This is a genomic window from Flavobacterium caeni, assembly GCF_900101895.1.
GTDB classification, from domain to species: Bacteria; Bacteroidota; Bacteroidia; order Flavobacteriales; family Flavobacteriaceae; genus Flavobacterium; species Flavobacterium caeni.
Map to the genome: position 1 here is coordinate 47,006 of NZ_FMVF01000007.1, position 115,343 is coordinate 162,348.

Below are 115,343 nucleotides of genomic sequence, written 5' to 3' on the forward strand. Positions count from 1 at the left end.
ACAAAGTTATTCGCAAAGCTCCACAAAGCTTCGATTTCTTTGCGTGTCCTTAGTGATCTTTGTGTTTTTTTTACCGCAAAGGTTACAAAGTTTTCGCAAAGCGCACAAAGCTTTAAATTCTTTGCGTGTGCTTTGCGGTTATTTTTGAATAAACTCCTTAACCAAATCGTACGCCTCCTGTTTGGCCACGTCAAGGTCGTAATTCTTGATGATCTTGTCGAATTGCGGCGCGGTCGCGAGTTCTACCGAAGCCTTGGCGATACGCATGTTGATCTTGTCGTCGCTTTCGGTCGAGCGTTTCTTGAGCCGTATCTTGAGCTCGTCGATGCTGGGCGGCTTTACAAAAACGGCCAGCGTTTGCTCGGGAAATTTGCGTTTGATGCGCAGCCCGCCCGCCACGTCGATGTCAAAAATCACATTCTTGCCCATGGCCCAAATGCGGTCGATTTCGGTTTTGAGCGTGCCGTAAAAATTGTCGCGGTACACTTCTTCCCATTCCAGGAAGTCCTCGGCCTTGATGTGTTTCTTGAAATCGTCGATCGAAATAAAGTAGTAGTCGGTACCGTCAATTTCTTCCCCGCGCGGTGCACGTGAGGTGGCAGATATCGAAAATTCGAGGTTCAAATCCTCGAGCCCAAGCAAGTGACGGACAATCGTGGTTTTTCCCGATCCCGATGGCGCCGAAAAGACAATCAGTTTTCCTTTGTTCATGTGTGTTGTGTGGCTTAAAGCTAGAGTACGTTGAGCACTTGTTCCTTGATTTTTTCGAGTTCGTCCTTCATTTGCACCACCAGTTTTTGCATCTGCGAATGGTTCGATTTAGAACCCATCGTGTTGATCTCGCGCCCCATTTCTTGGGTGATGAACCCTAGTTTTCGCCCGTTGGCCTCGCTTCCGGCCAGGGTTTCGATAAAATAGTTGAGGTGGTTTTCGAGCCGTACTTTTTCTTCGGTGATGTCGTATTTCTCGAGGTAGAAGATGAGTTCCTGCTCGAAGCGGTTTTCGTCGAGCGTGACCTTGAGTTCTTCGATGGCCGCCTGCAAACGCGATTTGACGGTTTCGATGCGCTCGCCGTCCATCGCCACGGTCTGGTTCATCAGCGTCATGATGTTGGCGATGCGGTGCAGGAATTCTTTTTCGAGCGCCGTTCCCTCGGCAACGCGGAATTGCTGGATATTTTTGATGGCCTCTTCAATGACGGTCTGGATTTCGCCCCAGTCCTCGTCGTCGATTTCGTCGCGTTCTGTTTTGAGCGCGTCGGGCATGCGCACGGCCATTTTCATGAGTTCGGTTTCGTCGGCGCCGTCGCCGAGTACTTCACGCATTTGTGCGATGTAGGAGCGAACGATAGGAACGTTGATCTTGGTTGCAGTCTGTTCGCCCGTCATCTCGATAAAAATCGAAAAGTCGATCTTGCCGCGTTCGAGTTTTACGGCCAATTCATTGCGCAAGGTCAGTTCCATCTCGCGGTAGGCCGATGGCATCCTGACGTTAAGGTCAAGGCCTTTGCTGTTGAGCGATTTGATCTCGACGGTTATCTTTTTGGTCGGCAACTGCAACGAGGCTTTGCCGAATCCGGTCATCGATTGTATCATAGTGTTCAAAAAGTGACACAAAGATATGAAAATCGATGTCGGTTAAGGGTTTTCGGGCCGTCGATTTTTATGCGTCACCAGATAGACGCCGCCAAAGATGAGTACGGCCGAGACGATCTTGGTCAAGGTCAGGTGGTCCTTGCCGAGCCCGATCGCAAAAAGCGTCGCGAACAACGGCTGCAGATAGATGAAAACCGCTACGGTTGATGGGCTCAGCGCTTTCATCGACCACAAATTGAGCAAGTAGGTCAAAAATGTCGAAATTGCTACAACAAACAGCATTTTCAGAAAAATGTCGGTGGGCATGACGGGCCAATCGATGGCGGTGAATTCATACCAGCCAAACGGCAATACCATCAAGAACCCGAACGTGTACACCCACTTGACAAACGTAAAAGCGTTGTAGCGGTGCATCAGTTTTTTGACAAGGATCAAATACAAACCATACGAAACGGCGTTGATGAACACGAGCAAATTGCCGAGCATTGCGTTGGGAGCCTGCGCCGCCGATTTACCGTACAAAATCAAAAAGGCCGTTCCCGCCAAGCCGAGCAAAATCCCAAAAGCCTTGCGTTTGCGCATTTTTTCCCTGAGGATGATGGCCGACAGCACGAGCACGATGATGGGCGTGGTGACCATGATTACCGCCGCCGAAATGGGCGATGTCAAGCTCAACCCCTTGAAAAAAGTCAGCATGTTGAGCGCCACGCCAAACAGCGCAGCCGCGGCGATGCGTAACCAGTCTGCGCGATCGATTTTTTCTTTGGGTGCCAAGATCCACGCGAGCCAGAACAGTATGGCCGAGCCGCCTACGCGTAGGAAAATGAACCCGAACGGCGCCACGTATTGCGGCATGACGTCCTTGGCCACGGTAAAGGTCACGCCGTAAATGACGGAAACCAACGTGGCGGCCAGTAAAGCGAGATTGCGTTGGCCCATCAGCGCAGCGCGGCGATTACATTTTCGACGTTCTTTTTGCTGTTGCCAACATAGATCTTGCCGTCGATCAAAAATACCGGACGGCTCAAAAAGGTGTAGTGTTCTAGTATGTATTTGCGGTAATCGGGCTCGGTGAGCTTTTGGTCTTTGAGTCCGAGCGATTTGTACAGCATGGCTTTGCGGCTGAACAAGGCTTCGTAGCTGCCCGCCAGTTTTTTCATCTCGTCGAGTTGCTGCGGCGTGATGGGCTCTGTTTTGATGTCCTGCAGCACGAATCCATCGGTTGTGGGCAGCGATTGGATGATTTTACGACATGTATCGCAATTGGCCAAATGGTAGATTTTGTTCATAAAACACGCTTAAATTTTTGCAAAGAAAAAGCATCCGACAATCAAAATGCGTAATTTTAGCGAAAAATTTAAAAATGGGGGATACCTTCGCCATCACACGCACGAGCCGAAAGATACTGGCGCAATTCCTTGACGATTACTCGTTGGAGCAGCTCAATACAATCCCGCCCGGGTTCAAAAATAACCTGATCTGGAACATCGCACACATTGTGGTCGTGCAGCAAATGCTGGTGTACAATTTGTCGGGGCTTCCGATGATGGTATCGCGCGAAATGGTCGATGCCTACAAGCGCGGGGCCAAACCCGAGCGCGACGTCACCCAGACCGAAGTAGACGAAATCAGGCAGCTACTTACCGCGACGATCGACCAAACCGAACGCGATTTCGCCAACGGTATTTTTAAGAATTACACCGAATTTACGACCATGACGGGATTCAACCTCAAAACGGCCGAAGAAGCCATGGCGTTCAACTACTACCACGAGGCGGTGCACACCGGCGTGATGATGAGCATCCGTAAATTCCTTTAACCCATCTGAATCAACAAATCAACGATTAATCGAACACCATGAAATTCAACACCAAAACCATACATGGCGGGCAACACCATGAACCGGCTACGGGCGCGGTCATGCCACCCGTGTTCCAAACCTCGACCTATGCGCAAATTACGCCGGGTCAACCCGTAGCCGAATACGAATACAGCCGTGCGGCCAACCCGACCAGGACGGCGCTCGAAAATGCGTTGGCCAGTATCGAGAATGGTGCACGCGGTCTCGCTTTTTCATCGGGGCTTGCGGCCACCGATTGTGTGCTGCGCTCGTTCAAGGCAGGCGACGAAGTCATCGCGATGGACGATTTGTACGGCGGAACCTACCGCATGTTTACCAGGATTTATAAGGATTCGGGCATCAAGTTTCATTTTGTCGATATGAACGACATCGAGAAATTCGAGTCGCTCATCAACCAAAACACCAAGCTGGTTTGGGTAGAAACGCCTACCAATCCGCTGATGAAGCTGGCCGACATCGCGGCGATCGCCAAAATCACCAAAGCCAAAAATATTTTGTTCGCGGTAGACAACACGTTCGCGACCCCGTATCTGCAAAAACCGCTCGATTTGGGCGCCGACATCGTCATGCATTCGGCCACCAAATACCTCGGCGGCCATTCCGATGTGATTGCGGGCGCGTTGGTCATCAAAGATCCGGCATTGGGCGACCAAATGCATTTTCAGCAATTCGCCACCGGTGCCACGCTAGGCCCGATGGATTCGTTCCTGGTGCTGCGCGGGATCAAGACGTTGCATTTGCGTGTACAACGGCATTGTGAGAACGGCGAAAAAGTAGTCGCGTTTTTGGAGAATCATCCCAAGATCGACAAGGTTTTTTACCCGGGACTGGCCAGTCATCCGTTTCACGAGATCGCTAAAAAGCAAATGAGCGGTTTTGGCGGCATGGTATCGTTCACCTTTACGTCTGGCGCGAAAGCCGACGCGGTATCGTTTCTTGAGAAACTGAAAGTGTTTACGTTGGCAGAATCGCTCGGCGGTGTCGAGTCGTTGGCGAACCATCCTGCGCTGATGACGCATGCGTCCATCCCCGAAGACAAGCGCAAGGAAATCGGGATTACCGACGACTTGGTGCGGTTGAGTGTGGGCATTGAAGATGCCGATGATTTGATCGACGACCTGAAACAAGCGTTGGCATAAAAAAATCCCGGTCATGACCGGGATTTATTTTATCTATTTATTTTCTATTGCAAATAGTAGATGTAACCTACGTTCAACCAAACCAACCAGTCGTTGGCTTTGTTCTCTGGATAGAGCGTCGGGTTCGGGTTGAGGCCATCTACCCAGTTTGAGAAATAATACTGCCATCTCAAATCGAGCATCAAATCGGACAGCTCAGTCAACTTGTAACGACAACCAATGCTGCCGACCACCGACCATACCGTCCCGCCCTCGTTTTGCGTGGCGTTGTAGTATTTCACCGGCGTGGTTGACGGCTGGTTCATTTTACCATCGCCGATTTCAGAATACGCTTCGGGGTCATAAAAACTAAATTGACCGCCCAAGCTTACAAAAGGGGCCAATCCACCAATGCTCGCCGAAAAATCACGTATACTGAAAGGGAAATACTCGAGTTGCATGCCAATGTTCGTCACGGCAGTGCTGCCGCGCATGGCACGTAACTGACGGTTAAAGAGTTTGTTCTTGCTCGGTTCTACCCACTCACCAAAATGCTTGAGCTTGGTTTTGTTGTAAGACAACTCGCTTCTGAGCTTGAAATGGTCGTTAAAGTAGGTTTCAGGGGTGTAACAGTTACATTCGGCTTTGTAGGAGAAATTGAGGTAGTGAATCAATCCGATGCCGATCCCGGTATTTCCGGCGTTGGTCTCGAAGTCACGTCTTTCACCGTAATCTGACTGCATGGCAACCGGACCGACTATAGCGCCTACTTCATGTGAAAATCCAAACTGGGCTTTCGTTTCCAGTGTGTATCCGAACACCAATAATAAGGTTACGACAAGGTACTTGGGCATTTGCATAAGATTAATTCATTTCCCGACAAATATATAAAAACATCATTCACTTGAAAAATAAAATAAAAAAATAACACTAAGTGATTGAAAAAAAGAGTAAAAAGAATCTAAAAGGTGATATTAAAAACACATTAGTTGATGCTTTGTTAACAAAAAAGCAAATCAACACACAAAATACCAAAATACACAACGGATTTTTGGTAATAAATGTATATTTGCCGCTTACAAACGAAAACGTTTTCTTAAACGTAAAAACCTATTAAAAAATGTCACAAAGTATCAACAACTTTATCGATGCAGTGGCCAAAAGAAACCCGAACGAACCTGAATTCATGCAGGCTGTAAAGGAAGTGGCGGAAACTGTCATCCCATTTATCGAACAAAACAAAAAGTACCAGGGCAAGATGTTGCTCGAAAGAATGGTCGAGCCTGAGCGCGTGATCATGTTTCGCGTGGTGTGGTTGGACGATGCGGGGAACACGCAAGTCAACCGCGGGTACCGCATCCAGATGAACTCTGCCATTGGCCCGTATAAAGGAGGGATCCGTTTTCACCCTTCGGTGAATTTGTCGATCTTGAAATTCCTCGCCTTCGAACAAACGTTCAAGAACTCGCTCACTACGTTGCCGATGGGCGGCGGTAAAGGCGGTTCCGATTTCGATCCGAAAGGAAAATCAGACAACGAAATCATGAAGTTTTGCCAGGCGTTCATGACCGAACTGGCCAAGCACATCGGCGCCGATACCGACGTTCCTGCGGGCGACATCGGCGTGGGCGGACGCGAAGTTGGCTACATGTTCGGCCAATACAAAAGATTGCGCAACGAATTTACGGGCGTTTTGACCGGAAAAGGCATCACATTCGGCGGATCGTTGATTCGTCCAGAGGCTACCGGCTACGGCGATGTGTATTTTGCGCAAGCCATGCTGGAAACCAAAGGCGATAGCTTCAAAGGCAAAACCGTCGTGGTTTCTGGTTCAGGAAACGTGGCGCAGTACGCCTGTCAAAAGGCTACCCAGCTTGGCGGTAAAGTTGTGACCTTGTCTGATTCGGCAGGTTACATTTACGATGCCGACGGAATCGATGCCGAGAAACTCGCGCACGTGATGCAAATCAAAAACGTCGACTACGCGCGTATTTCCGAATACGTAAAAAAATACCCGAACGCCAAATATGTGGCCGGGAAACGTCCGTGGGAAGTGAAGTGCGACGTGGCGTTGCCATGTGCGACCCAAAACGAACTCAACGAAGACGAAGCCAAAATGCTCGTTTCCAACGGCTGTATCTGTGTGGCTGAAGGCGCCAACATGCCGTCGACGCCAGAAGCGGTCGAAGTGTTCACCAAAGCCAAGATTTTGTTCGCGCCAGGGAAAGCCTCTAACGCGGGCGGTGTGGCGACTTCAGGACTCGAAATGTCGCAAAACTCGTTGCGTTTGAGCTGGACTTCGGCCGAAGTAGACGAAAGATTGCACAACATCATGCTCAACATCCACGCGGCTTGTGTGAAATACGGGGCAGATGCCAACGGCTATGTCGATTATGTCAAAGGCGCCAACATCGCCGGATTCGTCAAAGTCGCCGATGCGATGCTTGCACAAGGCGTGGTATAATGCCGGACTGAAATTCACAAACCCCTTTTTTCGAACGAAAGAAGGGGTTTTTTTATGAAATGCGGTCGTCGGTCCAAAGAACCAGGCGCTTTGTATATGAAATTGCGCATATTGTCGTTTATGCTATATTTGTATTCCAATTTTGATGCGATGAAAAAGTTTACGTATGCCTTGCTGATGTTGTTTGCGGTACAACTCGGGTTTTCGCAAAACAAGCTGTGGAAAGGCTATTTCTCTTTTCGCGAAATCAAAGATTTATCCGAATCGACAACCAAGGTGGTCGCAGGTTCCGAAAATGCACTGTTTTCGAAAAACCTGACAAGCGGCCAGATCACTACCACGACCACAGTCGACGGGTTGTCGGGCGAAACCATTACCGCGATTTACCACAGCCCTACGTACAAGAAAACCATCATAGGATATGCCACCGGACTGATGATTGTGGTCAACGAAGTCGACGGATCGGTGCTGAATGTGGTAGATATCATCAACAAGACGTTGCCGCCTACGATCAAGCGCATCAACCACTTCATGGAGTACGATGGCAAAGTTTACATTTCCTGCGACTATGGCGTATCGGAGTACAACCTGGCGACGCTCGTTTTTGGCGACACGTTTTTTATAGGCGACAATGCCGCGCAAATCGCGGTCAAGCAAACGGCCGTTTTTCAAGGGCGGATCTATGCCGCCACACGGTATTACGGCATCCGCAGCGCCGATATCAACAACCCCAACCTGAACGATTTTGCGCAATGGACCACGGTCGCGGGAGGTGCTTGGTTGGGCGTCGAGGCTTTTGGCGACTACCTGATGGCCACCAACGACGCCGGAAGCTTGCAGCGCTGGAACGGCACTACTTTTGGCGCGCACGTGCAGCTGCAACAGGTACCTGTCGATTTGCGCAAAAGTGGTACAAACTTGATTGTCACGACGGCCAATTTTGTCTATATCTACGATGCTGCGCTGCTGCAGATCCGGTTGCTCAACAGCAATGAAATCCCTGAAATTGCCGCTACGTTTACGTGCGCGACATTGATCAACAATACAATCTACATCGGAACGCTCGACGACGGCCTGCAATCGACCACGCTTACCCCAGGACCCTTTGTCGACATGACACCCGATGGTCCGTTGCGCAACAACATTTTTGCGATGACGTCGGCGGGAGCCAATCTTTGGTCGGTATTTGGGGATTACGACATTTTTTTCAATCCGTATCCGCTCGATTATTACGGTGTCAGCAAGTATGCGCCTACGGGATGGTTCAACATTCCTTATCAGGATATCGAAGCCGCGGTGGGCCACGAAGTGACTTCTATGGTTCGAGTCGCGGCGAATCCTGCGAATCCGAACGACGTGTACATCAGCTCGTACCATTCGGGGTTGCTTAAGTTCGAGAACGATGTACCTGTGCTTTTGTATGATCCCAACAACAGTTCGCTCGAAGCCCCTGCTTCAGGAACGCTCAGGATCAATGGGTCGGCCTATGACAATCAGGGCAATTTGTGGGTGACCAACAACTATGTCAACCGTTTCCTCAAGGTCAAACGCGCCGACGGACAATGGCAGGAAGGTCCCGATTTGGGCACGTTGTTCCAAAGCATCAGCGAGATGATTTTTGGCCGCATGACCATCGACAAGAATGGGACCAAGTGGATCGCGACGCGTGACAAAGGGGTAATCGGGTTCAACGAAAATTATGGGAACCTCGCCAAAGCGATCACCGATGAACCGGGCAATCTCCCGAGTGTTCAAGTTTCAATTGCTGTGGCCGACAACCGCAACCAGCTTTGGATTGGTACGCGCAAAGGACTTCGCGTGCTTTCTAGTGTGGACAGTTTTTTATCGGGTGGCGATTTAGAGGCCGAATCGATCATCATCATCGAAGACAATCTTGCGCAGGAGTTACTTTACGAGCAGTCCGTCACCGATATTGTGGTCGACGGCTCGAACAACAAATGGCTTGCTACCGCCGATTCGGGCGTTTTCTACGTATCGCCCAACGGTCAGCAAACCATCTACCATTTCACCAAAGACAATTCTCCGTTGCCGAGCAACAGTGTCAACGACGTAGAGATCAACGGCATCACCGGAGAGGTGTTTATCGCGACCGACAAGGGCATGGTGTCGTTCAAAGGCACGGCCACTTCAGCAGCCGATAATTTAAACAACGTGTACGTGTATCCGAATCCGGTGCGACCGGGTTATGCAGGAACGGTCAAGGTGAGCGGACTGCTCGACAAAGCCAACGTCAAGATCGCCGACATCGAGGGCAATCTGGTGTACGAAACCATTTCAGAAGGCGGCACGATCGAGTGGGATACAACGGCCTTTGGGAAGTACAAAGTAGCTTCGGGCGTGTACATGATTTTTGTTTCGGCCGAAGACGGTGGAGAAACGAAGGTCAAAAAGGTAATGATCGTCAGATAATAATTAAAAGCGCCAAATTCCAAATTCCAAATTCCAAAGCCTCCTAAGAACGTTTGGAATTTGGAATTTAGAATTTGGAATTTGTAAGCCATGCTTGTCAAAACCAAAGCCATTGTCATCTCGTCGCTCAAATTCCAGGACAAGAATTTGATTGTCAAATGCTTTACGCAATCCGACGGGCTCAAATCGTATTTCGTACGCGGCGCGTTTTCATCGGGCAAATCGACGCAAAAGGCAGCCTATTTTCAGCCGCTGACGTTGCTCGAGATCGAGGCGTCGCACAAAAACAAGGGCACACTCGAGCATTTCCGCGAAGTCAAGATTTCGGCACCGTTCCATTCGATCCATTCCGATGTGGTCAAAAGCGCGATGGTGTTGTTTCTTTCCGAAATGCTGCACCATGCCATCAAAGAAGAGGAAAAAAACGAGCCGTTGTTTGCGTTTTTGGAGACGGCATTGCATTGGCTCGACCATCACGACGAGCTCGCCAATTTTCATTTGATTTTGCTGCTCGAAACCGCTAAATTTCTTGGTTTTTATCCTGATTTGTCCGACAACCACAAGCCTTTTTTTGAGATGACCGAAGGTGTATTTGCCGATGTCCAAGCGCCCAGTTCGTTGTCCGATGTCGATTCGAATTTGCTCAAAAAACTCACCACTTTGCGTTTCGACAATGCGGCCAAGGCGTTCCATGTCTCCGAGCGGCAACGGTTGCTCAAAATCCTCGTCGACTACTACAGCCACCACCTCGACGGGTTCCAAAAACCCAAATCGCTCGAAGTGCTGGCCGAAGTTTTTTCCTGAAAGCGTTTTCGTGCAAAAAACCACGTTTCGAAACGGTGAAAACCACCGCCGTTTGTCGCAACAAAACGAAAAATCACTATCTTCGCCGATTGATTTTACAAAACGGTCCGAATGAACACCAAGTTTACAGAATACAAAGGACTTGACCTGCCTACGGTAGCGTCTGAAGTGCTTGATTTTTGGAAAAAAAACAACATATTTGAACAAAGCGTCGAAACCCGCGAAGGCGCGACGCCCTACGTCTTTTTCGAAGGCCCACCGTCGGCCAACGGTTTGCCGGGCATTCACCACGTGATGGCGCGTGCGATCAAGGATATTTTTTGCCGATACAAAACCCAAAAAGGTTTCCAAGTCAAAAGGAAAGCGGGTTGGGATACGCATGGTTTGCCCGTGGAATTGGGAACCGAGAAAGAACTCGGCATCACCAAGGAAGACATCGGCAAGACGATTTCGATCGAAGAATACAACGAAGCCTGCAAACGCACCGTCATGCGCTACACCGATGTGTGGAATGACCTGACCGAAAAAATGGGTTATTGGGTCGACATGAACGATCCTTACGTGACCTACAAATCCAAATACATGGAGTCGGTTTGGTGGCTGTTGAAGCAGATTTATGACAAAGGTTTGATGTACAAAGGCTACACCATCCAGCCGTATTCGCCCAAGGCGGGCACGGGGTTGTCGTCACACGAAGTCAACCAGCCGGGCTCGTACCGCGATGTGACCGATACGACTATCGTGGCGCAGTTCCAGGTGCTCGAAGACAACTTGATTCCGCTTGCCAAAATTTTCAACTTGGGCAATTTGACCGAAGAGACCTATTTCCTGGCCTGGACGACCACGCCTTGGACGTTGCCGTCGAATACGGCGCTCACCGTTGGGCCCAAAATCGACTATGTTTTGGTATCGACGTTCAACCAATACACGTTCGAACCGATGAACGTGATTTTGGCCAAGCCGCTTTTGGGTAAACAATTCGGCGGCAAATACGCTGAGGTTTCAGATGTAGCCGAGCTTCAGAACTACCGACAAGAAGACAAAAAGATTCCGTTTTACATCGTATCCGAAGCCAAAGGCCAGGATTTGGTTGGGATCAAATACCACCAATTGCTGTCGTATGCGTTGCCGTACCAGCATCCCGAGAATGCGTTCCGCGTAATTTCGGGCGATTTCGTGACGACCGAAGACGGAACCGGAATCGTACACACCGCACCGACATTTGGTGCAGACGATGCGAAGGTCGCCAAAGAGGCGTCGCCTGAAGTTCCGCCGATGCTCGTGTTGGACGAAAACGGCGTGCCCGTTCCACTGGTCGATTTGCAAGGTAAATTCACGTCGCATATGGGCGATTTGGCGGGCAAATACGTCAAGAACGAATACTACGATGCGGGAACCGCACCCGAGAAATCGGTCGATGTCGAGATTGCGATCCGTTTGAAGGAAGAAAACAAAGCCTTCAAGGTCGAGAAATACGTCCACAGTTATCCACATTCTTGGCGCACCGACGAGCCGCTGTTGTACTACCCGCTCGATTCGTGGTTCATCAAGATTTCGGACGTCAAGGACCGCATGTTCGATTTGAACGAAGAAATCAACTGGAAACCCAAAGCCACGGGCGAGGGTCGTTTCGGGAACTGGCTCAAAAATGCGAACGACTGGAATTTGTCGCGCTCGCGTTACTGGGGCATCCCGCTCCCGATTTGGCGTACCGACGACAAAACCGAAGAAATCATCATCGGATCGGTGGAACAATTGTACCATGAAATCGAACGTTCGATCGCCGCCGGATTCCAAAAGGAAAATCCGTTCAAGGGATTCGAGATCGGCAACATGTCCGAAGAAAACTACGACCTGGTCGATTTGCACAAGAATGTAGTCGATGCGATTACGCTCGTTTCACTTTCGGGCAAACCGATGACACGCGAAACCGATCTGATCGACGTGTGGTTCGATTCGGGCGCGATGCCGTACGCACAATGGCATTATCCGTTCGAAAACCAGGACAAGATCGACGGCAACAAAGATTTCCCTGCCGATTTCATCGCCGAAGGTGTAGACCAAACGCGCGGTTGGTTTTATACGTTGCACGCGATCGGCACGTTGGTGTTCGATAAAATCGCCTACAAAAACGTCGTTTCAAACGGCTTGGTGCTCGACAAGAATGGACAAAAAATGTCCAAACGCCTCGGCAATGCGGTCGATCCATTCGAAACACTCAAGGAATACGGCCCCGATGCGACGCGCTGGTACATGATCGCCAACGCCAATCCGTGGGACAATTTGAAATTTGACATCGAAGGCGTGGCCGAAGTGCGCCGCAAATTCTTCGGGACGTTGTATAATACGTACTCGTTCTTTGCGTTATACGCGAACATCGACGGATTCAAGTATGCCGAAGCCGAGATTCCGGTCAGCGAACGCCCCGAAATCGACCAATGGATCATTTCGGAATTGAACACGTTGGTGGCCAGCGTCGACGAGTATTACGCCGACTACGAACCCACCAAGGCCGCACGCGCCATTTCCGACTTCGTGCAGGAAAACCTCTCGAACTGGTACGTGCGTTTGTGCCGCAGACGTTTCTGGAAGGGCGACTATGCGCAAGACAAAATCGCGGCCTACCAAACGTTGTACACCTGTTTGTTGACGGTTGCCAAATTGGGTGCCCCGATTGCGCCGTTCTTTATGGACAGCCTTTACAGAGACTTAACCAAGGCGACACATTCGGAAGATTTTGACAGCGTACATTTGGCCGAATTTCCGAAAAGTGTTGACAATTATGTTAATAAAACGTTAGAGAGCAAAATGGAGAAAGCCCAGACCATTTCGTCGCTCGTTTTGTCGCTCCGCAAGAAGGAGATGATCAAGGTACGTCAACCGTTGCAAAAGGTAATGATTCCAGTACTTGACGCGATTCAGAAGGCTGAAATCGAGGCCATTTCAGACCTTGTAAAAGCCGAAGTAAACGTCAAGGAAATCGAACTTTTAGACGATGCATCGGGGATTTTGGTCAAGCAAATCAAGCCGAATTTCAAGACGTTGGGGCCGCGTTTTGGAAAGGATATGGGATTGATTTCCAAACAGATAACTGAATTTTCACCACAACAAATTTCGCAATTGGAACGCCTTGGGGTGATCAATATTGAATTATCGGGAAAAGATATAACTTTAGCATTGGCCGACGTCGAGATTACCTCGCAGGATATCGAAGGTTGGTTGGTGGCCAATTCGGGCAGCATCACAGTTGCGCTCGACATTACGATCACCGATGAACTCAAGCAAGAGGGCGTTGCGCGCGAGCTTGTCAACCGCATCCAGAACCTGAGAAAGGATTCCGGATTTGAGGTGACCGACAAGATCCGGATCAAAATGGAAGCCGACGAAAATCTGCAGAAAGCCATACTGGCCAATGCCGATTACATCAAATCGGAAACGCTGACCGAGGCCATTGATTTTGCCGACGCCGTTCCTTCGGGCACGGAAATTGAATTCGACGACCATAGAACAAAAATATTAATTTCAAAATAGGACAAACATGACCGATGAAGTAGTACGATACTCAGATGCCGATTTGGCGGAGTTCAAAGAAATTATCCTCAAAAAAATTGAGAAAGCAAAAGCCGACCTAGATCTTATCAAAAGTGCCTATATGAACGATTTGAACAACGGAACCGACGACACGTCGCCTACCTTCAAGGCGTTCGAGGAAGGCAGCGAGACCATGTCGAAAGAAGCGAATTCGCAGCTGGCGATCCGTCAGGAAAAATTCATCCGCGATTTGAAAAATGCGTTGTTCCGCGTAGAGAACAAGACCTATGGCATTTGTAAAGTGACCGGAAAACTGATCGGCAAGGATCGTCTGAAGATCGTTCCGCATGCCACGATGAGCATCGAAGCCAAGAACTTACAGCGCTAGACGTTGAAATTCTATCCCGAACCCTCGGGACCAAATTCCAAATTCCAAACGTTCTAAGAAAGCTTTGGAATTTGGAATTTGTTTTTTGGAATTTATTACGATATTAATCGCTACTTTTGCCGACAAATTATTACAGAATGTCATTACGCAAAGCCTACCTGCTCATTTTCATCCTCTTGCTCGTCGATCAGGTGGTCAAGATTTACATCAAGACCAATTTTGTGCTCGAACAGGAAGTACGCGTTTTTGATTGGTTCCGCATCGTATTCATCGAAAACGAAGGCATGGCGTGGGGAACAAAGATTCCAAACTGGCTGGGCGGCAAACTCGCGCTGACGTTGTTTCGACTCTTGGCCGTGACGGCAATCGGATTCTGGCTTTGGGATTCGGTACAAAAAAAATATTCCAACTACCTTATCGTATCAATCGCGCTCATCATGGCCGGTGCAGTGGGCAACATCATCGACTCGGTGTTTTACGGCGTGATTTTCAGCGACAGCCATGGGCAACTGGCGACTTTGTTTGCCGACCAACCGTACGGCACGTGGTTCCATGGAAAAGTGGTCGACATGCTGTACTTCCCATTTATCGAAAACTACACGCTGCCCGATTCTTTCCCGATTTGGGGCGGCAAGACCTTTACTTTTTTCAACGCCATCTTCAACATTGCCGATATGGCGATCTCTACCGGCGTGGGTATTTTGATCGTATTCAACAAAAAGGCGTTCGCACAACCGTATGACCGAGAGGACACGGTGTTTAAGAACAATTTGGAATAGGAATATTAAATTCCAAGCACCAAATTCCAAATTCCAATCGTCCTAGGAAAGTTTTGGAATTTTCAAAACTGATACATTTTGTTGGGCGTGACGCAATAATCGAGTTGGATGTCGCTTTCGAACACGTCTGCAATTTCCGGCACTGCTTCAAAAAATGATACGCCGATTTTGACAACATCAGGCTTACACCCGGCCAGGAATTTGTCGTAAAAGCCTTTGCCGTAGCCCACGCGATGACCCGATTCGTCAAATGCCAGCAGCGGGACAAACACCACATCGATTTTTGAAACCGGAACTTCCAGACCGTCGACCGGCTCAGGAATGCCGTAAGCGTTGGGTTTGATTTTGGTGTTGTCGGTCAGCAAAATGTGCGTCATCTGCCGCGTTTCGAAGTCGCTGCGCGAGACGATAATTTCCTTGTCTTTTCCCGAAAGCAAATGCAACACACATTCGGTATCTACTTCGTTTTGCTCGGCAATCGGTAGAAAGACATGGAAATAGGTTTTGTCCCAAATAGGCAAGGCCAATAGTTGGTTGGCGATCGCAAGGCTTTGCTCGTCGATATCGGCGCCGGAGAGCGCCCGGCGTTTGGTTTTGTAAAGTTGGCGTAGTTGTTTTTTGTCCATCGGATAACGCATTGCACCGCAAACCCAAAAGTAACCAAATTTGGCAACTCTTAACAGATTTGCCTTCGGTTTCAAAAACCAATTTAACTACATTTGTTTTATGCAAAATCCGTCGCTCGAACTCCAACTGCAAACGCTTCCGGACAGCCCTGGCGTATACCAGTATTATGACAAGGACGACAAATTGCTGTACGTGGGCAAGGCGAAAAACCTCAAAAAGCGCGTGCTTTCCTATTTCAACAAAGTACACGAGGTAGGCCGTACACGGGTGATGGTCAAGAAAATCGTGACCATCAAACACATTGTCGTGCAAAGCGAATCCGATGCGCTGCTGCTCGAAAACAACCTGATCAAGAAACACCAGCCGCGTTACAATGTATTGTTGCGCGACGACAAGACCTATCCGTGGATTTGCATCAAGAACGAACCGTTTTCGCGCATTTTTTCGACGCGGCGCATGATCAAGGACGGCTCGGAGTATTTTGGGCCGTATACGAATTTCAAGACCATCCACACCATCCTCGACATGATCAAGGAGTTGTATCCGCTGCGCACGTGCAATTATGATTTGACCGAGCGCAACATTCAAAACGGCAAGTTCAAGGTGTGTCTCGAGTACCACATCGGCAATTGCAAAGGTCCGTGCGAAGGGTATGAAACGCTCACGAATTACCAGGATCACGTGGACCAAATCCGCGAGATACTGAAGGGCAATTTCAAAGACAGCTTGCGCGCGTTCAAAAAGCAGATGCAACAATTTGCCGCCGATATGGAGTTCGAGAAGGCCCAAATCGTCAAGACCAAGATCGAGGCGCTCGAAAATTACCAGTCGCGCTCGATGGTGGCCAACCCCAAGATCACCAATGTGGATGTGTTTTCGATTGTATCGGACGAAGGCGCGGCCTACATCAATTTTCTGCAAATCTCACACGGTTCGGTGATCAGATCGCACACGTTGGAGCTCAAGAAAAAACTCGATGAAACCGATGAAGAACTGCTCCAGCTGGGCGTGGTCGAAATCATCGGGCGGTTCCAATTGAAGCCCAAAGAAGTCATTCTGCCGTTCGAAATCGATTTGGGCGAACACATCAAAGTAACGGTCCCGCAACTCGGCGACAAAAAGCAAATTTTGGAACTGTCGGTACGCAACGCCAAGTATTTCAGGATGGACCAGCTCAAACAAATGCAAATCGTCGATCCCGAACGACACACCAACCGCATCATGGCGCAGATGAAAAAAGATTTGCGTTTGCCCGAAGAGCCGCGCCACATCGAATGTTTCGACAACTCGAACATCCAGGGAACGCATCCGGTGTCGGCCTGCGTGGTGTTCAAGGACGGCAAGCCGAGCAAAAAAGACTACCGCCATTTCAACGTCAAGACCGTCGAAGGCCCGAACGATTTTGCGTCGATGGAAGAAGTCGTTTTCAGAAGATACAAACGGTTGCTCGACGAAAACGAGCCGCTCCCGCAACTGGTCATCATCGACGGTGGCAAAGGACAATTGTCGGCGGCGCTCAAAAGTTTCGATACACTCGGAATTCGTGGCAAGGTGGCCATTGTCGGCATCGCCAAGCGGCTCGAGGAATTGTTTTATCCGAACGATCCGGTGCCGTTGTACCTCGACAAAAAATCTGAAACACTCAAAATCATCCAACAGCTGCGCAACGAAGCGCACCGTTTTGGCATCACTTTTCACCGCGACAAGCGTAGCAAATCGGCGCTTAATTCGTCGATCGAATCGATTCCCGGGATTGGCGAAAAGACGATGCAAACGCTCATCAAGCAATTTAAATCGGTGAAACGCTTGAAAATGGCGACACAAGACGAGATTTCGGCAGTGATCGGGCTTTCAAAAGCCAAAAAAATTACCGAATTTTACCACAACCAAAAAACAGATTCATGAAAATCCATCCGACGCACCAACATAACGGGATTTCCGCAGTGGCGTTTGGGTGTATCTGCTGTTTTTTTCTGCTGTTTTCTTTTTTCGCAACCGCCCAGGATACACAAACCAAGCGGCCCAAGGTAGGGTTGGTGCTCAGCGGCGGCGGCGCCAAGGGTTTTGCGCACATCGGCGTGCTCAAGGTGCTCGAGGAAGCGGGCGTGCAAGTCGACTACATTGGCGGGACGAGCATGGGTGCCATCATCGGCGGATTGTATGCCTCGGGCTACAACGCCAAACAAATCGACTCGATTTTTACCGATACCGACTTCGATGCGCTCTTGAGCGACTTTATCCCGCGTACGTCAAAGAATTTTTACGAAAAGCGCAACGACGAGATGTATGCCTTTACGCTGCCGTTCAACAAAATGCGCATTGGCATCCCGACGGCGATCTCGCGCGGCATGTACAACTACAATTTGCTCAACAAACTCACGGCCAACGTGCGGCATGTGCGCGACTTCAACCAATTGCCGATTCCGTTTTTGTGCGTGGCCACCGATGTCGAAACCGGCGAAGAAGTGCTGCTCAACAAAGGCTATCTCGCGCAGGCGTTGTTGGCCAGCGGCGCTTTCCCGACGTTGTTCTCCCCGGTTGAGGTCGATGGCAGATGGCTGGTAGACGGCGGGGTGACCAACAATTTCCCGGTAGAGGAAATCAAGAAATTGGGTGCCGACATCATCATTGGTGTCGATGTGCAGGACGACCTCAAAGACCGCAAATCACTGCAGGACGCGACCAAGATACTCGGACAAATCTCGAACCTGCAAATGATCGAGCAGATGAAGGAGAAAATCAAGCTCACCGATATTTACCTGAAGCCCGACATCAACGATTACGGCGTGATTTCGTTCGATTTGGGGTCGGAGATTGTAAAAAAGGGCGAAGAAGCAGCCTATGCCGCCATCGACCAGATCAAGAAAATAGCGCAACCCGTCAAAGGCAAGCCAGCGATGTCGGTTTGTAAGGATACGCTCCACATCCGCAATATTTTGCTCAATCCGTTGGACAACTACACGCGGTCTTACGTGATCGGGAAGTTGCGTTTCAAGCAGGGCCAAAGCATCAGCTATGAGGATTTGCGCAACGGTATGGACAACATCACGGCCACGCAAAACTTTAGCGCGATAGGCTATTCGCTCGAAAAAGCAGACCAATCGGCAGAAGACGACCTGCATTTGCACTTGACCGAAAACCCGACGACTACCTTTCTCAAATTTGCGCTGCATTACGACGGACTCTACAAAAGCGCGGTATTGGTCAATGTGACGCAAAAGAAAACGCTGCTCAAGAACGACATCCTTTCGGCCGATTTGATTTTGGGCGACAACGTACGCTACAACTTTGATTACTACATCGACAACGGATTTTACTGGAGTTATGGGTTCAAATCGCGGCTGAACCGTTTTGCGCGCAACGTAGAAACCGATTTTGACCAAGGCGAACTGCTCGCCCAACTCGCGCTCAAGAACATCAACATCCGTTTCTCGGACTTTACGAACCAATTGTACGCGCAAACCATATTTGCGCAAAAATTCTTGCTGGGCGTGGGCATCGAACTCAAACATTTGAAAATCAGTTCCGAGACGCTCGAAAATGTAAAGCCCGTACTCGAAAACAGCGACTACGGCAGTGTTTTTGGTTACCTGAAATACGATTCGTTCGACAACAAATATTTTCCCGAAACAGGTTGGTACTTTTTGGGGGATTTCCAAAGTTACCTGTATTCGTCCGACTACAACAACATGTTCGAACGGTTCTCGATCGCCAAGGGCGACATTGGGTTTGCACGCCAGCTTTTTCGCAAGGCAACCGTCAAGATCCAGGCCGAGGCAGGGTTTGCGATTGGCGGGAAAAGTGCCGAATCGTTTGATTTTATCATCGGCGGTTATGGCTACAACATGACACACAATTTCCGTCATTTTTACGGGTACGATTTCCTGAGCATTGCAGGTGACAGCTACATCAAGTCGGCGTTGACGTTCGATTACGAGATCTTCAAGAAGCACCACGTTAACCTGTCGGCCAACATCGCCAACATCAAGGACAATTTGTTCGAAACCGCCGATTGGATCTCGCGCATCAGCCACACGGGTTACGCGGCGGGTTACGGCCTGGAAACCCTGGTGGGCCCCGTTGAACTCAAATATTCGTGGTCGCCCGAAGTCAACAAAGGCTTTTTCTGGATCAACGTCGGATTCTGGTTCTGACGTTTCTTAAAAATTGGCGAGTTTATCCAAAAAACAATATATTTGGAACTTTAACACCAATTTAACCCATATGTCTATTTGGAGAAGAAAACCGCTCGACCTGTTGCTCGCCGAAGCTTCAGAATCTGAAAAAGGATTAAAGAAAACACTGTCAGCCACTGGTCTTGTGGCGCTTGGCGTGGGGGCGATCATCGGCGCCGGTTTGTTTTCGATTACCGGTTTGGCTGCGGCCACCAACGCAGGTCCGGCCATTACGATTTCGTTTGTGGTAGCGGCTGTGGGCTGTATTTTTGCGGGTCTTTGCTATGCGGAGTTTTCTTCGATGATCCCTGTGGCCGGTAGCGCCTACACCTATTCGTTTGCCACCATGGGCGAGTTCATCGCCTGGATCATCGGTTGGGACTTGGTGTTGGAGTATGCCGTGGGCGCCGCAACGGTATCGATCAGTTGGTCGCGGTACCTGGGTAAATTCCTGGGCAATTACGGCATCCATATTCCTGAACAGTTTACGTTGTCGCCATTCGAAGGCGGCATCATCAACATTCCCGCGGTTTTTATCGTGATGCTGATGTCGCTCATCTTGATGCGCGGTACCAAGGAATCGGCCTTTGTCAATGGTGTCATTGTCTTGCTCAAGGTATCGGTGGTGTTGATTTTCATTGCGGTGGGTTGGCAGTTTATCCGACCTGAAAACTACAGTCCGTACGTCCCTGAAAACACAGGAACTTTCGGAGAATTCGGTTTCTCGGGCATCATCCGCGCCGCGGCCATCGTGTTCTTCGCTTATATTGGATTCGATGCCGTTTCGACGGCGGCCCAGGAAGCCAAGAACCCCAAACGCGACATGCCCATCGGGATTTTGTTGTCGCTTGGAATTTGTACGTTGTTGTACGTTTTGTTCGCACACGTCATGACGGGTGTGGTCAATTACCAGGCCTTTGCCGGGAAAGACGGCATCGCGCCAGTGGCCGTGGCCGTAGAAGCGATGGGGCATCCCGATGCGTCGGGCATGATAACGCCTGAGTATCCGTGGCTCAACAACGCGATTTTGCTGGCCATTTTGGGCGGTTATGCCTCGGTAATCCTCGTGATGCTGATGGGCCAAAGCCGTGTATTCTTCTCGATGAGTAAGGATGGTTTGATGCCAAAAGTGTTCTCGGAAGTACATCCGAAGTTCCGTACGCCGGCCAAAAACAACTTGTTGTTCATGGTGCTCGTGAGTTTGTTCGCGGCCTTTGTCCCGGCACGTGTCGTGGGCGAGATGACCAGCATCGGGACGTTGTTTGCGTTCATTCTGGTGTGCATCGGCGTGATGATCATGCGTTCGAAAATGCCCGAGGCGCCGCGTGCGTTCCGTACACCATTGGTTCCGTTGGTTCCAATTTTGGGCATCTTTGTGTGTTTGTTCATGATGGTGTTTTTGCCGCTCGATACCTGGATCCGTTTGATCGTTTGGATGATGATCGGATTTGACTTGTATTTGTTCTACGGCATGAAAAATAGCGTGCAAAATAGCGAAGGATTCAGTTTGTCGAACTACCGTACGGTGGCATCTTATGGATTTGGAATGGTGGTGGCGCTCGTTGTCGTGGCCGTTATCCACCACGCCGATGAAACGATAGACGACCACTTCCTGTATTATTTCTCGCTGGCGTTTGCGGCGGTTCACGCAATGATTTACGCTTACAGCTACAAAAAAGTGCGATAGCATTCGCACGAGCGATAGAAATCCCAAATTCCGGTCTTCGGTGTTTGGGATTTTTTTATTCGGATTCCACATCCGCCGCTTGTTTTTTTTCCGATATTTGTAGGTATGAAACCTTTTTGGACCGGTTTATTGTCGCATCTCAAATTCCTGATCAAACGGAATCCCGAGTGAGTCCTCAATTATTAATTATTCATTGTTAATTACTAATTGATCAAATTATGCCCATATATCACAAATTGGGGAACTTTCCCCAAAAGCGTCACGTAACGTTCGACAAACCGGGCGGCGGCTATTACTACGAACAATTGTTCGGTACCGAAGGATTCCACGGCCATTCGTCGCTTTCGTACCACGTGCACCGTCCGACACAGGTCAAGGAGATTGTTAAGTCCTATTCGGTCGAACCCAAAATCGCCATCGGCAAGAACATCAAGGCGTTGTTGCTCAAAGGCTTTGAGCTCAAACCCGCGCCCGATTTTCTCGAGAGCCGCAAAGCCATGCTCGTCAACAGTGATTGTGTCATCGGACTGGCCGCACCGCAGGAATCGTTGCGCAATTATTTCTACAAAAATGCCGATTCCGATGAAATGCTGTTCATCCACAAAGGAAAAGGAACGCTGCGCACCATGCTTGGCAACATTGATTTCGAGTACGGCGATTATTTGATCATTCCGCGCGGGATGATTTACCAGATCGATTTCGAGACCTCCGACAACCGATTGTTTTACGTCGAATCGCATGCGCCGTTCTATACGCCCAAACGCTACAAGAACGCGTCGGGGCAGTTGCTCGAACATTCGCCGTTTTGCGAGCGCGATTTCAAATTGCCGTCGGTACTTGAGACCCATGACGAGAAAGGCGATTTCCTGATCAAGATCAAAAAGGAGAACATGATCCATGAGGTGGTTTATGCCACGCATCCGTTTGATGTGATCGGTTGGGACGGCTACAATTTCCCTTATGGTTTCTCGATCCACAATTTTGAACCGATTACGGGTCGTGTGCACCAACCGCCGCCCGTGCACCAAACTTTCGAGACGTCGACTTTTGTGGTGTGTTCGTTCTGTCCGCGGTTGTACGACTATCATCCGCAGGCCGTTCCCGCGCCTTACAACCACTCGAACATCGACAGTGATGAAGTACTGTATTACGTCGATGGCGATTTCATGAGCCGCAACAACATCGAGGTAGGGCACATCACATTGCATCCGAAAGGCATTCCGCATGGTCCCGCACCGGGTGCTATGGAACGCAGCATCGGCCAAAAAGAAACCGAAGAACTCGCCGTCATGGTCGACACCTTCAAACCGCTGATGGTGACCGAAGAGGCCATGGGGCTCGATGACGGACAATACTACAAATCATGGACAGAGTAAACAACAAACTTTCAGGAGATCCGACCGCAATTCACACACAACAATAAAATTATGTCACAAGAAATAAAATCCGTTGAATACGGACTCGAAAAAATATTCGAAGGCGCACAAGACTTCTTGCCGCTTCTCGGAACAGATTATGTAGAATTTTATGTAGGCAACGCCAAGCAGGCGGCGCATTTCTACAAAACCGCGTTCGGCTTCCAGTCGTTGGCCTACGCCGGATTGGAAACGGGCGTTCGCGACCGCGCGTCGTATGTGCTCAAGCAAGACAAAATCCGGCTGGTACTCACTACCGCGCTGAACAGCGAATCGGTCATCGGCGAACACGTCAAGAAACACGGCGACGGCGTCAAGGTCATTGCGCTTTGGGTAGAAGACGCACGTTCGGCCTTTGAAGAAACCACCAAGCGAGGCGCAAAGCCGTATCTGGAACCGGTTGTCGAAAAAGACGAAAATGGCGAAGTGGTGCGTGCCGGAATCTATGGCGCTTATGGTGAAACCGTATTTATTTTTGTCGAACGCAAAAATTACAACGGCATTTTCCTGCCAGGCTATGCAGAATGGAAATCAGATTACGCTCCGGCGCCTGTTGGCTTGAAGTACATCGACCACATGGTGGGGAATACAGGCTGGAACCGAATGAACGAAGCGGTAAAATGGTTCGAAGACGTGATGGGATTCGTCAATTTCCTTTCGTTCGACGACAAGCAGATCACCACAGAATACTCTGCGTTGATGTCAAAGGTGATGAGCAACGGGAACGGGAGGATTAAGTTCCCGATCAACGAGCCTGCCAACGGGAAAAAGCGTTCCCAGATTGAAGAATATTTGGATTTCTACGAGGACGAGGGCGTGCAGCACATTGCCGTGGCCACCGACGACATCATCAAAACCGTGGCCGACATGCGTTCGCGCGGGGTCGAATTCTTGTCTACGCCGCCGCAGGCCTATTACGATGCAATCCCGGAGCGACTCAAGGACCACATGAGCAAATTCAAGGAAGACATCCATGAGCTGCAAAAACTGGGCATCATGATCGACGCCGACGAGGAAGGCTATCTGCTTCAGATATTTACCAAGCCGGTAGAAGACCGTCCGACGTTGTTTTTCGAAATCATACAGCGTATGGGCGCCCGCGGATTCGGTGCCGGAAACTTTAAGGCGTTGTTCGAATCGATCGAACGTGAACAGGAATTACGCGGTACATTGTAAAAGCACATCAAAATTACGATAATGAAAATTTTGCACCTTGTTTTTGTGATAATTTCACAAAACTTGTGTTAAAGTCGATTTTTCGTAAAAATAATGCAATTTATTGACCTACCTTTGCCATGCAAAAAAAGGGGGAGTGGTTTCCTCCGATTTTTATGTAAATTTTTCATAATTTATAGTTTTTTGGTTGGTTAATAGCATAAAAACCCGGTCATTAATTTGATTGGGTTTTTTTGTTTTGGTACCTTTGGAATAAAAATTGCGTAGCCGGCCCAAAAACCGAAAAGAATGAAGAAATTATTGGTATTGCTGCTCATTGTTTCGACTTTCGGATTCAGTAGCAGCCAAAAAGAACGCGCGTTCGATGTAGGCGAATGGTTCAAGTTCAGGGTGCATTATGGCCTTATCAACGCCGGGTATGCCACACTTGAAGTGCAAGAGGCCACGCGCAACAACAAAAAAGTGTACCACGCCGTCGGCAGAGGTTATACCACGGGGATGTCGCGTTTTTTCTTCAAGGTAGAAGACAATTACGAAAGTTATTTTGACAAAGAAACCGGAAAGCCCTACCAGTTCGTTCGCAAGATCGACGAAGGTGGATACACCAAAAATCAGGAAGGCTTTTTCGATCAAACGAACAACCGTGTCCGCGTCAAGGACCACAAACGCAAAAGCGAGGCGACCTTTGTCGTGACCGAAAACGTGCAGGATGTAGTGTCTACATTTTACTACCTGCGCAACTATCCCGAGATCGACCGGATGAAGGTTGGCGAGTCGGTTTTGGTCGATATGTTTTTTGACGACGAGATCATCAAATTCAAGTTAAAGTTCATCGGCAACGAGGATATTAAGACTAAATTTGGCACCGTTCCGTGCATGGTATTCCGCCCGCTGGTCCAGTCGGGGCGCGTGTTCAAGGAGCAGGAAAGCCTTACCGTTTGGATATCGGACGACGACAACAAGATTCCCGTCAGCATCAAGGCAAGCTTGGCGGTGGGATCACTCAAAGCCGATATCGACGGCGTGAAGGGATTGAAATATCCGCTCAAAATAAAAGCAAAACAGCAATGAGCCTGACAAACGAAACAACATCTATACTGGCAGAACTCGACGAAAAATTCGCGGCGATCGGCCAAAAAACAGACACCCATCTCGAAGGCCTTTTGTGGGCCAAACCAATCACTTATTGGGATTACATCCAAACCGATGCGCTCCTGAACCTGCAAACCCAACGCACGACGTTGCCCGATGAAATGGTGTTCATCATGTACCACCAGGTCAACGAACTGTTGTTCAAGATGGTATTGTGGGAAATCAACCAGGTGTGTCACCATCCCAAGCCATCGACCGACTTCTTTACCGAAAGATTGCGTCGCATCAGCCGGTACTTTGACATGCTCACGACCTCGTTCGACATCATGGGCGATGGCATGGAAGTGGCGCAATACATGAAATTCCGCAATACGCTCACGCCGGCTTCGGGATTCCAAAGCGCGCAGTACCGCCTGATCGAATTTGCATCGACCGATTTGATCAATTTGATCGATTACCGTTTTCGCGCCACGATCGACCGCGACACGCCCTATGAACATGCACTCGAACATTTGTATTGGCAGGCCGCGGGCAAGGACCACAAAACGGGTGAAAAATCATACCTGCTGGCGGAATTCGAACGCAAGTACAAGGCCTTGTTCCTGCGCGAGATGGAGGCCTACAACACCATCAATCTTTGGCGCAAGTTCAAGGAACTTCCAGAAGAAGACCAGCAAAACCCGGCGTTGGTCGCCGCCATGCGCCACTACGACCACACCGTCAACGTGACCTGGGTCATGGGTCATTTGAACGCCGCACGCAAATACATCGACTCGGGACAAGGCGTTGCCGAAGCCACGGGCGGTAGCGACTGGAAAAAATACATGCATCCCAAATACCAGCGCAGGATTTTCTTTCCTGCCTTGTGGAGCGAAGAAGAACTCAAGAACTGGGGACAGGAACAGTAACCGAAAAATGCCCGTTTTGAGAAAATTTTTACCGCTCGTCCTTATCCTGTTCACGTTGTTTTCGTGTAAAGAATCTGAAGAAACCCTCACAACCGATGTGGTCAAGCCACGTCCCGTGGTCGAGAATTTCGGGTTCAATCTCAACGATTTCAGTGTGGTACACGATACCGTGCAAAGCGGCGATACTTTCGGAAGTATTCTCGAGGGGCAAAATCTCGATACCCTTCGCGTGTATGACATCGTCCAAAAAATAAAGGATACGTTCGACGTTCGGGTCATCCGCCGCGGAAAACCCTTTACCTTGTTGCGTGAAAAAGGACGCTACGCCAAACTCAAAGCGTTTATTTACCAACCCGACCGGCAGAGTTATTATGTGGTCGATTTGCGCGATTCGGTGTCGGTGACCAAAAAAGTCAGACCGGTGTTGGTCAAGGAAAGGACCATTGCGGGCGCGCTTGACGGGTCGTTGTCCGAAGCGCTCGAAAAAGAAAAAGTAGACATTGCGCTCGTTTCTCAAATTACCAAGGTTTATGCGTGGTCGATCGATTTCTTCAAGCTCAAAAAAGGCGACAAATTTGCCATCACTTTTACCGAACGCTACATCGACGATACCATCTACGACGGCGTCGACAGCCTCAAGGCGGCTTTCTTTGAATACAAAGGCAAAAAGGTCTACGCGTTTCCGTTCGAGCAAAAACAAGGCTCGGGCAAGCTCGCTTATTTTGACGAACAAGGAAAGGCACTCAAGAATTTCTTTCTAAAGGCACCGCTCAAATACGTGCACATTACCTCGCGTTTTGCCGCCAATCGACTGCATCCGGTGCAAAAAATATGGAAAGCCCACAAGGGCACCGACTACGCAGCGCCAACGGGAACCCCGATCATGACAACGGCCTCGGGCGTGGTCGAACAAACGGGGTATACGGCCGGAAACGGCAATTTTGTCAAGGTCAAACACGACCGCACCTACTCGACGCAGTATTTGCACATGTCCAAGATTTTGGTGCGCCGCGGGCAGCGGGTCACGCAGGGCGACGTAATCGGTCGCGTGGGCAGCACCGGACTTGCGACCGGCCCGCACGTATGTTACCGTTTCTGGAAGAATGGTGTTCAGGTCGATGCCTTGCGACTCAAATTGCCCAACGCCGAACCCATGGACAAGAGCGATTTGCCGCGTTTCATGACCCAAATGGAGCCGCTCAAGCACCAACTCGACAGCATCGCCGAAAAGAAGTTTAAGGATTAGGAGCTATTCCCGCTTTTCGTTTCAATCTTTTTAGGAATTATTCCGTTTTGCTGCATAATTCCTAAAAAGGATTTCCACTGCAAATGCAACGCATTCATCGAATACCGCTGAAAAATGTTGACAAATGAGGTAATCGGGGCTAGAAACTTAACTGCTTCGTAACAAGATTATCGTTAAATTTGCGCTTTCAAAAGCAACAAGATTCTATGTCTTTACCAACGATCAATCCGACGACTACCGCTACCTGGCAAAAGCTCCAGCAGCATTACGATACGATGAAAAGCGTCCATATGAAATCGCTTTTTGAACAAGACGCGAACCGTGCGCAGCATTTTCACTTGAAATGGGAAGACTTCCTGGTCGATTATTCGAAGAACATCATCAACCAACAAACCATCGATTTGCTTGTCGAACTTGCACAGGAGTCCAAGCTCGACCAAGCGATCAAGTCTTATTTCGCAGGCGATGCGATCAACGCCACCGAAAAGCGCGCCGTGTTGCACACTGCGTTGCGCGCGCCTGAATCGGCCCAAATTGCCGTAGAAGGCAAAAATGTGGTGCCCGAGATTTATGCGGTCAAGCACAAAATCAAGACGTTTACGGCCGAAGTGATCAACGGCACGCGCAAAGGTTTCACGGGCAAGCCTTTTACCGATGTGGTCAACATAGGAATCGGCGGTTCCGATTTGGGGCCGGCCATGGTGGTCGACGCGCTGCAGTTCTACAAGAACCATCTGAATGTCCATTTTGTTTCGAATGTAGACGGCGACCATGTGCGCGAAGTGATCAAGCATCTGGATCCCGAAACGACTTTGTTTGTTGTCGCTTCCAAAACCTTTACGACGCAGGAAACGCTCAGCAATGCCGAGACGATTCGCGCCTGGTTCTTGAAATCGGCGACGCAGCAAGACGTGGCCAAACATTTCGTGGCCGTGTCGACCAACATCCAAAAGGTGACCGAATTTGGCATCGACCCCAACAACATTTTCCCGATGTGGGATTGGGTGGGCGGTCGTTTTTCGTTGTGGAGCGCTGTAGGCTTGTCGATCGCACTGGCCGTCGGGTATGATCATTTCGATCAATTGCTTCAGGGCGCCCACGACATGGACCGGCATTTTCAAACCGCGGCATTCGACCAGAATATTCCGGTCGTGTTGGCGCTGTTGAGCATCTGGTACAACAATTTCTTTGGCGCCGAAAGTGAAGCGCTCATTCCGTATACGCAATACCTGCAAAAGCTGGCGCCGTACTTGCAACAAGGCATCATGGAGAGCAACGGCAAGAGCGTAGATCGCGACGGGAATTTGATCGATTATCAAACCGGGACCATCATTTGGGGCGAGCCGGGGACCAATTCGCAACATGCGTTTTTTCAGCTCATCCACCAAGGCACCAAGTTGATCCCAACCGATTTTATTGGTTTTGTCAAGCCTTTGTACGGCGATTTCGAGCACCACGATAAACTCATGTCGAACTTTTTCGCACAAACCGAGGCCTTGCTCAACGGCAAGACCGCAACGCAGGTGATGGCCGAGTTCAACAAGACGCAACTTTCGACGGGAGAGGCCGAATTCTTGGCGCCGTTCAAGGTTTTTTCGGGCAACAAGCCCACGAACACCTTGCTGATTCAAAAGCTCACGCCCAAAACACTGGGTTCGCTCGTGGCATTGTACGAGCATAAGATTTTTGTGCAGGGCGTCATCTGGAACATTTTCAGCTACGACCAATGGGGCGTCGAGTTGGGCAAACAGCTTGCGAATTCCATCTTGGACGAGATACGCACCAATACCGTCAAAAAGCACGACAGTTCGACCGAATTTTTGCTTTCGTACTTTTTGAAGAATAAGTAATTTGAACCCATTCTAGATAAAAACCTCCAATAAAGTGAGGTTTTTTTTGTTATATTTGTTAGACTAAACCAAGAAACATGTACACATTTATACAGAAATTCCATTCGGGATGGGCTTATCTCGCGCTCCTTTTGATTGTGGTGGCGGTGGTCAATTCGATCGTCGGATTGTCCCGAAAAAAGGAGTTTTCGGCCAACGACAGAAAGATGGGGCTGTTTGCGCTGGTCTTTACCCACGTCCAGTTGCTGATTGGGTTAATCCTTTATTTCATTTCGCCTAAAGGTTATGCGTTAATCAGTCAAGTAGGAATGGGCACGGTAATGAAAACTGCCGAATTACGCCTGACTGTCATCGAGCATCCCATCACCAATATCTTGGCCATCCTATTTATCACCATAGGCTGGTCTAAACACAAAAAAGCATCGACTTCCGAAGCGAAGTTCAAATCCATCGCGATTTTTTATGCCATCGGCTTGGTATTGCTTTTGAGCCGGATACCGTGGCAAAGTTGGCTGCAATAGGCGGTCGTATTGCCCTTGCCAGCAGGACTGGCCTATTTAGGAATAGTATTTGTTTAACCGCGCCGAACCTAAACCCGGATTATGAATTTCAAAAAGAATTTATTCGTGTTGTTTCTAGCGGCTTTTTCAGCGGCCTGCTTTGGCCAGGCCAAGCCCATCGAAAAGAAAATCACCCCGAACCCACGTTCGAAAGACACCCTCAAAAACCTAACTGTCAAGGCTGAGCCTGCGTTGATCGATACGCTTACCAACATCAGCCTTAAATTCAAACCCTACAAGAAAGCGGTACACGCTTCGTACTACCACAACAAATTCAACGGGAGACGCACGGCAAGCGGCGCACGTTTCGACAACCAAAAATACACGGCGGCACACCGTAAATTGCCTTTCGGGACGATGTTGCGCGTCACCAACGAGAAGAATGGAAAATCGGTGGTGGTCGAAGTGACTGACCGCGGACCATTTACACGTGGCCGCGAAATCGACTTGACACGCAAAGCGTTCATGGAAATCGCCGACAACAAAAACTCAGGATCCATGTCGGTAACCATCGAAGAAGAGATGCCGCGTTAGTCGCCCGATTTTGTCACGCGGATGCCAATGCCGATTACATTCGGCAAATAGTCGTGGTTGAACCTGTTCGACAAATTGACGGTGTAACTTCCCGCAGACAGGCTTTGGTTTTGGAACACTACCTGCCGCAAATCGCAATAATCTCCGGCACAATCCCCCGATTCCTTGCCGTTGGCGTCCTTCGTACGAATTACGAATGGTTGTGGTGTAGATACCCCGTCGGGGCTTGTCAAGGTGATCTGTATGGGAATCTCGGCAAATTGTACTTCGGCCACATAGCTAAAATCGACAAACAAGTCATAATGGTCCGCGGTGTCCAAGGAAAAGGAATAGGAACGGGTATCCGATCGCTGCCATCGGTTGTCTTCGAACGATGCGTCGAATTGTTTGAACACGACATTGCGATTGCAGGACCACAACACAAAGACGACCACTGTGTAAAAAATCAGTCTCATTTCCAATTCTTAAAGGGATTGTTGCTTAAATGGGCGTTGTAATAACGTACATCGGCGGTCACTTCATCGCCCAACCAATCGGGTTTTTCGAAGGTTTCGTTTTCGTCATGCAGTTCAATTTCGGCCAGAACGAGCCCGTGGTTGTCGCCAGCGAATACATCGACCTCAAAAACGTGTTTGCCGTGACGGATTTCATACCGGATTTTGTCGATTATTCCAGGTTCACACAGTTCGAGCAACGGTTTTGCATCGGACAGCGCCAGTTCGGTTTCCCATTCCAATCTCGTGGTGCCCGAGTCGTTTCCCTTGCCCTTGATGGTCAGGAATCCGCTTTCGCCCTTGATGCGTATGCGTACCGTCCGTTCGGGATGCGAATTCAAATACCCTTGCACGATGCGGGTCTTGGCATGGGCCAACGCTTTGTAATCGTCTGAAAGTACCAGAAATTTGCGTTCGATTTCTACCATGGTTGTTTTATGACCAAGTTAAGGATTTTCCGGCACCAATTTGTATTTTTACGTCAAAGTATGCGTATGAGAAAGAATTCCGCTACTACCCAATTGACACCCGTACAGTGGCTCGAACAGAAGTGTGGGCTGCTTCCTGATTGGTCTTCGCCGCTCGATGCCTTGGTAGAATGGGTACAGACCATTCGCCCAAAGAACCCGAGCAAGGTCGATACCGTCGACCTTTCGGCGTTACTGTCGTTTTTTGCGGCGAATCCGGAATGTGCGGCGCAGTTTTCGGGTTGTGTCAAGGAGGTGTTGCGCGCCAAGCAGTTCAGCAAGTTCTTGTCGGATGCGGCCATCTTGCAGGATGTGGACTTTTTGTTCGAATTGCGCCGGCGGCTGTCTGCCAAATTGCTGCCCTACCAGCCGCAAAAAGACCGGTTGGATTTTGTCTTGAACCAGGTTTTTTATCTGGCGACCGATATCGATTGGATCCAAAAAATCCCACGCGAACAACTCTCGGCTTTGTTCGATGTCCTGCAGTTCCCCAACCTTTACGAATCTGCCGATGCCGACGCGCCGCTATCGGAAATGATGATCGCGATGGATTACATCATCCAACGCATCAGCGGGCGCGCCATGGAAAACGAGGTGATCAAGATGGTGCCTGAGTTCGACGGATACGAAAGTCCTTTCTCGGCTTTTGAAATAGAGTTGCTGCAAATAGAGGAACGGATCAAGTCCAACGGTTCGCATGCGCTGCAACACGACGATTTGTCGTACAGGCAACTGCAGGTATTGCATGCACAATGCGAAGAATTTGTCGAGAAGGCGTTCGCCAATAGCGCCAAGTACGGCATTTCGTTGCGCGTTAACCAACACCTTTTGCGGATCAGACAGCAGTTGAAAAGGCTCAAAGTACTCATGCCGTTGCTGGTGGCCGAATCGAACGACGAGAAAAAGGAAAATACGATCGCGCTGTCGCTTCGGTTGATCGAGTACAATTGTTACAAGAACAACGTACGGCGTTTTATAGCCGAAAGCACGCAGTTGTTGTCCTACGAAATTACCCAACACACCGCCAAGACGGGTGAGCACTACATCACCGAAAGCCGTCGCGAGTATTTCAAGATGTTTTGGGCGGCCTTGGGCGGCGGATTGGTTGTCGGGATACTGTGCATCCTCAAGCTATTATTGGCCAACGTCGACGCGAGTTTTTTTGGACACGCGTTCCTGTACAGTATGAACTACGCCTGTGGGTTCATCGCGATTTACCTGCTTAGCTTTACGCTGGCCACCAAGCAACCCGCGATGACGGCGTCGGCCCTGGTGCGCGCGCTCGAGGAAGGCGCCAAGCAACAAGGGCATGAAGACGAAAAATACTATGCCTTTGCCGTGTTGTTTGCGCGCGTGGCGCGTTCGCAGTTTATTGCGTTTGTGGGCAACGTGGTCATGGCGTTTCCGGTTTCGCTATTGGGCGTTTGGGCCATCGATCAGCTTTTTGGTGTGAACATTGCCGCCTCAAAGTGGCCCAAGCTGTCAACCGATTTGAGCCCCGTACATTCGTTGGCGATCTGGCATGCCGCCATCGCGGGGGTGTATTTGTTCTTGTCGGGAATCATTTCGGGTAGCATCGCCAACCGCGACAAACACAACCAGGTGTACTACCGCATCGAGGAGCATCCGATCCTCAAGAGAACCTTCGGCAAGGCCAAAACCAAAACATTCGCCAAATGGTACGAAAAGCGCTGGGCGGGTATCACCTCGAATTTTTGGTTTGGGGTTTTTATGGGCAGTACAGTACCCGTGGGGTTGTTCCTTGGGCTCAACCTCGACGTGCGACACATTACCTTTGCCAGCGGCAACCTGGCGTTGGCCCTTTTTGGCGCCGATTGGCAACTGGGACCCACGATGCTTTTTTGGGCCATTCTTGGGATAGGCGTCATCGGATTCGTCAATTTCATGGTGAGTTTTGGACTGTCGCTTGGTTTGGCGTTCCGGTCGCGCGGCATGGCCTGGTCGGAACTCGGGTTGGTTTGGCTGTCGGTTTGGCAGCACTTTAAATTCAAGCCGTCTAGCTTTTTTGTCCCCAGCGTGCGCAAAGTGCGTGGCTGACCGATAATCCGTTTGGTTACCTTTATCCCATGGATCCACAAACAACACAACGCAAGATCATCCACGTAGACATGGACGCGTTCTATGCGTCGGTGGAACAGATGGACAACCCGGAGCTGCGCGGCAAACCCATAGCGGTGGGCGGTGGCGGGACACGGGGCGTGGTGTCGGCGGCGAGTTATGAAGCGCGGAAGTTTGGCGTGAGAAGCGCGCTCAGCGGTGTTTTGGCACGTAAGTATTGCCCGGAGTTGATTTTTGTGCGGCCGCGTTTCGACCGTTACAAGGAAATATCGAAAAAAATCCGAAAGATATTCCTCGAGTATACCGATCTGGTCGAACCGTTGTCGCTCGACGAAGCCTACCTCGACGTCACGTACAACAAAAAAGGCAACCCCAGCGCTACGCTGATTGCGCAGGAAATCCGCAAACGTATTTTTGAGGAAGTTGGGCTTACGGCTTCGGCGGGCATTTCGGTCAACAAATTTATCGCCAAGGTCGCGTCGGACTACAACAAGCCGAACGGCCAGAAAACGGTCAATCCGGACGAAGTCATCGCTTTTTTAGAAGAGTTGCCCATCAAGAAATTCTACGGCGTGGGCAAAGTGACCACCGAGAAGATGTACCAGCTCGGCATTTTTACGGGCGCCGATTTGAAGCTAAAACCCATCGAATTCCTCGAGAAGCATTTCGGAAAATCGGGAAGTTATTACTACAACATTGTCCGAGGCATCCACCATAGCGAGGTCCGGCCCGAGCGTACCGCCAAATCGGTGGCCACCGAACACACCTTTCGCGAAAACCTGACATCGGAGATTTTCATGCTCGAGAAACTCGAGACCATCGCGGCCGAACTCGAGAACCGGCTTAAACGCTACAACATCGCAGGAAAAACCGTTACGCTCAAAATCAAATACAGCGATTTTAGCCTGCAAACGCGCAGCAAAACACTGCCCTATTTCATCTCAGACCGATCGTTGCTGTTTGACGCCGCCAAAGAACTGCTGTTCCAGGAGAAGATGAAGGAATCGGTAAGGCTTTTGGGGATTTCGCTCAACAATTTGAACAACGAAGACCGCAAAACACCCGTGGCGGTGCAACTCAAATTCGAGTTCTAAAAAAAAAATCCCGGACAAGCCGGGATTCAAAGTCTTTTACTCCATTTCGGACACACGCAGCGTGTTGACCATGCCTTTGTCGGTTACCGGCATGGCGGCCAGGTTGATCAAAAAGTCGCCCTTTTCGACATAGCCTTTTTCGCGCGCAATTTGGTTGATGTCGGTCACGGTGTCGTCGGTGCTCACGAATTTATCGTAGTAGAACGATTTGACGCCCCAAAGCAAATTGAGCTGCGTCAGGATGCGTTTGTTCGATGTGAATACCAAGATGTGTGCTTGCGGACGCCAGGCCGAAATCTGGAACGCCGTGTAACCGCTGTTGGTGAGCGTACAAATCGCCTTGGCCTTGATCACGTTGGCCATGGTCGCGGCGTGGTGGCAAATCGACTTGGTGATGAAACGCTTGGTACGTACTTGCGGTGTGTTTTGTGGGACTTGGATCAGCGGAGAATCTTCGACGGCTTCGATGATTTGGGTCATTTTTTCGATCACCTGTACCGGATAGTTTCCTACTGACGTCTCGCCCGAAAGCATCACGGCGTCGGCACCGTCCATGACCGAGTTGGCCACGTCGTTGACCTCGGCACGTGTTGGCGTAAGCGATGTGATCATCGTCTCCATCATTTGCGTGGCGATGATTACCGGGATACGCGCTGTTTTGGCGCGGTTGACGAGTTTCTTTTGGATCAGCGGTACTTCGTGCGCAGGGACTTCGACACCCAAATCGCCACGTGCCACCATCAAACCGTCGCAATAGGCCACGATCTTATCGATGTTGGCTACGCCTTCGGGTTTTTCGATCTTGGCAACGATCGGGATTTTGTGTTCTGAATTTTTCATGATCAGGTCCTGCAACTCGATCAAATCTTCGGCAGTCCTGACAAACGACAGCGCGATCCAGTCGACCTTGGCGCCAATGGCGAACAAGGCATCTTTGACGTCTTTTTTGGTCAATGCCGGAAGTGATACTTTGGTGTTGGGCAGGTTGACGCCTTTTTTCGATTTAAGCGGACCGCCTTGTATGACGCGGCAAATCACTTCAGATTTTTTATCGGTTTCGACGGCCTCGAAGATGAGTTTTCCGTCGTCGAGCAAGATGCGCTCGCCCGGATTGACGTCTTTAGGGAATTCCTTGTAGTTCATGTAGACGCGGTCTGCGGTCCCGGGTACGTCTTCGGCGGTTTGAAACGTGATCAAATCGCCATTGTGCACCACCACATCTTCCTTCATTACGCCCACGCGCAATTTAGGCCCTTGCAGGTCGGCAAGGATACCGGTGGTGTACCCAAATTCTTCGTTGAGGCCGCGGATGAGGTCTATCTTATTCTGGACATCGGCATAGTCGGCGTGCGAAAAATTGATGCGAAATACGTTGACGCCCGCATCAATCATGTCTTTCAAGACTTCTCTCGTACTACAGGCGGGGCCGAGCGTGGCTACAATTTTCGTCTTTTTGGTTGTTGGCATTGCTAGAAAATTAAATTGTTCTTTGATTTTATTTTTTCGGGAATGACGGCGTATACGGTCGAAATGCGGTTGATCGACTTGATATCGCGCACCATGTCCTCCATGTTTAACGTGTTGTTGTTGTTCTCAAGTTTGAGAAAATAGTCTACTTTCTTGAGTTCGGGCAGCAAGTAGACCTTGGTCGCGATGTCCTCGGGTGCATCGACAAACAGGTTCGGACGCGTATTTTTTCGCGCCACCGAAATTTCGTTCTTGTTGGGAACCAGGCTCCAGAGAATGTCGTTGGTCTGGTCGTCGAAGGTAAATTTTTGGAAAGAAGCCTCGCCTTCTTTTACGGTGATGCCAATTTCCTCTTTGCTCTTGCACAGCGAAACCGACAGTTTTTGGTTGATGAAGTAGGCCAGTCTATAGTCTTCGAGCGACGAGTGTATCGCGATGAGGTCGTAATCCACTTCGTCAAATTCGTCAAGATGCAATTTATGGACGGCCATATTTCTTGAATAAGCCGTAAAGATAACACTTCTAATTAAGAATAACCACGAAAAAAAAGAGGGTTAACGATAATTTGATAACGAAAACGTTATAGTTTTAAGAAAATTACAAAGTTTTCGTGTCAATTCTTTGCTGGAACGCAAAATAGGCGCGCTGCGATGCTTTTTCTTCGGCTTTCTTTTTGGACGACGCCCGCGCCTTGGCCACGACCTTGTGATCTATGCTGAGTTTGACGCCAAACAGTCGTTCGCCCGTGATTGCATTGTCTTCGAACACGTCGTAATGAAACGTTTTCTTTTCTTTCTGGCACCATTCGATCAGCAGGCTTTTGTAGCTGATGACCTTGCCTTCGAGTCGTGAAATGTCTACATACGGCGTGATGACACGGGTTTGGATGAATTTTTCGCACGCGATGTAGCCCTGGTCGAGGTAGATGGCACCCACCAACGCTTCGAATACGTTGCCGTGGATGTTCTCGCCGAAATGCGCCGTGGGCACCTTGCTTTCGATGAAACGGATCAAATCCAGATCGCGTCCGAGCTCGTTCAAATGCTCGCGGCTCACGATTTTCGAACGCATCTTGGTCAGGTAGCCTTCGTTGCCCATGGGCGCTTCGTTGAACAAATAGGCCGCGATCACCGAACTCAGCATCGCATCGCCCAAAAACTCAAGACGTTCGTAATTGATTGGGTTGCCTTGGTCGTCTACTTTGTTCAAAGACCGATGGGTAAAGGCTTTTTCGTAAAACCCGATCGTAAGGGGCTTGAACCCCAGGATTTTCTCCATGTCGCTAAAAAAAATCCCGTCCTCTTGCGAACGGGATGATTTGGCGAATATTTTTTTGATGAAACGCATTGGTTAGGCATCCAATTTTTTGAACAATACGCAAGCGTTGTGCCCGCCAAAACCAAAGGTGTTGCTCATGGCTACTTTGAGGTCGCGTTTTTGCGCCTTGTTGAGTGTCAGGTTGAGCGATGGATCGATGTTTTCGTCCACGGTAGTGTGGTTGATGGTTGGCGGAATGATGCCGTGGTGGATCGCCAGGATCGAAGCGATGGCCTCGATACCGCCGGCCGCACCGAGCAAGTGCCCCGTCATCGACTTGGTCGAATTGATGTTGATGTTCTTGGCATGGTCGCCAAAAACAGCAGAAATCGCTTTGAGTTCGGCCACGTCACCCAATGGTGTCGAAGTGCCGTGTGTGTTGATGTGGTCTACATCTTCGGGCTTCATCTTGGCATCGTTCAAACAGTTGGTCATCACCGCGATCACGCCAATGCCTTCTGGATGTGGCGCCGTCAAATGGTACGCGTCCGAAGACATGCCGCCGCCGCCAATTTCGCAATAGATTTTTGCACCGCGCTTTTTGGCGTGTTCATAATCTTCGAGCACCAAGGCACCTGCACCTTCGCCGAGCACGAATCCGTCGCGCGTGGCATCGAACGGACGTGAGGCGGTTTCAGGCGATTCGTTTCTGGTCGACAATGCGTGCATCGAGTTGAATCCGCCCATGCCCGCAATGGTGATGGCCGCTTCCGATCCACCCGAGATGATGACGTCGCACATACCCAAACGGATGTAGTTGAACGCGTCAATCAAGGCGTTGGCCGATGAGGCGCATGCCGAAACTGTCGTGTAATTTGGTCCCATATAGCCGTTGCGCATCGAGATGTGCGCCGGCGCGATATCGGCAATCATTTTGGGGATAAAAAACGGATTGAACTTGGGTGTTCCGTCGCCTTTACCGTAATAAAGCACCTCTTCCTGGAAGGTTTCGAGCCCTCCGATTCCGGCGCCCCAGATTACGCCGACACGGTATTTGTCGACGTTGTCTGCGGTAAGCCCGGCATCTTTGATGGCTTCGTCGCTGGCGGCAATCGCATACTGCGCGAATTTATCCAACCGGCGCGCTTCCTTGCGGTCCATGTAGTCTTCTATGTTGAAGTTTTTGACCTCGCAGGCGAACTTGGTTTTGTGTTTTTCCGTATCGTAGTAAGTAATGGGTGCGGCGCCGCTTTTGCCATTGATGAGCGAGTTCCAATATTCCTGAATATTGTTCCCAATGGGGGTCAGTGCGCCCAGACCTGTTACAACAACCCGTCTTAATTCCATACGTTGTGTTTTTAGTTTTTGGTGTAAACAAATAATACCTATGCTTTTTTAGGCGAATCAAAAAAAGACACAGGTACTACATATATTATTGTTGATTGTACGTCAATCAGGCATTCTTGCAAAAACAATAACACCCGTTTTAAAAATTCCAAATTTCAAAATTCCAAACTCCAATTCTTGAAGAAACCTACAAATTTAAAAAATCTGTCGTGATTTGGGATTTGCGATTTGGTGCTTAAAAAGCGGGTGTGGTATGATTATTTTTTTGCTTCCTCGATGTAAGAAATGGCTTGACCAACGGTGGCAATGTTTTCAGCTTGGTCATCTGGGATTTGGATGTCGAATTCTTTTTCAAATTCCATGATCAGCTCAACAGTGTCTAATGAATCAGCTCCCAAATCGTTGGTGAAGCTTGCTTCTGTTACAACTTCGTTTTCGTCAACGCCTAATTTGTCTACGATAATCGCTTTAACTCTTGATGCAATGTCTGACATAATCTCTAATTTTAAAATTTAAATTGTTGGCAAAAATAAAAAACTTTATTTGATTACCATGTTTTTCTGTTAAAATAAAATATGACACTAATTTAGAAAAAATTATTTCACAAAGCCTGTGCCGGGCTATTTATTATCATTTATTATGCGTTTTTTTGCGGGGTTAATTTCACGTGATGAAAAAGATTGTCCTATTTGCATCAGGGTCGGGGTCTAACGCCGAAAACATCATACGGTTCTTTGCCCAACGCGCTCATGGCGAAGTGGTTGCCGTTTTTTGTAACAATCCGCATGCCAAGGTGATCGATCGCGCCGAAAACCTTGGTGTTCCTGTAGTTGTATTCGACAAGGAAGCGCTACATGGCGAAAGTGTACTGCTCAAATTGCGCGCTTTTGGCCCCGATTTGATCGTACTGGCCGGTTTCTTATGGATGTTCCCCGCGCACATCATTGCGGCCTTTCCGAACCAAATCATCAACATCCACCCGGCGTTGTTGCCCAAGTACGGCGGCAAGGGTATGTACGGCATGCACGTACACCGCGCCATTCGCGAGGCCAACGAAACCGAGACCGGCATTTCAATCCATTATGTCGATCCGCATTACGACGAAGGCGATTTGATCTTCCAGGCCAAGGTGCCCGTCGAAGCCCATGATACGCCCGAGCAGATCGCGCAAAAAGTCCAACAGCTGGAATACGACCATTTCCCTAAAGTTATCGAACAATTACTGTTAGGGGTCAATAAAAAATAAACAATAGAAATAAACAATACCGTGTCTCACGAAGTCCACATCTACACCGACGGCGCCGCCAAAGGAAACCCCGGGAACGGCGGTTACGGCGTCGTGATGGAACTCGTCGGGACGGGCTACCGCAAGGAATTCTACGAAGGATTCCGGCTCACGACCAACAACCGCATGGAGTTGCTCGCGGTGATCGTCGGGCTCGAAAAACTCAAGCAGCCCAACAAGAAAGTTCTCGTGGTCTCCGACTCCAAATATGTGGTCGATTCGGTGGTCAAGGGTTGGGTATTCGGCTGGGAAAAAAAAGGGTTCGCGGGCAAGAAAAATCCCGACCTGTGGCAGCGCTTCCTCAAGATCTACCGCCAACACCAGGTCGACTTCAAGTGGATCAAAGGCCACAACAACCATCCGCAAAACGAACGCTGCGACCAACTGGCCGTCATGGCGTCGATGCAGCCCAAATTGTCGGTAGACGCCTTTTATGAGCGCGAGGAACAGCGGCTGCTGTAAACCTAAACCAGCCCTTGGCTCATGACCCACGACAAAAACTCATGCGTCGATTTGGTGTGCGTCTTGGCCAGGATGTTTTTGCGGTGCGTATCTACGGTATGCTTGCTGATGAACAGCCGCTCGGCAATTTCGCTCGACATCAATCCCTTGATCAAAAGCGCGACGATTTCCTTTTCGCGCCTGGTGAAAATTTCTGGCGAGGGTTTGTAATGCGGCGCGACTTGTACGTGGTAATACGACGGCTCACCGCTTAATCCGATGAACGAAAGGCTCGAGACTTTGTCGGTCTTGAGGTGGCTGATGTCCGTATGCACGCCCATGCTTACCTGCAGGTTTTTGTCGTCGTCATATTGCAGGGCCACCACCTGCTGCAGGATGCGTACATAATGCCCAGATTGGTGCCGCACGCGGTAGTCGTAACTCACTTTGTACAGCGGGATTTTCTCGAGCGGCAGTTTCTTGAAAAAATCGATGACCGTGGTTTCATGGTTCAAAAACACATGCTGGTCCTCCGGATGCACGTTGGACATGAAAAAAGCCAAGTCGATTTCCTGCGCCTCATAGCCCAATACTTTTTTGACCTCCGGGCTGATGAAGCGAAATTCCACGCGCGCAATATCAAAAATGTAGTAGTAGTAATTCCCGACATGGAAAATATCGGTGAATTTTTTGTACAGCTGCAGCTCGAACGGCTCCTCGTTGGGCAGGTTGTTCTGCGACATGCGGTTCCAGACTTTTTTGGCTTCGGTAAAAAACGAAAGTTCCATGGCTTGGGTTTGGGGCTAATGTAGCAAAAAATAGGTACGGTGCAAAAATACCAGATAGTGGGTATTGTGTTGGTTTTGAAAAGTTTGTTGGTTTGTGGGTCAACATCTAAAATAAAATGAAATGAGAAACCATATCAAGGCCGTACTTTTCATCTGCATTTTTATCGTGTCAATGGTGTCCTGTTCCGACAAGGATGAAAAGCCTATTGTAACGACAAAGCCGAGCTCCGATTTCACCATCTATAAAAACCAAACAGGAAGTCCGAATGCCGATGCGTTGCAGGCACGTTTCAAGAATGAACAATTGGAAATCAACATCTACGGATTATTTGATTCCGACAACAACCCTACGCAAATCAAGACCGTCACCTATCAAAAGGCCAACAATGATACGCTGGTCAATTTGATCATCGACCCGGCGATCAACCGGATTTCGTCGGCGTTTTACAGTGTCAACGGTGTCAACTCGCCCGTGGTACTGAAATTCGATTATGTTGAAGGCTCGCCAAACACGTTCGATGTTTCTTACAACGAGTACAATTGGGACAACCATACCGCCGAAGTATTCTATGCGGTTCGTGTCGAAAACAATGCTGGTACGGCCAATGATACGTTCAATCCTTTCTTTGCCGACAGAGGAGGTATCCCAACATTTGCCGAAAGCGTACAAGCAGTAGGCATAGGTATCGCCGTGGTTGAAGGAGTTAATTTGGGCATAGCCGGAATCGGCGCTTTAACGCAAGCCGGTGCGGCTTTGCTGGCAGCCGCGAGTGCATCAGGATTGATTGTGCCTTTAGCTGTGGGAACCATCCTGTATGTACTGGTGCCCGAGCTTGCCGGTGCATCAGAATTACCGCCATCAGATTTGAATTATCCGCCGAACGTGCCGCCCCATAATCCTGTTCAACCCGCCAACGATCCTACGTCAAACCTTCAAACCTCAAACTGCAACACGGCCAATATTTCCTTTGTGGCTTCGATGGATCAATACGGGAGTATCGCCATTACACAAGTAAACGGCGGTCAAGCGCCTTATACCTATATGGTGGGTTCCGGTTTTCAAGGCGGGCAAATATTTTCGAACAATTACCAAAACGGGAGTTATCTGGTGGGTGTGAAGGATGCGAATGGTTGTGTTAGTGTGAAGATTGTGGCTTTGACACGCGAAATCGATTGTGATGATTCTACTTTGCAGGTTACGACTTCGGCAACCTCGAATAGCGCGACGGCAAACGCCACTGGGGGAACCGCACCGTATATTTATTTGTGGAGTAACAATAGTACGAACGCTACTGCGACCGGACTCACGCCGGGAATTTATAACGTTACGGTGACCGATGCAGAGGGATGTGAAAAAAGTGGTTCAGCTTTAGTTACCGATACGGGACTAGTTGGCACTTGGACGAGACCTAACGGAACCGCAGGTTATTGTTCTGGCGCAAATTTAAATGATGTCTATGTTTTCGCAACAGACAATACATTCACACGGCAAAAATCGTTTGTGGCAATTCCTAGTTGGGGTGGCGATCCATATTGTAGTCCAAGTTTGACCACTGGCACATATATAGAAAATGGGGCATTTTTTAATTTCACATCAGGGGCAAGCTATAACGGCTACATAAGTGGATATCAACAAACTTTTACCGATGAGATAATCAGTGTCACGGGAACAACTTTAACAATTCATTCCACAGCCGGTAACGGAGAAGTTTATATAAGGGTATACACAAGGCAATAAACTAATTTAAGCTTGGAACTCCTTAATAAACCAGCACAAAACCGCCTGTAAACTAAATGAGCTGGTTTCGGTCAACGGTTGATCAGTCTTTACCAAAACATTACTTTGCAACTTTCAAACATAAAAAGTATCTTTGCGCCTTTAATTCCAAAATTAAATGAACAAACTACTTATTGTCGGAACCGTCGCTTTCGACGCGATCGAAACGCCTTTCGGCAAAACCGATAAAATTTTAGGCGGTGCCGGTACTTACATCGGGCTGTCGGCTTCGTTCTTCAACCTGCAATCGGCCATCGTTTCGGTCGTAGGCGACGATTTCCCGCAAGAATATTTGGATTTGTTAACCGCCAGAAACATCGACATTTCGGGACTCGAAATCGTCAAAGGCGGCAAGACGTTCTTTTGGGCGGGCAAATACCACAATGATTTGAATTCGCGTGACACCTTGGTCACCGAACTCAACACCTTGGCCGATTTCAACCCTGTCGTTCCGCAAAATTTCAAGAACGCCGATGTGGTCATGCTCGGCAACCTGCACCCGCTTGTCCAGGCGAGCGTTTTGGACCAAATGACCCAAAAGCCGAAGCTCGTCGTGCTCGACACGATGAACTTCTGGATGGATTGCGCACTGCCCGAACTGCTTGCCGTGATGAAGCGCATCGATGTAATCACGATCAATGATGAAGAGGCAAGACAATTGTCTGGTGAATATTCGCTTGTCAAGGCAGCGGCCAAGATCCATACGATGGGCCCGAAATATGTCGTAATCAAAAAAGGAGAACACGGTGCGCTGTTGTTCCACAACAAAGAAGTATTTTTTGCCCCAGCTTTGCCGCTTGAAGAAGTTTTCGATCCAACGGGAGCCGGAGATACTTTTGCCGGAGGTTTCGCCGGATATATCGCACAAAGCGAAAACGTGTCGTTCGAGAACATGAAGAACGCCATCATTTACGGGTCGAACCTCGCGTCGTTCTGCGTCGAGAAGTTTGGGACCGAACGAATGGAAAACCTGAAAAAAGAAGAAGTGGTCGAAAGGCTCAAACAATTCAGAGCGCTCACCCAGTTCGACATCGCCTTACAATAGCATACTTACGCCTCGGAAACGGGGCGTTTTTTATTGAACAAAGTCGTAAAGTCTGAAGGTCGTAAAGTCCTAAAAGCCTGAAGACGCGATTAAGAAATTGAAAAACAACACAATGAAATTCATAACATAAATATTGCCGTTACTTGTCTTTCGACTTTATGACTTTATGACTTTCGACTAAACAACACACAATGAGCGACAAACTCAACCACGAATGCGGCATTGCAATGCTTAGATTAAAGAAGCCGCTGGATTTTTACAAACAAAAATACGGCTCGGCGTTCTACGGCATCCAGAAAATGTATTTGCTGATGGAAAAACAGCACAACCGCGGGCAGGACGGTGCCGGATTTGCGTCGATCAAATTCGACATGCAGCCGGGCGAACGCTACATCAGCCGTGTGCGTTCGAACGATGCCCAGCCGATTCAGGACATTTTCATGCAAATCAACCAGCGCATCAACGAGGAGTTGGCCGCGCATCCCGAATTGGCCGACGATGTCGCCTGGCAAAAACAACACATCCCGTACATCGCCGAATTGTTTTTGGGGCATGTGCGTTACGGCACTTTCGGCAAGAACAGCATCGAAAGTGTACACCCGTTTTTGCGCCAGAACAACTGGATGCACCGGAATTTGATCGTGGCGGGTAATTTCAACATGACCAATGTGACCGAATTGTTCAACAGCTTGGTCGAGCTCGGGCAACACCCGAAAGAAATGGCCGATACGGTGACGGTGATGGAAAAAATCGGGCATTTTCTCGACGACGAAGTCACCGATTTGTACCAGGAGTGTAAGGAGCAAGGGTTGTCCAAACGCGAGGCTTCGCCCGTCATTGCCGACAAACTCGATATTGCCCGTATTTTGAGACGCGCCTCTAAGGGCTGGGACGGCGGCTATGCGATGGCCGGACTGTTCGGGCATGGCGATGCGTTCGTGTTCCGTGATCCGGCGGGCATCCGTCCGGCGTATTTTTATGAAGACGACGAGATTGTGGTGGTCGCCTCGGAAAGACCGGTGATCCAAACTGTATTCAACGTGGCGTTCGACAGCGTACAGGAGCTCACGCCGGGCAACGCACTTATTATCAAAAAGAACGGCGAGGTGTCCGAAAAAGAAATTATTCCACCGGTCGTCAAAAAAGCCTGTTCATTCGAACGCATCTATTTTTCGCGCGGCAGCGACGCCGAGATTTACGAAGAACGCAAACAGCTGGGCAAGTTGGTGTTGCCCGCCGTGCTCGAAGCCATCGACAACGATACCGACAACTCCGTATTCTCGTACATCCCGAATACGGCCGAGGTTTCGTTTTTTGGTATGGCCGAAGCCGCCAACGACTTTTTGAACCAACGCAAAAACCAGTATATCCTCGACAACAGAAAGACTTTGACCAAGGAAAAACTCGAGGAAATTTTATCGGTCAAGATCCGCACCGAGAAAATTGCAATCAAAGATGCCAAACTGCGCACCTTTATTACCGAAGACAGCAGCCGCGACGATTTGGTCGCGCACGTATACGACGTGACCTATGGCGTGATCAAACCCACCGACAACCTGGTGATCATAGACGACAGCATCGTACGCGGTACCACGCTCAAGATGAGCATCATCAAAATGCTCGACCGTTTGAAACCCAAGCGTATCGTGATCGTGTCGTCGGCGCCGCAAATTCGCTATCCCGATTGTTATGGCATCGATATGGCCAAACTCGAAGGCTTGGTGGCGTTCAAGGCCGCGCTCGAATTGCTCAAGGAACGAAACCTGTACCACATTGTCGATGAAGTCTACGCCAAATGCAAGGCGCAGGCCAACCACAAAGACGTCGATGTGGTCAACCACGTCAATGCGATCTACGAACCGTTTACAGACCAGGAGATTTCAGACAAGATTGCCGAGATGCTTTTGCCCGACAACACCAACGCCCAGGTCAAGATCATTTTCCAAACCGTTGACAATTTACATAAGGCTTGTCCGAAGAATTTAGGCGATTGGTATTTCACAGGCGACTATCCTACACCCGGCGGAAATCGAGTTGTTAACAAAGCATTCATGAATTTTTACGAAGGAAAAGACGCCAGAGCGTACTAATAATCAACTATTTTGTGCACTTTATCGATTATTGATGTAGTTCATCTAATTTTTTTGTTAACAACTTAACCTCGGTATACATTTGAATCACCATAGCATTAGTAGGTTAAGTTTATGGTAGATTTGGGGCAAAAAGGGTGAAAGCAATTTCACCTTTTTTATTTTGTACAGGTTCGGAATTTTGGTTTTACTGTAAACAAAATTCTTTCATATAGAAGCGGTTCGGATTGACGGATCGCTTTTTTTTTTGAGAGTCAAGAATCAAGAGCCAAGACATTTACCGTAAATAAAAACAAAAGCGGATTCAATAGTTTGAATCCGCTTTGTTATTGAATCAATCCGAGCAAGTCTTGACTCTTGGCTCTTGAATCTTGACTCTAAAAAAGTTATTTCTCCGTCGCGTATCTTCTGGCGACTTCCGTCCAGTTGATCACGTTGAAAAACGCTTCGATGTAATCGGGACGACGGTTCTGGTAGTTCAAATAGTAGGCGTGCTCCCAAACATCCATCCCTAAAATCGGTGTACCGCCACAGCCCACTTCGGGCATCAACGGATTGTCCTGATTTGGCGTCCCGCACACGTCGAGCTTTCCGCCCGGCTGTACGCAAAGCCAAGCCCAGCCTGAGCCGAATTGCGTAGCGCCTGCCTTGGCAAATTTGGCCTTGAATTCGTCGAACGAACCAAAGTCGCGCTCTATGGCTGCGCCCAGTTCGCCGTTGGGTTGTCCGCCGCCCGTTGGGCTCATCACGGTCCAAAACAGGTTGTGGTTGTAAAAGCCGCCGCCGTTATTGCGTACGGCTGCATTTTTTTTGTCGAGGTTGATCAAAATATTCTCGATCGTCAAGCCTTCGAGGTCGGTTCCTGCGATGGCCGCGTTGAGGTTGGTCGTATAGGCGTTGTGGTGTTTGGTATGGTGTATTTCCATCGTACGCGCATCAATATGAGGCTCGAGCGCATCGTATGCATAAGGTAATTTTGGTAATTCAAATGCCATAATGATCGATTTAATTGGTTTGTAAATATTTTATTCAAATTTAAACATTTAACTTTGGAAAGCGCAATCCTTTTTCGTTATAATTTCATTAAAGCGATTGATGATTGGGAGCTATTTCCCGCTTTCGCCATTATCTTTGTTCGTACCTCACAAAGGATAATTTGGCTTAATCGGGGCTAGGGCATCTGCGTTTTAATACCGTTTACGTGACCAAAACAAGACCATCCTTTTCCATATACGACGCTTCGGCCGGTTCGGGCAAAACCTACGAACTGGTCAAGCAATACCTGCGCATCATCCTGACCGCGTCAAGAGACGATGCGTATCGAAATATTTTGGCCATCACCTTTACGAACAAGGCGGTGCACGAGATGAAATCGCGCATCGTGGGCAGCCTGTCCGATTTTGCGAGCGACCAACCCAGCACCAAGGCGCAAAAACTCATGCAGGATTTGGCCGAAGATACCGGTCTAAAAGTCCCCGAAATTGCGCAAAAAGCCAAAAAGATCATCCGGCACCTGATCCACAACTACGCGGCATTCGACATTTCGACGATCGATAAGTTTACGCACCGCGTGATCCGCACCTTTGCACACGATCTGGATTTGCCCGTCACTTTCGACGTATCGCTCGATACCGACAACCTGCTCACCGAAGCCGTAGACGCACTCATCGCGCAAGCCGGCGAAGACCCGGAACTCACCAAGTTACTCGTCGATTTCACGATGGAAAAAACCGACGACGACAAATCGTGGGACATTTCACGCGAGATTTTCGAGACGGGCAAGCTCGCGCTCAACGAGAACAACCGCCACGAGATCGCGCAACTCGGCAACAAAACCATCTCCGAATTTGTCGCGATCAAGAACAAATTGGCCGAAGCCGCGGCTGCGCTCGAAGCCCAGAACAAACAGCTCGCATTGCAAGCCATTGCGTTGATCGACCAAAACGGGATCAATCCGCAGTCGTTTTCCCGCGGGACTTTCCCGAACCATTTGGGCTACATCCGCGACGGAGTCTTGAAAAGTACGCACAAGCGTTTTCACGAACCCGAGGACATCGCCATCAACAAAGCCGCCACCGATCGCGCGCTTATCGAGCCCTTGATTCCCGAATGGCTGTCGATTCTTCGAACGGTGTACCGCAACGAAGAGAAACGCGATTTTTACCGCGCCTTTCTGCGCAATATCACGCCGTTGTCGTTGCTCAATACGGTCACGCAACAGCTCGATACGATCCAGAAAGAACAGAACATACTGTCGATTTCGGCGTTCAACGCCATCATCCACGAAAAGATCAAAGGACAACCCGCGCCTTTTATTTATGAGCGTTTGGGGGAACGCTACCGACATTTTTTTATCGACGAATTCCAGGACACGTCCGAGATGCAGTGGCAAAACCTGATCCCGCTCATCGACAATGCATTGGCCGGTCAAGACGATTCGGGCCAAAAAGGCACCCTCATGATCGTCGGCGATCCCAAACAGTCTATTTACCGTTGGCGCGGTGGCAAGGCCGAACAATTCATCGACTTGGGCAAGGACGGCGACCAACACATTCCGTTCAGCAACAAAGAGCGCAAGAAAATATCGCTCAAGAAAAATTGGCGCAGCTATTCGCAGATTGTCGATTTCAACAATGCTTTTTTTGCGATGCTTGCCACCGAATTTGAACATCCGGACTACCGCGAACTCTATGAGCAATACAGTTTCCAGGAGTCCAACGACAAGGCGGGCGGGTTTGTCAAATTGTCGTTTATTGATGCTGACATTGACAATGAAGAAACCGAGGACGAATCAAACGATCAACAAAGCCGCTATGTCAGGGCCACGTTACAGGCCATCCACGAAATCCGCGCCAAAGGTTTTCGCTACGAAGACATCGCCGTTCTGACGCGCAAACGCGGTCAAGGCGTGGCCATCGCCAACTACCTGACCGAGCAGCAGGTGCCTTTGCTTTCCTCGGAGACGCTCATGATCGCCAATTCGGGCGATGTGCAGCTGATTGTTTACCTGTTGCGGTACCTGCAAAATGCCTTCGATTTAGAAGCCAAGGCATATTTCCTGCAAGGTGTCAGCAATCATTTGCAACACAAAATGCCGGTCCACGATTTTATCGCCGCGGGTATGGGGTTTGATGTCGAAACCGAATTCGAACGATGGCTGCAGCAATTCGATGTGACGATTTCGTTTCAGGAAATCCGTAAAAAGTCATTGTACGAAGCAGTAGAGACGATCATTTCCAAATTTGTCGTTCATCCCAACAATGCTTATGTACAGTATTTTCTGGACATTGTTTTGGAACGCGACATGCGGGCGCAGGCTGGGATTTCGGACTTTTTGGATTTTTGGGACAAATCGGGCACGTCGTTCAGCATCCCATCGCCCGAAGGCAAGGACGCCGTGCGCATCATGACGGTGCACAAATCGAAAGGGCTCGAGTTTCCGGTGGTCATCTTTCCGTTCGCCGACGAAGACTACAACCGAAAACCCAAAAGCAAGATTTGGGTCGAGAGCGATGTAGACGAATTTGGCCTTGAGAAAGTATTGGTAGAGAACAGCAGCATCGTCGCGGGATTCGGCCAAAGTGCCGCACAGGTCTTTGCGCAAAAAAAACAGGAAGAATTGCTCGACAACATCAATGTGTTGTATGTAGCGCTCACGCGCGCCGAGGAACAGCTTTATATTATTTCAGACAAAAACCTGAACGCCAAAGGAGAATCCAAGGCCAACACCATGTCGGCTTTGTTCTTGCGGTTCTTGACAGAAACAGGAAAGTATCAAGCCCATTTGGACACGTACACGTATGGAAATCCCGAGAAGTTATCACCGACGGCGCCGCCCGCACCGGGTGAATCGGTCATTCCTGTGGTGGCCCAAACGCTCAATCCAGAAAACATCAAAATCGCCAAGCGCGATGCGCTCATGTGGGGAACGCACCAACAAAAGGCCATTGGTTATGGGAACAGCGTCCACGAAATTTTATCGTATGTAAATACCGCCGCCGATATCCCCATCGCGATAGAAAAGGCGCTCGAACAAGGCTTGATTTCGGTGGCCCAGGAACCAGATGTCAGGGGTCGTATCGAGGCGGTTGTTGGACATTCTGAACTGGGTGTTTTTTTTGCGATGGGCCAACGTGTGCTCAACGAACAATCGATCCTTCATCCGACGCTGGGAACCATCAAGCCCGACCGTATGGTACTTGATCCAGATGGGACGGTGTTGCTGCTCGATTACAAAACTGGCCAGCCCGAAGCCAAGCACGCCAAACAACTCGAGACCTATGAATCGGCCATTGGTTCGATGGGTTACCGCGTGACCAAAAAGGTATTGGTTTACCTGGGCGAGACGCTAAAAATTGTACCTTTGCAAAACGACTAACAACAACTTTATGTACGGTAAAATCAAACAATACCTGCAGACCGAACTGCAAACCATCGAAGACAACGGACTTTTTAAGAAAGAACGCATCATTACCTCGCCGCAGGGCGCGGAAATAACGGTAAACGGAAAAACGGTGCTGAATTTTTGCGCCAACAACTACCTGGGGTTGTCTTCGCATCCCGAGGTCATTCAAGCGGCCAAAAATGCACTCGATACGCATGGTTTTGGCATGTCGTCGGTACGGTTCATTTGCGGGACGCAGGACATCCACAAAACCCTTGAAGCAACCATAGCCGATTTTTACGGCACCGAGGACACGATTCTTTACGCGGCTGCATTTGACGCCAACGGCGGTGTTTTCGAGCCTTTGTTCGGCGAAGAAGACGCGATCATTTCGGACAGCTTGAACCACGCCTCGATCATAGACGGCGTGCGGCTTTGCAAGGCCAAACGCTACCGTTATGAGAACAGCGACATGGCCGATTTAGAGCAGCAATTGATAGCGGCCAACCAGGCGGGCGCACGGTTTAAAATCATCGTGACCGACGGTGTGTTCTCGATGGACGGCGTCGTGGCGCCACTCGACAAGATTTGCGACTTGGCCAACCAATACGACGCGCTGGTCATGGTGGACGAATGCCATGCCGCAGGATTCATAGGGGCGACGGGCAAAGGCACCATGGAGGCCAAAGGCGCGATGGGTCGCATCGACATCATTACCGGAACGCTCGGCAAGGCGCTCGGCGGCGCGATGGGCGGTTACACGACCGGTAAAAAAGAAATCATCGAAATGTTGCGTCAGCGTTCGCGTCCGTATTTGTTTTCGAATTCGTTGGCGCCGGCCATCGTAGGCGCGTCGATCAAGGTTTTCGAATTGCTCAAGAAAGACACCGCTTTGCGCGACCAACTCGAATGGAACACCAACTATTTCAAGAAAGGAATGAAAGCGGCCGGATTCGACATCATCGACGGCGACTCGGCCATTGTGCCGGTGATGCTTTATGATGCCAAACTGGCGCAAACCATGGCGGCCCGATTGCTCGACGAAGGCATTTATGTCATCGGGTTTTTCTTTCCCGTCGTACCTAAGGAAAAAGCGCGCATCAGGGTGCAGTTGTCGGCCGCGCATACACAGGCCCATTTGGACAAAGCCATCGAATCTTTTACCATTGTAGGTAAATCATTAAAAGTTATATAATCTCCATTTTTGCAGATTTTTGCCCGTTTTTTTTAACATATAGTTTTGTAGTTAAAAAATTACGTATTACTTTTGCTCAATAAAATATTGTAATCTAACAAAAATCAAGTATGAAACATCTTAACAAATTATTTGCTGCTGCGTGCCTTTTTGTGGGGCTAAGTGCACAAGCACAAGATAGCAACAATCCTTGGGCGATTGCCTTCGGAACGAATGCAGTCGATACGAGAGTAAGTGCTGCAACAAAATTCGAGGACCAAATTTCACAGTATTTTAATGTAGAGGACAACTGGAACATTCTTCCATCTATCTCTTACATTAACGTGTCTAGACACGTGGGTAGCGGTTTCTCAGTTGGAGTAACCGGATCGATCAACAAGATCAAAAGATTTGTTAATACCCGCACAACCATTCCTGGAGAATACGTGGTTACAAATCCTGGTGATTTGAGCTACTATGCTGCCGATGGTACCATCAAGTACAGCTTGGGTACTGCGTTTGGCTGGAAGTGGTTTGATCCTTCAGTTCACGTAGGTGGTGGTTATGTATGGTTGGAAGATGCCAATACAGGTATCGTAGAAGGTGGTCTTGGGGTGACTTTCTGGTTTACAGAAATGGTAGGCTTGAGTTTGCAATCTACTTACAAGCAATCATTCGACGAGCGTTTGGAGAGAGGTATGGCCAACAACGTACCTTCGCACATGCAACACTTCGCAGGTCTTACTTTCAAATTTGGAGGTAAAGATACAGACGGAGACGGTATCTATGACAAAGACGATGCTTGTCCAGAAGTTGCTGGTTTGAAACAATTCAACGGATGTCCTGACACCGACGGTGACGGAATCGTTGACGGTAGCGACTCTTGTCCAGAAGTTGCTGGTTTGGCTGAATTCCAAGGCTGTCCAGACACTGACGGAGACGGTATCGCTGACAAAGACGATGCTTGTCCAGAAGTAGCAGGTCCTAAGTCATTGAACGGTTGTCCAGATGCTGACGGTGACGGTGTTGCCGACAAAGACGACAAGTGTCCAGACGTTAAAGGTCCAAAAGAAAACGGTGGATGTCCATGGCCAGATACAGACGGTGACGGTGTATTGGACAAAGACGACAAGTGTCCAGACGTTAAAGGAACTGTAGCCAACAATGGTTGTCCAGAAATCACTGAAGAGCACATCATGAAGTTGAACGCTTACGCTAAAACTATCTTGTTCAACTCTGGTAAAGCTACTTTCCAACAACAAACTTATCCAGTATTGCAGTCAATCGTAGGAATCTTGAAAGAATACCCTTCTTCTAGATTTACTATCGAAGGTCACACGGATAGCGATGGTAAAGATGCGATGAACCAAAAATTGTCTGAAGACAGAGCTGCAGCCGTTAAAAACTACTTGGTAGAGAACGGAATCGCATTCGACAGATTGTCTTCAATCGGTTATGGTGAAACCAAGCCAATCGACACCAACAAGACTAAGAAAGGTAAAGCGAACAACCGTCGCGTAGAAGTGAAATTGGTAAAATAATTTCTACCTTAAATAATTGAAAGAACGCCTCGATTTATCGGGGCGTTTTTTTATTTTTATCTTATGACAAACCGCTCGTTTCTGGACCAGGTCGCGCAAATGTTGTTGCGCGAACACGCCACACATTTACCCGATACCATGGTGGTGTTGCCCAACAAAAGGGCCAGGATTTTTTTGCTCGAGGCCTTACGCAAGCAAACAACCCAAACTATTTTTGCGCCGCGCATCGTCAGCATAGAAAAGTTGATCCAGGACATTGCCGGTATCCGTTCTATAGACGCCATAGAACAGCTGTTCGAATTTTACGAGGTTTATTGCGCCATCACCGAGGCTCCGCAAAGACAGGAATTTGACGTGTTTGCCAACTGGGCCAAAACACTGCTACAAGACTTTAACGAAATCGATCGTTACCTGCTCGAGCCCGATCGCGTGCTCAGGTACTTACAGGATATCAAGGAGATCGAGCATTGGTCGGTAGACATTACCCAACAAACGCCGCTCATCGAGAGTTATCTTTCGTTCTGGAAAATGCTCCCCGACTACTACCGACATTTTTACGATCATTTGCTCCAAAAGGGTGTCGGCTACCAAGGCATGATTTACAGGGAAGCCGTTGCCAATCTCAACCACTTTTCGGAAAGCCAGGGAAGCCGGATGGTGCTCTTTTGCGGATTCAATGCGCTCAATGCGGCCGAGGAGCAAATCATCCAGCATTTGCTGGCGCTCGATTTGGGAAGGATCTACTGGGATGCCGATCAAACCTTTCTAAGCGACACGGCACACGATGCGGGCCTTTTTTTGCGCGACTTCAAAAGCAAATGGAAACATTACAACAGCCATCCGTTTGAGTGGATTTTCAACGATTTTGCGCAAGAGAAAACCATCGAGGTGATTGGTACACCCAAATCTGTCGGGCAAGCCAAGATTGCCGGCGGGATCATCGACAAATTGATCGAAGGCAACCACGCCGACATCAACCGCGTGGCCATGGTGTTGGGCGAGGAGAGTTTGCTGATCCCGGTGCTGCATGTCCTGCCGCAGTCGGTGGGCGCGCTCAACATCACAATGGGCTATTCGGCCAAGAACAACCCTGCGCAAACCTTAATTTTTAAATTGTTCCGGATGCATACCGTGGCCTTGTCGCGCGGCGGTTCGAACGCCGTGTTCTATTACAAGGACGTTTTGGACGTATTGGGTCACCCGCTTGTCGAGCCTTATGTAGCGGCTCAAAAGGTTGCGCAGACCATCAAACAATACAACTACACTTTTTTGACACACCGAAAGATTGCGGAACTGCACCCCAACCCGAACCGTCTTTTTTCGCTGTTGTTCGAGCCCTGGACCGACAATCCGACGGCGGTGCTCGACACACTTTCGGAGGTTTTGCTGACCATCAAATCGAGTTTGGGCAACGACAACGAACAGGCAAAAGTCACCAAGGCTTTTGTTTATGCGGTGTTCCAAACCCTCAATAAACTGAAGAACTATTACGCCAAATACGCCAACGCAGGCAAGGTCGATACGCTGTTTGCCATCTACAAACAAGTGATCGATCTGGCCGAGGTGTCGTTCGAAGGCGAACCGCTCGAAGGGCTCCAAATCATGGGTGTGCTCGAGAGCCGCGTGCTCGACTTTGATACGGTTGTCATCACTTCGATGAACGAAGGCAAGTTCCCGGCGGGCAAATCACAAAACTCGTTCATTCCCTACGATGTAAAGGTTGAGCTCGGCCTGCCCACGTTCAAACAAAAAGACGCGATTTACACCTACCATTTCTACCATCTATTGCAAAGGGCGAAAAAAATTTACTTGCTTTACAACACCGAAAGTGAAGGTCTTGATGCAGGCGAGCCAAGCCGTTTTCTGACCCAACTCGAAGTCGAGCGACAGCCCAAGCACACGACTACCAAGCAAATCTACAGCGCGGTCTTGCCCGATGTGGGTTATGAGCCCAAAGAGGTGCCAAAATCGGCGGCGGTGATGGCACGGCTCGAGGAAATCGCAACTGCGGGTTTTTCGCCTTCGGCCCTGACATCGTACATCCGCAATCCGATTGATTTTTATTTCCAGAAGATATTGCGCATCCGCGAAACCGAAGAAGTCGAGGAGAACATTGCCCTGAATACACTAGGAACCATCATCCATGGGGCGCTAGAGACGCTGTATACGCCCATGATCGGTCGACGGCTTACCGAAGCCGATATCGACGCGTGTTTCGGGCAGCTCGAAGCCGTCGTGCTCGACCAATTCAAACAAGTCTATAAAGAAGGCGAGATCCGAAAGGGCAAAAACCTGCTCGCCTTTGAGGTGGCCAAGCGCAACGTATCGAATTTTCTCAAACTCGAGCGCGAAGATTTGCGTTCGGGTGCCGAAATCGAAATACTCGAACTGGAAAAGAAATGCGAGGGGCGCGAATTGCGGCATCCCAATTTGCCTTACCCGGTTCGCGTAAGCGGTACCGTCGACCGGATCGAGCGGCACAATGGCAGGCTTCGGATCATCGACTACAAGACGGGGAAAGTCGAAAAATCGAGCCTGACGCTCAAAACATGGGATGGCCTGACCGCCGACATCAAATCGGACAAAATCATCCAATTGCTGGCCTATGCGTTCATGTACGAGCCGCTTGCCGACGGCGAGCCGGTCGAAGTGGGCATCATCTCTTTCAAGAACCTGAAATCGGGGTTTATGCCATTGGTTTTTAAAGATATGGCAGCCCCGACCGAAACTACGTTGGTTACAGGCGATTTGCTCCAAGCCTATCAGGAAGAATTGACCGTGTTGCTCGGCGAAATACTCGATCCCGAGATACCGTTTACCGAAAAGGTTATTTGATTTTCTTAAGAAAGTTGCCCAGTTCCAACAACAGTGCGTCGCGGTTTTCGATCAAACTCATGTGGCCATCGGGAAACGTCACCAGTTGGACTTTGGTGCCTTGCGTTTGCTCGAGGCTTTCCTGGTAATTCAAAACGGGATCCTGTTCTCCCAACACCAGCAGTACCGGATAGGGGCCAAAGTGCAGCAATACCTCGCGGTCTTTCCTGATTTTCATGCCTTCGAGCGCGGCGACAATACCTTGTAAAGGCGTTTTGAGCGCTTCGGAACGCACCTGCTCGATTTCAGGCTTTAAACGCTCGCGGTTGGCCTCGCTGAACAGATTGGCGATCGAGAGCCGTACAAACGCCGTGTGGTCTTTTTTGACGGCTTGGATGGCCCGGTCGCGATTGGCCTTGCGCTCGTCGCTATCGGCGCGCGAGGTCGAGTTGATCAGCGCCAATCCTTTGACCTGATCGGGGTACAATTCGGCATAGGCCAACGCGATGTAGCCGCCCATCGAATGGCCTGCAAAGATGGCTTTCTTGATCCGCAAATCGCTCAATACTTCATGTACCACATCGGCTTGGTCTTCCATCGTATGGACGTAGCCATGACATTCGCTCTGACCATGTCCCAAAAGGTCGATGGCGATGATGCGGTATTTCTTGGCCAGTTCGGCGACAAAAAAATCCCACATCGAACGGTTCTCGAGAAAGCCGTGCAGCAAAACAACGGCGGTGCCTTTGCCGGTATCGGTGTAGGCGATTTGGGTATTTTTATAGGTTGCGGTTTTCATGCAAAGAATTTGGGGATACCACAAAAATAAGGATTAGGGCTGTAGAAAAGTGCCGATTGCTGCGAAATATTCTGCCTCGGCGTCCAACCAACCATAGTGCCCACAATCGTCCAACAACACCACCTCCGAATTACGGAAAGCGCGGTGCGCAATTTCAGCAGTGTTAGGTTTGATGATATCGTCCTTGCCTTGAATAATTAAAACAGGTTTCTGGTATTTTTTGAGTTTCGGCGCACAATCAAAGCCTATTTCCCGTAAATCGTCCCAAATCAATTGATTTAACTCGGCATTGCCTTGCGTCAGTCTTTTTGCCAACGACGGAACATATTTGGGATTAAACACGTATGCCGGGGCCAAATTCCGACCGCGTCCCAAACGCGTCGCGTAGGTCGTGTCGCCTTTTTCAATTTTTGCGTTCCAATAGCGCAAAGAGTCGCGTTGCACGGGGTTAAGTTTCGACTGGATGCGCCCCCCTACATAACTGAGTAAATCCAAATCGACACCACCCGACGACGAAAGGATCATCCGGTCGATACGATCGGGAAATTCCGTCGCATAAAAAGACGCCAACATGCCGCCGAAAGAATGTCCTAAAACATCCCAGTTCTTTATTTTTAGCGACTTTCGGAGCGATTCGATATCGTCGACCATCAACCGCATCGAAACCGTTTCCGGAGACAATTTTGGAAGCACTGATTTTCCGGTACCGCGTTGGTCATACAAAATTGCCATTCGATGCTTTGAGAGTTCGCGTGCTAACGCTTCAAACCCGTTGCTGTTCATGCCCGGCCCGCCATTGATGACCAGCATCGGTTTGCCGGAGCCAAAAATGCGGTAATAGGTTTTGGAACCATCGGTGTTGACGGAATAACCATCGGTTTGCGCCCAAGACGCGGTGCAAAACAGCAAGAAAAATAGCGTTGATTTCATAAAAAACGGCTTACCGATAAGTAAGCCGTCATGTGTTTTTGTTACACGTTCATGAGGTTCTCGATTTCTTCCACCTCAATAGGGATGTTGCGCATCAAATTGAAAGGTTCTCCTTTTTCCTGCACGACCACATTGTCTTCGAGTCGGATGCCGAAGCCTTCGGCCGGGATGTAGATACCCGGTTCGACCGTAAACACCATATTGGCCTTTATCGGTTCGTGAAGCAGCCCGTAATCGTGTGTATCGAGGCCCAAATGGTGCGACGTGCCGTGCATAAAGTACTTTTTGTAGGCCGGCCAATCTGGGTTCTCGTTCTGTACATCGGCTTTGTCCAAAAGGCCCAGACCAAGCAACTCAGAAGTCATGATTTTGCCCACTTCTTTGTGGTATTCTTTCCAGAGCGCGCCGGGAACGAGCAGCTTGGTCGCTTCGTTCTTGACACGAAGCACCGCATTGTAAACGGCCTTTTGCCTGTCGGTGTAGCGGCCCGAAACGGGAATCGTACGCGACAAATCGCTCGAATAATTCGCATATTCGGCGGCCACATCCAGCAGGATCAAATCGCCTGCATGACAAGGTTGGTTGTTTTCGATGTAGTGAAGCACATTGGCGTTGTTGCCCGAAGCGATAATCGGCGTATAGGCAAAACCTTTGGACCGGTTGCGGACAAATTCGTGGATCAGCTCGGCCTCGATTTCATATTCGGTTACGCCTGGCTTGACAAAAGAAAGCAAACGACGGAAACCCTTTTCGGTGATGTTACAGGCGGTTTGCATCAAATCGAGCTCTTCCTGTTCCTTTACCGAACGGATGCGTTGCAAGATCGGGTTGCTTTTGGCCACGTTGTGCGCCGGATATTTCTCTTTCCACCATTTCACGAACCGCGCCTCGCGGGTTTCGGTTTCTACCGATTGGCGGTAATGTTCGTTGGTGTTGATGTACATCGTCTCGGCATAGGTCATGAGCTCGAACAGGATTTTCTCGAAATCGCTGAGCCAGTACACCGTTTTGATGCCCGAAACTTCGAAAGCGCGTTCTTTGGTGAGCTTTTCGCCTTCCCAAATGGCGATGTGCTCGTTGGTTTCGCGCAAAAACAAAATTTCGCGTTGGTGTTCATAAGGCGCATCGGGGAACAAAATCAAGATACTTTCTTCCTGATCTACGCCGCTCAGGTAAAAAATATCGCGGTGCTGCTGGAAAGGCATGGTGCTGTCGGCACTGATCGGATAGATATCGTTGGAATTGAAAACCGCAATGGCGTTGGGTTTCATCTGCGCGGTGAACTTTTTGCGGTTTTTGACAAAAAGAGCGCTGCTGATGGGTAAATACTTCATGTTGATTCAAATTTGAACCACAAAGCTAATCAATCCATTTGTAATAGCGCGCACCCATTAACACGGGATTGTCGTTTTCGATCCGATCGAGGACCCATTCGGACTTTGGGTTTTTTACGCCCGTTTGTTGTTCTTTTTTGTGCAGTTTCTCGTAGGTTTCAAAGTTCAACTCCTGACTTTTAGCCAGGGTTTCGAACAAATTGACAGGGGCGATGGCTTCGCGCCAGCTCGTTTGTACTTCTCCCTGAAAAACCTTCGATTTCGAGCCCGAACCATAGGCCAGGAACCCGAATGTTTTGCCCTCAAGCACCGATTGATTTTCGAGAGCCACAGACAATGCCGAGAGCAACGCCATAAAAATCGAACCGGTATACAAATTGCCCACGAGCGACGACGCTTTCTCGGCAGGGGCCAGTTTTTGTGCGACGAACTTTTGGTAAGCATCCGATTTGGCGACCGATTTCAAATCGGAAGTGTCGATTTTTCCGTCCGAATCGAGCGCAAAGATTTCCGATAGCATCCGTCGGCCTTGGAATGCGTAAGGCAAATGCATGATGATATTTTCCCACGAATCGTACAGCGTGCCTTGAAAACCAAGTTGTTTTTTAAGCGAAAAATAGGCGCCGCGCGTGCGGTCCATGTAACATTGATTGGAATATTGTCCGTCAAAAACCGGTTGGTCTTTGTGGATTTCGATTTGCTGTTCCAACTGGCCCAGCCATTCCGGATTTTGGTCGCTGCCGGTGATCTCGGTTTTTGAAATGGTGCGGTACGGTTTGAAAAAATCGAACAAACCCTTGGTGTCGGTCGCCCAATGGGTGTCAAAAGCGATGATACGCGGATTGGCCTTGACCAACATGGCGACGGCTCCCGCGCCCTGGGTGTATTCACCACCCGATCCGAGGTCGTATTTGGCCCGGTCGGTGGTCACTACAATCGTTTGGGCATCGGGATTCAGTCGTACGAAGTCAAAGCAGTTCTGCAGGGCATCGACGCCGCCGATACACGCAAAAGTAAAGTCGACAACATCGCAATTTTGCAGCAAGCCGTCGCCATATTTTTGCTCCATGAGCGCCGACAAATACGACGCGATGGGTTTCGAATTGTCGATGCCGCTTTCACTACCCACATAAATACGGCAGATTTGTGTCAAATCGATACGATGCTCTTCGACGAGCTTGGTGAGCGCGTTGGCCGCAAAGACCACGCTGTCCTGGTGTACATCGGGGAAAGTCATCTTGAGCAGTCCAAGACCTTTTTCGAGTTTTTCGGGGTCGATGTTGCGTTTTTCGGCCAAAACGGCGATGGGAAGGTGCAGTGAAGCGACGTTGAACGCAAGCGCGTCTATTCCAATTTTCATGTAGCGGATTTTGCGCAAAATTACAATTTCGGAATACTTAGGGAACGGCCAAACCGACACTATTTTCGATGGCTGACGCATTTTTGAGGAATCCTAAAAAAAGACGCCGTCATTTTACCAGATTGCTAAAACAACGCGCAAATGCAGATTTTTGGACCTGCCATACTAAACGCGCGATAACGCCGTTATGGATTTATTAACAAGGGTTTGTCATGAAAGTGTATCTGGTTTCCATATTGTTGATTTTGGGCGCTTTGGGCTTCGCGTCGTGCGAGGACAACGACGACACGATCGATCTTTACGAACCAGTTCCCTCTACTTCCGAACCCAGTCTGGTGGTCAAATTCAAATTTGATAAAGACCAGGTTAGGCTCAACAACATCGGGCAACCATCGGCCGTGGCTTCGGGCAATGCAGGCGTTTCACCCGACTTCAACGCGATTTCGGCACATTATTTTGAACTGGCCCCCAACGCAATGACCCAACTCGGGCAGGGTGCAGTTTTGTACCATGCGCCAGAAACAACCATGGGTGGCAGCAACGCCATCGATTTCAGTCAGGCCAAGATCGTAGGCGAAGGCGAAACATTTTTGCGCATCCCGCTCAAGGACATCGCCGCCGGAAGCTACGAATGGGTGCGTGTTTCGCTGGCTTATCAAAATTACAACATCCCGGTACGAGCGAGCGGTGTAGATTATGAAGGAACGCTGGCAAGTTTTGTCGGATACAACACCTACATCGGGACACACGAAATCGGGAATTCTATTTTTCCGGTCAACGCCAACCGTTTGCAAGGTTATTGGGCGTTCGCTTTGGCCGATTATCCGTATTCGGTAGAGGGGCAAGCGCCGGCTGGTGCCACCACGGTCCCGAACCCGATTGCATCTACGTCGCCGATTCCTGCGGGCTCTTGTGTCGTGACGGGCAGATTCGCCAACAATTTGACCATCACCGGCAACGAGACCAAGGATGTTGTCGTGACGCTTTCGCTGTCGGTCAATAAGAGCTTTGAATGGCAAGAAGTGGTGTTCGATGGCAAATACGAGCCTGCCCAAGGCGAAACCGTTGTAGATATGGGCTTGCGTGGCCTGATTCCATCGTATCAAGTGGCCGAATAAGGAGGCGATTGTTTCTCTGTTATCGCTTTTCCGACTTTTAAAGCCGCCATTTTAAAATCATTATAAATAACGTTCGAGAGGTTGTAATTATTCTCGGTTTGCCGTACTTTTGTGTGGATTTTTTTAAAACTCACAAACAAATATTATGGCAAAATCTGCATTATTAAAGTCGTCCTTGGCTAAGAAATATTGGATGGCTCTGACAGGTTTATTTTTATGCTTGTTTCTCGTTGGCCACTTGGCAGGAAATCTTCAACTTTTGACCCCCGACAACGCGCTGAACTTCAACAAATATGCGTTGTTCATGACGACCAACCCCGCCGTTAAGGTTTTGTCTTATCTCACTTACGCTTCGATCATTTTTCACGCAATCGACGGCGCGATGCTGACCTATCAAAATGCAAAAGCGCGTCCGGTCAAGTATGCGAAGAACAACGCCGCCGCAAACAGCGCATGGTCGTCAAGAAACATGGGTGTTTTGGGAACCGTTATTTTGGTGTTCATCGTCACGCACATGATTACATTTTGGGCGCCGATGCATTTCGACAAAAACATGCCATTGCAAACGCAAACCATCACGATGAACGGTCAACCTTCGGAATATTACCTTACTACCGACGGTAGTTACCTGCCCAAACAGCAGGTCGACCAAAAAGTGATTTACATCAAGAACCGCACGGAGTTTTACAATGCGCAGGCCAACGTTAAAATCAAAGAAGGCTACAAAGATTTGTACAAAATCACGGTGGCGTTCTTCAAAGATGCGAAGTACGGGTTGGTGTACACATTGCTCTACGTGCTTTCGATGGCTGTGCTTGCGTTTCACTTGCACCACGGTTTTGCCAGCGCGTTCCAATCCTTGGGCGCCAACAATCCAAAATACAACGGACTCATCAAAGGATTTGGGAAAGGCTTCGCGATTATCGTACCGCTTTTGTTCGCCATCATTCCATTGTACCTCCATTTTATTCTAAAAGCTTAATCCCATGGCATTAGATTCAAAGATACCTTCAGGTCCTATCGCAGACAAATGGACCAATTATAAAAACCACATCAATCTGGTAAACCCGGCCAACAAACGCAACATCGACATCATTGTCGTTGGAACCGGTTTGGCAGGAGGTTCGGCTGCGGCGACTTTGGCCGAGCTTGGCTACAATGTCAAAGCATTTTGTTTCCAGGATTCGCCACGTCGTGCGCACTCGATTGCGGCGCAGGGCGGAATCAACGCGGCCAAGAACTACATGGGCGACGGCGATTCGACATTCAGGTTGTTTTATGATACCGTCAAAGGCGGCGACTACCGTGCGCGTGAGGCAAACGTACACCGTCTGGCAGAGGTTTCGGCCAACATCATCGACCAATGCGTCGCGCAAGGCGTACCGTTGGCGCGTGAGTACGGCGGTTTGCTCGACAACCGTTCGTTTGGTGGCACGCTCGTTTCGCGTACATTTTATGCCAAAGGACAAACCGGACAACAGTTGTTGCTGGGTGCCTACTCGGCGATGAACCGTCAAATCGGTCGCGGCAAGATCAAAATGTACAACCGCCATGAAATGCTCGATTTGGTGTTGGTGAACGGCAAAGCGCGTGGCATCATTGCACGCAACCTCATTACGGGCGAAATCGAAAGACATTCGGCGCACGCCGTGGTCATTGGTTCGGGCGGATACGGCAACGTATTTTTCCTTTCGACCAATGCGATGGGCAGCAACGCCACAGCCGCTTGGAAAATCCACAAAAAAGGGGCGTTTTTCGCCAATCCTTGTTATACGCAAATTCACCCGACCTGTATTCCGGTATCGGGCGATCACCAATCGAAACTGACGCTTATGTCTGAATCGTTGCGTAACGACGGGCGCATCTGGGTGCCGAAAAGCCTCGAAGATGCGCAGGCCATCCGCGAAGGGCGCAAGAAACCAACCGATTTGTCGGAAGAAGAACGCGATTATTACCTCGAAAGACGCTATCCGTCATTCGGCAACCTCGTGCCGCGCGACGTGGCTTCAAGGGCCGCCAAGGAACGTTGCGACGCCGGTTTTGGCGTGAACAGGACAGGTGAGGCAGTTTATCTTGACTTTGCATCGGCTATCCAGCGCTATGGCAAGACACAGGCGCATATCAAAGGACTTGACGAAAACGACAAGGCGTTGGTCACCAAACTCGGGAAAGCGGTCGTAGAAGAAAAATACGGCAACTTGTTCCAGATGTACGAGAAAATCGTCGACCAAAATCCATACGAAACCCCTATGATGATTTACCCGGCCGTGCACTATACCATGGGCGGTACTTGGGTCGATTACAATTTGATGACCACCATTCCGGGCTGTTTCTCGATCGGCGAATCGAACTTCTCCGACCACGGCGCGAACCGTCTGGGCGCCTCTGCCTTGATGCAAGGTTTGGCCGACGGTTATTTTGTATTGCCGTACACCATCGGCGATTATTTAGCACCGGATATCAAAACAGGTACCATCTCTACCGATTTGCCGGAGTTTGTAGAGGCCGAGAAGAACGTACGCGAGCAACTCGAGAAGTTCATCAACAACAACGGCAAGCACTCGGTAGATCATTTCCATAAAAAACTCGGCAAGATCATGTGGGACAAAGTAGGCATGGCCCGAAATGCCCAAGGACTTACCGAAGCCATTGCAGAAATTGCCGCTTTGCGCGAAGAATTTTACGCCGACGTCAAGGTGCCTGGCTCGATGGTCGGGTTCAACCAAGAGCTCGAAAAAGCGATGCGCGTAGCCGATTTCCTCGAACTCGGGGAATTGTTCGCCAAGGATGCGTTGCACCGGAATGAATCGTGCGGAGGACATTTCCGCGAGGAATACCAAACCGAAGACGGCGAAGCTTTGCGCGACGACCAGAATTTTGCCTACGTGGCGGCTTGGGAGTACAAAGGCAAGCCAAGCGACGCGGTGCTGCACAAAGAGCCGCTTGTGTTCGAAAATGTAAAACTCGTAACCCGCAGTTACAAATAAGATCGTTATGAAACTGACACTCAAAATATGGCGTCAAAAAAACGCCGCAGACAAAGGGCAAATCGTAGATTATCCGATTGATGGCGTTTCGCCCGACATGTCCTTTTTGGAAATGCTCGACGTGCTCAATGAGCAACTCATCAACCGCGGCGAAGATCCGGTAGCGTTCGACCACGATTGTCGTGAAGGGATTTGCGGGATGTGTTCGTTGTTCATCAACGGCGAAGCGCATGGCCCAGACCGTGGCGTGACGACCTGCCAGTTGCACATGCGTATGTTCAAAGACGGCGATACGATTTTTATCGAACCGTTCCGCGCCAAGGCATTTCCGGTGATCAAGGATTTGGTGGTCGACCGCAGTTCGTTCGACCGCATCCAGCATGCCGGCGGATTCATCTCGATCAATACTTCGGGGCGTACCATCGACGCCAATACGATCCCGATTCCCAAGCACGATGCCGACCGCGCGTTCGATGCCGCGACGTGTATCGGGTGCGGCGCTTGTGTGGCAAGCTGTAAAAACTCATCGGCCATGTTGTTTGTATCGGCCAAAGTATCACAGTTTGCGCTGTTGCCGCAGGGGAAAGTCGAAGCGACCGATCGCGTGCTGAACATGGTCAACCAAATGGACGCAGAGGGCTTTGGAAACTGTACCAATACGGGCGCTTGCGAAGTCGAGTGTCCAAAAGGCATCTCACTCGAGAACATCGCGCGTATGAACCGCGAATATTTAAGCGCAAGTATCAAGTAGATTTGCTAAAGATAGAAAGAACGCATCCTTAGGGGTGCGTTTTTTGTTTGCGCTTGACGGTGTTTTTACATTTTGTTACCTTTGGGCAAAGCAACAGCATGAAAGTAGCCCTCGTCCAAGCCCCGCTGATTTGGCATGATGCCGAAGCAAACCGGCGCTATTTTGCGCAAAAGATCGACGCACTCGATCCGGTCGATTTGATTGTCCTGCCCGAAATGTTTACTACTGGTTTTACGATGGAACCAGAGGTTGTGGCCGAGAAAATGTCGGGCGAAACCGTTTTGTGGATGCAGTCGATGGCGTTGGCCAAGAACGCTGCGGTTGTAGGCAGTATTGTTGTGGAAGAAGACAAAAAGTATTACAATAGGTTGCTTTTTGTCCGTCCGACGGGAATGGTCGAGTACTATGACAAACGACATTTGTTTACGTTGGCCGGCGAAGACAAAGTCTACACGCCGGGCCGCGACAAATTGATTGTCGATTATTTGGGTTGGAAGATTTGCCTGCTGATTTGCTACGACTTGCGGTTCCCCGTGTTTTCGAGAAATGCCGAACAGTACGATGCGCTTATTTACGTCGCCAATTGGCCCAAGCCCAGGATTGCGGCATGGGACGCGCTGCTCAAGGCGCGTGCGATTGAAAATGTGAGTTATGTGATGGGCGTTAATCGGGTAGGAAAAGACGCAAACCAACACGATTATGTAGGACATTCACAAATAATCGATGCGCTCGGAAGTTATATTGTCGCTCCTGACGAAATCGAGGGCGTTTTGCGGGCCGAAATCAGCAAAACGGAACTCGTGGCTACAAGAAATAAATTTGCGTTCCTGGACGACCGCGATGGGTTTACGGTGCAGCCAGATTAAAGTTTTGCTCTACATCCCAATTGGCGCGTACATCTATTTCCTTCGGATAGTAGATGACTTCTTCCGACTGTCGCTTTTCGAGAAAATTCCCCGTGTCCCAAACTTTGTTTTTGTTCGCATCATAAATCACACGAAGCGTGAACAGCTCGGGCTTTATCAGGTTAAAATCGATGGTTGTTCGGTCTTCGGAATAATCGCTGTACAAGACCGTTCCCTTGGAATCTGTGAGCTCGATGATGATGGGAAACTGCTTGACGTTTTCAAGAAGCAGACGCAGGTTTCCAAATTCACTGGTGTTTTTTGTCTCGAGCTTGTAGCGCAGCGTGTCGTTGGCTTGTTCGAGATAGTCCACGAGCGCGCCCGGTAGTAGTTCCAGTTGGTATTTTTGCAGTGGTTCTTTTTCGAAATCCAGCGTCAATTCTTGCTTTTGATCGTCATAGGTCGTTTTGAATGCGACTTTTGCAGAGTCCTTATTGACCAACGATATTTTGTCAGAGACTACACCCTTCAAAGGATTAGAAGATGTAAACACTAATTTATCACGAAGTGCAATCGCACCGTTGTGGCTCGATTTGATACTAAGCGTGTCGGTCTTTTGGTTTTTGATCTTGACGCTAAAGTTTTCTTTTACGTTGTTTTTCACCAATTCGATTTGCAGCGAATCCGACTTTACTTCGGCGTCGAGCTTGATGGGCTTATACCAAACCTGTAGCGAATCTTTGTTCGGGAACTTTGTTATGATGGTCTCGAGTTTCTGGCCGGCTTTGGAAAGCGATACCGTCACGTCCTTGGGGTCGCCTTCGTAACCCACCAACAATCGGTTGCCCGATGCTTGGACGGGTTTGTAGGGTTTGAAGGGCAAGACTTCCTTAAACAATTCAATTTCGTAGACGGTGTCGTTCGGGATCGTGACATATTGTTGATGAAACCCGATCTTGTCGTCCTTCGGATTGAATTTGTAGTTGTTGTTTTTGTCCTTGAGCGCCACCAACAAGTATTTGCCGGCCTTGAGGTTCTCGAGCCTGAACGTTTTGGCGCTGTCGAGCGTATTGGTTACATAGCGTGGGAACTCATTGTAAACCACCGAATCGTTAAAGCGTTCGTTGGTATCGTAAAGCATGACCGTTACAAAATTGTCGACTTCTTTGGCGTAGGCGTCCTTGATGCGTCCGTTGAGCATCAGCGAGTCGATGTGTGATCCCGTCGAAAAAACGTATTTGAATTGTCGGTACGGGTTGCTCTCGTTGTTGTCCTCGATGCTCTGTCCAAAGTTGAAGCTGTAAGTGGTGTTGGGCTGTAGCGTATCGTTGATCTTGATCGTGATGTATTTGCTGGCGTTAGTAGGAAGTACATCGGGCGCATTTTTCATAGGCGGCGACACGATCAACTGTTTGTTGATGTTTTTGAGCTTGATGTATTCGTCAAAGGTAAGCTTGATGGTATTGCCCGTAAATTGCGTTGCGTAGTTTTTTGGAACCGCGCTTTTGAGTGTCGGGGCGATGGTGTCTTTGAGGCCGCCCGTAATGGTGCCTCTTTTGGCGCAACCTGTGAAGGCAAGCAAGAGTAAGCCGATAAAGATTCTGAACTGCAAATGGCGCATACGGCAGATTTTGAACCACAAATTAACGATTATATTTAGTCACGACGAAACATTTTTGCGATTTCTTAGCGCGGTTTGCCAGTAGCAGGAAGCCCAACCTGGGGTTAAATTATAATCTATTGAAAATTAGTTATATGTGAATAATTAGTATAAAATTACACTAATTATGAATGTGACATAGCCATGCATACAATACTGATTTTAGTGTTAGGAATGCCTTGCAACACGCGGGCACAACTCTCGAGCGTGGCACCTGTGGTGAGTACGTCGTCAACCAACAGCAAGTGTTTGCCCTGGTGCGTTTCTTCCGAATTAATGCCGAATATTTCCTGGTTGCGCACCTCATTCCGGCCCATTAAGTTTTTCTTGGTTTGCGTTTTCGAGTACTTTTTCCGGACGAGAAGCCGGTCGTTATACGCAACGCCCAATCGGTCTGCTAGCGCCATGCCGAAAGCGGTTACTTGGTTGTAGCCGCGTTCACGCAATTTTTTGGGGTGCAGCGGCACAGGAATGATTTCGTCGACGTCGAATAGCGCGCCCGTATCGAACAAAATCGATCCATACCATTGACCGAGCGTTGTCCCTACAGATTCGGCGCCGTGGTACTTGAGGCTGTGGATCATTTGCTGTACGATCCCACGCTTGTGGTAGTGCAGGAATGTTGCGGCGAACTCGATGTGGATTTTCCCGTAGAATTTCTTGAACGCTTCGTTCTCGGGGGTTAAATGGTGGTAGGTTTGCGGCATTTCATGTCGGCACGTGGTGCAAATTGCTTTTTCGTTGACTAACAACAAGGCGTCGCAGCCCGCACAAACGGGCGGATAGAACAAATCAATCAGGCTTTTAGACATATCATTTTGGCTTTGAAAGGATAATGTCGTAAAATTCGGGAATCGCGGTTTTATTTCATTACAGTTTTTATATTTTTGCACCACTATGGCAAAACAAGAAGATTTATTTAAGAATGTCGTGTCGCACGCCAAGGAATATGGGTTCATTTTTCCTTCGAGCGAGGTGTACGACGGTTTGAGCGCGGTATACGATTATGCGCAAAACGGTGTCGAACTTAAAAACAACATCCGTCAGTATTGGTGGAAAGCGATGGTGCAGATGCACGAGAACATCGTGGGTCTCGATGCGGCGATTTTGATGCACCCGACTACTTGGAAGGCGTCTGGGCACGTAGACGCGTTCAACGATCCGCTTATCGACAACAAGGATTCCAAGAAAAGATACCGCGCCGATGTGCTGATCGAAGATTACGCCGAAAAGCTCAACCAAAAGGCCGAGAAAGAAATCGAGAAAGCGCGCGCACGTTATGGCGAGGCGTTTAACGAACAAGAATTCGTTACCACCAATGCGCGTGTGATGGAGTACAAATCGCGTAACCGCGAGATCCTGGAGCGCATGGGGCGTTCATTGGGCAACAATGACCTCGAAGACGTCAAAGCGTTGATCGAGGAGCTCGAAATCGCCGATCCCGAAACCGGTTCGCGAAATTGGACCGATGTCAAGCAGTTCAACCTGATGTTCGGCACCAAACTCGGCGCATCGGCCGATAATGCCATGGATTTGTACCTGCGTCCAGAAACCGCGCAGGGTATTTTCGTCAATTTCCTCAACGTACAAAAGTCGGGCAGGATGAAAGTGCCGTTCGGCATCGCCCAAACCGGCAAGGCGTTCAGGAATGAAATCGTCGCCAGACAATTCATCTTCCGTATGCGCGAGTTCGAACAAATGGAAATGCAATTCTTCGTACGGCCAGGCGAAGAGATGAAATGGTACGACTACTGGAAGCAAACGCGTCTCAACTGGCACCTTTCGTTGGGCTTGGGCGTGACCAATTACCGTTTCCACGACCACGAAAAGCTGGCGCATTACGCCAACGCCGCCGCCGATATCGAATTCAACTTTCCGTTCGGATTCAAGGAACTCGAAGGCATCCATTCACGCACCGATTTCGATTTGAAAGCGCACGAGCAGTATTCTGGGCGAAAATTACAGTATTTTGACCCGGAACTCAATGAGAACTACGTGCCTTATGTCGTAGAAACTTCGGTGGGCCTCGATCGTATGTTTCTTGCCGTTTTTTCGACATCGCTCAAAGAAGAAACGCTTGAAGACGGATCAACCAGAACCGTATTGGCTTTGCCATCGGTACTCGCACCTACCAAGGCGGCGGTATTGCCTTTGATCAAACGCGACGGCTTGCCGGAATTGGCGCAAAAGATTGTCGACGATCTCAAATGGGATTTCAACATGGCTTATGACGAAAAAGATGCGGTGGGACGTCGCTACCGCAGACAAGACGCTTTGGGGACGCCATTCTGTATTACGGTAGACCACCAAACGCTCGAAGACCAGACCGTCACGATACGTCATCGCGATTCGATGAAGCAGGACCGCGTGGCGATCGCATCGTTGCGCCAAATCATAGACAGCGAAGTCAACATGAGACATTGGCTGATGAAAATGTAAAAAGAAAAGGGCGTCAAGCCCTTTTTTTATTGTGTTTCGTGTAGATCCGGTTGACGGCAACGGCTTTCTGCAGTTGGCTGTCAAGTAGACCGATGGGTCGCTCGGTATGCGGGTCTGCGATGGTTAACGCGAAATTCGTGGTCTTGGGATGGATCCTGTTCGCAAGTTGTAAGAAAACACTCCAATTACTTGCGGCAGCCTTGAACAACGCCATAATTTCAGAAACATAATGCTGCAACTCGGGATGCTCGTGGTTTTTTGGCATTTTCCCCGGACGTCGGTAGAAGCGTTTGGGTTTTTGGGCGCGTAACGCCATGTTCAGCTGATCGTTAATGCGCGAAAACAGACATTCGTGTAGAAGTTCGGCTATTTTTTTCGGATTTTTCCGAAGCGCATGCCAATCCAATGCGTGCATCTCGAGAAGCGCTTCAAAAAACGTATCACGCAGGGCGGGAATCCAATGGTAGACCGCATCGTCGTGATGCGAGAGCATAAAATCACGGAGGTAGATTTTTCCCGTTTCTTTTGTAAAATTGAATCCCGTCGCTTCTTCGATGGCTTCTCGCGGCCCTATCGCCTCGAAGTGACTATCGATTAAGGCCGCGGCTTTGGCGTGCTTGAGCTGGCCGACACTCAGGTAGCCGTCGTTCTTGGCGTTTAGGATCGTTTTGCAGGCATCGATGGCCACACTGGGGTAGATTCCTTCTATTTTGGTCAAACTACCGTCAGGCCGCTCCATTTCGAACAAGATTGGGTTTTCCAACGCCTCAAACAGCGCACCCGAAACCGGATAGAACTTGTTGATGCTGCCGAGCAAATCGAACAACCAATCGGGCGATTTTCCGTCGTACCCCAGTGCTTTTTGTAGCCCAGCTTTCATGAGCACGCCGTTTCCATCGCTTAGGATGTAACAGGGCAGCTCTAAATGGCCAATGCGCAAAGGGAGTTTCCCCGTACCGTATATGATCGACAGTGATTCCATTATTTTTTTAGGGTTTGTAGCCATTCGAGCAATTGCATGCGGTCTTTTTCGACCACCACTTCGATTTGATCGACTTTTTGCCGTGGGTTTGGTTTGGCGCGATCACTTATTTTTTGGTAGTCCAACCCCAAGTGTTTCCTGATGCGTTGCAAAAGGAACCAAGCTGTTTTTTGGGTGAGCCCCAAGTCTTCTCCGAGTTGTATCGATGTGATGGGTTGTGTTGCGGTGGTAACCATCCAAATGGCCATGAACCATTTTTGTAGGGGCACTTTGCTGTTGTAAAAGATCGTTCCGGTCTTGACGTTGAAATATTTTCCTGTATTTCGGCAACGGTATTTTCTGTCGGCACACAGGTACACTTTCGAGATTGGATCAAATGGACTTGTAACGAGTCCATTCCAGCGAATTTGCTCGAGGTGTTCCATACAGGCTATTTCGTTGGGAAATGCCGCAGCAACCTCACTGACGCTTTTGAATTCCTTAAAGTCTATCATTTTGATTTAAAAACACAAATATATTTAAAATGATGTAATAAAGTATATAAGAATGATTTTTTGTACGTCTTTTCTCGACGAATGACACGACGTGTGCTCTTTGCCGAGTTTTTTTGCCGTTCACGAAAAAATGTTAACAATGCGCCCTAATGTTTTAACAATGGCGCATTTCGGAGCCCGAAACACTTTAATTTAGCGTCAGGATTTCCCCCAAATCTGTCACCTTAAATTGCTGATGCGCTGGCCAACCAAACAGCGCGCATGAAGCATTCTTACGTAATTGTCGACGACAACCCCCACAGCGTTCTGAAGACGCAGGCCATAGCGGCCCGTTTTCAGGATTTGGTGTTTGTGGGCGCGGCGCATAATTTCGAGGATGCCCTTGATGTGATCCTGGAGCACAAACCGGCGATCGTTTTCCTCGAGATCAACCCTGAGGACACGACCAGTAAATTGTCGCTTTCGCTGGTGAGTGAGTTGTACCGCTACTTAAGACAGGTTCCGAAGATCATCGTCACCACACAGGACAAGTCATTGGCCTACGATGCCATCAAGTACGAAGTGCTCGACTATTGTATCAAGCCACTTACAAACAGCGATTTGCGTAAAGCGTTTCTTCGGTTCGAGCTTGGATTTGCCCAGCAAGTAGATACGTCAGCGCCGGTTGCGGAAAGCGCAGCATCGACTGTTCCGGCCGCGACGACAGGGGTCAAAGACTATCCATTCATCGTCGACGAGCCCGAGGATGCGCCAATCGAAGATGCATCGCATATTGCGGTGATCGACGCGATTGTTGATGTGGCCGAGGAAATGCCGATGACCGAGCTCATAGTCGATGAGCCGTCGTTGGTGGTCGAATCGGCCAAGGATGATAAGCCGCTGATCATTTGCGTAAAATCGTACGGCGATTATCGTTTTATAGAGGCCAATGACATTTGCTACCTGCAAGCCGATAACAACTCTACCGACATCCATTTGTATAACGGCGAAATGATTACAGCGTTCAAGACGCTCAAGCATTTCGAGACGGTGTTGTCGTCGCCGTTTGTCAGGATCCACAATAGCTATATTGTCAACATTGACTACGTTTCGCGTATCCATACCGGGAACTCCGTATGCTACATAAAGGGTACGACTACCAAATTGCCATTTTCTAAATCTTACAAGGAAAATGTAGATGCCATCATCAGCAGCATCACAAATGGCAATTATTTGGAAATTTAGAAATTCCATCCACCAAAATTTGACTACCATCCACTATCAAACGGCGTTCATCCACCATAAACGCCTGTAAACACTATAATAGAACGAGACTTGCTATGTAGTTTTACACCGTGAATGAATAACACTCACACCGTAAAGCAAGAAAAAAATACCATAACATATTAAAGTCTCAAATTATGAAAAAAGCTATTTTAACATTCGGATTATTCTCGTTGATGATGATTTTGACGTCGTTTACGAGTCCTTCAGAAATTGGCGGGGGTCAAACTGCACCAAGAGAGAAAAGTAAGCAAGTTGAAATTGGAGGAGGACAAACTGCTCCAAGAGATACCCGCGGATTCGCTGACATCGGCGGTGGTCAAACTGCACCTAGGGATACGCGAGGGTTTGCCGACATCGGCGGCGGCCAAACTGCACCAAGAGAGAATAGCAGAGCATTTGAAATTGGCGGCGGCCAAACTGCACCACGAGCATAAATAAAAACTTCCAAAATTATATAAAAAGCTTCCTAACGAGGAAGCTTTTTTTATTTGGCGATTTTTGTACATTTAGCCAAAACATTTATTAGTCCGTTTGAAAAGAATACGAATGATATTTTTCATCATCCTCGCGGTAGGATGTAAGCAAGCTAAAGAAATCGATGCGAACGAAAGTCCCTCGTCTGATAGCGTATATCATTATCTTACAAGCGCCAAGAGAAAGGACTTGTCTGCGACAGTCAGAATAGAAAACACAAACAAAGCATTCAGAATTCTCACCGCGAAGGAGAATACCAAATCGACTCGAAACGATTTAAACACCGTAGCTCAATTGTATTACGATTTGCGTCAAGAGTCTAAGGCGATTGAGGTAGCTACCAAAGTTGTGGAGAGTTCGATTTCGGTTAAAGATTCACTAAATATAGCCCGCGGTTATAACACTCTTGGGAATCAATTCATAGACAAGGGGGCGAATGACAGTGCATATTATTTTTTTCTAAAAGCAGAGAAATTATTTTCTCCGACGCGTGACAGCATTTATCTAGCAAAGAACTATATAGATAAGGCATTCGTTCAGTTATATGAAAGTGACTATTCGGGATGCGAGTTGTCCTGCATACAAGCCCTTAGTTTTTATAAAAGTTCAAGCTATGTTCAAAATCAATACAACGCGTTTAACTTAATTGGGATAAGTTCCAATGAATTGAAGAATTTTGATAACGCCCTTATTTACCATAGAAAAGCCTTAGATTTCGTTAACCGCTATCCCGAAATTAGTCAATCAAAAGTTCATTACCGATCCAGTACCTATAACAATATTGGGTATGTGTATCAAAATCTTAACAACCACCGCGAGGCAATCAAGAATTTTAATCTCGGACTCGCGGAAAGAAATCTCTTGAAAGATAATCCGTTAGTTTATGCGGCGCTTACCGACAATCTTGCCTATTCGAAATTTAAACTCAAGGAATACCAAGATTTACCAAGGTTGTTCTTTGAGGCATTAAAAATCCGGGAAGTTAATAAATTGTATTCGGGCGTGGTAGCCAGTAAGTTGCATCTTTCGGAATTTTATGTCGCAAAATCCGACTCACTTTCTGCACAGAAGATGGCATACGAAGCATTTTTGCTCGCAAAGAAGTCAAGAATCTCTGGTGATCTTTTGGGGTCGCTCAAACAACTTTCGGCAGTTGAACAGAAAAACGCGTCACTTTATTCAAAGGAATATATTAGAATTAGCGATAGTATTCAAAATGAAGAGCGCAAGGCCAAAGATAAATTTGCCCGAATTGCTTTTGAAACAGACGAGATTATTTCGCAAAAAGACAAGCTGGCAGAACAAAATAGAAATCTAGTATATTTTTTCATAGGAACACTTCTTATTGGAGTATTACTATTTGTAATTCGAAATCAGCGAGCAAAAAACAGAGAACTTTTGTTGGTGCAGGCACAACAGAAGGCAAATGAAGAAATATACAGTCTAATGATTTCTCAGCAAAGAACAATCGAGGAAAGTAGGGAAAAGGAGAAAAAAAGAATAGCGCAGGAACTACATGACGGCGTTTTAGGCAGATTGTTTGGTGCGCGATTAAATTTAGATAGCCTGAACAAGTTAGCAGATGATGATGCGATTGAGAGCAGATTCAACTATTTGAATGAACTAAAAAATATTGAACAAGATATTCGTGAAATCTCTCATGATCTTAACAGAGAAAAGCACGCATTGATTAATAATTTTCTTGCAATCGTCAACAATTTACTCGAAGAGCAAAAGTCTTCCCACAGCCCAGGCATTGAATGGACAATCGATGAGAAAATAAAATGGGACAATATCGACAATGCGCTGAAAATCAATATTTTTAGAATACTTCAAGAGTCACTTCAGAACATAAACAAGTATGCCAACGCAGAGAATATTTTTGTTAAAATTGGTAAGAATTACGAGAAGATGGAACTTGAAATTACTGATGATGGAATCGGGTTTGATGTTTCGATAAAAAAGAAAGGAATCGGTTTACAAAATATAGAATCGAGAGTTAAGGAAAGTGGCGGTGACTTGATGATAAAATCGAAAAAAGGAAAAGGGACGAAGATATTTATAGATTTTACACTAGGGCAAAATTTATAGATTTTCTGTAATGAAAATACTTTTCAAGGTTATAAATTTGGGAAAATTAGTATTTTGAAAAGGCGCAACATTTATACGGTTATACTGATTGGGGGGTTGATTTTCTCCTGCGATAAGATAACACAGAGAAAGTCTGATATCGCAAAGGCAAACGTCGATGAATTGCTAATGAAAGCGGAATGCGATTCTTTAGATGTCGATAGACGAAGCTATTACAACAAATTAGCTTTTCAGAATCTTCAAGGAAGACAAGAAGATTCTATATTAGACACTTACAGATTCAGAATAGCAGACAATTTTTTTAAGCTAAACAATTGGGAACACTTGAAGATAGTTGTAGAAGCGATTCTCAAAGACAACGTTAATAGCAACAATCTCGAAACAATAGCGTCGTGTAATACCTACCTTGGTCTCTATTACGAACAGCGCAGTACAAACGACAGTGCTTTTTACTATTTTTCAAAAGCAGAAAAGGACTATATTAAACTACGTGATCTTGAAAAACTTTGTGAAACATATCAAGATAAGGCGATTATTCAATACTATACAAACAGTTTTTCAGAAAGTGAAAAAACTCTCGTAAAGGCAATGAAGATCGCGTCTGATTTAGATATTAAGGCGCAAAAGTATAAGATTTATATATACTTTGGCTTAAATGCCCGTGAACAAAGAGATTTTGATGGTGCTCTTTACTATTTTGAGAAAGCACTAGAACTGGTGGAGAAAGGAGATATTAATTTTCACTCTTTTCACAGAGAGTACTGTATGAACAATATAGGGTATATTTTCTTACTCAAAGGAGATCTACATTTCGCAAGGCAATTGTTTAGTAAGGCATTGTCTAATAAAGAAATTGAGAAGGATCCGGTGATTTATTCCAGACTATGCGATAATACTTGCAAAACGGATATAGAACTAAACAAGTTCGATAAGACAAAAAGTTTACTTGTAAGGACCTATAATTTGAGGCGCAAACTAAATATTATTGAAGGCCAAAACTTCAACCGCCTCTACCTCTCCGAATACTACGCAGCCACCAAAGACACCATCAACGCCATCAAGTACGGCAACGACGCTTTGCGGTTGTCACAGGAATTCAAGGCGCCGAACGACATGTTGTTGTGTTTGAAACACCTCGGCAAAATAGACCCCAAGAACTCGCTTTCCTACTCAAAGGAATACATCCGGATATCCGATAGCATCCACCAACTCGAACGCGAAACAAGAGATAAATTTGCCAAAATCGCGTACGAAACCGAAGAGATTACGCAAGAGAAGGAGCTCGCCGAAAAACAAAAATCCATGTGGGCAAGCGCGACAGTTGCGGTGTCCGGGTTTGGAATGATGCTTTTCATGATTGCCCGTCAACGCATCCGACAAAAGGAATTGTTGCTCACGCAAAGCCAGCAGGAAGCCAAGGAAGAAATCTACCAACTCATGCACAACCAGCAGTCAAAAATAGACGAAGGCCGGCAAATCGAAAAGGAACGTATCGCGCGGGAACTGCACGATGGTGTCATGAACCGGCTGGCGTCGACGCGGTTCAACCTGCATATTTTGAACAACAAAACCGATTCCAAGACCATCGCGAAATGCATCGGTTACATCGACAGCATCCACGATATCGAAAAGGAAATACGAAACATCTCACACAATCTCAACAACGAAGTTTTTGCAGACGACGACAGTTTCAAGCGTATTTTGGTCACGTTCTTTAAGGAACAAAAAAAGATGCTCAGCGCCAAGTTGCATGTCGAGATGGACAAGGACATCAAATGGGAATTGCTCAAAAGCAGCCAAAAAATCAACCTGTATCGCATTTTACAGGAAACGCTCCAGAACGCCCACAAGCATGCGCTGGCCGATCATGTTTTCGTGAATATTTCGAATTATGACGAGTACATCCTGCTCGAGATCCACGACGACGGCGTAGGGTTCAAAACCTATGAAAGCAAGAAAGGAATCGGGCTAAAAAATCTGCAAGCGCGCGCCAAGGACTGCGAAGGCGTGGTCCATATCGCGTCGACCGACGGCGGTGGATCAACCATCATCGTTTCAATACCAATCCAAAAAACAAAACCATCATGAAAACGACAATCAAAGTACTTATCGTCGACGATCATCCGGCCATCATCGAAGGGTACAAAAGCATTTTTTTGGGAAGCGAACTGCCGCTTGAATTCGATAGCGCGTTCAATTGCGAAGAAGCTTACCAGCGCATCGTGGCCCAACACAAAAAGTATGACCTAATCTTGCTGGATGTCGCACTTCCGGCCTATGAACCGCAAAATTTGTTCTCGGGCGAAGAGGTGGCGCTGATGGTCAAAAAAGAAGCCCCTGCCACCAAGATTATCATGCTCACCTCACATGCCGACAGTTTTACGTTGTTCAATCTGATTAAAAAAATCAATCCAGAAGGGTTACTTGTCAAAAGCGACTTCAAACCCCAGGAGCTGTTGTCGGCATTCGATTGCGTCAGGGAAGGAACCACCTATTATAGCATTACTGCAAAACAAAGTCTCAAGGAAATCCAAGCCAAAGAGATGTACCTTGACACCTGCAACCGACGGATTATTTCGTTGATCGCAAAAGGCATCAAGACCAAGAATCTGCCGGTGCATTTGAATCTTTCGATCAGCTCGATCGACAAGCGCAAAGCCCAGATCAAGGAGATTTTCGAAATAGAAAAAGGCACCGACGAAGACATCATTCGCGAGGCCAAAAAGAACGGCTTTATCTGAACGGTTGCGGAATCACAAAAAAATGCGTGCTAAAAACGATTTTCGTCGAACGAAACGGAAAAAAAACTAGGTTTGCATAACGACTCTACCAAACCAAGCAACATGTCCATAGCCGTAAACATCCTGATTGTCGATGACCATCCGTTTATCATCGAAGCCTACAAAAACGCCATCAAAGGATACAATTCCAAAGGCACTTACGAATTTGCGATCACGCAAGCCAAGGACTGCAAAACCGGTTACGAAGCCATCACCGAGGCAACCGAACCGTTCGGCATCGCATTTTTTGATTTGAGCATGCCGGTGTATGAAGAAAAAGGCATTTATTCGGGCGAAGATTTGGCGCTTTTGATCAAACGCGAGATGCCCGACTGCAAGATTATCCTGCTTACGATGCACACCGAGCTTTTGAAAATCAACACCATCATCAAGAACATCAACCCCAATGGGCTGGTCATCAAGAACGACCTTACTTTCGATGAGTTGCTGATTGCGTTCGACAAAATCCTCAAGGATGAAAACTACTACAGTCAAACGGTGGTCAAGTTGGTGAGCCAGCTGCAGTACGACAACATCGAAATCGATGCTTTTGACAAGCAAATTTTGTATCACCTGTCGAAAGGTACCAAAACCAAAGACATCCCACAGTTTGTCCCGCTGTCGTTAAGCGCGGTCGAAAAGCGCAAACTCAACCTAAAAGAAACCCTTGAAATCAAGGGAGGAAGCGACATCGACCTGATCCGCGAGGCCAAAAACAAAGGGCTTTTGTAGTTTCTGCGGGAAACCGTAACGAGATTTACGGGAAACCGCAACAAGAAATACGGGATGCCGTATGCAGTATTGGGATTGGTTATGTTAATTTTACAATATGATAATGAGTTAGTTAATTATCATTGAGACTGACCGTAAAAAGCAGCCAAAAAAATCCCTAGCATCAGCCCCAAATTGATCCAGGAAAACTTAAGCTACTTTTTACAATACAAAAAAGCGATGTAGTAGGGAACATCGCTTTTTTTTTGTCTTTATTTTAGAAAAAGTAAGATTATTCTTTATTCAAAGCATTCCAGCCGCGTGCCTTCAGTGCAATCTTGGTATGCGCGCGCGTGACCAGGTGTATGCCTTCGGCGGGGTCGGTCATGTGTCCGATGACCGTAAAGTTGGGGTTGCCCTTGATTTTGTCGAAATCATCCATACCGATGGTAAACAACAATTCGTAATCTTCGCCGCCGTTAATGGCCACCGTAGTCGCGTCGATGTTGAATTCCTCGCAGGTCGCGATCAGTTGCGGGTCGAGCGGCAATTTGTCTTCAAAAATATTACAGCCGGTATTCGATTGCTTGCACAAGTGGATGACTTCCGACGACAATCCGTCCGAAATGTCGATCATACCCGTCGGCTTGATTTCGAGCGCGTGCAGCATCGTACGGACATCCTTGCGCGCTTCGGGTTTGAGCTGGCGCTCGATGAGGTACGTATAGGCGTCAAGATCGGGCTGTGAATTCGGATTCACCTGAAATACTTGTTTCTCGCGTTCGAGTACCTGCAATCCCATGTAGGCCGCGCCAATATCACCCGTGACCACGATCAAATCGTTGGCCTTGGCGCCATTGCGGTACACGAGTTCATCGGCATCGGCTTCGCCCAACGCTGTGATGCTGATCAGCAAACCTTTTTGCGACGAGGTGGTGTCGCCGCCAATAACGTCTACGCCATATTCCTTGGCCGCGAGCGCGATACCCGCGAACAATTCTTCGAGCGCCTCGAGCGGGAAACGGTTTGATACGGCTATCGATACCGTGATTTGTGTCGGTTTGGCGTTCATCGCACAAATATCCGAGACGTTCACCACCACCGATTTGTAGCCCAAATGTTTGAGCGGCATGTAAGCCAGGTCGAAATGCACGCCCTCGACGAGCAAATCGGTCGAGACCACTACTTTTTTGTCCTTGAAATCAAGCACGGCTGCGTCGTCGCCAATCCCTTTGAGGGTCGACGGTTGCGCCATTTCAAATTGCTGGGTCAGGTGGTCGATGAGCCCGAATTCGCCCAATTGCGAAATCGAGGTGCGTTGCGGATTCTTGTCTTCTATCATGCCGCAAAGGTACGCGTTTTTGTGGCTAGGCCAAATGTTGCAAGTGTTCCTTGATGCGCTGCTCGGTGGGGCGCAGGTAGGCGAGATACACAATGAGCAGCACGCCAAATGCTATCAGTTCGGGGGTCACGAATATCAACACGAACGCTGCCCCCTCAAGGATGGCCCAACGGATCAGCGAGGCGGTCTGGTATTCGGTTATTTTTTCCTCGAACGAAAGACGGGCGTCTATTTTTTTGATAAAAAACCGAAAAAGAAAGTTGCTCAACAGGAAAGCGGCCACCGGAATGCCGAGATAAGGCCATTGCGCTGGTTCGATAGATACATTGAGAAAGGAGTCCAGCGACAAATTTCCCGCAAAAATGTAGGCCGTGAGCAAACCCGCGCACAGCGCAAGATGGATGGTTTGTAGGGTTTTGATTTTTTCGGACATGGTTTGGTTTGAATGGTTTGTAGCGAATGTAGAAAAAAAGTAAATCTTTTCAAATACTGCTGACATACCGCTGTCATTTTCGCTCGCGAACTTTGTTGTGGTAATAAACAATAACCATAAAAAATAAAAAATGGAAACAACAACCGCACAAATCATCACCACACAAGATCTACTCAAGCATTGGCAAGGACACCGCGCCCTGACCCGTCGCGTGATCGAAGCGTTCCCTGAAAAAGAACTGTTCGAATTTTCGATCGGCGGCATGCGCAGCTTTGCACAACTTTCGCACGAGCTGATCTCGATTGGCGCGCCGGCAATCAAGGCCATCGTGAACCGCGATGCGAGCACCTATGCCGAACCCGAAGGACTCGACACCAAGGCCAAGATCCTCGCTCAATGGGACCAGGACACGCAAACGATCAATACGTTTTTCCCACAACTCAAGGACGAAGAATTCGGCGAAACGTTCAACCTGTTCGGGCAGTACGAATTCCCGATCGTGCAAAACATCCTGTATTTCATCGACAACGAAATCCATCACCGCGGGCAGGGATATGTATACCTGCGCGCTTTGGGTATCACACCGCCGTTCTTCTGGGAGAGATATTAATTATTGTTTATTTTTTATTATTTATTATTTATTGGTGGGCAATAAATGATAAACTATAACATAGACAATAAAAAACCCCGAACATTCGATGTTCGGGGTTTTTTAATCGAAAATATTCTAGTCCGACAGACCAATAAATAATAGCAATAAAAAATAATTAATCATTCAATTTTAGGACCGCCATAAACGCCTCTTGCGGAATCTCTACATTCCCCACCTGACGCATCCGTTTTTTACCTTTCTTCTGTTTCTCCAAGAGCTTACGCTTACGCGAGATGTCGCCACCATAACATTTGGCGGTAACGTCTTTCCTGAGCGCCTTTACGGTTTCACGCGCAATGATTTTCGCGCCGATGGCCGCCTGGATCGGGATGTCGAATTGCTGGCGTGGGATCAACTCCTTGAGTTTTTCGGTCATTTTCTTGCCGATGTTGTAGGCGTTGTCGGCATGGATCAGCGCCGACAGGGCATCCACCGTATTGCCGTTGAGCAGCACGTCTACCTTGACAAGGTTCGACGCGCGCATCCCGATGGGGTGGTAGTCGAACGACGCATATCCTTTTGAAACCGTTTTGAGTCGGTCGTAGAAATCAAACACGATTTCGGCCAGCGGCATGTCGAAATTGAGTTCGACGCGTTCGGTTGTCAAATAGGTTTGGTTCGTGATAATACCGCGTTTTTCGATACAAAGCGACATCACGTTGCCCACAAAATCCGCCTTGGTGATGATGGTAGCTTTGATGTAAGGTTCTTCTACGCGGTCCATTCGCGAGGGTTCCGGAAGGTCGGACGGGTTATTGACCACGATGGCCGTCTCCGGGTCTTTCTTTGTGTAAGCGTTGTACGAAACGTTCGGTACGGTCGTGATTACCGTCATGTCGAACTCGCGCTCGAGCCGTTCCTGAATGATTTCCATGTGGAGCATGCCAAGGAATCCGCACCTGAAACCAAAGCCCAATGCCGCCGAACTTTCCGCCTGGAACACAAGCGATGCATCGTTGAGCTGCAGTTTTTCCATAGACGCGCGCAGTTCTTCGTAATCTTCCGTATCTACGGGATAAATGCCCGCAAAAACCATCGGCTTGACATCTTCAAAACCGGCGATGACGTTTTGTGTCGGTTGTTTCGCGTCGGTGATCGTATCGCCCACCTTGACTTCCTTGGCCTCCTTGATGCCGGAAATAAGGTAACCCACGTCGCCTGCCGAGATGACGTTTTTCGGCACTTGGTTGAGTTTGAGCGTACCTACCTCGTCGGCGAAATACTCATTGTTGGTAGCCATGAACTTGATCTTCTGGCCTTTTTTGATCTCGCCATTGATCACGCGAAAAATAACCTCGATCCCGCGGAACGGGTTGTACACCGAGTCAAAGATCAGCGCCTGTAACGGTTCGCCCGGGTCGCCTTTGGGTGCCGGGATCCGTTCGATGATGGCCGCCAATATGTTCTCCACACCAAAACCCGTCTTACCCGAGGCATGGATAATGTCCTCAATCTTGCAACCCAAAAGGTCTACAATGTCATCGCTGACTTCCTCCGGGTTCGCGCTCGGCAAATCCACCTTGTTCAACACCGGGATGATCTCAAGGTCGTTCTCGAGTGCGAGGTACAGGTTCGAAATCGTTTGTGCCTGTATGCTTTGCGCGGCGTCCACGATCAACAGCGCGCCTTCGCAGGCCGCAATTGACCGCGACACTTCATAGGAAAAGTCAACGTGTCCGGGCGTATCGATGAGATTGAGGATGTATTCCTCGCCTTTGTATTTATATTCCATCTGTATCGCGTGGCTCTTGATCGTGATCCCGCGCTCGCGCTCCAGGTCCATGTTGTCGAGCAACTGCGCCTTTTCCTCACGCGCGGTAACGGTTTGGGTCGCGCCGAGCAAACGGTCCGCCAACGTGCTCTTGCCGTGGTCGATGTGTGCGATGATGCAAAAATTTCTGATGTGTTTCATGTCTTTTCCTTTTGGGCGTTCCCCTTCGTGCCTCGGGTCGCGCTATCGGCTGCACGCGGTGCCTGCCTCTATCGCTAACGCGGGCGTCCAAACAACGTACGCTTTCAATCGGCAAATATAATCCAAAACGCTTATGCGATAAAGCGATGCGTTAAATAATTGCGCGAATTGCAATTATACGACGTTTGCCCTATTTTAGCATTCCGGACGAAAGTTTATATTTGTCCCAACTTAAATCTCTTACCCATGAAAAAATTAATACTTGTTGCGATGATGTTGGCGTCCGTTGCAGGATTCTCTCAAAAAGTCACTTCGGGCAGTTTTAAAAACCTCAAAGGCATCCCGGAATTCAGCCTGGTCTTCGATTACGAAGGACTTACTGTAGAAAAATTCAAATCTGAAGAAGAATTTCTCGCCGATAAAATGAAGAAACGCGAAGAGAAAGGCACGGGAGAAGATTTCCGGAGCTCGTGGTTTGCCGATCGCCAAAATCGTTACGAGCCCAAGTTTATCGAATCCTTTAACAAACGTTTTAAAGGCAACGTCAAAGCAGATAAGAATCTCGCGTCGGCCAAACACACAATGACAGTAAAAACAACTTACATCAATCCCGGATTCAACGTAGGGGTTGTCCGTAATGACGCCAAGATAAACGTAACGATTACTGTTACTGAAACCGCAAATCCGTCAAATGTGCTGCTGTCGGTCAATTATGACAGAGTGCACGGCGAAGGCGCGATGGGTTATGATTTTAATTCGGGATACCGCATCTCTGAAGCCTACGCAAAAGTGGCCAAGGAACTGGCATCAGACATCAAATAGATGCAGAAAATAGAATATTGAGCCTCGGTTAGCGGGGCTTTTTTCATTTCAGCGTTTCTGACTTCTATGTAAAAGATAAAACTTATGTTTGCTCCCAAACAAATGCCCCATGAAAAACCTGATCGGATTATTGCTGCTCTTACCCACAACGGTTGGTTTTGCACAACATGCCATAACGCTCAATGACGGCAAAATCGTTTGGGCAAAAACGGTAGAGATTGGACCATCCTCAGTTAATTACCTACCTTACTTAGCATCCGAAGCCTCTGAACAGAGCATCGACAAAAAAGAGGTGTTTTCGATAAAGATGCAGGATGGAACCGTAGAAATCTTCGACTGGGAGATTTCCAATGCCTCCACGCGGGAACAATTGCAGCAATACATTGCCAACCTCATCAATACGCACGGATCCGAAAAAGAGGTAAGCATGAAATACCGCGCCTCATGGCAAGGTCATTACCTGCAACTCGAACTCCTGGATAGAAACGGAAACCCTGAAAGTGAGAGAACGTATGATTTTGCGAGTGTGCATCGTTTTCAGAATGTGTCCAAACGCGCTCTTGACTGGGCCTATCTGAATGTGTTTGTAGCGGTCGCACAGAATAAAAAAAAAACAAAATGGGATACAGAAAAGCTCATCATGCGGATCGATGACTTTTTCCAGGCTGAACGGCTGCTTGAAGCTTTGCGGAAATACAATGCGCTTTTCAAGCCAGATAACTGAATTGGTTCCGGCAATGTCGATTCGACAGAAGTTGAATTTTTCGGCAAGGTTTTTTAATTATGTTTGCATCAACAAACCACTGACGCGAGTCAGACAACAAAATCCCGATGAAAAAAATTGCGTTCACGATAGGCATGTTCTGGCTCCTGACAGGATGTGCAACAAAGGTGGCATCAAACAAAGCAACCGATTTTACTCATAAAATTACCAAACTCTACATCGTTGTTAAAGGGACCGATAGTGCCGAGAAATTCCTTCGGAAGTTTACCGAAAACTTCACTTCACACCTGACGGCCAGCGGAATCGAACATGCCGAATTGTTCATGGATCCGCTCTCACTGGAATCCGATGAAGACGTTCACAAAAAAATTCAGGCATTCGCGCCGAACCTCGTGATGACCATCAGCCAGACAGAATCCAGGAGAACGACCAATGGTGGTTACAACCCGGGATTTCACGGCGGGACAGGGTTTGCAATCGGTGGTGGAAGTTCGGTAACCGGCGGCACTTTTGACATTAAGATGTTCACGCCTGGTTCCACCAAACCCGTTTGGAGGGGAAACCTTAAAGCAGATGCCCAATTCGGCCTGGCCTCATCAGCGAGTAAAGCGAACGAAAAGTTGATCAAAAAACTAATTGAAGATGGTTTGCTGGAAAAGCAAAAACCCTGATGGCATTGCCCTGTGCGCCGATGAAAATAAAAAAACCCGATCTAAATCGGGTTTTTTGCTTTTTCTTCCTGTTCCATATGAATCAAATGCGCCATATTCTTGATCAGGTTGTCGTGTTTTTTGACGAACGGGTTGGTCTCGTCCCACACATAGCCCGCGAGCACCGCACAAATCTTGCGTTTGACGTCGGGGTCTTCGGGTCTGTGGAAAAACAACGTCTGCAGATTGCCCGTGTACCATTCCTTGACATAGGTTGTAAACACACCAATGCCGCGGCGCATGTAGCCCGTGAATTCTTCTTCCCAATCCACTTCGATGCCTTGTTGCTCTTTCAGATACAATTTGGCCGCGAGCATACCCGATTCGGTAGCGAAAGCCACACCCGATGAAAAAACAGGATCGAGGAATTCCGACGAGTTGCCCGTAAGCGCAAAGCCCGGCCCGTACATTTGCTTGACCGAACGCGAATAGTTCTCGAGTTTGACCGGATCGAACAAAAAGTCGACGCCGCCAAAACGCTTGATGTAATAGTCCGACAGCTTGATGGCGTTGTGCAGCGCCTCGCGGTTGTCCTTGTTTTCAGAAAGCGAGTTGATGAAAGACGTAGGGCCCACCACGCCCAACGACGTATTGCCGTTAGAGAACGGGATGACCCAAAGCCAGACCTCTGTTTCGAGAATGTCGAACGAAATCAGCGTGCCTTCCTCGCCTTCGGGGCGGTTGATGTCCTTGACGTGCGTAAAAATCGACGAGTGCGGATCGAGTTTCGACGGCGTGTCCAAATCCAGCAAACGCGGCAAAACACGGCCGTAACCGCTCGAGTCGATGATCATCTTGGCGTGGATCTGCTTCATGTTGCCGTCCTTGTCCTTGACCGTCGTGATCGAATTGCTGCCTTCGAACTCCACGGCCAGTACTTCAGATTCAAATTCGAGGTCAATGCCTTTGCGGATTACTTCCTGCGCCATCGTGTTATCGAAATCGGCACGCGGGATCTGCCAGGTCCAGTCCCAGCCTTGGCCGTATTTATCGCTGAAATCAAAAACGCAAATCTCTTCACCGCGTATGAAACGCGCCCCGAGCTTCTTCTCAAAGTTCATCGCATCAAGCGCCGGAAACAATCCTGCTTCGTCAAAATGGTCCATCACGCGCGGGATCAAACTTTCACCGACTACCAGCCGCGGGAATTTGGTCTTTTCAACCACTTTGACCTTGACGCCATTGTTGAACAGATGCGCTGCAGAAACACAACCCGACGGCCCGGCACCAATCACCAAAACATCCACAAACTCCTTTAACATATTATTGCTGTTTTATAGATTATTATATTACATTTGCCGTTCCAAATTAACTACAATTATTTTTAATAAAAAAAAGTAATTTGGGTGCGAAAGCAAAGGTAATGAACAAGCAAGGATTGATGAACACAATTAAGGAATACCTAAGTCTAAGTGAATTTGAGTCGGTCATTTTCGACAACCAGAAAATAGAAATCAGCGATGCCGTCCTGCGACGCGTCAAAAGAAGCTTCAATTTTTTGAACGAATTTTCAAAAAACAAAGTCATTTATGGCGTCAATACGGGTTTTGGACCCATGGCGCAATACCGCATCAAGGACGAAGACCGCATCCAATTGCAATACAACCTGATCCGCAGCCATTCGTCGGGCACCGGAAAACCCATTGAGCCACAAGCGGTCAAGGCCGCCATCTTGGCGCGTTTGAACACCATGGCGCTGGGGTATTCGGGTGTGCATCCGTCGTTGATCCATCTCATGACAGAGCTCATCAACCGCGACATCACGCCGCTCATTTTTGAACACGGCGGTGTAGGCGCTTCGGGCGATTTGGTGCAATTGGCGCACCTGGCGCTGGTGCTCATCGGGGAAGGCGAAGTGTTCTACAAAGGCGAGCGAAGACCAACCAAAGAAGTTTTTGAGATCGAAGGACTCGAGCCCATCCAGGTCGAGATCCGCGAAGGACTGGCGCTTATGAACGGCACCTCGGTCATGACCGGTATTGGCGTGGTCAATGTGCACAAAGCCAACAAGTTGCTCGATTGGTCGCTCAAGATTTCGTGCGCGATCAACGAAATCGTACGTGCCTACGACGACCATTTGTCGTTTGAACTCAACAATGTCAAATTGCATGACGGCCAACGGCAAGTTGCCGAAAAAATGCGCGGCAACCTGGCCGACAGCCAACTGATCCGCAAACGCGAAGACCATTTGTATACGGGCGAAAACACCGAAGACGTGTTCAGCGAAAAGGTGCAGGAATACTATTCGTTGCGTTGTATCCCGCAAATCCTTGGCCCGGTCAAGGAAACCATCGACAGCGTGGCGGCCATCCTCGAAAAGGAATTCAATTCGGCCAACGACAACCCCATCATCGATGTCGAGAACCGACACGTTTTTCACGGCGGGAATTTCCACGGCGACTACATTTCGCTCGAAATGGACAAGCTCAAGATTGTCATCGCCAAACTAACCATGCTGGCCGAACGCCAGTTGAATTATTTGCTCAACGCCAAGATCAATGAGCTCCTGCCGCCGTTCGTCAACTTGGGTACGCTCGGATTTAATTTTGGGATGCAGGGCGTACAGTTTACGGCCACCTCGACCACGGCCGAAAGCCAGATGTTGTCGAACCCGATGTATGTGCACAGCATCCCGAACAACAACGACAACCAGGACATCGTGAGCATGGGCACCAATTCGGCGGTGATTGCGTCGAAAGTGATCGAAAATGCTTTCGAAGTCTTGGCCATCGAACTCATTACGGTGGTGCAGGCCATCGACTACATGGGCCAAAAAGACAGCGTCTCGTCGGTAACAAAAAAAATGTACGACGACATACGCGCGATCATCCCGACTTTTAAACAAGACCAGGTCATGTATCCGTTCGTGCAAAAAGTCAAGGAGCATTTGATAAATAATTAGTATATTAGTTCAATCATCACAATCACTTAATCAAAATCATTATGAAAAAAAATCTATGGATCGCGCTGTTATTGGCGGCGGGTATGGTTAACGCGCAGGAATTGGCCTTGGTCAAAAAAGACGGGCGTTTCGGGTACATCAACAAAACAGGTGAAATCGCCATCCAGCCCAAATACAAGGTGGCCAAAAACTTTTCGGACGGATTGGCCGCAGCCGAAGAAAACGGCAAATGGGGTTTTATCAATCCCAAAGGAGAGTGGGTCATTCCGGCTTCGTTCGACGATGCCAAGTATTTCGACAGCGGTATTTGCGTCGTGAGCAAGGACAAGAAATGGTTCTACATCGACAAAAAAGGCGAGACGCTCAAGTCGCCCGATACCGATAAGATTTTTGATTTCGAAGATGGGTTTGCATTTGTCAAGCGCGGCGAAAAAGTGGGGCTTATCAACGCCAAATTCGCGACCGTCGTCGAGCCAAAATACGACCAGATCAAATCCTTTCACGATGGCTACGCGCGCGTTAAAAACAGCGACCGTTGGGGCATCATCGATAAAACAGGGAAGGTGATCATCGAGCCGATTTACGATGACATCGGCGACTACAACAAAGGTGTGGCCTGGGCCAAGAACGGAACGGTTTTCGGCTTGGTCATCGAAGGAAAATTCAAGGCCATTGACGGTGTGGTGAAAATCTGGGATTTCGAAGGCCAGACCTTGACCTACGCCAAGAAAAACGAGAAAATCGGATTCATCGACACCAAAGGGAATTGGGTCATCGAGCCCAAGTTCGACAAAGCCAAAGCGTTCAACAAAGGCCTTGCACCCGTCATGATCGGGAAGAAATGGGGTTACACCAATACCAAGGGCGACTTGGTCATCCAACCTGCCTACAACGACGCCGAAGTGTTCAGCAACGACGGTTTGGCGCCGGTAAAGGAAAAGGACTGGGGCTTTGTCAACGAGAGCGGCAAAATGGTCATCCCTACGCAGTACGGTATCACCGCTGGCGGTTTTGGCGGTTTGGTGGCATTGTTCCGCGACGATGAAAAAGGATTCAAGGACGGTGTCGTCCGTGTAAAAAATGAAAAGAAATGGGGCTTTCTCAAGACCGACGGAACCGTATTGGGCAACCAATGGTTTGAGCAGGCAGAACCCTTTAAAAAATAAAAAAATACCAATATGAAGTGTGCTTTGGTGACGGGCGGTTCCCGCGGAATCGGCAGTGCAATATGCCAAAAACTAGCGGTCGAGACAGACTATCACATCCTGATCAACTACCAATCGAACAAGGCGGCGGCCGAGCAAACGCTCGAAGCGGTCAAGCAGGCGGGCGGTAAAGGCGAAATCATCGGGTTCAACGTATCCGATGCCGATGCGGTCAAAACCGCGCTTACGGCATGGCAGGACGCCAATCCCGAAGCCGTGGTCGAGGTGATTGTAAACAATGCGGGCATCACCAAAGACGGGCTGTTCATGTGGATGAGTCACGAAGACTGGTCGAGTGTGATCAACACCAGTCTCAACGGGTTCTTTAACGTGACCAATTTTTTCATCCAAAAAATGCTGCGCAACAAGTACGGGCGCATCGTCAACATGGTGTCGGTTTCGGGTGTCAAGGGCACGCCGGGCCAAACCAATTATTCGGCGGCCAAAGGTGCGGTCGTGGCGGCCACCAAGGCGCTTGCGCAAGAAGTCGCCAAACGCAACATCACCGTCAATGCCGTGGCGCCGGGGTTTATCCGTAGCGACATGACGGCCGAACTCGACGAAAAGGAACTCATCAGGATGATTCCCGCCAACAGATTCGGCGAGGTCGAGGAAGTAGCCGATTTGGTCAGTTTCCTGGTTTCGAAAAAATCGGGTTACATCACCGGCGAAACCATCAACATCAACGGAGGGATTTACTCATAAAGGACAAAGGATGGACAGAAGGGTGGTCATTACCGGCATGGGCATTTACTCCTGCATAGGCACGTCGCTCGACGAGGTCAAGGATTCGTTGTACCAAGGCAAGTCGGGCATTCATTTCGACGCCGAACGCAAAGAATTCGGATTCCGATCGGCACTTACCGGAATGGTACCCAAACCCGACCTCAAGGATTTGCTTTCGCGCCGACAACGCATCAGCGTGGGCGAGGAAACCGAATACGCCTACATGGCGACGCTCGAAGCGCTCAAAAATGCGGACATAAACGACGCTTTTTTTGAAGCGAACGAAGTCGGGATTTTGTACGGCAACGATTCGGTCTCGCGCGGCATCATCGAAGCCACCGACGTCATCCGCGAGAAAAAAGACACCGCGCTCATCGGGTCGGGGGCGATTTTCAAATCGATGAACTCGACCGTGACGATGAACCTGTCTACCATCTTCAAATTGCGCGGCGTCAACCTGACGGTCAGCGCGGCCTGCGCGAGCGGCTCGCATTCTATTGGGCTCGGCTATTATTTGATCAAAAGCGGCATGCAGGACATGATCATTTGCGGCGGCGCGCAGGAAATCAACAAATTTGCGATGAGCAGTTTTGACGGATTGGGCGTGTTTTCTCCGCGGGAAGACGATCCTGCCAAGGCTTCGCGTCCGTTCGACTCGGGACGCGATGGATTGGTACCGTCTGGCGGCGGCGCAACGCTGATCCTCGAAAGTTATGAATCGGCGTTGGCGCGTGGCGCGAACATCATTGCCGAAGTAGTGGGTTATGGATTTTCGTCCAACGGTGGGCACATCTCGACCCCCAATGTAGAAGGTCCGGCCACGGCCATGAAACGCGCGCTCGAACAAGCCGGTTTGCAGCCGCAAGACATCGACTACATCAACGCACACGCTACATCAACACCCGTAGGCGACGCCAATGAGGCCAAGGCGATTCACGAAGTTTTTGGCGCGAGCAATCCGCCGGTAAGTTCAACCAAATCGATGACGGGACACGAATGTTGGATGGCCGGCGCGAGCGAGGTCATCTACTCGATTTTGATGATGCAACATTCCTTTGTGGCGCCCAACATCAACCTCGAAAACCCCGATGAAGATTCTGCAAAATTAAATTTGGTATCTGCAACGATAAATAAAGAAATAAACATATTTTTGTCGAATTCCTTTGGTTTTGGAGGAACCAATTCGGCACTAATTGTAAAAAAGTATACACCCTGATGAACAAAGAAGCGATTATTGAAAAGATCAACGGATTTTTGTCGGAAGAATTTGAAACAGACCAGGCCGACATTGCCCCGGATGCCATACTCAAAGATACGCTCGGGCTCGACAGCCTGGATTATGTAGATTTGGTGGTGTCGATTGAATCCAATTTCGGGGTCAAGCTCGTCGAAGCCGATTTTGTGGGCATATCGACATTCCAAACGTTTTATGATCTGATCGAAAACAAGCTCAAACTCAAAAACAACTAAACTCCTGAAACCGGGAGTTTTTTTTTACAAACGGTTATGGCACAATGGGAAGGCAAGTCCAGGGGAACGGTGCTGGGCTATAAAATCTTCGTTTTTTTCATCAAAAAGGTGGGCATTCGCGCGGCCTATGGCTTGCTGTTTTTTGTGGCCTCGTACTACTTCTTGTTGCTGAACAAAAGCAACCGCGCGATTTTTTACTATTTCCGCAAACGCCTCGGGTATTCGTGGTTCAAGGCCAAGCGCAGCGTGTTTTGGAGTTATTTCACGTTTGGGCAAACCATCATCGACAAGGTTTCGATCTCGGCGGGCATGCGCAACCGGTTTACGTATGAGTTCGACGGCATCGAGTTGCTGCACCAATTGCTTCGCGAGAAAAAAGGAGGCGTAATGATCAGCGCGCACGTCGGAAATTTCGAAATCGCCGAGCATTTTTTTGGCGAGATAGACCTCGATTTCCAGATCAACCTGGTCACGACCGATTTGGAACATTCTGCCATCAAGAACTACATCGAAAGCGTCACCCAAAAGTCGCGCATCAAATTCATCATCATCAGGGAAGATTTGGGGCATATTTTCGAGATCAATTCGGCGTTGGCGCGTAACGAATTGGTTTGCTTTACGGGCGATCGTTATTTTGAGGGCGTCAAATATTTGGAAGGTGACTTGCTTGGCCAGTCGGCCAAATTCCCATCGGGACCATTTTTGATCGCGTCGCGGCTCAAGGTGCCCGTGGTTTTCGTGTATGTGATGAAGGAAGCCAACCTGCACTATCACTTGTATGCGCGCGCCGCCGAAGTCAAGCACCGCGACGAAAAAGGATTGCTCGACGAATACCTCAAAAGCGTCGAATCGATCGTGCGGCGCTATCCGTTGCAATGGTTCAATTACTTTGATTTTTGGAACCAACTCGGGCGTTAAGCCACACTTTTGATAACGGATTGGGAATGAACCGCGAAATAATCCCGAATTAACAGGAATCTTTATTTTTTCGACTAAATTTGCAACTCAATTTTTAAGTCGGATGAAGAACATTCTTGTCGTCTATTACACCCAATCGGGACAACTTAAGGAAATCGCGCAACAAATCGCCAAGCCTTTGCTGCAGGACGATCAGGTAAAATTGACTTTTCACGAGATCCGGCTCGTGGAGCCGTTCCCGTTCCCGTGGGACAAGTCGTCGTTTTTTGATGCGTTTCCCGAGTCGTTTTTGCAGATACCGCGCGCGCTCGAGCCCGTTCCTTCAGAAATCCTGGACCAAAAATATGACTTGGTTTTGTTTCACTACCAGGTGTGGTATTTGTCGCCATCGATTCCGATCAACTCGTTCTTGAAAAGTCCCGAGGCCGCCATTTTGCTGAAGGACACGCCGGTGGTGACCATCAGCGGATCGCGCAACATGTGGATCATGGCGCAGGAAAAAGTCAAGAAGTTGCTCAAAGACAACGGTGCGAACCTTGTCGGGAACGTGGCCCTGGTAGACCGCGTGGGCAATCTGGTGAGCGTAATTACGATTGTTGAATGGATGTTTTCGGGTGTCAAGAAAAAATACCTGGGAATTTTCCCGCTGCCGGGTGTGTCTGAAAAGGACATTCGCGAATCGGAGAAGTTTGGTAAAATCATCCAGTCGAAGATCCATTCGGGCGATTTTTCGACGTTGCAAAGCGAGTTGGTCGCCAACGACGGCGTGCGCATCAGTTCCTACTTGGTCAAGGTAGACAAGACGGCTAACAAAATCTTTAATAAGTGGTCAAATTTTATCAAATCGAGAAAAAGTTCGCGAAAAATATGGCTTAAAGTTTTTTATGTGTATTTGTTTCTCGCAATTTGGTTAATCTCGCCAATTGTATATATATTGCATGTTTTTACATACCCTTTAAAAGTTAACAGCATCAAGAGAGAAACCCAGTATTTTCAAGGGGTTTAGCAGACTAGAATAAATTATGTTCGACGTATACATTACAAAAGCAGGGAAGTACTTGCCGAATGATCCCGTTTCTAACGACGAAATGGAAAGTTATTTGGGACTTATCAATGACGCGGCCTCTAAAGCGCGAAGAATTATCCTTCGCAACAACAAAATTACCAGCAGACATTACGCAGTAGATAAAAACGGCAAAAGCACCCACAACAATGCCGAATTGACCCAACTTGCCATCACCCAATTGTACGACAACCATTTTTCGACCAAAGACATGCAGCTTTTGTCTTGCGGGACGTCTACGCCCGACAACTTTTTGCCTTCGCATGCGGCCATGGTCCACGGGCTTTTGGGCAACCAGTCGGTCGAGCTCAATTCGTCTACGGGCGTGTGTTGCGCGGGGATGAATTCGCTTAAATTCGGGTATTTGTCGGTCAAGTCGGGCAATACGCAAAACGCCGTGTGTACAGGTTCTGAGCGGGTTTCGACCTGGATGATGGCCGACAAGTACGAACACGAAGTCGACAACCTCAAAAACCTCGAAGAACAACCCATCATCGCGTTCAAAAAAGACTTTTTGCGTTGGATGCTTTCCGATGGTGCAGGTGCGGTGTTGCTCGAAAACGCGCCGCGTCCCGATGGCATTTCGCTCAAAATCGAGTGGATGGACGCCTATTCCTATGCGCACGAACTCGAAGCGTGTATGTATGCGGGCGGCGACAAACTCGAAGACGGATCCATCAAGCCCTGGAGCGATTACCATCCCGACGAATGGCTCAACGAATCGGTTTTTTCGATCAAACAGGACGTCAAATTGCTCGACGAACACATCTTGGTCAAAGGCGCCGAGAGCATGGCATCGGCCTTGAAAAAGAACAACGTCACATCAAGCCAGATCGATTATTTCCTGCCACACGTTTCGTCGCATTATTTTGTGACGGGCCTCAAAAAGTCGCTCGAAGAAAACGGCGTGGGCGTGGCCGACGACAAATGGTTCATGAACCTGGCGCGCGTGGGCAACGTAGGATCGGCATCGATTTATTTGGCGCTCGAGGAATTGTTCAATTCGGGACAACTCAAAAAAGGCCAGAAAATTCTTTTGTCGGTACCTGAAAGCGGTCGTTTTTCGTTCGCCTATGCTTACTTAACCGTGTGCTGATGACTGCGCTGTTCGAAAAGGACTTTGTAGAAGATTTGTTGCCGCAGAAATTTCCGTTCGTGATGGTCGACAAAATGTATGCGTATACCGAAACGACGATCGTGACCGGATTCGAGGTCAAATCCGACAATATTTTTTGCGCAGACGGCCTCTTTCGCGAACCCGGATTGGTTGAGCACATGGCGCAATCGGTCGCGATGCATACCGGATATCAATTTTATTTGAAACAAGAGACGGCACCCACGGGTTACATCGGTTCTATTTCGGGAATCGAGATCAAAAAGTTGCCCAAGCTGGGACAAAACATACAAACCACCGTGCAGATCCTCCAGGAATTTGGCGGCATCACGATGGTAGACATCACCACGACACTCGAGGGCGAAACCATCGCTTCGGGACAAATGAAAACCGTATTGGCCAAATGATGGAACTCGACGGCATCGATATCAAGGACTACTTACCGCACCGCGCGCCCATGCTGATGGTCGATCGGCTGCAAAAGCTCGATCACGAAATCGTCGAAACCGTTTTTGAAATCAAGCCAGACAACCTGTTTGTCCAGAACGGGTCTTTTAACGAACCAGGGCTGATCGAAAACGCCGCGCAAACCTGCGCCGCGATTGTGGCCAAAGGCTATTTTCTGGACGAAAGCGACCAGATCAAGAAGGACGTGGCCGTGATTGGATTCATCAGCGCCATCAAAACGCTCAAGATACACGCGACGCCTTTGGTGGGCCAAACCATCACCACCTTGGCGACTTTTGTGTCAAAATTTGTCACCGACGACTACACCTTGTGTACGATGGGTTGCAAAACAACCTGCAACGATACGGTGCTGCTCGAAGGTGAGATCAATTTGTTCATCCAGGAGCAGGCGCCCATCAGCCAATAACAAAAAATACAGGTTTTTGCCTGAACAGTCACATGAAAAAGAACGAAGTACCGCAGGACGAGGGCAATCTTTCCAAAAGCAACATGAAGGAATTGGTGTATGCCACCGATGAAAACGGCAATTACACCACCGAACTGAGCTCGGGTTGGGAACCCAAGACGATTGCGCTTTCGAATTCGCTCGAAGACATCAACGAGCGGGTTGCCGAGGCATTGGCGAAAGTCAAGGCAGGGCAGGCGAGTCCGATCGTTTATTTTATGGAACTGAACAAAATGGATATGAACATCTTGGCCGGATATGTCGAGATGTGGAAGTGGCGCATCAAAAAACACTTCAAACCCAAGGTTTTCAAAGGGTTGAGCGACCGCGTCTTGCAACGTTACGCCGATGCCTTCGGGATTTCGGTTCTGGAACTCAAAAATTTCAAGCCCGAATAATGGAACTCGGATTTACCCACCACCAGTCGGCGCATTGTGAAAACGGTGTAGCGTCTAATTTGTTAAAACACAATGGTTTCGACATCAGCGAGCCCATGATTTTTGGCATCGGATCAGGGTTGTTTTTTGTATACATCCCGTTTTTGAAAGTCAATCATGCACCTGCCATTTCCTACCGTCCGATGCCGGGCACCATTTTCAACAAAGCCGCCAAACGTTTGGGATTCAAAGTCAAACGCGTCAAGTTTTCCAATCCGAAAGCGGCCGAAAAAGCGCTCGACGAAAACCTTAAGAACAACATCCCGACGGGCCTACAAGTGGGCGTGTACGGGCTGACTTACTTCCCCGACGAATACCGGTTCCATTTTAACGCGCACAACTGTGTGGTATACGGCAAGACCGAAACCGATTACCTGGTGAGCGATCCCGTCATGCAGCATGTGACGACGCTCACACACAAGGACATGGAGAAAGTGCGTTTCGCCAAAGGCGCCTTTGCCCCACGTGGCCAGATGTACTACCCGGTATCGATTCCAAAGGCTTCCGATTTGCCGCAGGCCATCATCCGTGGCATCAAGGAAACGGCCCGCGATATGCTTGCGCCGGTGCCCATCGTGGGTGTCAAGGGTATTCGTACCGTGGCCAAACTGATTCCCAAATGGGCGGCCAAACACGGCCCAAAAGTCACCAACCATTACCTCGCGCAAATTGTTCGCATGCAGGAGGAAATTGGTACGGGCGGGGGCGGATTCCGGTTTATCTATGCTGCTTTTTTGCAGGAGGCCGCAGTAATTTTGAAAAACGATGAACTAAAATCGCTATCTTTAGAGATGACAAAAATTGGCGACTTGTGGCGTGATTTTGCGGTGAACGCTTCACGCGTTTACAAGAACAGGAGTTCGCAGACCGACGTTTACAACACGTTGTCGAAAGAAATGCTGCACATTGCCGATTTGGAGGAAGAATTCTTCAAAAAATTAAAAAAAGCCATCGCCTAAGTTGTTTTGCAGCCGATTATCCAAATAAATGACCTTGCCAAGAAGTACAAAGATGCCGAATTTTATTCTTTGAACCACTTTTCGCTCGACATTCTCCAGGGCGAGATTTTTGGCTTGCTGGGCCCGAACGGCGCGGGAAAAAGCACGTTGATTTCTATTTTGTGCGGGCTCATCGATCCTACTTCGGGCAGTTTCTCGATCAAAGGGCTCGACTACAACCGCCATGCGTTTGCGCTCAAAAAGATAATAGGCGTAGTGCCGCAGGAATATGCGTTGTATCCTACGATGACGGCGCGTGAGAACTTGGTTTATTTTGGCAGCATGTACGGTATCAAAGGCCGCGATCTCAAGGACAAGGTGACCCAAAGCCTTGAATTTCTGGGGTTGCTCAATTTTGCCGACAGACGCGTCGAGACGTTTTCTGGCGGTATGAAGCGCCGTGTCAACTTGATTGCGGGCATTTTGCACGAACCCGAGGTGTTGTTTCTGGACGAACCTACCGTGGGCGTAGATGTACAATCCAAAAATGCCATCATCGAATACCTGCAGCGGCTCAACCGGAACGGGACCACCATTGTTTATACGTCGCACCATTTGGCCGAAGCGCAGGAATTTTGCACTGATATCGCCATCGTCGATCAAGGCCGCGTCTTTGCGAAGAATACTCCGCAAGCGTTGATTGCCGAAACACCCAACGCCAAGGATCTCGAAGATGTGTTTTTATCGTTAACCGGAAAAGGACTGCGCGATGCTGTATAAAATCTACCAATCGGTCCTCAAGGAAATCCTGTTGCTCAGTCGCGATTTGGGCGGCGCCATCATCCTTTTTGTGATGCCACTCGTGTTGGTCATCACCGTGACGCTGATCCAGGACAGTACATTCAAGCAAACCGGGAACGCCAAAATCCCAATCCTGTTGGTAGACCACGACCATGGTAAAGTATCGCAGTCGGTCAACGACAATTTGGCCAAGAGCAATGCATTTGATGTGATTTCACGGTTCGACAACCAACCCATCACCGAAGCACAAGCCAAAGAGGCCGTGTTTAAGGGAAAATACCAGTTGGCCATCGTCATTCCAGCCGATTTGAGCCATGATTTGCAAGCCAAGATAGACCAAAACGTCAACAAGATCATGACCAGTTTTGGCGTAGGCGATTCATCAGCAACGGCAACAGATAAGAAGAAGGTTACACAAAAAGAAGTCAAGCTTTATTTTGATCCCGCGGTACAAATAGGGTTCAAAAATGGCGTGATGAGCGCCATCGACCAGATGATTTCGCAAATCGAAACCCAGTCGATTTATGCGGCCTTCAAAGAGCAGCTGGGCGAAACCGAGTTCGACTTCGAGCAGCAAAGTTTTATCAATTTCAAGGAAATCGTCCCCACCATCGGCAACAAGGAAGTCAAGCCCAATTCGGTGCAACACAACGTACCTGCGTGGACGCTGTTTGCGATGTTTTTCATCGTGATTCCGTTGTCGATCAATATTGTCAAGGAAAAAAGCCAAGGCACATTTGTACGGTTGCAGACCAATCCAGTGCGTACGTGGGTGGTCATGGCGGGTAAAACCATCACCTACCTGATCATTTGCATGCTGCAGTTTTACATGATTCTGGCCGTGGCCTTTTTCGTTTTCCCGCATTTGGGGTTGCCGCCGCTGCATTTCAACTTTAGTCTGATGCTGATGAGCCTCGTGGCGCTGTTTTGCGGGTTTGCGGCCATCGGATACGGCATCCTTGTTGGCACGATCGCCAAAACACAGGAACAATCGGCGCCGTTCGGATCGACAAGTGTAATCATACTCGCGGCCATCGGCGGGGTTTGGGTTCCGGTTTTCGCGATGCCCGAAATGATGCAAATCGTGGCCCGGTGCTCTCCGATGAATTGGGGGCTCAATGCCTTTTACGATGTCATTTTGCGGCAGGCGCGCTTGGTCGACGTACTACCCGAGATTGGCCTGTTGTTTTTGTTTTTCCTACTCACCACTACCATTGCACTTTTGTATGACAAGAAAAAAAGAACCGTCTAACGAAGCCACGCAGCTTACCGTATCGCACATGTTGCGCGTTCGGTTCAACGAAACCGATCCGTTGGGCATCGTTTGGCACGGCAACTACATCAAGTATTTCGAGGACGGACGCGAAGCGTTTGGTCGCCAGCACGGCATTTCTTACCTGGATGTCATGGACAATGGGTTCAGTACGCCCATTGTCAGGTCGGTGTGCGAGCACAAATTGTCGCTCAAGTATGGCGATGTCGCGCGCATCGAAACCACCATTGTCGATACCCCTGCGGCCAAATTGATCTTTCGATACAAGATTTTCGATCCGAACGGAGAAATTGCCTGTACGGGCGAAACTACACAGGTTTTTCTGGACCGCAACGGCGATCTGCAATTGACCAACCCCGATTTTTATCAGTCTTGGAAACGAAAAGTAGGGCTTACGGCATGACAAAATCGGTTTACATATCGGCAACGAATTGCATCACACCATTGGGTTGGGATGCGACCGAAAACGCGGCCAATATTTTAGCGGGAAAAAGCGGCATTGCGCGTCACGAAAACAACATGATGCCACAACCCTACTATGCGGGAATTGTCGATGACGTGCGTATGAATCAATTACCGGAACTGGGATTAGCCGATAAATACACAAAACTAGAAAAGATGTTAATTCTGGCGCTGACACCGATCATCGCCCAACACAAGCCCAGCGGAAAATCGCTGTTGCTTTTGTCGACCACCAAAGGCAATATCGATGCCTTGGCCGTGTCGAGTATTGAACAGGCGCAACTCGCGAAACTGGCCCAAACCGTGGCCGATTTCTTTGGGTTTACAACCCAGCCGGTAGTGGTGTCCAATGCCTGCGTGTCGGGTATTTTGGCCGTTGCCATCGCCAAGCGGATGATCCAGGCCGACGTATGCGACGACGCTTTTGTCGTGGCAGGCGATTTGGTCACCGAGTTCGTGTTGTCCGGGTTCAACTCGTTCCAAGCCATGAGCGATGCGCCTTGCAAACCCTATTCGGCACACCGAACGGGCGTTACGTTGGGTGAGGCGACAGCTGCGGTTTATGTAACATCAGACCCTAATGGAGCAAAAGTGCGCGTATCGGGCGATGGCGCCATCAACGACGCCAACCACATTTCCGGTCCGTCGCGCACAGGCGAAGGACTGTTTTTGAGCATACAGGCCGCCTTAAAGGAAGCCCAGATCGGTGCGGATCAAATCGACTACATCTCGGCGCACGGTACGGCCACGCCGTTCAACGACGAAATGGAGGCCATCGCCTTCAACCGCGCGGGTTTGCAAGACGTGCCCGTAAACAGTTTGAAAGGCTACTACGGCCACACGCTGGGCGCTTCGGGCTTGTTGGAATTGGTCATTGCGATCGAGTCGATGCATCGCAACACTTTGTTTGCCTCGCTCGGGTTCGATGAACTCGGGGTCAGTCAACCCATCAACGTCATTGAAGCAAACCAGGATTGTTCTATCAACAAAATGCTCAAAACCGCGTCTGGCTTTGGCGGATGCAACACGGCGGTCATAATCGAAAAAGTATCGTGAAAAAAGAACTTAAGATAACATCTTGGTGTACCATCAAGGCTGGCGAAATTACGGTCGACGACCGATTGATTTTTAAGACTGGTGATGTTGATTTTCAACAGTTTTCGAAAGAAGCGTATCGCGCGTTAGAAGTAAGTTACCTAAAATTTTTTAAAATGGATAACCTGAGCAAATTGGCCTTTTTGGGCGCTGAACTCATGCTCAAGGATAAAGCTGCAAGCAACACGGCCTTGCTGCTGTCCAACCGCTCGTCGTCGCTCGATACGGACGTCAAATACCAGCAATCGATTGCCGACAAAGCCGATTATTTCCCTAGCCCGGCGGTGTTTGTGTATACGTTGCCCAACATTTGCCTTGGTGAAATTAGTATCCGACACCAATTGAAAAGTGAAAATTCTTTCTTTATCTTTGACGCGTTCAATCCCGCATTTATGGCCCACTACGCCCATCTTTTGATGGCTACCGGAAAAGCCGAAACGGTGCTTTGCGGTTGGACCGAACTCATGGACGAACACTACGAGGCCTTTGTGTACCTCGTTGGGAAAGAAGGTGCCATGGCCCATAACGAACAAAATTTAGCAACTTTATACAACAAATAAAATGGACGCATTAAAGCAGGAATTGAAAGAAAAGATCATCGCAGTATTGAACCTCGAAGATGTGAATGCAAGTGACATCAGCGACGCCGACGCACTGTTTGGAGACGGATTGGGATTGGATTCGATCGACGCCCTCGAACTGATCGTGTTGCTCGACAAAGACTACGGCATCAAATTGACCGACCCAAAAGAAGGCAAGAACATCTTCCAATCGATCAATACCATGGCCGATTACGTGACGGCAAACCGCACCAAATAATTTAAGATTTGGGATTTGCAGATTTTCAAATCGCGAATCCATAAATCTAGAATCTGAAATCCAAAACCGAAATGAAAGTAGCCATTACCGGAATGGGCATTATTTCTGCCATCGGCAGCACCGTGGACGAGAATTTCGAGTCGCTTGTGGGCGGTCGCAAGGCCATTACCGACATCGACCATATTCCAACGGTTCACGCCAAGGCCATCAAGGTGGGTGAAATCAAACAATCGAATGCCGATTTGGCCCATGAACTCGGCCTGGCATCCGACAACAATTACACGCGTACCGCCATGATTGGTGCTCTTGCCGCCCGACAAGCGCTACAGAATGCTGGAATTTCGGACGTCAACGCTTACAAAACAGGGCTTATCTCGGCCACGAGCGTGGGCGGGATGGACACGACCGAGAAACACTATTACGAGTATTTCAATGATCCGGCGCTCGTCAAGTACATCAGTGCGCACGATGGCGGCGATGTAGCGCAGAAAATTGCCGAAACGATAGGGCTCAAGGGATTTGTGACCACAATCAGCACGGCCTGTTCGTCGGCGGCCAATTCTATTATGCTTGGGGCACGCCTGATCAACGCCGGCAAACTCGACCGCGTGATTGTGGGCGGGACCGATGCGCTCGCGAAATTCACGATCAACGGATTCAAGACGCTCATGATCCTGACCGACGGCTACAACACCCCTTTCGACGACAACAGAAAAGGGCTCAACTTGGGCGAAGCTGCCGCGTTTTTGGTGTTGGAGTCCGACAAAGTGGTCAAGGAACAAAACAAAAAAGTCCTTGCCTATGTATCGGGGTTCGGCAATGCCAACGATGCGTTTCACCAGACCGCTTCGTCCGAAAATGGCGAAGGCGCATTCCTGGCGATGGAAAAAGCATTTAAGTTGGCAGGACTGCAACCGTCCGATATCGACTACATCAACATGCACGGCACGGCCACGCCCAACAACGATTTGAGCGAAGGCCGCGCGGTGATCCGTATTTTTGGCGAACAAAACGTTCCCGATTTTTCGTCGACCAAGGCTTTTACCGGTCATACGTTGGCCGCCGCCGCCGCGATCGAAGCGGTGTACAGCGTGTTGGCCATCCAAAACGGTGTGGTGTACCCGAACCTCAATTTCGAGACGCCCATGCAGGAATTCAACCTGATACCGCAAACCGAAATCAAATACAAAAACATCGACCACGTGCTGTCCAACTCGTTCGGGTTTGGCGGTAACTGCTCGACCGTAATTTTTTCGAAGAATTGATGAAGACCTATATCAACGGCATCGGCTGCGTATCGGCGCAAAAAACCGACGGCGATTTTGCCTCGGGATTCCACGTAAACCAAGCCACCAATGTCTTGCCCATCGAAAAGCCCGAATACAAGGATTATTTTTCGCCCATTGCCGCACGCCGTATGTCCAAGGCGGTCAAGAACGGCATCGTGGCATCGACCATGGCGATGAAAGAGGCCAACCTCGAAATGCCGGGTGCGATCATCACCGGAACGGGTATGGGTTGCATCGAAGATTCGGATAAATTTCTCAAGGCGATCATCGACAACAACGAAGAATTCCTGACGCCCACCTCGTTTATCCAGTCGACCCACAACACGGTGGCCGCGCAAATAGCGTTGGGGCTCGAATGTAAGGCGTACAATTTCACTTATGTCAACGCTGCTGTTTCGTTCGAATCGGCTTTGATCGACGGCAAGTTGCAGTTGGACGAAGGCGAAGCAGATGCAGTATTGATTGGCGGCATCGACGAGATGACCGATTATACCGCATCGTTGTTCAAGCTCGCAGGCTTCATCAAAAAAGACGAGGAAGGCAGTTTCCCGATCCTCGAATCGCAGACGCCGGGCACTGTCTTTGGCGAGGGCGCGACTTTTTTTGTCCTCGAAAGCAAAAAATCGGCAACCACTTATGCCGAAGTCGTAGATATAGAAATCAACAACGAGATCGAGGCCGACATCTTGCAACTCAAGGTATTCGATTTCCTTTCGGCCAATGGTTTAGGCGTAGACGACATCGATTTGCTGGTGGTTGGGATCAACGGCGATGCCCAGTTCGAAGAACATTACCGCGAACTGACGCAAAAGCAGTTTGTGCATACCCCGCAGGCCTACTACAAACATTTGAGCGGTGAATACAACACGGCATCGGCGTTTGGGTTGTACCTGGCGGCGAACGTGGTCAAGACCCAAAACGTCCCGCCAATAGTGCAGGTCAATGGGCAAACCAAACCCGAATACAAAAACGTGTTGCTGTACAACCATTACCGCGGCATCGACCATAGTTTTACCTTAATTTCGAAAGCTTGAAGCACCGGTTTGTCACTGTTTTTTTTCTTTCGCTTTTGGTTCTGCTGGCGCTTTGGAGCCTTTTTGCAGCTATAAGCACATGGGTTTTTGTGGCTGTGGTGGCGGTTTGGCTTTTGGTTGTGGCGATCGGATCGTCGCACATCGCGCTCAATTACCATGTAAAGGCGATGTGCAGCAACCCATCCGAAAAAGAACGTAAAATCGCACTGACCTTTGACGATGGCCCGAACGAAAACACCTTGCAAATCCTTCAAATCCTAAAAAAACACCACGCCAAAGCCACTTTTTTTTGTATCGGCCGACAAATCGAAAAGCATCCTGGTATTTTACGCGAGATCACAGCCGACGGGCACTTGGTAGGGAACCACTCGTACAGCCATTCGCATTTTTTTGATTTTTTCGGGATGCGGCGCGTCGTCTTGGAGTTGCAGGAAACCGATAAGTTGATTTTTGAGATCACCGGAAAAAAGCCGCATTTCTTTCGACCGCCGTATGGCGTGACCAATCCGTCGATCCGTCGCGCACTCGCCGTGACCAAGCATGCCGTGATGGGCTGGAACATCAGGTCGATGGACGGGATCAGCAAAAATTCGGATGCAATTTTTAACAGGATCGTCGAGCAACTGTCGCCCGGATCGGTCGTACTTTTGCACGACACACGCCCGCATACGGCCCTTGTTTTGGAACAGTTGTTGCTAACGCTGGCCGCGAAAAATTACCAAGTGGCCGCGCTCGACGAACTTTTGGATGTAGAAGCCTATGAAAATTAAGACAATCCTTTTCGCTTTTTTGGCGATGATTTGCTTGCCCGTCGTGGCGCAGGAGCAAAAGATGACCGAGGCCGAAGCCGCGTCGTTCAGGCAATCGGTCAATGTCGTCTCGAAGAAAATCACATCGCTCGCCACCGATTTTACGCAATTCAAACACATGGACTTTTTGACCAAGGACATCGAGACTTCGGGGAAGATGTTTTTCAAGGAACCCGACAAGCTGCTGTGGCAATACAAAAAACCCTACAACTATACGATAGTGTTCAAGAACGGCAAAATCCTGATCAACGACGAAGGAAAGAAAAGCGCGATGGATGTGGGCAGTAGCAAGATTTTCGCCAAGCTCAACAAGTTGATCGTGGGCAGCGTGAGCGGCAATTTGTTCGACGACAAGGAGTTTGCGATCACATGCTACAAAGGCAAGGATTTTAACATCGCCAAGCTCATCCCCAAAGACGCGACGCTCAAAAAATACCTCAAGCAAATCGAGCTGCATTTCGACAAGCAGGAACATACCGTTTCGCAGGTCAGGCTGGTCGAATCGGCCGAAGATTATACCAAGATTGTCTTTAAAAACAAAGTGTTGAATGCCAAAGTCGACGATGCGGTTTTTGTCAATTAGCGTGCTTTTTGCGTTGGTCGCCGCGTGCGGATCGAGTCCGGTCAAGGGATTGGCCGAAACGACTGTCGAAACGCCCGTGTTCCGGTCGACGTATTTTGACGACCCCGCCGCCGACTATGTCTACAAGGCCAACGTTACCGTATACGGGCACGAACTCAGCGGGATTTTTGTCGCCAAGAAAAAAGACGATGGACACCGTGTGGTGCTCACGACCGAGTTCGGCAACAAGCTCATCGATATTGATTTAAAGGAAACCGATTACACGGTCAACGCCATTGTTGACGAACTCGACCGCAAAATACTACTCGAGACGCTGGTGGCCGATTTCAGGTTGATGTTGCGAAAAGAACACCACATCGCGGCGCAATTCGATGCACCGCAAGCCAAAATCCTGAAGGCGACCGATGGTAAAAAAGTCAACTACCTATACCTTTCCACCATCGACGGCAAGCTCTTACAAATCAAACATGCGGGCAAAAGAAAAGAAACGATAACGTTCAGGTTTCACGCAGAAAACCCTACTTTTGCCGAGGATATTTTTATCGAACACCACGACATCAAGCTCAAAATGGTGTTCAAACAGTTAAAAAACCAATAGCTATGAAAAAGATGGTCACCGCAGCGTTGCTGCTTTTTGGGTTCGCGGCTTTACAGGCGCAGGTTACGTTTCGTCCGGGCATCAGGGCCGGGGTTAATTTTTCGCATTTTACGCAGGGCGATCTCGATATGCAAAACGGTGCTTATACCGATTCAAATACGGGACTGTTGGTGCGTGTCCCGAACGATGAGTTCAATTCGAAAACCGATTTTTACGTAGGCCTTTACGGCGCCTTGCGCTTGACCCGTTTTTATACCTTGCAACCCGAGGTGAATTATTCAAGACAGGGGACAAAATTCGATTCTTATCGATACGATTCGGGCATAGGAGCCACGAGAAAGATATCGGGCCAAATCGATTTGTCGTATGTTTCGGTTGGCATCGTCAATAAGTTTACGTTCAGCAATACCTTTAATATTCATGTCGGACCAACCATAGATGTCATTATGGAAAGAAGTGGCGATCTTGATGTGCCGTTCAACACCACGAACGACTATTACTACGATGCGGTTTTTTACGATACCAATTCAGATGTCGACTTGTCGTTTGTGCTCGGTTTGGGAATCAATTTTACCAAGAATTTCGGTTTTGAAGCACGTGTCAAAAAAGGCATCATCCCGGTGATGGATTGGGGTGATGACCATACCAACGTGGTTTTCTCTGCGGGATTGGTTTATACTTTTGATGTGAGTGGCGCCACTGGTTCAACAAATTAAAGATATGCTGTTAAAAGATTTTTACACCGTCAAATCGCTCGAACAAAAAGAGGGCAGCAAACACGAAGCCGTTGTTTTGGTCAATGAAAAGCATGAGGTTTTCAAGGGGCATTTCCCGGGCAACCCAATCATGCCGGGTGTTTGCATGATGCAGATCATCAAAGAGCTGACCGAAAAAATCGCCAACCAAACGTTGGTGATGCAAAGTTTGACCAACGTCAAATTCATGGCCTTGATCAACCCCGAAGTGACGCCCGAACTCAAACTCGAACTCGACATCGTTCCCACCGAAGACGGCTTGGTGAAGGTCAAGAACACGACAACTTTTAACGATACCGTTGCGCTCAAACTCAGCAGTACGTATAAGAAAATCTAGGATTTAAATAAGGATTTTTCGCACGGCACGCCTTAACTTGCCTCGACTAAAACACACGCCATGAAAATAGTTGTATCTGTCCTGTTTCTTTTGTTCTTGCGTAGCGCCGACCTGTCCGAAGTGCGAAAATTGTACACCGACGCGGCCAAATCCGAGGCCAACGCCAACGCGTTCGCCAACAAACTCGCCGATGTTCCCGACGGTGATGCCAACAAAGTACTTGTGGCCTACAAAGGTTGTTCACTCACGCTCAAGAGCAAATTTTCGGGCGTATTGGCCGACAAAATCAGCTTCATGAAACAAGGGGCCAAACTCATCGATGCCGCCGCGGCCGCCGAACCAGAGAACATCGAAATCCGTATGATCCGACTGAGCGTGCAGGAAAGCGTACCGCGCATCGTCAATTACCGCGAACACAAAAAGAAAGACAAGGCGCTCATCCTCAAGAACTACGAGGAAGCGGGCGACTTGAAGGAATACATCCGCAAGTTTATCCAACAATCCAAGAGCTTTACCGCCGCCGAGAAAAAAGCGCTCAACTAGTGCATGCAACCACCTGTGTCTGAAACCGCGCCCCGTTACTGTGTGATTGTACCCACGTACAACAACCACAAAACGTTGCGTCGCGTACTCGATTCGGTGTTGCAACAAACCGGCGATATCATTGTCGTGAACGACGGTTCGACCGATTCGACTCCCGAAATTCTCGCCAATTATCCACAAATTACGCAAATCCATTTTCCACAAAACCAGGGAAAAGGCAAGGCCTTGCGCGAGGGTTTCAAAAAGGCGCTCGAACTGGGTTACGATTATGCGCTGACGATTGATTCAGACGGGCAGCATTTTGCCTCCGACATCCCAGCTTTTCTCGCATCGATCCAAACCGACGGGCCCGCGCTGATCATCGGAAGCCGCAACATGGCACACGAAAGCGTACCGGGCAAGAGCAGCTTTGGCAACAAATTTTCGAACTTTTGGTTTTGGTTCGAAACGGGCATAAGGCTTACCGATACGCAATCGGGTTTCAGGCTTTATCCGCTTCGGTTGATGCCCCAAAAATATATGACCAACAAGTTCGAGTTCGAGATTGAAGTCATCGTGCGTTCGGCCTGGAAAGGCGTGCCGGTGCGCAACATCCCGATCGAAGTGTTGTATGATCCGAGCGAACGTGTGTCGCATTTCAGGCCGTTCAAGGATTTTACGCGCATCAGCATCCTCAACACCGTTTTGGTCACCATCGCGTTGCTGTACATCAAGCCACGTGATCTGTTGCGCAACATCCAAAAAAAAGGATTCAAAAGATTTTTTCTAGAGAACATCCTGGAAAGCAACGATTCGCCGCGTACCAAGGCATTGTCGATTGCGTTGGGCGTGTTCATAGGCATCAGTCCGTTGTGGGGATTGCATACGGTTTTGGTATTGTTCCTGGCCGTGTTGTTCAGGCTCAACAAATCGATCGCATGGGGTTTTTCGAATGTGAGCATACCGCCCATGATCCCGCTGTTGGTCTACGGTTCGCTCAAGATCGGCGGCCTTTTTACCGGGCAGCAAACCGTCATGCCCGATGCGTTTACTTGGGCCGCGCTACAGGAAAATCTGCTGCAATACCTGATCGGGAGTTTTGTTTTGGCGACAATCGCGGCCGTAATTTTTGGGACGGCGGGTTATTTGTTGCTGACATTTTTTAGTACATTTAGGCATAAAAAATAAAATGCACCGACTCTTTTATGCCATCCATTCCTTTGTAGACAGGAACAAAGTCTTGTCTGTTGGAATATTTGCTGCGTTGTTGTTGGTGCTCGGGTTGCTCGCGAGCCGTATCCGCTTTAGCGAAGACATCACCAAACTCATCCCTACCAGCCAAAATGCCGACGTGGCCACCAAGGTTTTCCGTCAGGTTAATTTTGCCGACAAGATCACCGTTACGATCCACGCCACGGGCGACGCGACCGTCGACGATTTGACCGCCTATGCCGAGGCGTTTGTCGACAGCACACAGGTGCAATGTGCGCCGTACATCAACGGCATCCAAGGACGTGTAGACGAAGACAACATCGCCCAAACGATGGACTTCGTGCAAGCCAATCTCCCGCTGTTTTTGGATGAGGAAGACTACAAAACCATAAACGCGAAATTGTCGCGCGACAGCGTGGCGGCAGCCGTCCAGGGGAATTATAAATCGCTGATGTCGCCTTCGGGCATCGTGACACGCGATTTTATTTTGCATGATCCGCTGGGTCTTTCGCTGATTGGTCTCAAGAAATTGCAACAGCTCAACATTGGCGACGAGTTTGCACTCGAGAACGGTTATGTCGTGACCAACGACAAGAAGAAGTTGTTGTTGTTCTTGTCGCCCAAGTTTGCGTCTTCGGAAACCGAGCAGAATACGCTGTTTGCAGAAAAGCTTTACGCCATACGCGACCATCTCAACGCACAATTCAAAGGCAAAGCGCAGGCGAACTATTTTGGATCGGCGCTGATTGCCGTGGCCAACGCCAAACAAATCAAGAGCGACATCATTTGGTCGACCTCGATCGCGATGACCGCGCTCATGCTGATCCTGATTTTGTTTTACCGCAGGATTTTTATCCCGCTGATCATCTTTTTGCCGACGTTGTTCGGAGCGCTGTTCTCGGTGGCGTTGTTGTATGTGCTCAAGGGTACCATTTCGGCCATTTCGTTGGGCATCGGATCGATTTTGATTGGGATTACGATCGATTATTCGCTGCACATCCTGACGCATTACAAACACAATTCCGACGTCAAGACGCTGTACAAGGACATCACCATGCCGCTCATCATGAGCTCGTCGACCACGGCCATCGCGTTTTTATGTTTGCTGTTCGTACATTCGGATGCCTTGCAGGATTTGGGGATTTTCGCGGCTTCGATTACGCTGTCGTCTGCGGTGTTTTCGTTGGTGTTCGTGCCGCATTTGTACCGTCCCAAGCAAGATAATTTTGGCCACCAACGCAATTGGATCGACCGTTTCGCAGGTTTTTCGTTCCACAAGAACAAGTGGCTGATCGGCGGCTGTCTGGCGGTCATCGTCGCTTGCTTTTTTACGTACGACAAGGTCTCGTTCAACAACGATTTGTCGCAACTCAATTTTGTACCGCCCGACATCAAGGCTGCCGAAAAGGAGCTCGAGCAAAACACAAACCTGACCTCCAAATCGATTTATCTTGCCGCTTACGGGAACAGTCTGGATTCGGTACTCGACATAAACCGCCGTTTGTTTGCCGAACTCAAAGGCCAAAAAGAAACGGGAAAGCTGCTCAATTTCAGCTCGATCGGCGGAATCGTCTCATCGCAAGCCGAACAGCAACAAAAAATCGACCGTTGGCAACAATTCTGGGATGCGCAAAAGAAACAAAGCGTCACCAATGCGCTGGTGGCAGAAGGCGCGCAATTGGGATTCAAACCCAACACCTACCAACGTTTTTTTGACCGTCTCGACACGCCGTTCCAACCCATTCCGACAACCGCATTTAAGGAATTGCCGGCCATGCAACTGCAGGAGTTCCTCGCGCAAAAAAACGGTTTTTACACCATCTCGACGTTGGTCAAGGTATCGGACGCCCAACGCAACGCCCTGGTGCAACGCATCGCGCACAAGCCCAATGTGCTGGCCATCGACCGTCAGCAAATGAACGAAACGTTTTTGGGCAACCTCAAGGTCGATTTCAACCGACTGGTCAATTATTCTTTTTTGGCGGTGGTGTTGGTGCTTTTCTTTTTTTTCAGGCGCATCGAATTGGTGCTCGTCGCCACCGTGCCCATTGTGGTGACGGCCATCGTGACGGCAGGTATCATGGGTATGTTCGACATCCAGTTCAACATTTTTAGCATGATCGTATGTACGCTGGTGTTTGGGCATGGCGTCGATTTTAGCATTTTTATGACCAGCGCGTTACAAAAACAACACACCAACGGGCAAAACGAGCTGGCCATTTACCGCACGTCGATCATCCTTGCGGTCATCACGACTATTTTGGGCATCGGCGCGTTGGTTTTTGCAAAACATCCGGCGTTGAAGTCGATATCGGCCATTTCGCTCGTGGGCGTTTTGGCGGCGCTTGTGGTGACTTTTATCTTTTATCCGTTGTTGTTCAGGGCCGTGATTTCGGGCCGCACCGAAAAAGGCAATCCGCCGTTCGGGATTTTGACTTTTGCGCACAGTATGGTGTCGTTTACCTATTATGGGCTGGGCGGCGCCTTGACATCGGTCTTGAGTTTGCTGGTCAGGATTGTTCCTGCAAACCCAAAGAAAAAGCTGCTGGCTTTCAAGTGGATCATGGCCAAATTCATCGCGTCGGTGCTGTATACGAATCTTTTTGTCAAGAAAAAGGTCAACAACCCGCGCGGCGAGACGTTTGAGAAACCCGCAGTGATCATCGCCAACCACACGTCGTTTCTCGATACACTGGCCTTGGGCATGGTTACGCACCGCATGATTTATCTGGTGAACGACTGGGTGTACAACTCGCCCGTGTTTGGTCCGGCGGTTCGTGCGGCCGGTTTTTATCCCGTATCGGCCGGCATCGAAGAAGGCGTCGAGCATTTGCGCAAAAAAGTCGAGCAAGGGTTTTCGCTGGTGGTGTTCCCCGAAGGGACGCGGTCGATGAGCAACCACATCCACCGTTTTCACAAAGGCGCTTTCTTTTTGGCCGAACAATTCCAACTCGATATTTTGCCGATTACCATCCATGGGAATTCAGAGACGTTGCCCAAGGGCGATTTCATCATTTACGACGGATCGATTACCGTAGACGTGCTCGAACGCATTGGCATCGACGACGCGCGTTTTGGCGGTGATTATGTCGAACGGACCAAGAAAATCAACACTTTTTTCCGAAGCGAGTTCAAACAAATCAGACGCCGTATCGAAGGGCCGGACTACTTCAAAAAAATGCTGCTCTACAGTTTCGACTACAAGGAATGGCCTGTGGTATCGGCTGTCAAGAAAGACGTCAAGGCCAATCTCGACAGCTATTTCGAACTCAACCGATGGCTGGGCGAAAAAGACAAGATCCTGCACATGGCCGACGACTTCGGTCAGTTGGATGTGTATTTGACGTTGCAGGAACCCACGCGCAAAGTAACGTCGTTCATCGGCGACGGGGAAAAGCGCGCTGTGGCCAAAACCAATTACATTGCGGGGAAAAGACATTTGCGTTATGTCGATTCGCTTTCCGAAACCATCGGGCAAACTTTTGACGTGTTGCTCATTTCGACGCCGCGCGACTTTGACCTGGTCGCCGATTTGCCGAACAAAGTTGTCGTATGGCAATCGCCCGAGATAGTATCGCAGCTTGTAATCATGGGCTACGAAAGCGTTTACGAGCACCCGTCGTTCACCGTTTTAACCCGAAAATCATGAAGGCGCATTACGACGTGGTGGTCATTGGCAGCGGTCTCGGCGGATTGGTCTCGGCATTGATCCTGGCCAAGGAGGGCCGACGTGTTTGTGTGCTCGAAAAGAACAACCAGTACGGCGGGAATTTGCAAACGTTTGTGCGCGATAAGACGATTTTCGACACGGGCATCCATTATATCGGCGGGTTGGAGGAAGGACAGAATTTGTACCGTTATTTCAAATACCTCGGCATCATTAACGGGTTGCATCTCAAGAAAATGGACGAGGACGCATTCGATGTCATTTCGTTCGAAGACGAGCAGGAGGCGTTTCCGCATGCGCAAGGCTATCGGAATTTTGCCGAACAATTGTCGAAATATTTCCCCGAAGAACATTCGTCCATCGAAAATTACCTGCAAAAACTGACCGAAACCTGCGATGCGTTTCCGCTCTACAACTTGCAGGCCGAAGGACAATACGACACCAAGATCCTAGCACAAAACGCCAAGCAAACCATCGAATCGATCGTGCCCGATAAGAAACTCGCGGCGGTGTTGGCCGGTTCGAATTTCCTGTATGCGGGCATGCCCGAAAAGTCGCCGTTTTATGTGCACGCGCTTTCGGTGAATTCGTACATCCAAAGCGCTTGGCGGTGTATCAATGGCGGGAGCCAGATCACCAAGCAGTTCATCAAGCAGTTGCGCGAGCATGGTGCCGAGGTTTACAAATACCATGAAGTCGTGGGGCTTGAAGTGATCGAAAACCGAATCCGATCGGCGCAAATCAAGGACGGATCTACCGTGACGGCCGATTTGTTTTTGTCGAACATCGAACTCAAAACGCTGCTCGACTTGGTTGGGAAGGAACATTTTAGAAAGCCGTTTTACGAACGTGTGAAAAATCTCGACGATGTGATTTCGGCGTTCAGTTTGTACCTCGTCTTCAAACCCGATAGTTTCCCGTACATCAACCGCAACGACTACCATTTCAAAAATGTGGATGCGGTTTGGACAGCGCAAGACTACGACGAGCACAACTGGCCCAAACATTATATGGTGTCTATGAATGCGACGCACAAATCGGAGACCTTTGCCGATGGCATGACGATTTTGACCTATATGAAATATGCCGATGTCGCGCATTGGGCCGGTACCTTTAACACCACGGCCGAAAAAGGCGACCGGGGCGAAACGTACGAGCAATTCAAAAACCGCAAGGCCGAAATCCTGTTGGCCGAAGTCGAGAAAAAATTTCCGAACATCCGCAGCTGCATCCAGTCGATGCATACCTCTACGCCGCTGTCGTACCGCGACTACATCGGGTCGCACCACGGCAGCATGTACGGCTATGTACGCGATGCGAACGATCCGATGCGCACTTTTGTACCCAGTAAAACCAAACTCGACAATTTGTATCTGGTAGGGCAAAGCGTAAGCATTCATGGGGTTTTGGGCGTTACGATCGGTGCCGTAGCGACTTGCTGCGAAATCCTCGGCAAAGCATATTTGGTCAACAAAATCAATCAAGCGGCGCCATGAAAAAAGGGATGACAATCATTGCGCTGTTGTTGCTGGTGTCTTGCGGGACATCCAAATCGTTGCGCCACCAACCGCAGACGGAAGGCTACGACCCATCGGTCCCGAAAGTCCAAAGACACAGCGAAAACTATTTTTCGTCGGGAAAAAACACGCTTTTGAAAAACAGCCAAGGCCTTTGGGAATTGTACGTTGCGGGCGATCCGCTGCAAATAGGGCTGGTGACCGGCGCCTTGGAAGATTCGCTCTTGAAAAAGCAGGAACGCGTGTTTTTTTCAAAAGTAAAGGAACTCGTGCCCTCGAAATCCAAACAAAAATGGCTTCGGAAGTTGCTGACTTGGTACAACCGCAAATTGTACCTGAACGTTCCCGAAGAATACAAAACCGAAATTTACGGGCTCTCGCAATACAGTTCGCACGACTACGACTTTATCGCGCCGCCTTATTTGCGCGGGTTGTACCTGCATGGCGCGCACGACATTGGGCACGCGATGCAGGATTTGGCCCTGGTCGGCTGTTCGTCGTTTGCGGCCTGGGGCGACAAATCGGAAGATGGCGGTTTGATTTTGGGACGCAATTTCGATTTTTATGCGGGCGATGATTTTGCCAAGGACAAAGTGGTTGCGTTTGTCAAACCCGACAAAGGAAATCCGTTCATGATGGTCACGTGGCCCGGCATGATGGGTGCGGTTTCGGGTATGAACAATGCGGGGCTCACCGTTACAATCAATGCCGGGAAGTCGAAAATCCCGCTTGTTGCCAAGACACCGATTTCGATCCTGACACGTGAGATTTTGCAATACGCGACCACAATCGACGAGGCCGTTGCCATCGCCAAAAAGCGCGAGGTATTTGTTTCTGAATCGATCATGGTGGGCAGCGCAAAGGACCAAAAGGCTGCTTTGATTGAAGTAGCACCTGATAATTTTGGCGTGTACGAGGTGCCCAACAGCAACCAACTTTTGTGTTCGAATCATTTCCAAAGCGATGCGCTCAAAGACGACAAACGCAATTTGTACCAAATCGAGAACAGCCATTCGCAATACCGTTACGATAAATTGATCGAGGAGTTCGAGGAACATCCGAAAATCAATCCCGAAATCGCCGCGAAAATCCTGCGCGACCGCGAAGGTCTGGACGAAAAAGCCATCGGCTATGGCAATGAAAAGGCGCTGAACCAACTGCTCGCGCACCACGGTGTGATTTTTAAACCCGAAGAAAAATTGGTTTGGGTTTCGGCCAATCCGTATCAAATGGGCGAATTTGTGTGCTATGATTTGAATAAGGTCTTTGGCGCCGATCGCGCGGCCGGAAGTTCGATGGCGCAAACCGATCGTGACATTCCTGCCGATCCGTTCCTGCAAACCCAGGCCTATAAAAACTATGAGCAGTTTCGTATCGAAGACCGAAAGATGGACCAGATGCTTCAAAATAAAACCGGAATGACCGCCGATTTTGTCAAAAATTACCAATCTTTGAACCCGGATTTTTGGATCGTTTATTTCAAA

The 115,343-nt window shown here is 48.9% G+C and carries 103 protein-coding genes (1 of these 103 cut by a window edge); 76 read left to right on the forward strand and 27 right to left on the reverse strand.

The features are described from left to right. Positions 1-138 precede the first annotated feature (138 nt). Genes gmk through BLP55_RS08150 form a run of 4 tightly spaced genes read right to left on the reverse strand, consistent with a single transcriptional unit; the run spans position 139 to position 2,884 of the window. Positions 139-711 (reverse strand): guanylate kinase, encoded by a 573-nt coding sequence (gene gmk / locus BLP55_RS08135; protein WP_091141858.1) that lies wholly within the window; start codon positions 709-711, stop codon positions 139-141. Between the two features lie 20 nt (positions 712-731). Next, the gene (locus tag BLP55_RS08140; protein ID WP_091141859.1) at positions 732-1,595 is read right to left on the reverse strand and encodes a YicC/YloC family endoribonuclease; all 864 of its coding nucleotides are present in this window, start codon (positions 1,593-1,595) and stop codon (positions 732-734) included. A 42-nt stretch (positions 1,596-1,637) separates the two neighbouring features. Then, the gene (locus BLP55_RS08145) at positions 1,638-2,534 is read right to left on the reverse strand and encodes a DMT family transporter (protein ID WP_091141860.1); all 897 of its coding nucleotides are present in this window, start codon (positions 2,532-2,534) and stop codon (positions 1,638-1,640) included. Continuing rightward, positions 2,534-2,884, reverse strand: coding sequence for an arsenate reductase family protein (locus BLP55_RS08150; RefSeq protein WP_091141861.1), 351 nt, complete (start codon positions 2,882-2,884; stop codon positions 2,534-2,536). The genes BLP55_RS08145 and BLP55_RS08150 overlap by 1 nt, the downstream gene beginning before the upstream one ends. 74 nt (positions 2,885-2,958) lie before the next feature. Between BLP55_RS08150 and BLP55_RS08155 the strand changes: the two genes are divergently transcribed. Together BLP55_RS08155 and BLP55_RS08160 are read left to right on the forward strand one after the other, a co-directional pair. After that, positions 2,959-3,414 carry a DinB family protein gene (locus tag BLP55_RS08155; protein ID WP_091141862.1) on the forward strand — a complete coding sequence of 152 codons (456 nt, stop codon included), beginning with the start codon at positions 2,959-2,961 and terminating at the stop codon, positions 3,412-3,414. Between the two features lie 38 nt (positions 3,415-3,452). Next, positions 3,453-4,595, forward strand: a complete 1,143-nt coding sequence (locus BLP55_RS08160; protein WP_091141863.1) for a cystathionine gamma-synthase — start codon at positions 3,453-3,455, stop codon at positions 4,593-4,595. A gap of 44 nt (positions 4,596-4,639) precedes the next feature. Here BLP55_RS08160 and BLP55_RS08165 read toward each other — a convergent pair whose 3' ends face one another. Beyond that, positions 4,640-5,428, reverse strand: coding sequence for a THC0290_0291 family protein (locus BLP55_RS08165; protein WP_091142163.1), 789 nt, complete (start codon positions 5,426-5,428; stop codon positions 4,640-4,642). Between the two features lie 266 nt (positions 5,429-5,694). Between BLP55_RS08165 and gdhA the strand changes: the two genes are divergently transcribed. From gdhA to BLP55_RS08195, 6 genes are all read left to right on the forward strand, one after another. Next, positions 5,695-7,038, forward strand: a complete 1,344-nt coding sequence (gene gdhA, locus BLP55_RS08170) for an NADP-specific glutamate dehydrogenase (RefSeq protein ID WP_091141864.1) — start codon at positions 5,695-5,697, stop codon at positions 7,036-7,038. 150 nt (positions 7,039-7,188) lie between these two features. Beyond that, on the forward strand, positions 7,189-9,468 hold the full coding sequence (porZ, locus tag BLP55_RS08175; RefSeq protein WP_091142167.1) for a type IX secretion system anionic LPS delivery protein PorZ: 2,280 nt from the start codon (positions 7,189-7,191) through the stop codon (positions 9,466-9,468). A 90-nt stretch (positions 9,469-9,558) separates the two neighbouring features. Further along, positions 9,559-10,272, forward strand: coding sequence for a DNA repair protein RecO (gene recO, locus BLP55_RS08180; RefSeq protein WP_091141865.1), 714 nt, complete (start codon positions 9,559-9,561; stop codon positions 10,270-10,272). A gap of 111 nt (positions 10,273-10,383) precedes the next feature. Beyond that, positions 10,384-13,803, forward strand: coding sequence for an isoleucine--tRNA ligase (gene ileS / locus BLP55_RS08185; protein ID WP_091141866.1), 3,420 nt, complete (start codon positions 10,384-10,386; stop codon positions 13,801-13,803). Positions 13,804-13,810: 7 nt separating this feature from the next. Next, positions 13,811-14,191: a TraR/DksA family transcriptional regulator gene (locus BLP55_RS08190; protein WP_091141867.1), complete on the forward strand. Its 381-nt coding sequence runs from the start codon at positions 13,811-13,813 to the stop codon at positions 14,189-14,191. Between the two features lie 137 nt (positions 14,192-14,328). Further along, positions 14,329-14,970 (forward strand): lipoprotein signal peptidase, encoded by a 642-nt coding sequence (locus tag BLP55_RS08195; protein ID WP_091141868.1) that lies wholly within the window; start codon positions 14,329-14,331, stop codon positions 14,968-14,970. A gap of 62 nt (positions 14,971-15,032) precedes the next feature. On the opposite strand, the gene BLP55_RS08200 is transcribed toward BLP55_RS08195, so the two are convergent. Next, positions 15,033-15,596, reverse strand: a complete 564-nt coding sequence (locus BLP55_RS08200) for a 5-formyltetrahydrofolate cyclo-ligase (protein WP_091141869.1) — start codon at positions 15,594-15,596, stop codon at positions 15,033-15,035. A 100-nt stretch (positions 15,597-15,696) separates the two neighbouring features. On the opposite strand from BLP55_RS08200, the gene uvrC reads away from it, so the two are divergent. The 11 genes from uvrC (at position 15,697) to BLP55_RS08255 (ending at position 30,240) form a co-directional block, all read left to right on the forward strand. Continuing rightward, complete coding sequence (gene uvrC / locus BLP55_RS08205) at positions 15,697-17,502, forward strand: excinuclease ABC subunit UvrC (RefSeq protein WP_091141870.1); 1,806 nt, start codon at positions 15,697-15,699, stop codon at positions 17,500-17,502. Further along, positions 17,499-19,751, forward strand: a complete 2,253-nt coding sequence (locus tag BLP55_RS08210; protein ID WP_091141871.1) for a patatin-like phospholipase family protein — start codon at positions 17,499-17,501, stop codon at positions 19,749-19,751. The genes uvrC and BLP55_RS08210 overlap by 4 nt, the downstream gene beginning before the upstream one ends. Positions 19,752-19,821: 70 nt before the next feature. Further along, the gene (locus BLP55_RS08215; RefSeq protein WP_091141872.1) at positions 19,822-21,459 is read left to right on the forward strand and encodes an amino acid permease; all 1,638 of its coding nucleotides are present in this window, start codon (positions 19,822-19,824) and stop codon (positions 21,457-21,459) included. Positions 21,460-21,677: 218 nt separating this feature from the next. Next, positions 21,678-22,835: a homogentisate 1,2-dioxygenase gene (locus tag BLP55_RS08220; RefSeq protein WP_091141873.1), complete on the forward strand. Its 1,158-nt coding sequence runs from the start codon at positions 21,678-21,680 to the stop codon at positions 22,833-22,835. A 51-nt stretch (positions 22,836-22,886) separates the two neighbouring features. Next, a complete protein-coding gene (gene hppD / locus BLP55_RS08225) occupies positions 22,887-24,050 on the forward strand; it encodes a 4-hydroxyphenylpyruvate dioxygenase (protein WP_091141875.1) in 1,164 nt (387 codons plus the stop codon). 288 nt (positions 24,051-24,338) lie between these two features. Then, the gene (locus tag BLP55_RS08230; protein ID WP_091141877.1) at positions 24,339-25,121 is read left to right on the forward strand and encodes a DUF3108 domain-containing protein; all 783 of its coding nucleotides are present in this window, start codon (positions 24,339-24,341) and stop codon (positions 25,119-25,121) included. Further along, positions 25,118-26,050, forward strand: a complete 933-nt coding sequence (locus tag BLP55_RS08235; RefSeq protein ID WP_170826819.1) for a tryptophan 2,3-dioxygenase family protein — start codon at positions 25,118-25,120, stop codon at positions 26,048-26,050. Before BLP55_RS08230 ends, BLP55_RS08235 begins: the two co-directional genes overlap by 4 nt. A gap of 16 nt (positions 26,051-26,066) precedes the next feature. Beyond that, positions 26,067-27,296 carry a M23 family metallopeptidase gene (locus tag BLP55_RS08240; protein WP_091142174.1) on the forward strand — a complete coding sequence of 410 codons (1,230 nt, stop codon included), beginning with the start codon at positions 26,067-26,069 and terminating at the stop codon, positions 27,294-27,296. 206 nt (positions 27,297-27,502) lie between these two features. Further along, on the forward strand, positions 27,503-29,146 hold the full coding sequence (gene pgi / locus BLP55_RS08245; protein WP_091141879.1) for a glucose-6-phosphate isomerase: 1,644 nt from the start codon (positions 27,503-27,505) through the stop codon (positions 29,144-29,146). Positions 29,147-29,223: 77 nt separating this feature from the next. Beyond that, on the forward strand, positions 29,224-29,667 hold the full coding sequence (locus BLP55_RS08250; RefSeq protein WP_091141882.1) for a hypothetical protein: 444 nt from the start codon (positions 29,224-29,226) through the stop codon (positions 29,665-29,667). An 81-nt stretch (positions 29,668-29,748) separates the two neighbouring features. Continuing rightward, positions 29,749-30,240 (forward strand): septal ring lytic transglycosylase RlpA family protein, encoded by a 492-nt coding sequence (locus BLP55_RS08255; protein WP_091141886.1) that lies wholly within the window; start codon positions 29,749-29,751, stop codon positions 30,238-30,240. Here BLP55_RS08255 and BLP55_RS08260 read toward each other — a convergent pair. Continuing rightward, the gene (locus BLP55_RS08260; RefSeq protein ID WP_091141889.1) at positions 30,237-30,695 is read right to left on the reverse strand and encodes a gliding motility lipoprotein GldH family protein; all 459 of its coding nucleotides are present in this window, start codon (positions 30,693-30,695) and stop codon (positions 30,237-30,239) included. The genes BLP55_RS08255 and BLP55_RS08260 overlap by 4 nt on opposite strands. After that, entirely contained in the window at positions 30,692-31,162 is a 471-nt protein-coding gene (locus tag BLP55_RS08265; RefSeq protein WP_091141892.1) for a CYTH domain-containing protein, read from the reverse strand. Before BLP55_RS08265 ends, BLP55_RS08260 begins: the two co-directional genes overlap by 4 nt. Positions 31,163-31,228: 66 nt before the next feature. Here BLP55_RS08265 and BLP55_RS08270 point away from each other — a divergent pair, with 66 nt between their 5' ends. Beyond that, entirely contained in the window at positions 31,229-33,259 is a 2,031-nt protein-coding gene (locus BLP55_RS08270) for a recombinase (RefSeq protein ID WP_170826820.1), read from the forward strand. 29 nt (positions 33,260-33,288) lie between these two features. Beyond that, the gene (dinB, locus tag BLP55_RS08275; RefSeq protein WP_091141898.1) at positions 33,289-34,374 is read left to right on the forward strand and encodes a DNA polymerase IV; all 1,086 of its coding nucleotides are present in this window, start codon (positions 33,289-33,291) and stop codon (positions 34,372-34,374) included. A 36-nt stretch (positions 34,375-34,410) separates the two neighbouring features. Here dinB and pyk read toward each other — a convergent pair whose 3' ends face one another. The 5 genes from pyk to BLP55_RS08300 all read right to left on the reverse strand — a co-directional run bounded on the left by pyk (position 34,411) and on the right by BLP55_RS08300 (position 38,939). Next, positions 34,411-35,841: a pyruvate kinase gene (gene pyk / locus BLP55_RS08280; RefSeq protein WP_091141900.1), complete on the reverse strand. Its 1,431-nt coding sequence runs from the start codon at positions 35,839-35,841 to the stop codon at positions 34,411-34,413. Between the two features lie 2 nt (positions 35,842-35,843). Beyond that, positions 35,844-36,332 carry an IPExxxVDY family protein gene (locus tag BLP55_RS08285; protein WP_091141903.1) on the reverse strand — a complete coding sequence of 163 codons (489 nt, stop codon included), beginning with the start codon at positions 36,330-36,332 and terminating at the stop codon, positions 35,844-35,846. A 106-nt stretch (positions 36,333-36,438) separates the two neighbouring features. Then, a complete protein-coding gene (gene rnc / locus BLP55_RS08290) occupies positions 36,439-37,188 on the reverse strand; it encodes a ribonuclease III (protein WP_091141905.1) in 750 nt (249 codons plus the stop codon). Positions 37,189-37,191: 3 nt separating this feature from the next. Next, positions 37,192-38,445, reverse strand: coding sequence for a beta-ketoacyl-ACP synthase II (gene fabF, locus BLP55_RS08295; RefSeq protein WP_091141908.1), 1,254 nt, complete (start codon positions 38,443-38,445; stop codon positions 37,192-37,194). Positions 38,446-38,702: 257 nt separating this feature from the next. Then, a complete protein-coding gene (locus BLP55_RS08300; RefSeq protein WP_007137004.1) occupies positions 38,703-38,939 on the reverse strand; it encodes an acyl carrier protein in 237 nt (78 codons plus the stop codon). Between the two features lie 176 nt (positions 38,940-39,115). Here BLP55_RS08300 and purN point away from each other — a divergent pair, with 176 nt between their 5' ends. Both purN and rnhA read left to right on the forward strand, forming a co-directional pair. Continuing rightward, the gene (gene purN, locus BLP55_RS08305; RefSeq protein WP_091141910.1) at positions 39,116-39,691 is read left to right on the forward strand and encodes a phosphoribosylglycinamide formyltransferase; all 576 of its coding nucleotides are present in this window, start codon (positions 39,116-39,118) and stop codon (positions 39,689-39,691) included. Between the two features lie 21 nt (positions 39,692-39,712). Beyond that, positions 39,713-40,192: a ribonuclease HI gene (rnhA, locus tag BLP55_RS08310; RefSeq protein ID WP_091141912.1), complete on the forward strand. Its 480-nt coding sequence runs from the start codon at positions 39,713-39,715 to the stop codon at positions 40,190-40,192. A 2-nt stretch (positions 40,193-40,194) separates the two neighbouring features. Here rnhA and BLP55_RS08315 read toward each other — a convergent pair whose 3' ends face one another. Beyond that, positions 40,195-40,959, reverse strand: coding sequence for a LuxR C-terminal-related transcriptional regulator (locus tag BLP55_RS08315; protein WP_091141915.1), 765 nt, complete (start codon positions 40,957-40,959; stop codon positions 40,195-40,197). A 121-nt stretch (positions 40,960-41,080) separates the two neighbouring features. Here BLP55_RS08315 and BLP55_RS08320 point away from each other — a divergent pair, with 121 nt between their 5' ends. From BLP55_RS08320 to BLP55_RS08330, 3 genes are all read left to right on the forward strand, one after another. Next, complete coding sequence (locus tag BLP55_RS08320) at positions 41,081-42,697, forward strand: hypothetical protein (protein WP_091141918.1); 1,617 nt, start codon at positions 41,081-41,083, stop codon at positions 42,695-42,697. Positions 42,698-42,854: 157 nt separating this feature from the next. Further along, positions 42,855-43,781 (forward strand): PfkB family carbohydrate kinase, encoded by a 927-nt coding sequence (locus tag BLP55_RS08325; RefSeq protein WP_091141920.1) that lies wholly within the window; start codon positions 42,855-42,857, stop codon positions 43,779-43,781. A gap of 191 nt (positions 43,782-43,972) precedes the next feature. Further along, positions 43,973-45,871, forward strand: coding sequence for an amidophosphoribosyltransferase (locus BLP55_RS08330; RefSeq protein ID WP_091141922.1), 1,899 nt, complete (start codon positions 43,973-43,975; stop codon positions 45,869-45,871). Between the two features lie 386 nt (positions 45,872-46,257). On the opposite strand, the gene BLP55_RS08335 is transcribed toward BLP55_RS08330, so the two are convergent. Beyond that, positions 46,258-46,866, reverse strand: coding sequence for a superoxide dismutase (locus BLP55_RS08335; protein WP_091141924.1), 609 nt, complete (start codon positions 46,864-46,866; stop codon positions 46,258-46,260). 206 nt (positions 46,867-47,072) lie between these two features. Between BLP55_RS08335 and BLP55_RS08340 the strand changes: the two genes are divergently transcribed. The 4 genes from BLP55_RS08340 (at position 47,073) to BLP55_RS08355 (ending at position 55,805) form a co-directional block, all read left to right on the forward strand. Next, complete coding sequence (locus BLP55_RS08340; protein ID WP_091141926.1) at positions 47,073-50,249, forward strand: UvrD-helicase domain-containing protein; 3,177 nt, start codon at positions 47,073-47,075, stop codon at positions 50,247-50,249. Positions 50,250-50,259: 10 nt separating this feature from the next. Further along, positions 50,260-51,450, forward strand: a complete 1,191-nt coding sequence (kbl, locus tag BLP55_RS08345; protein ID WP_091141928.1) for a glycine C-acetyltransferase — start codon at positions 50,260-50,262, stop codon at positions 51,448-51,450. Positions 51,451-51,560: 110 nt separating this feature from the next. Beyond that, a complete protein-coding gene (locus tag BLP55_RS08350) occupies positions 51,561-52,970 on the forward strand; it encodes an OmpA family protein (RefSeq protein ID WP_091141932.1) in 1,410 nt (469 codons plus the stop codon). A gap of 63 nt (positions 52,971-53,033) precedes the next feature. Next, positions 53,034-55,805, forward strand: a complete 2,772-nt coding sequence (locus BLP55_RS08355; protein WP_091141935.1) for a PD-(D/E)XK nuclease family protein — start codon at positions 53,034-53,036, stop codon at positions 55,803-55,805. On the opposite strand, the gene BLP55_RS08360 is transcribed toward BLP55_RS08355, so the two are convergent. The 4 genes from BLP55_RS08360 to BLP55_RS08375 all read right to left on the reverse strand — a co-directional run bounded on the left by BLP55_RS08360 (position 55,798) and on the right by BLP55_RS08375 (position 60,207). Continuing rightward, the gene (locus tag BLP55_RS08360; RefSeq protein ID WP_091141938.1) at positions 55,798-56,583 is read right to left on the reverse strand and encodes an alpha/beta fold hydrolase; all 786 of its coding nucleotides are present in this window, start codon (positions 56,581-56,583) and stop codon (positions 55,798-55,800) included. The two genes, BLP55_RS08355 and BLP55_RS08360, sit on opposite strands and share 8 nt — an antisense overlap. Positions 56,584-56,616: 33 nt before the next feature. Next, on the reverse strand, positions 56,617-57,393 hold the full coding sequence (locus tag BLP55_RS08365) for an alpha/beta fold hydrolase (RefSeq protein WP_244503440.1): 777 nt from the start codon (positions 57,391-57,393) through the stop codon (positions 56,617-56,619). Between the two features lie 161 nt (positions 57,394-57,554). Then, positions 57,555-58,847, reverse strand: coding sequence for an aminopeptidase P family protein (locus tag BLP55_RS08370; RefSeq protein WP_091141943.1), 1,293 nt, complete (start codon positions 58,845-58,847; stop codon positions 57,555-57,557). Positions 58,848-58,872: 25 nt separating this feature from the next. Beyond that, on the reverse strand, positions 58,873-60,207 hold the full coding sequence (locus BLP55_RS08375) for a hydroxymethylglutaryl-CoA synthase family protein (protein WP_091142176.1): 1,335 nt from the start codon (positions 60,205-60,207) through the stop codon (positions 58,873-58,875). A 212-nt stretch (positions 60,208-60,419) separates the two neighbouring features. On the opposite strand from BLP55_RS08375, the gene BLP55_RS08380 reads away from it, so the two are divergent. From BLP55_RS08380 to BLP55_RS08400, 5 genes are all read left to right on the forward strand, one after another. Beyond that, on the forward strand, positions 60,420-61,325 hold the full coding sequence (locus BLP55_RS08380) for a hypothetical protein (RefSeq protein ID WP_091141945.1): 906 nt from the start codon (positions 60,420-60,422) through the stop codon (positions 61,323-61,325). A 145-nt stretch (positions 61,326-61,470) separates the two neighbouring features. Next, positions 61,471-62,307, forward strand: a complete 837-nt coding sequence (locus BLP55_RS08385; RefSeq protein ID WP_091141947.1) for a succinate dehydrogenase cytochrome b subunit — start codon at positions 61,471-61,473, stop codon at positions 62,305-62,307. Between the two features lie 4 nt (positions 62,308-62,311). Next, on the forward strand, positions 62,312-64,312 hold the full coding sequence (locus BLP55_RS08390) for a fumarate reductase/succinate dehydrogenase flavoprotein subunit (RefSeq protein WP_091141950.1): 2,001 nt from the start codon (positions 62,312-62,314) through the stop codon (positions 64,310-64,312). 7 nt (positions 64,313-64,319) lie between these two features. Beyond that, on the forward strand, positions 64,320-65,063 hold the full coding sequence (locus BLP55_RS08395; RefSeq protein ID WP_091141952.1) for a succinate dehydrogenase/fumarate reductase iron-sulfur subunit: 744 nt from the start codon (positions 64,320-64,322) through the stop codon (positions 65,061-65,063). Positions 65,064-65,161: 98 nt separating this feature from the next. Then, positions 65,162-65,929 carry an amidohydrolase gene (locus tag BLP55_RS08400; protein ID WP_091142180.1) on the forward strand — a complete coding sequence of 256 codons (768 nt, stop codon included), beginning with the start codon at positions 65,162-65,164 and terminating at the stop codon, positions 65,927-65,929. On the opposite strand, the gene BLP55_RS08405 is transcribed toward BLP55_RS08400, so the two are convergent. Together BLP55_RS08405 and BLP55_RS08410 are read right to left on the reverse strand one after the other, a co-directional pair. Further along, positions 65,910-67,529 carry an Ig-like domain-containing protein gene (locus tag BLP55_RS08405; protein WP_091141954.1) on the reverse strand — a complete coding sequence of 540 codons (1,620 nt, stop codon included), beginning with the start codon at positions 67,527-67,529 and terminating at the stop codon, positions 65,910-65,912. The two genes, BLP55_RS08400 and BLP55_RS08405, sit on opposite strands and share 20 nt — an antisense overlap. A 164-nt stretch (positions 67,530-67,693) precedes the next feature. Next, a complete protein-coding gene (locus BLP55_RS08410; protein WP_091141957.1) occupies positions 67,694-68,380 on the reverse strand; it encodes a ComF family protein in 687 nt (228 codons plus the stop codon). 85 nt (positions 68,381-68,465) lie between these two features. Between BLP55_RS08410 and BLP55_RS08415 the strand changes: the two genes are divergently transcribed. Next, entirely contained in the window at positions 68,466-70,007 is a 1,542-nt protein-coding gene (locus tag BLP55_RS08415; RefSeq protein WP_091141959.1) for a glycine--tRNA ligase, read from the forward strand. Between the two features lie 13 nt (positions 70,008-70,020). Here the strand turns inward: BLP55_RS08415 and BLP55_RS08420 are convergent, their stop codons facing one another. Then, positions 70,021-70,989, reverse strand: a complete 969-nt coding sequence (locus BLP55_RS08420; protein WP_091141962.1) for a hypothetical protein — start codon at positions 70,987-70,989, stop codon at positions 70,021-70,023. Further along, entirely contained in the window at positions 70,989-71,483 is a 495-nt protein-coding gene (locus BLP55_RS08425) for a hypothetical protein (protein ID WP_091141964.1), read from the reverse strand. Before BLP55_RS08425 ends, BLP55_RS08420 begins: the two co-directional genes overlap by 1 nt. A 261-nt stretch (positions 71,484-71,744) precedes the next feature. Between BLP55_RS08425 and BLP55_RS17280 the strand changes: the two genes are divergently transcribed. The 6 genes from BLP55_RS17280 to BLP55_RS08460 all read left to right on the forward strand — a co-directional run bounded on the left by BLP55_RS17280 (position 71,745) and on the right by BLP55_RS08460 (position 78,826). Beyond that, positions 71,745-72,707, forward strand: coding sequence for a LytR/AlgR family response regulator transcription factor (locus BLP55_RS17280; protein ID WP_244503441.1), 963 nt, complete (start codon positions 71,745-71,747; stop codon positions 72,705-72,707). 176 nt (positions 72,708-72,883) lie between these two features. After that, positions 72,884-73,183, forward strand: coding sequence for a hypothetical protein (locus BLP55_RS17165; RefSeq protein ID WP_211516818.1), 300 nt, complete (start codon positions 72,884-72,886; stop codon positions 73,181-73,183). Between the two features lie 97 nt (positions 73,184-73,280). Then, the gene (locus tag BLP55_RS08445) at positions 73,281-75,314 is read left to right on the forward strand and encodes a tetratricopeptide repeat-containing sensor histidine kinase (protein WP_091141968.1); all 2,034 of its coding nucleotides are present in this window, start codon (positions 73,281-73,283) and stop codon (positions 75,312-75,314) included. 963 nt (positions 75,315-76,277) lie between these two features. Then, positions 76,278-77,402 carry a sensor histidine kinase gene (locus tag BLP55_RS16985; protein ID WP_170826821.1) on the forward strand — a complete coding sequence of 375 codons (1,125 nt, stop codon included), beginning with the start codon at positions 76,278-76,280 and terminating at the stop codon, positions 77,400-77,402. Continuing rightward, positions 77,399-78,055 (forward strand): response regulator, encoded by a 657-nt coding sequence (locus tag BLP55_RS08455; RefSeq protein ID WP_091141973.1) that lies wholly within the window; start codon positions 77,399-77,401, stop codon positions 78,053-78,055. The genes BLP55_RS16985 and BLP55_RS08455 overlap by 4 nt, the downstream gene beginning before the upstream one ends. Before the next feature lie 102 nt (positions 78,056-78,157). Next, the gene (locus tag BLP55_RS08460; RefSeq protein ID WP_091141975.1) at positions 78,158-78,826 is read left to right on the forward strand and encodes a response regulator; all 669 of its coding nucleotides are present in this window, start codon (positions 78,158-78,160) and stop codon (positions 78,824-78,826) included. A gap of 271 nt (positions 78,827-79,097) precedes the next feature. On the opposite strand, the gene thiL is transcribed toward BLP55_RS08460, so the two are convergent. After that, positions 79,098-80,147: a thiamine-phosphate kinase gene (thiL, locus tag BLP55_RS08465; protein WP_091141977.1), complete on the reverse strand. Its 1,050-nt coding sequence runs from the start codon at positions 80,145-80,147 to the stop codon at positions 79,098-79,100. A gap of 25 nt (positions 80,148-80,172) precedes the next feature. Beyond that, positions 80,173-80,646, reverse strand: coding sequence for an MFS transporter (locus tag BLP55_RS08470; RefSeq protein ID WP_244503442.1), 474 nt, complete (start codon positions 80,644-80,646; stop codon positions 80,173-80,175). 64 nt (positions 80,647-80,710) lie between these two features. On the opposite strand from BLP55_RS08470, the gene BLP55_RS08475 reads away from it, so the two are divergent. Then, positions 80,711-81,190: a DinB family protein gene (locus BLP55_RS08475; RefSeq protein WP_091141979.1), complete on the forward strand. Its 480-nt coding sequence runs from the start codon at positions 80,711-80,713 to the stop codon at positions 81,188-81,190. A 157-nt stretch (positions 81,191-81,347) separates the two neighbouring features. Here the strand turns inward: BLP55_RS08475 and lepA are convergent, their stop codons facing one another. Continuing rightward, on the reverse strand, positions 81,348-83,144 hold the full coding sequence (gene lepA / locus BLP55_RS08480) for a translation elongation factor 4 (protein WP_091141982.1): 1,797 nt from the start codon (positions 83,142-83,144) through the stop codon (positions 81,348-81,350). A 246-nt stretch (positions 83,145-83,390) separates the two neighbouring features. Between lepA and BLP55_RS08485 the strand changes: the two genes are divergently transcribed. From BLP55_RS08485 to BLP55_RS08495, 3 genes are all read left to right on the forward strand, one after another. Continuing rightward, entirely contained in the window at positions 83,391-83,966 is a 576-nt protein-coding gene (locus BLP55_RS08485) for a hypothetical protein (RefSeq protein ID WP_091141985.1), read from the forward strand. A gap of 109 nt (positions 83,967-84,075) precedes the next feature. Next, positions 84,076-84,690 (forward strand): hypothetical protein, encoded by a 615-nt coding sequence (locus BLP55_RS08490; RefSeq protein WP_091141988.1) that lies wholly within the window; start codon positions 84,076-84,078, stop codon positions 84,688-84,690. A gap of 107 nt (positions 84,691-84,797) precedes the next feature. Beyond that, positions 84,798-85,361 (forward strand): hypothetical protein, encoded by a 564-nt coding sequence (locus BLP55_RS08495; RefSeq protein ID WP_139149632.1) that lies wholly within the window; start codon positions 84,798-84,800, stop codon positions 85,359-85,361. A 41-nt stretch (positions 85,362-85,402) separates the two neighbouring features. Here BLP55_RS08495 and BLP55_RS08500 read toward each other — a convergent pair whose 3' ends face one another. Further along, positions 85,403-86,662 carry an NAD(P)/FAD-dependent oxidoreductase gene (locus tag BLP55_RS08500; RefSeq protein ID WP_091141993.1) on the reverse strand — a complete coding sequence of 420 codons (1,260 nt, stop codon included), beginning with the start codon at positions 86,660-86,662 and terminating at the stop codon, positions 85,403-85,405. Positions 86,663-86,781: 119 nt separating this feature from the next. Here BLP55_RS08500 and BLP55_RS08505 point away from each other — a divergent pair, with 119 nt between their 5' ends. The 30 genes from BLP55_RS08505 to BLP55_RS08650 all read left to right on the forward strand — a co-directional run. Beyond that, positions 86,782-88,302, forward strand: a complete 1,521-nt coding sequence (locus BLP55_RS08505) for a flexirubin biosynthesis tyrosine ammonia-lyase FlxA (RefSeq protein WP_091142192.1) — start codon at positions 86,782-86,784, stop codon at positions 88,300-88,302. A gap of 41 nt (positions 88,303-88,343) precedes the next feature. Beyond that, on the forward strand, positions 88,344-89,468 hold the full coding sequence (locus tag BLP55_RS08510) for a WG repeat-containing protein (RefSeq protein WP_091141996.1): 1,125 nt from the start codon (positions 88,344-88,346) through the stop codon (positions 89,466-89,468). Positions 89,469-89,480: 12 nt separating this feature from the next. After that, positions 89,481-90,212 carry a flexirubin biosynthesis SDR family reductase FlxB gene (gene fabG, locus BLP55_RS08515; RefSeq protein WP_091142000.1) on the forward strand — a complete coding sequence of 244 codons (732 nt, stop codon included), beginning with the start codon at positions 89,481-89,483 and terminating at the stop codon, positions 90,210-90,212. Positions 90,213-90,222: 10 nt separating this feature from the next. After that, positions 90,223-91,449 (forward strand): beta-ketoacyl-[acyl-carrier-protein] synthase family protein, encoded by a 1,227-nt coding sequence (locus tag BLP55_RS08520; protein WP_091142003.1) that lies wholly within the window; start codon positions 90,223-90,225, stop codon positions 91,447-91,449. After that, positions 91,449-91,703 carry an acyl carrier protein gene (locus BLP55_RS08525; RefSeq protein ID WP_091142005.1) on the forward strand — a complete coding sequence of 85 codons (255 nt, stop codon included), beginning with the start codon at positions 91,449-91,451 and terminating at the stop codon, positions 91,701-91,703. The genes BLP55_RS08520 and BLP55_RS08525 overlap by 1 nt, the downstream gene beginning before the upstream one ends. 36 nt (positions 91,704-91,739) lie before the next feature. Beyond that, a complete protein-coding gene (locus tag BLP55_RS08530; RefSeq protein WP_091142008.1) occupies positions 91,740-92,621 on the forward strand; it encodes an LpxL/LpxP family acyltransferase in 882 nt (293 codons plus the stop codon). 103 nt (positions 92,622-92,724) lie between these two features. Then, positions 92,725-93,627 carry an NADPH-dependent FMN reductase family protein gene (locus BLP55_RS08535; RefSeq protein ID WP_091142011.1) on the forward strand — a complete coding sequence of 301 codons (903 nt, stop codon included), beginning with the start codon at positions 92,725-92,727 and terminating at the stop codon, positions 93,625-93,627. Positions 93,628-93,643: 16 nt separating this feature from the next. Continuing rightward, positions 93,644-94,780, forward strand: coding sequence for a dialkylresorcinol biosynthesis protein DarB (locus BLP55_RS08540; protein WP_091142014.1), 1,137 nt, complete (start codon positions 93,644-93,646; stop codon positions 94,778-94,780). Next, positions 94,780-95,205 (forward strand): hotdog family protein, encoded by a 426-nt coding sequence (locus tag BLP55_RS08545; RefSeq protein ID WP_091142017.1) that lies wholly within the window; start codon positions 94,780-94,782, stop codon positions 95,203-95,205. Before BLP55_RS08540 ends, BLP55_RS08545 begins: the two co-directional genes overlap by 1 nt. Then, positions 95,202-95,672 (forward strand): hotdog family protein, encoded by a 471-nt coding sequence (locus BLP55_RS08550; RefSeq protein WP_317040298.1) that lies wholly within the window; start codon positions 95,202-95,204, stop codon positions 95,670-95,672. The genes BLP55_RS08545 and BLP55_RS08550 overlap by 4 nt, the downstream gene beginning before the upstream one ends. Before the next feature lie 32 nt (positions 95,673-95,704). After that, entirely contained in the window at positions 95,705-96,109 is a 405-nt protein-coding gene (locus BLP55_RS08555; RefSeq protein ID WP_091142021.1) for a flexirubin biosynthesis protein DarG, read from the forward strand. Continuing rightward, positions 96,109-97,107 carry a BtrH-related acyltransferase DarH gene (locus BLP55_RS08560; RefSeq protein ID WP_091142023.1) on the forward strand — a complete coding sequence of 333 codons (999 nt, stop codon included), beginning with the start codon at positions 96,109-96,111 and terminating at the stop codon, positions 97,105-97,107. Before BLP55_RS08555 ends, BLP55_RS08560 begins: the two co-directional genes overlap by 1 nt. A gap of 6 nt (positions 97,108-97,113) precedes the next feature. Further along, positions 97,114-97,866, forward strand: a complete 753-nt coding sequence (locus tag BLP55_RS08565) for an ABC transporter ATP-binding protein (protein ID WP_091142026.1) — start codon at positions 97,114-97,116, stop codon at positions 97,864-97,866. Beyond that, the gene (locus tag BLP55_RS08570; protein WP_091142029.1) at positions 97,856-99,139 is read left to right on the forward strand and encodes an ABC transporter permease; all 1,284 of its coding nucleotides are present in this window, start codon (positions 97,856-97,858) and stop codon (positions 99,137-99,139) included. Before BLP55_RS08565 ends, BLP55_RS08570 begins: the two co-directional genes overlap by 11 nt. After that, positions 99,114-99,563: an acyl-CoA thioesterase gene (locus BLP55_RS08575; protein WP_091142031.1), complete on the forward strand. Its 450-nt coding sequence runs from the start codon at positions 99,114-99,116 to the stop codon at positions 99,561-99,563. Before BLP55_RS08570 ends, BLP55_RS08575 begins: the two co-directional genes overlap by 26 nt. Continuing rightward, positions 99,560-100,678, forward strand: a complete 1,119-nt coding sequence (locus tag BLP55_RS08580; protein ID WP_091142033.1) for a beta-ketoacyl synthase N-terminal-like domain-containing protein — start codon at positions 99,560-99,562, stop codon at positions 100,676-100,678. The genes BLP55_RS08575 and BLP55_RS08580 overlap by 4 nt, the downstream gene beginning before the upstream one ends. A gap of 155 nt (positions 100,679-100,833) precedes the next feature. Further along, on the forward strand, positions 100,834-101,277 hold the full coding sequence (locus BLP55_RS08585) for a 3-oxoacyl-ACP synthase (RefSeq protein ID WP_317040299.1): 444 nt from the start codon (positions 100,834-100,836) through the stop codon (positions 101,275-101,277). Between the two features lies 1 nt (position 101,278). Then, positions 101,279-101,536, forward strand: coding sequence for a phosphopantetheine-binding protein (locus BLP55_RS08590; RefSeq protein ID WP_091142035.1), 258 nt, complete (start codon positions 101,279-101,281; stop codon positions 101,534-101,536). A gap of 71 nt (positions 101,537-101,607) precedes the next feature. Next, positions 101,608-102,801: a beta-ketoacyl-[acyl-carrier-protein] synthase family protein gene (locus tag BLP55_RS08595; protein WP_091142038.1), complete on the forward strand. Its 1,194-nt coding sequence runs from the start codon at positions 101,608-101,610 to the stop codon at positions 102,799-102,801. Continuing rightward, a complete protein-coding gene (locus tag BLP55_RS08600) occupies positions 102,801-103,859 on the forward strand; it encodes a beta-ketoacyl synthase N-terminal-like domain-containing protein (protein ID WP_170826822.1) in 1,059 nt (352 codons plus the stop codon). Before BLP55_RS08595 ends, BLP55_RS08600 begins: the two co-directional genes overlap by 1 nt. Beyond that, on the forward strand, positions 103,856-104,629 hold the full coding sequence (locus BLP55_RS08605) for a polysaccharide deacetylase family protein (RefSeq protein WP_091142042.1): 774 nt from the start codon (positions 103,856-103,858) through the stop codon (positions 104,627-104,629). The genes BLP55_RS08600 and BLP55_RS08605 overlap by 4 nt, the downstream gene beginning before the upstream one ends. Then, a complete protein-coding gene (locus BLP55_RS08610) occupies positions 104,619-105,251 on the forward strand; it encodes a flexirubin biosynthesis/transport protein LolA2 (RefSeq protein ID WP_091142044.1) in 633 nt (210 codons plus the stop codon). The genes BLP55_RS08605 and BLP55_RS08610 overlap by 11 nt, the downstream gene beginning before the upstream one ends. Continuing rightward, positions 105,217-105,849 carry a flexirubin biosynthesis protein LolB2 gene (locus BLP55_RS08615; RefSeq protein ID WP_091142047.1) on the forward strand — a complete coding sequence of 211 codons (633 nt, stop codon included), beginning with the start codon at positions 105,217-105,219 and terminating at the stop codon, positions 105,847-105,849. Before BLP55_RS08610 ends, BLP55_RS08615 begins: the two co-directional genes overlap by 35 nt. Positions 105,850-105,851: 2 nt before the next feature. Further along, complete coding sequence (locus BLP55_RS08620; protein WP_091142049.1) at positions 105,852-106,565, forward strand: outer membrane beta-barrel protein; 714 nt, start codon at positions 105,852-105,854, stop codon at positions 106,563-106,565. A 4-nt stretch (positions 106,566-106,569) separates the two neighbouring features. Then, a complete protein-coding gene (locus BLP55_RS08625) occupies positions 106,570-106,941 on the forward strand; it encodes an ApeI family dehydratase (protein ID WP_091142052.1) in 372 nt (123 codons plus the stop codon). A gap of 60 nt (positions 106,942-107,001) precedes the next feature. Then, entirely contained in the window at positions 107,002-107,484 is a 483-nt protein-coding gene (locus BLP55_RS08630) for a hypothetical protein (protein WP_244503443.1), read from the forward strand. 3 nt (positions 107,485-107,487) lie between these two features. Next, positions 107,488-108,651 (forward strand): DUF2062 domain-containing protein, encoded by a 1,164-nt coding sequence (locus tag BLP55_RS08635; protein ID WP_091142055.1) that lies wholly within the window; start codon positions 107,488-107,490, stop codon positions 108,649-108,651. 1 nt (position 108,652) lies between these two features. Continuing rightward, positions 108,653-112,324: a 1-acyl-sn-glycerol-3-phosphate acyltransferase gene (locus BLP55_RS08640; protein ID WP_091142058.1), complete on the forward strand. Its 3,672-nt coding sequence runs from the start codon at positions 108,653-108,655 to the stop codon at positions 112,322-112,324. Further along, on the forward strand, positions 112,321-113,838 hold the full coding sequence (locus BLP55_RS08645) for a phytoene desaturase family protein (RefSeq protein WP_091142060.1): 1,518 nt from the start codon (positions 112,321-112,323) through the stop codon (positions 113,836-113,838). The genes BLP55_RS08640 and BLP55_RS08645 overlap by 4 nt, the downstream gene beginning before the upstream one ends. Next, positions 113,835-115,343, forward strand: partial view of a C45 family autoproteolytic acyltransferase/hydrolase gene (locus tag BLP55_RS08650; protein ID WP_091142062.1) — the 5' portion only. 144 nt of this gene lie beyond the right edge of the window; 1,509 of the gene's 1,653 nt are visible here — the first part of the coding sequence; its start codon is at positions 113,835-113,837; the stop codon falls past the right edge of the window. Before BLP55_RS08645 ends, BLP55_RS08650 begins: the two co-directional genes overlap by 4 nt.

What these genes read in the sequence shown, in the direction of transcription:
- BLP55_RS08195 (WP_091141868.1), top strand. Translation starts at nt 14,329, where the DNA reads ATGTCATTACGCAAAGCCTACCTGCTCATTTTCATCCTCTTGCTCGTC.
- BLP55_RS08595 (WP_091142038.1), top strand. Translation starts at nt 101,608, where the DNA reads ATGAAAGTAGCCATTACCGGAATGGGCATTATTTCTGCCATCGGCAGC.
- BLP55_RS08455 (WP_091141973.1), top strand. Translation starts at nt 77,399, where the DNA reads ATGAAAACGACAATCAAAGTACTTATCGTCGACGATCATCCGGCCATC.
- BLP55_RS08615 (WP_091142047.1), top strand. Translation starts at nt 105,217, where the DNA reads ATGCCAAAGTCGACGATGCGGTTTTTGTCAATTAGCGTGCTTTTTGCG.
- BLP55_RS08560 (WP_091142023.1), top strand. Translation starts at nt 96,109, where the DNA reads ATGGAACTCGGATTTACCCACCACCAGTCGGCGCATTGTGAAAACGGT.
- BLP55_RS08475 (WP_091141979.1), top strand. Translation starts at nt 80,711, where the DNA reads ATGGAAACAACAACCGCACAAATCATCACCACACAAGATCTACTCAAG.
- BLP55_RS08600 (WP_170826822.1), top strand. Translation starts at nt 102,801, where the DNA reads ATGAAGACCTATATCAACGGCATCGGCTGCGTATCGGCGCAAAAAACC.
- gdhA (WP_091141864.1), top strand. Translation starts at nt 5,695, where the DNA reads ATGTCACAAAGTATCAACAACTTTATCGATGCAGTGGCCAAAAGAAAC.
- BLP55_RS08255 (WP_091141886.1), top strand. Translation starts at nt 29,749, where the DNA reads ATGAATTTCAAAAAGAATTTATTCGTGTTGTTTCTAGCGGCTTTTTCA.
- BLP55_RS08155 (WP_091141862.1), top strand. Translation starts at nt 2,959, where the DNA reads ATGGGGGATACCTTCGCCATCACACGCACGAGCCGAAAGATACTGGCG.
- fabF (WP_091141908.1), bottom strand. Translation starts at nt 38,445, where the DNA reads ATGGAATTAAGACGGGTTGTTGTAACAGGTCTGGGCGCACTGACCCCC.
- BLP55_RS08635 (WP_091142055.1), top strand. Translation starts at nt 107,488, where the DNA reads ATGCAACCACCTGTGTCTGAAACCGCGCCCCGTTACTGTGTGATTGTA.
- BLP55_RS08400 (WP_091142180.1), top strand. Translation starts at nt 65,162, where the DNA reads ATGAAAGTAGCCCTCGTCCAAGCCCCGCTGATTTGGCATGATGCCGAA.
- BLP55_RS08550 (WP_317040298.1), top strand. Translation starts at nt 95,202, where the DNA reads ATGATGGAACTCGACGGCATCGATATCAAGGACTACTTACCGCACCGC.
- BLP55_RS08540 (WP_091142014.1), top strand. Translation starts at nt 93,644, where the DNA reads ATGTTCGACGTATACATTACAAAAGCAGGGAAGTACTTGCCGAATGAT.
- BLP55_RS08460 (WP_091141975.1), top strand. Translation starts at nt 78,158, where the DNA reads ATGTCCATAGCCGTAAACATCCTGATTGTCGATGACCATCCGTTTATC.
- fabG (WP_091142000.1), top strand. Translation starts at nt 89,481, where the DNA reads ATGAAGTGTGCTTTGGTGACGGGCGGTTCCCGCGGAATCGGCAGTGCA.
- porZ (WP_091142167.1), top strand. Translation starts at nt 7,189, where the DNA reads ATGAAAAAGTTTACGTATGCCTTGCTGATGTTGTTTGCGGTACAACTC.
- BLP55_RS08260 (WP_091141889.1), bottom strand. Translation starts at nt 30,695, where the DNA reads ATGAGACTGATTTTTTACACAGTGGTCGTCTTTGTGTTGTGGTCCTGC.
- BLP55_RS08300 (WP_007137004.1), bottom strand. Translation starts at nt 38,939, where the DNA reads ATGTCAGACATTGCATCAAGAGTTAAAGCGATTATCGTAGACAAATTA.
- BLP55_RS08385 (WP_091141947.1), top strand. Translation starts at nt 61,471, where the DNA reads ATGGCAAAATCTGCATTATTAAAGTCGTCCTTGGCTAAGAAATATTGG.
- BLP55_RS08470 (WP_244503442.1), bottom strand. Translation starts at nt 80,646, where the DNA reads ATGTCAGCAGTATTTGAAAAGATTTACTTTTTTTCTACATTCGCTACA.
- ileS (WP_091141866.1), top strand. Translation starts at nt 10,384, where the DNA reads ATGAACACCAAGTTTACAGAATACAAAGGACTTGACCTGCCTACGGTA.
- BLP55_RS08215 (WP_091141872.1), top strand. Translation starts at nt 19,822, where the DNA reads ATGTCTATTTGGAGAAGAAAACCGCTCGACCTGTTGCTCGCCGAAGCT.
- BLP55_RS08140 (WP_091141859.1), bottom strand. Translation starts at nt 1,595, where the DNA reads ATGATACAATCGATGACCGGATTCGGCAAAGCCTCGTTGCAGTTGCCG.
- BLP55_RS08485 (WP_091141985.1), top strand. Translation starts at nt 83,391, where the DNA reads ATGAAAAAATTAATACTTGTTGCGATGATGTTGGCGTCCGTTGCAGGA.
- BLP55_RS17280 (WP_244503441.1), top strand. Translation starts at nt 71,745, where the DNA reads ATGAAGCATTCTTACGTAATTGTCGACGACAACCCCCACAGCGTTCTG.
- BLP55_RS08335 (WP_091141924.1), bottom strand. Translation starts at nt 46,866, where the DNA reads ATGGCATTTGAATTACCAAAATTACCTTATGCATACGATGCGCTCGAG.
- BLP55_RS08590 (WP_091142035.1), top strand. Translation starts at nt 101,279, where the DNA reads ATGGACGCATTAAAGCAGGAATTGAAAGAAAAGATCATCGCAGTATTG.
- BLP55_RS08500 (WP_091141993.1), bottom strand. Translation starts at nt 86,662, where the DNA reads ATGTTAAAGGAGTTTGTGGATGTTTTGGTGATTGGTGCCGGGCCGTCG.
- pgi (WP_091141879.1), top strand. Translation starts at nt 27,503, where the DNA reads ATGTCTTTACCAACGATCAATCCGACGACTACCGCTACCTGGCAAAAG.
- BLP55_RS08315 (WP_091141915.1), bottom strand. Translation starts at nt 40,959, where the DNA reads ATGGAACTTTCGTTTTTTACCGAAGCCAAAAAAGTCTGGAACCGCATG.
- BLP55_RS08520 (WP_091142003.1), top strand. Translation starts at nt 90,223, where the DNA reads ATGGACAGAAGGGTGGTCATTACCGGCATGGGCATTTACTCCTGCATA.
- BLP55_RS08495 (WP_139149632.1), top strand. Translation starts at nt 84,798, where the DNA reads ATGAAAAAAATTGCGTTCACGATAGGCATGTTCTGGCTCCTGACAGGA.
- thiL (WP_091141977.1), bottom strand. Translation starts at nt 80,147, where the DNA reads ATGATAGAAGACAAGAATCCGCAACGCACCTCGATTTCGCAATTGGGC.
- BLP55_RS08230 (WP_091141877.1), top strand. Translation starts at nt 24,339, where the DNA reads ATGAAGAAATTATTGGTATTGCTGCTCATTGTTTCGACTTTCGGATTC.
- BLP55_RS08410 (WP_091141957.1), bottom strand. Translation starts at nt 68,380, where the DNA reads ATGTCTAAAAGCCTGATTGATTTGTTCTATCCGCCCGTTTGTGCGGGC.
- BLP55_RS08530 (WP_091142008.1), top strand. Translation starts at nt 91,740, where the DNA reads ATGGCACAATGGGAAGGCAAGTCCAGGGGAACGGTGCTGGGCTATAAA.
- BLP55_RS08640 (WP_091142058.1), top strand. Translation starts at nt 108,653, where the DNA reads ATGCACCGACTCTTTTATGCCATCCATTCCTTTGTAGACAGGAACAAA.
- BLP55_RS08145 (WP_091141860.1), bottom strand. Translation starts at nt 2,534, where the DNA reads ATGGGCCAACGCAATCTCGCTTTACTGGCCGCCACGTTGGTTTCCGTC.
- BLP55_RS08265 (WP_091141892.1), bottom strand. Translation starts at nt 31,162, where the DNA reads ATGGTAGAAATCGAACGCAAATTTCTGGTACTTTCAGACGATTACAAA.
- BLP55_RS17165 (WP_211516818.1), top strand. Translation starts at nt 72,884, where the DNA reads ATGAAAAAAGCTATTTTAACATTCGGATTATTCTCGTTGATGATGATT.
- BLP55_RS08270 (WP_170826820.1), top strand. Translation starts at nt 31,229, where the DNA reads ATGAGAAAGAATTCCGCTACTACCCAATTGACACCCGTACAGTGGCTC.
- uvrC (WP_091141870.1), top strand. Translation starts at nt 15,697, where the DNA reads ATGCAAAATCCGTCGCTCGAACTCCAACTGCAAACGCTTCCGGACAGC.
- BLP55_RS08420 (WP_091141962.1), bottom strand. Translation starts at nt 70,989, where the DNA reads ATGGAATCACTGTCGATCATATACGGTACGGGGAAACTCCCTTTGCGC.
- BLP55_RS08395 (WP_091141952.1), top strand. Translation starts at nt 64,320, where the DNA reads ATGAAACTGACACTCAAAATATGGCGTCAAAAAAACGCCGCAGACAAA.
- BLP55_RS08375 (WP_091142176.1), bottom strand. Translation starts at nt 60,207, where the DNA reads ATGAAAATTGGAATAGACGCGCTTGCGTTCAACGTCGCTTCACTGCAC.
- BLP55_RS08150 (WP_091141861.1), bottom strand. Translation starts at nt 2,884, where the DNA reads ATGAACAAAATCTACCATTTGGCCAATTGCGATACATGTCGTAAAATC.
- BLP55_RS08645 (WP_091142060.1), top strand. Translation starts at nt 112,321, where the DNA reads ATGAAGGCGCATTACGACGTGGTGGTCATTGGCAGCGGTCTCGGCGGA.
- BLP55_RS08325 (WP_091141920.1), top strand. Translation starts at nt 42,855, where the DNA reads ATGAACAAACTACTTATTGTCGGAACCGTCGCTTTCGACGCGATCGAA.
- BLP55_RS08505 (WP_091142192.1), top strand. Translation starts at nt 86,782, where the DNA reads ATGAACACAATTAAGGAATACCTAAGTCTAAGTGAATTTGAGTCGGTC.
- BLP55_RS08355 (WP_091141935.1), top strand. Translation starts at nt 53,034, where the DNA reads ATGACAAACCGCTCGTTTCTGGACCAGGTCGCGCAAATGTTGTTGCGC.
- BLP55_RS08390 (WP_091141950.1), top strand. Translation starts at nt 62,312, where the DNA reads ATGGCATTAGATTCAAAGATACCTTCAGGTCCTATCGCAGACAAATGG.
- BLP55_RS08320 (WP_091141918.1), top strand. Translation starts at nt 41,081, where the DNA reads ATGAGAAACCATATCAAGGCCGTACTTTTCATCTGCATTTTTATCGTG.
- purN (WP_091141910.1), top strand. Translation starts at nt 39,116, where the DNA reads ATGAAAAAGATTGTCCTATTTGCATCAGGGTCGGGGTCTAACGCCGAA.
- recO (WP_091141865.1), top strand. Translation starts at nt 9,559, where the DNA reads ATGCTTGTCAAAACCAAAGCCATTGTCATCTCGTCGCTCAAATTCCAG.
- lepA (WP_091141982.1), bottom strand. Translation starts at nt 83,144, where the DNA reads ATGAAACACATCAGAAATTTTTGCATCATCGCACACATCGACCACGGC.
- BLP55_RS08630 (WP_244503443.1), top strand. Translation starts at nt 107,002, where the DNA reads ATGAAAATAGTTGTATCTGTCCTGTTTCTTTTGTTCTTGCGTAGCGCC.
- BLP55_RS08350 (WP_091141932.1), top strand. Translation starts at nt 51,561, where the DNA reads ATGAAACATCTTAACAAATTATTTGCTGCTGCGTGCCTTTTTGTGGGG.
- BLP55_RS08625 (WP_091142052.1), top strand. Translation starts at nt 106,570, where the DNA reads ATGCTGTTAAAAGATTTTTACACCGTCAAATCGCTCGAACAAAAAGAG.
- BLP55_RS08380 (WP_091141945.1), top strand. Translation starts at nt 60,420, where the DNA reads ATGAAAGTGTATCTGGTTTCCATATTGTTGATTTTGGGCGCTTTGGGC.
- BLP55_RS08575 (WP_091142031.1), top strand. Translation starts at nt 99,114, where the DNA reads ATGACAAGAAAAAAAGAACCGTCTAACGAAGCCACGCAGCTTACCGTA.
- BLP55_RS08510 (WP_091141996.1), top strand. Translation starts at nt 88,344, where the DNA reads ATGAAAAAAAATCTATGGATCGCGCTGTTATTGGCGGCGGGTATGGTT.
- BLP55_RS08235 (WP_170826819.1), top strand. Translation starts at nt 25,118, where the DNA reads ATGAGCCTGACAAACGAAACAACATCTATACTGGCAGAACTCGACGAA.
- BLP55_RS08330 (WP_091141922.1), top strand. Translation starts at nt 43,973, where the DNA reads ATGAGCGACAAACTCAACCACGAATGCGGCATTGCAATGCTTAGATTA.
- BLP55_RS08160 (WP_091141863.1), top strand. Translation starts at nt 3,453, where the DNA reads ATGAAATTCAACACCAAAACCATACATGGCGGGCAACACCATGAACCG.
- BLP55_RS08210 (WP_091141871.1), top strand. Translation starts at nt 17,499, where the DNA reads ATGAAAATCCATCCGACGCACCAACATAACGGGATTTCCGCAGTGGCG.
- BLP55_RS08610 (WP_091142044.1), top strand. Translation starts at nt 104,619, where the DNA reads ATGAAAATTAAGACAATCCTTTTCGCTTTTTTGGCGATGATTTGCTTG.
- rnc (WP_091141905.1), bottom strand. Translation starts at nt 37,188, where the DNA reads ATGCGTTTCATCAAAAAAATATTCGCCAAATCATCCCGTTCGCAAGAG.
- BLP55_RS08190 (WP_091141867.1), top strand. Translation starts at nt 13,811, where the DNA reads ATGACCGATGAAGTAGTACGATACTCAGATGCCGATTTGGCGGAGTTC.
- gmk (WP_091141858.1), bottom strand. Translation starts at nt 711, where the DNA reads ATGAACAAAGGAAAACTGATTGTCTTTTCGGCGCCATCGGGATCGGGA.
- BLP55_RS08425 (WP_091141964.1), bottom strand. Translation starts at nt 71,483, where the DNA reads ATGATAGACTTTAAGGAATTCAAAAGCGTCAGTGAGGTTGCTGCGGCA.
- BLP55_RS08620 (WP_091142049.1), top strand. Translation starts at nt 105,852, where the DNA reads ATGAAAAAGATGGTCACCGCAGCGTTGCTGCTTTTTGGGTTCGCGGCT.
- BLP55_RS08405 (WP_091141954.1), bottom strand. Translation starts at nt 67,529, where the DNA reads ATGCGCCATTTGCAGTTCAGAATCTTTATCGGCTTACTCTTGCTTGCC.
- BLP55_RS08285 (WP_091141903.1), bottom strand. Translation starts at nt 36,332, where the DNA reads ATGGCCGTCCATAAATTGCATCTTGACGAATTTGACGAAGTGGATTAC.
- BLP55_RS08490 (WP_091141988.1), top strand. Translation starts at nt 84,076, where the DNA reads ATGAAAAACCTGATCGGATTATTGCTGCTCTTACCCACAACGGTTGGT.
- BLP55_RS08370 (WP_091141943.1), bottom strand. Translation starts at nt 58,847, where the DNA reads ATGAAGTATTTACCCATCAGCAGCGCTCTTTTTGTCAAAAACCGCAAA.
- BLP55_RS08535 (WP_091142011.1), top strand. Translation starts at nt 92,725, where the DNA reads ATGAAGAACATTCTTGTCGTCTATTACACCCAATCGGGACAACTTAAG.
- BLP55_RS08525 (WP_091142005.1), top strand. Translation starts at nt 91,449, where the DNA reads ATGAACAAAGAAGCGATTATTGAAAAGATCAACGGATTTTTGTCGGAA.
- BLP55_RS08220 (WP_091141873.1), top strand. Translation starts at nt 21,678, where the DNA reads ATGCCCATATATCACAAATTGGGGAACTTTCCCCAAAAGCGTCACGTA.
- BLP55_RS08555 (WP_091142021.1), top strand. Translation starts at nt 95,705, where the DNA reads ATGAAAAAGAACGAAGTACCGCAGGACGAGGGCAATCTTTCCAAAAGC.
- BLP55_RS08580 (WP_091142033.1), top strand. Translation starts at nt 99,560, where the DNA reads ATGACAAAATCGGTTTACATATCGGCAACGAATTGCATCACACCATTG.
- kbl (WP_091141928.1), top strand. Translation starts at nt 50,260, where the DNA reads ATGTACGGTAAAATCAAACAATACCTGCAGACCGAACTGCAAACCATC.
- BLP55_RS08200 (WP_091141869.1), bottom strand. Translation starts at nt 15,596, where the DNA reads ATGGACAAAAAACAACTACGCCAACTTTACAAAACCAAACGCCGGGCG.
- BLP55_RS08585 (WP_317040299.1), top strand. Translation starts at nt 100,834, where the DNA reads ATGGATAACCTGAGCAAATTGGCCTTTTTGGGCGCTGAACTCATGCTC.
- pyk (WP_091141900.1), bottom strand. Translation starts at nt 35,841, where the DNA reads ATGCCAACAACCAAAAAGACGAAAATTGTAGCCACGCTCGGCCCCGCC.
- hppD (WP_091141875.1), top strand. Translation starts at nt 22,887, where the DNA reads ATGTCACAAGAAATAAAATCCGTTGAATACGGACTCGAAAAAATATTC.
- BLP55_RS08570 (WP_091142029.1), top strand. Translation starts at nt 97,856, where the DNA reads ATGCTGTATAAAATCTACCAATCGGTCCTCAAGGAAATCCTGTTGCTC.
- BLP55_RS08365 (WP_244503440.1), bottom strand. Translation starts at nt 57,393, where the DNA reads ATGCTGGTCATCAATGGCGGGCCGGGCATGAACAGCAACGGGTTTGAA.
- BLP55_RS08250 (WP_091141882.1), top strand. Translation starts at nt 29,224, where the DNA reads ATGTACACATTTATACAGAAATTCCATTCGGGATGGGCTTATCTCGCG.
- dinB (WP_091141898.1), top strand. Translation starts at nt 33,289, where the DNA reads ATGGATCCACAAACAACACAACGCAAGATCATCCACGTAGACATGGAC.
- BLP55_RS08360 (WP_091141938.1), bottom strand. Translation starts at nt 56,583, where the DNA reads ATGAAAACCGCAACCTATAAAAATACCCAAATCGCCTACACCGATACC.
- BLP55_RS08165 (WP_091142163.1), bottom strand. Translation starts at nt 5,428, where the DNA reads ATGCCCAAGTACCTTGTCGTAACCTTATTATTGGTGTTCGGATACACA.
- BLP55_RS08545 (WP_091142017.1), top strand. Translation starts at nt 94,780, where the DNA reads ATGACTGCGCTGTTCGAAAAGGACTTTGTAGAAGATTTGTTGCCGCAG.
- BLP55_RS08415 (WP_091141959.1), top strand. Translation starts at nt 68,466, where the DNA reads ATGGCAAAACAAGAAGATTTATTTAAGAATGTCGTGTCGCACGCCAAG.